The following is an 86,674-nucleotide window of genomic DNA, read 5'->3' as shown; positions in this document are numbered from 1 at the left end:
CGCCAATTTCACATGCCCGGAGCAAGCCGCCAGGGAATTTCCACAGCCTTCGCGACACGACCTTGCGCGGAGCGCTGACAGGGAACGCTCAGTCGATCTGGTTCGCGATATAGCGCGCGATCGGCAGGGCCGAGGTCGCTGCCGGTGAGGGCGCGTTCAAAACCGCCGTCAGCCCGCCGTGAGAGCGGATCAGGAAGTCATCGACCAGTTTGCCATCCGGCGTCACAGCCTGCGCCCGGTTGGCCGAGCGATAGACCTTCAGATCCGAGAGCCGGATGGAGGGCGCATATTTCTGCACGAGCTTCAGATAGCCGGGCTTATAAAGGCTGGCCCAGGCTTCATCGAGGGTGGCTTTGGGATGTTTGCGCAGCAGCCGCCACAGACCGGGATAGAAAAGCGCATCCCGCGCATCGCGCAGGTTCACGCTCAGATGACCGTATTTCTCGCGCGCGAGCGACAGGACAGCATTTGGCCCCACCGTGGTCGTGCCGTCGATCATCGGTGTCAGATGGACGCCAAGGAAGGGCAGGTTCGGGTCCGGAACCGGGTAGATCATGCGGTGAACGATGCTGTCCAGTGCACGGGGCAGCACGAAATATTCGCCGCGGAACGGCAGGATGCGCACGCCCGGATCGATCCCCAGCATCCGCGCCACCCGGTCTGAGGCCAGGCCCGAGCAGGCAATGATACGCCCGGCCTCAATCACCTCTGCGCCCACGGTGGCGCGGTAATGATCCCCGACGGCCTCAACCGCACTGACCTCTGCGTTAAAGCGGATCTCCCCCCCTGCCGCTTCGACCGCGCGAAGAAGTTGCCCGGTGACGCCTTTGTAATCCACGATGGCCGTTGAGGGGATATGCAGTGCCGCAACGCCGTTGATATTCGGCTCAAGCCGCGCGACGCTCTGACGGTCGTGGCGTTCTGCGATCACCCCGTTTTCGACGGCCCGGGTCTCAAGATTGCCAAGGCGGCTTTCTTCCAGTGCATTGGTGGCGACGATCAGCTTGCCGCGCGCGTCATAGCCGATGCCATGGGTCTGACAAAAGGCGCGGGTCTCCTCCAGCCCCTCGCGGCAAAAGCGGGCCTTCAGCGAGCCGGGGGTGTAATAGACCCCCGAATGCACCACCCCTGAGTTGCGGCCGGTCTGGTGGAAGGCATGGGTCGCCTCTTTTTCGGCAATGAGAATGCGGGCGCCGGGTTTGCGCCGAGTGATCTCGGCCCCAAGGGCTGCGCCGAGGATCCCTGCCCCGATGATCAGATAATCGTAAGTGGTGCTCATCGCTGTTGGTCTCCGCCCTTCATTCCGTGCATATCCTCCCAGATCCGCCGCGTCGGATGCATGTGATCCACCACGAGGCGCGCAAGCCGGTCCCGATCGCCGCGCTCAATCACATCGATCATTTCGCGGTGTTCAATCCGGGCCTGGCTTAACCAGCCTGCATGGGTGATCCCATGAGACCGGATCGCCGCTGAGCGGATGTTCAGCGCGTCGATCATCTCTTCGAGCAGGCTGTTGCGGCTCAGAGCCCAGATCGCGCGGTGAAAGCGGTCATTGAGCCGGTGGATCTGCAGCGCTGCCGCCCCGGCCTCTACCGCCGCTTCATAGTCACTCAGGATCTCTCTGAGGTGCAGCACATCTGCCGCCACCGCCGGAAGCGGCATGATCCGCACGGCCTCAAGGTGCAGAACGGCGCGCATGTGATAAAGCTCGTTGACCTCAATCGTGGTGAAGCGCCGCACCCGGGCGGAATGCCCGCGCTGTTTGGTGACCAGTCCGCTGCGGATCATCTGATCGAGTGCCGCGCGCACCACATGGCGCTTGGCGCCCGTCGTCTCAATCAGACCGTCCTCGGTCAGCTCATCGCCTGGCTTGAGTTCGCCAAAGATGATCCGGCTCTCAATGGCTTCCAGCACATCCGTGAGACCGGTGTCTTTGTCTTTCACCTTCGGGCTCATCGCGCGATCAGCTCCAGAGTGGTCAGTTCCTCCCAGACCCAGTTCGGGCCCTCGCGGGTCAGAACCGGGTGGTGGCCACAGACCACCACATCCGCCGTCTCCCGTATCCAGGCAAGCGTTTCCGCCGTTCGGCCCAGGGGGTCAAAAGCCTCGCCGCCCTGCCCGGTCACCAGTTCGCGGTAGGTCTTGCAGGCATCGCCCGCGACCACGATCTGCCGCCCCTGCGCATCCTGGAAATGCAAAAGCCCGATGCCCCCGGTATGGCCCGGCGCATGACGCCAGTGGAGCCCCGAAGCGATCTCGCCATCCTCCTGCAGAAAGCTGCAGTTCTGCTGTGCGAGCCAGGCATTGATCGGCTTTGAACCGAAGAGATCCGCCGCCGGCGGGTCCTGCCAATAGGCCCATTCGGCAGCGGGGATCAAAAACCGTGCTCCCTCAAAAAGCTCGGCATTGCCGATGTGGTCGAAATGCAGATGCGACAGGAACACCGTCCTGATCTCTGCCGGAGCGACGCCAGCGCGTTTCAGCCCTGCGAGCAGAAGGTGGCGCGTGGAATGATGGCCGGTATCAAAAAGGATCAGTCCGGCGTCGGGGTGGCGCAAAAGAACCACGGCAGAGAAGCCAAAGAAGCCGCCCCGAAAGCTCAGCGAGCTTCCGGGCAGGATGATCTCCATGTCTGTCGCTGTCATATCCGAACTGCCGCCAATATTATTGATAATAGTATCAATCTGAGAACGGCTTACAATGTCAATAAAAATTCGCCTCCGATGACGCTGATGGAGGCGAAGGGAATTTTCCTTGCCAGATCACTGTTGATTATCAATAATAACCTCAGGGACCTGTAACGGGAGGAAAATTAATGACCTGTGCATTCAGAACCACCGCCTTTGCCGCGGCTGCCGGTCTGTTCATGTCGGGCGCGGTCAGCGCGCAGACGACCTGGCAGATGCCGACGCCCTATCCGGAGGCGAACTTTCACACCCAGAACATCAAGCTCTTTGCAGAAGAGATCGACAAAGCCTCTAACGGTGCGCTGAAGATCGTCGTACATCCGGCAGGCTCGCTGATCAAACACGCTGAGATCAAAAACGCTGTGCGTTCGGGTCAGGTTGAGATCGGGGAATTCATCATCTCGAACCTTGCCAATGAAGATCCGCTCTTTGCGCTGGATGCCGTGCCCTTCCTGGCCGCGTCTTACGACGAAAGCGCCCGCCTTTATGCGGTCTCGAAAGAGGCGCTCGGGCAGAAGCTGGGCGAGCAGCGCATGACCGCCCTTTTCTCAGTGCCGTGGCCGGGTCAGGGTCTTTACACCGACCGCGAAATCAACACCGTTGAGGATATTCGCGGGCTGAAAATGCGCGCCTACAGCCCCCAGACTGAGCGTCTGGCCCAGCTTCTCGGGGCGGTGCCCACTCAGGTGGAAGTGCCGGATCTGGCGCAGGCCTTCTCGACCGGCCGCGTGAACGCCATGATCACCTCCAGCTCGACCGGGGTGAACAGCTCGGCCTGGGACTTCCTGACCCATTTCTACGACGTCTCGGCCTTCCTGCCGAAAAACGTGGTGGTTGTGAACCAGCGTGCTTTTGACGCCCTGTCACCTGAGCTGCAGCAGATCGTGAAAGACGCAGCCGCCGCTGCTGAAGAGCGTGGCTGGAAGATGTCGGCTGAAGATCACGCCGCGATGCGGAAGATCCTCGAAGAAAAGGGCATCAAGGTCTCTGACGGCAGCGAAGCGCTGAATGCCTCACTCAAAGAGATCGGTGTGACCATGGGCGCGGAATGGGCCAAAGAAGCCGGTGAAACGGGTGCTGCACTCGTGGCCGCCTTCAATGCCGCTCCGGCACAATAATCCGGCCTGCCGGTGCGGTCCTGCCGCACCGGCTTTCGCCGCACGAACGGAGGTCGCATGCGCAACGCATTGGATACCCTCTATAAAGCAGGCGCGGCCCTGGCGGCTCTCGCGCTGATTGCCATTGCCGCGATTGTTTTCACCCAAGTTGGTCTGAACCTGATCGACAGCATCTCGACCGCCCTTTTCGGGGTGCAGCTGACCCTTCTGATCCCCTCTTATGCGCTCTTTTCAGGCTATGCGCTTGGCTGGGCCACTTTTCTGTCGCTGGGTTATGGGTTTCGTCAGGCGGTCCATATCCGCGTGACCATTCTGGAAGGCCGTCTGCCGCTCGCCGCGCGGCGCGTCACGCTGACCCTGGTCTCGATCCTTGGAGCGGTGGCTGCGGGCTTCATGGCCTGGCACTTCGCCCATCTGACCTATGAAAGCTGGCTCTGGGGCGATAAGGCCAGCGGCCTTGTGAAACTGCCGCTCTGGATCCCGCAGCTCGGGATGAGCGCAGGTCTGATTATTTTCTTCATTTCCTGCCTCGATACCATGGTGGAAATGATTCGCTTTGGCCAGTCTGCCGCGCTGAAGCCGGATACAACCGTCGAGGACGCCGTCCAATGAGCGACACGCTTCTCTCTCTCATTCTGGTCGGCACGCTGATCGCCAGCCTCGCACTCGGGGTCTGGGTGTCGATGGCGCTCTTTATCACCGGCCTGATCGGCATGGTGCTTTTCTCCAATGCGCCGCTCGGATCGGTTCTGGCGACCAACCTCTGGACCAGCTCGTCTGAGTGGAGCCTCGCAGCGCTGCCGCTCTTCATCTGGATGGGGGAAATTCTGCTGCGCTCGCGGGTCTCGCGTGACCTTTTTGAGGGGCTTTCGCCCTGGCTGCGCTCACTGCCGGGGGGGCTGGCGCATACCGGGATCATGGCCTCGGGCATTTTTGCCGCCGTTTCCGGCTCTTCGGCCGCGACCTGTGCGACGGTGGCGAAAGTTGCGCTGCCGGAGCTGCAAAAACGCGGCTATGATGAAAAGCTGGTCTTAGGGGCCATCGCAGGCTCAGGCACGCTGGGCCTGATGATCCCGCCCTCGATTATCCTGATCGTCTATGGCGTGGCGGCGGAACAGTCGATTGCGCGGCTGTTCATGGCAGGCGTTCTGCCGGGGCTGCTGATCGTCGCCCTTTATATGGGCTATATCAGCCTCTGGTCGATGCTGAACCCGTCAAAGGTGCCTGCGAAAGACCCGGCCCTGCCCTTCATAACCAAACTGCGCCGCTCCGGCTCGCTGATCCCGATCACGCTGCTGATCGGGGGCGTCATCGGCTCGATTTATCTGGGCTGGGCCTCGCCGACGGATTCCGCAGCCGTGGGCGTGGTGCTGTCGCTGCTGCTGAGCTGGTGGTTCGGCGATCTGAGCTGGGCGAGCTTCAAAGACAGCGCGATTGCCGCCACCATGTCCTCGGCAATGATCGCCTTCATCATGGCGGGTGCGGCTTTCCTCACGCTTTCAATGGGCTACTCGGGTCTGCCCGCCCGGATCGCGGCCTGGATCGGTGGCATGGGGCTGAGCAACGGGACGCTGATCTTTGCGCTGGCCATCTTCTTCGTGGGGCTGGGCTGCTTCCTCGACGGGGTCTCGATTGTGGTGCTGACCACCGCCGTCCTGCTGCCGACGATCCTGCAGGCGGGCATTGATCCGATCTGGTTCGGGATCTTCCTCGTGATGGTGGTTGAGATGGGTCAGCTGACCCCGCCGGTCGGTCTGAACCTCTTTGTGCTTCAGGGCATGACGGGGCGGGATCTGTGGTGGCTGTCCAAAGCGGCGCTGCCCTTCTTCCTGCTGCTGATCCTTGCGCTGATCCTGATCACCGTGATGCCGCAGATCGTCTCGGTTCTGCCCTCGCTGATGTATGATCTTTAAGCCGGGGCGCTGATCTGAGACAGGGCACCGCATCCGGGGATGCGGTGCCTTTTCCTCTGGCACTCATCTCCCGGATGTCTCCTCAACCTCAGCCTTTTGACGGCAGAAAGGCCTTTCGCAGGTTGTGCTGGGCGGCCTGAAGATCGAAGGCAGGCTTCGGCTCTGCCCTCCCTCGCAGGGCCTCGGGAAGCTTCAATGCGGCCCTGGCGTCCGGCGCAGCCCCGGCAATCAGCCGCACAAAGGGGCTGGCAGCGGGCAGGGTCAGAGGTTTTTCACGAAACATGGGAAGATGCGGATTGAGGGATATCAGAGGCCTCCCTATACCTTTCCTCAGCCCTGCAACAGCACCGGTTTCGCCGCGCAGGCATGCCCGTTCTGCCCAGACATACGGAAGTGATCCTCTCATGGCCGCCACCTTTATCGCTGACAGCAAACGCCTGCTTCGTGACCTGGACGCCCTTCGGGAGATCGGCCGGGTCAGCACGGGCGTCGTGCGTCCGGCCTTCTCTGAGGCTGATATTGACGCGCGGGCCTGGCTGGTGCATCGCATGGAAGAGGCGGGGCTTGAGGTCTCTGTCGATGCCCTGGGCAATGTGTTCGGCCTGCCGCCGGGCAATGCGCCCGCGCTTCTGGTCGGCTCGCACAGCGATACGCAGCCGGAAGGGGGCTGGCTCGACGGGGCTTACGGCGTCATTGCCGGGCTTGAGCTTGCGAGGGCCAGCCTGGAACAGGGCGGCCCGCCGATCGCCTGCGTCTCGTTTCAGGATGAAGAGGGGCGCTTTGGCAATCTGATCGGTTCGCGCTACTGGACCGGCGCGCTGAGCCTAGAAGAAGCAGACCTTGGCTGTGACGACGATGGTCTCAGCCTCGCGCAGGCACGGGTCAGCCGCGACCGCCTGCCCGCCCCGCGCGCGGTCTCGCCTGAGCGGTTTCACGGCTTTCTGGAGCTGCATATCGAACAGGGCGGCCTGCTCGATCTTGCCGGTGAGCAGATCGGCGTGGTCGGGGCCATCGTCGGCATCCGGACTGAGCGGATGCGCTTCACCGGAGAGCAGAACCACGCGGGAACGACGCTGATGCATCTGCGCCGCGATGCCTTTCAGGGTCTTGTCACCCTGGCCACCCGCCTCAATGAGCGGCTGGCGGAGGAGGCCACCCCGGCGACGGTCTGGACCATCGGGCGGGTCGATCTGCAGCCCAATGCCAATTCCGTGGTGCCAGGCCGGGCTGATTTCACCCTGCAGTGGCGCGATGGTGAGGAGGCCCGCCTCGATCAGATGCGCGACATCATCTATGCGACCGCCGAAGAAGTCGCGGCAGAAAAAAAACTGACATGGGAGCGCTTTGGCTGCGACAGCCTGCCCCCCACCCTCAGCGATCCCGGCCTCGTGGCGGCGCTGTCACAGGCGGCCGGAGAGCTTGCGCCGGGGAAATGGCGGGTGATGACCTCGGGCGCTTTGCATGATGCGGCCAATCTGTCAGAGCGGATGCCCATGGCAATGCTCTTTGTGCCCTCCATCGCGGGGATCAGCCACAGCTTTGCCGAAGACACCGCCCGCGCCGATCTTGAGCTTGGCCTCCATGTGGCGGCAGAGGCCATCTGCCGATATTGCCGGACGCAGGGCTGAAGGGCCCTTCGCGTTGCACGTGTTTCGCAGCGCGGCCATGCCTGAGGGGTAAGCCTGCGCCGCGGATGCAGGGGCCGCGGCGGGAAGCCCCGCCGCCGCCGCCCGGCAATCAGGCAACAGCCGCGTCAGGCTGCGCCCGCCCCGCCCCCAAGCAGCACCGCGCAGAAATCTGCCTCAATTTTCAACGCGGTATCGATCGGGAGAAGCGTCCCTTCATAGACCGCAGAGAGGATGGCGCGCGGCGCGGGGTTGTCCCCGGACGCCGCTTTCAGCCGTGAGGTCCCGTTCTGAAACTCCCGCGTTGCAAAGGGGGCCAGCGGCCCCGTGCCGCCCGGGATGCGAAAGCCCTTCACGTCCCAGGGCTGCTGCGCTGCGGGGGCGCTCAGACACCAGGCGGCGGCCCTGGCCATCAGATCCTCCGGCGTCCCGGCCAGTTCATGCACCAGGCCCGCCGCCAGCGCGTCTTCAGGCGCAAGAAGCTGCCCCTCCAGCAAAAGCGGCAGGGCTTTGGGAATGGAGATCAGTCGCGGCAGTCGCTGCGTACCGCCCAGAGCAGGCATCAGCCCCGAGCGCACCTGCGAAAGGCCAAACAGACTGTCGGGATCGTTCAGCGCGATCCGGCGGTGGCAGGCCAGCGCCAGTTCAAACCCGGCCCCGGTCGCAGAACCGCAGATCGCCGCAACAACCGGCCTGCCGCAGGTCTCAAGACGGCGCAGCACCGCGCCGGCCGCGCGCAGCTGATCCGATCTCCCGACCGCCGTGCCCTGCAGGGAAAACCGGGCACGGATCTCTGCGGCCTCCATCTCCGGCCCGGCATCTTTGAGGAGAAGGATCACGCCGGTCAGGTCCTCCTCCTGCGCCACGCGCGTCACCGCGGCGTCAAGCTCCCTGAGAAAGGCCTTCGAAAAGATCCCGTCTGCCGCCCCGCCGAAGTCAAAGCGCAGCAGGGCCAGGCCCGCGTCGTCGCGGATAAAAGTGATCATCGTCATGCTCAGACCCGCTCAATAATCATGGCTGAGGCCATTCCGGCCGCCGCGCAAAGGGTGATGAGGGCGGTGTTCAGATCCCGCCGCTCCAGTTCATCCAGAACGGTGCCAAGGATCATCGCCCCCGTGGCCCCCAAAGGATGGCCAAGCGCGATGGAGCCGCCCGCAACATTCACCCTTGCGGGGTCGAGCTCCATCTCGCGCATATAGCGCAGCACCACAGAGGCGAAGGCCTCATTGACTTCAAAAAGATCAATATCTTCAATGCGCATCCCCGTCCGGGCGAGAAGTTTGCGCGTCACGGGCCCCGGTCCGGTCAGCATGATCGCAGGCTCCGATCCGATGGAGGCGGCCCCCCGGATCCGCGCGCGCGGTTTCAGCCCGGATGCCGCGCCAAAGGCGGCATTGCCCACCAGAACGGCCGCAGAGCCATCCACGATCCCTGAGGAATTGCCGCCGGTGTGCACATGCTCAATCCGGGCCACCTCAGGGTATTTCTGCAGCATCACCGCATCCAGACCCTCTGCCGCGCCCATGGCGGCAAAGGCAGGTTTCAGGCGCGCCAGATCAGCCATGCCGGTGCCGGGGCGCAGATATTCGTCTCTGGCCAGCACCACGCGGCCCACCAGATCGCGGACCGGCTCAACAGAGCGGTCAAACCAGCCTGCCCCTTGAGCATGGGCCGCGCGTCTCTGGCTTTCCACCGCGAAGGCATCAGCGTCTTCACGGGTGAAACCTTCCATCGTGGCAATCAGATCCGCGCCGATGCCCTGGGGGATATACCAGGTCTCCCAATTGGTGTTCGGATCTGAGTAACAGGCCCCGCCGTCTGAGAAGATCGGCACGCGGCTCATCATCTCGGTGCCGCCTGCGACGATGGCATCGCTTTCTCCGGCCTTCACCCGCGCCGCAGCAAGGTTCACCGCCTCAAGCCCTGAGGCGCAAAAGCGGTTCAGTTGAAAGCCTGCCACCGTTTCGGCATAGCCTGCCTGAAGGGCCGCGACCCGCGGCAGGTTGCAGCCCTGCTCTCCGACCGGGGAGACCACGCCCCAGACCAGATCATCGATCAAAGCCGTGTCGAGCCCGTTGCGCCGCTCCAGGGCCTGAAGCATCTGCACGGTCAGACGGACTGGTGTGATTTCGTGCAGGCTGCCATCGGGGCGGCCCTTGCCGCGCGGGCTGCGCAGATGGTCAAAGATGAAGGCATCGCTCATGGCTGATCCTGGCAGGGCATGGGAAGGGGGAAGCCCCCCGCCGGACAAAGACCGGCCGGAGGCTCAGGCGGCGCGGCATTCAGCCGTAGAACCGCCCGTTGTCGCGGGCTTTTTCGCGCAAAAGCGCGGGCGGTGCGGCGGCAGCTCCTGCGGGACCGGCGCAAAGAGCCTCTGCCCGCGCCAGCAGCGCCTTCGCGCCGATCCAGTCGGCATAGCGCAGCGCCCCCCCGGCATAGGCGGGAAAGCCGATCCCCAGCAAAAGCGCCTGATCCAGTTCTGCCGCGCTGCCGACGACCCCTTCTTCAAGGGCGCAGATGGCCTCAAGCAGCGTGGGCAGCATCAGCCGCTCAGTGATCTCCGCCTCTGAGAGGGTTTTCACCACCCCGCCGGTGAGGCCTTCGACAAGCCGGTCCGCCTGCGGATCCTCTGCGCGGGTCAGACGCCCGTCGCTGCCCCGGCTCCAGGCGTAGAAACCGGCGCCGGATTTCTGACCAAGGCGCCCTGCCCGGGCCATGGCCGCGATGACATCGGGGTAATCCGCCGCCATCCGCTCAGGATAACCCGCGCTGATCACCTCGATCACATGGGCTCCGGTGTCCATGCCAACGACGTCTTCCAGCAGCGCCGGGCCCATGGGCCAGCCCCAGGCCTCCATGGCGCGGTCAATGGCGCGGAAGTCCACGCCCTCAGCGACCAGACGGGTGAAAGCATTGATATAGGCCGTCAGAATGCGGTTCACGAGGAAGCCGGGGCAATCTGAGACCACCACCGGGGTCTTTTTCAGATCAAGCCCGCAGCGCACCGCAAGGGCCAGCGCCTCAGGCCGGGTCGCCTTTACGCGCACCACCTCAAGAAGCGGCATGACCGGGACGGGATTAAAGAAATGCATCCCCACCAGACGCCCCGGATCGGCCAGCGCGGCGGCAATATCGCCGACCCGCAGTGAGGAGGTATTGGTCGCGATCACCGCATCCGCCCGCAGCAGTGGCTCAAGGGCGGCCAGCACCTGGCGCTTCACCTCCAGCTTTTCGACCACCGCTTCAATGACGAGATCGGCCTGATCTGCGCCATTGTCGTCGGTCTGAGTGCGGATGCGGGCAAGGCAGGCTTGCGCTTTTTCTTCGCTCAGACGGCCCCGGGCAACCTCGCGTGCGGCCAGGCGCCGGGCTTCTTCCATGGCTTTTTGAAGGGCGGCCTCTGAGATGTCTTTGACGCGCACCTCCATGCCCGCGCGGGCGGCCGTCCAGGCAATGCCGCCGCCCATGATCCCGGCCCCGAGCACATAGAGCGAGGAGACGCGCGGCGCATCCCCCGCAGCTTTCTGCGCGGCCTTTTTGACCTGACGCTCTGCAAAGAACGTGCCGGTCAGCGCATTGGCGGCCTGGCTGCGCGCCAGGGCTGCAAAACGCGCCGTTTCGATCTGAAGTGCCTCATCGCGGCTGAGGCGGCTGGTGTTTTCCATCATCTCAGCCGCACAGACCGCCGCCGGCTGATGCGGGGGAGAGGCTTTGCGCGTCGCGGCGATCAGCCTGTCGAAGTCAACGGCCTCAGCCCCCGCCACCGGGCCGCGCAGCAGCCGGCGGCGTTCGGCCAGACCGGCAGGATCCCCGGCCAGCCGCAGCGCCAGCGCGCCTGCCCGGGCCTCCAGTTCTTCTGCCGGGACCAGCTCATCGGCCAGCCCGATGGCCAGCGCCTTTGCCCCCGGCACCGGCGCGCCCGAGGCGATCATCTTCATCGCCTCCTCGACACCGGTCAGACGCGGCAGACGCACCGTGCCGCCAAGGCCCGGAAAAAGGCCGAGCTTCACTTCCGGCACCCCGAGAAGCGCCTTCTCTGACACCACCCGCGCATCGGCGCAAAGTGCCAGTTCCAGCCCGCCGCCGAGCGCCATGCCCCCGATGGCCACCACCACCGGCACCCGCAGATCGGCCAGCGCCGAAAAGCCGCTCTGAAGCGGGGCATTGGTGGCGATGATCCCCGCCTCATCCTGGGCAAAGAGGCTGCCAAATTCCGAAATATCGGCCCCGACAACGAAGTCGGGCTTGCCCGAGGTCATCAGCAGCGCGCGGATTTCGCTGCGCGCGATGACCTCTGCGACCAGTGCGGCGAGGTCGCGGTGCAAAGCCGCGCCCAGGGTATTGAAGGGCGCGCCTTCCTGGGTGATGCGAAAGATGGCCAGGCCGTCCGCCGCCAGAGAAAGGGTGGTCTGAGCCCCCTGCCAGATCGTCGTGCTCATGCGTCCTCCAAGGGGTCAGGTGAGCCGGCGGGCGTCAAGGCCCATCCCGCGGCTGATGATTTCTTTCATGATTTCAGAGGTCCCGCCGTAGATCGGCGCGATCCGGGCATCGCGGAACATGCGCGAGATGCGGTATTCCTCCATATAGCCCGCCCCGCCGTGCAGTTGCAGACAGGCCGAGATGACCCGCTGCTCCAGCTCGCTGGCCTGAAGTTTCGCCTCAGCGGCGACTTCCGCACTCAACCGGCGGTCGTTATGGGCCATGACACAGGCATCGACAAAGGCCTGAGCCACATCCAGATCGACCCGCAACCGCGCCATGACAAAGCGGCTTTCCTGAAAACTGCCGATCGGCTGACCGAAGGCCTGACGGCTGGTGATATAGTCCATCGTCAGATCAAAAGCCGTCTGCGCATGGGTGAGCGATCCGATGGCCACATGCAGCCGCTCATTGGCGAGGTGTCGGGCCAGATTGACAAAGCCCTCAGCCGGATCGCCCAGCACATGGCTTTTGGGCACTTTCACCCGGTCAAAGAACAGCTCTGCCGTGTCCTGGGCATCGAGCCCCAGCTTGCGCAGCTTCTGCCCCCGCGAAAAACCCTCCATCCCGCGCTCTACCATGAAGAGCCCGAGGGTTCTACGCCCGCCGATGTCGGTCCGTGCCGCCACGACGACCGCGTCTGCCAGGATGCCGTTGGAAATATAGGTTTTCTGACCGGAGATCTCCCAGTGATCGCCGCAGTCCACGGCGCGGGTTTTCAGATTGGCCAGATCTGAACCGGCATTGGGTTCGGTCATGGCCACGGCCAGGATGCATTCGCCGGAGATCGCTCTGGGCATCAGCCGCGTCTTCAGCTCCTCGGAGCCGAGATTGCCTAAATAGGGCCCGACCACCTGGCTGTGAAGGTTCTGGTAAAACCCCGGATCGCTGTGGCGGATGACTTCCTCCTGCAGGACCTGGTCATAGCGCTGATCGGTCAGGCCAAGCCCGCCGTAGTCCTCAGGCGCCCACATCAGCAGATAGCCCTGGGCACCCGCGCTCAGATAGGCGTCGCGGCTGACGGCCCCGGCGCTGCGCCAGGCCTCTACGTGCGGGGTCAGTTCCGCCATGGCCCAGCGGCGCACGGAGTCGCGGAAGGCCTCATGGTCGGGGGTCAGATGGCGGCGTTTCAAAAGAGACATCCTCTCTCCCCCTTACTGCGGTTTCGCCGGGCGCGGATCGCCCAGACCCAGGCTCCGGCCGATGATTTCGAGCATGATTTCATTGGTCCCGGCATAGATGCGGGCGATCCGGGCATCGGTCCACATCCGCGCCACCCGGGTCTCTTCCATGAAGCCCATGCCGCCGTGGAACTGCAGACACTGATCCATCACCTCACCCTCCAGCACGGAGGTGGCATATTTGGCCGCGGCGGAAGCCTCAGGCGACAGCGCCCCCTCATTGGCCTCAAGCACGCAGGCGTCGACAAAGGCCTGCATCGCATCAAGTTTCGCGCGCATCTCTGCCATGCGGAAGCGCGAATTCTGAAAGGCCCCGATGGGTTTTCCAAAAGCGCGGCGGTCGAGAAGATACTGATGGGTCAGATCAAAGGCGGTCTGCGCATGGGCCTGGCTGGTGATGGCCGACATCAGCCGCTCAACCGCGAGAAGCTTTGTCATATGGGCAAAGCCCTGCCCCTCCTGGCCCAGGAGGGCGTCCTTGGGCAGGCGCAGATCGGTGAAGAGGATCTCCCCTGTGTCCTGCTCATGCAGACCGATCTTTTTGAGATGCTGACCACGCGAGAATCCCGGCGCATCCGAGGGGACAAGAAAGAGCGAAATCTGCCCGCGCCCCGTTCCGGTCTTCGCCGCCACCACAAAAAGACTGCCTGTCACGCCATATGAAATGAAGGTCTTGGCCCCGTTTAACCGCCAGTGATCGCCCATATCCTCCGCTTTGGTGCGGATGGCTGCCAGATCAGAGCCGGTGTCCGGCTCTGTCATGGCAATCCCCAGGATCACCTCACCCGAAACCGCGCCGGGAAGCCACCTCGCCTTTTGCTCAGGCGTGGCGAAATGGTCGAGATAGGGGCCGACGAGCATGGAATGGGCGTTGTGGAAGAAGCCGGCTCCGCAGGCGCGGACGGTTTCTTCCTGCAACACCTGCACAAAGCGCAGATCGCGCAGGCCCAGACCGCCATAGTCTTCTTCGGCCCAGAGCAGCAAAAGCCCCTCTGCGCCGAGGCGCGTCATGGCAGCCGGATCGACAAACCCCTGCTCGCGCCAGCGCGCGGTCTGCGGGGCAAATTCGCTTTCCATCAGGCGGCGGACGGAGGCACGAAACTGGATCTGCTCGGGCGTGAAGGCCCGCGGCAGGGCAGGAAAATCAGTCATCACTCAATCCTCAGCCGACGCGGCGGCTCTGGCCCTGCCAGAAGCTCTCACGCAGCTCTCGTTTCAGGATCTTGCCCGCAGGCGAAAGCGGCATCTCGCTGCGGAACTCAAAGCTGCGCGGGCATTTGAACCCGGCGATTTCGGCTTTGCAGAGGGCTTTGAACTCTGCCTCTGAGGCGCTTTGCCCCTCATGCAGAACCAGAACGGCATGGACCCGCTCGCCCCATTCCGGGTCCGGGACGCCGATCACGGCGCAGAACTGCACGGCAGGGTGACGTGCGAGGACGTTCTCCACTTCGGTGGAATAGACGTTCTCGCCCCCGGTGATGATGATATCCTTCACCCGGTCAACGACATAGACGAAGCCCTCTTCATCCATCATCCCCGCATCGCCGGTGTGCAGCCAGCCGGTGCGCAGGGCATGGGCGGTCTCTTCGGGGCGGTTCCAGTAGCCCAGCATCACGGTCGGGCCGCGCACGCAGATTTCTCCCACGGTGCCGGGGGGAACTTCGCGGTCCTCTTCATCGCGGATGGTGATCTCCGCTGTCGGGATCGAGCGTCCGGCAGAGGCCATGTGGCGCACCGAAGGATCGGCGGTGTGCAGCTCCGGCGCGAGTGCCGCGACCACCGGCGAGGCTTCGGTCTGGCCATAGACCTGCAGGAACCCGGCCGATGGAAAGGCCTTCATCGCCGCCTGCAGAAGCGTCTGATCGATGGGCGCCGCCCCGTAACGGATGGAGCGCAGGCTGGAGGTGTCGCGGATCGCGTGATCGGGGTGGTCAATCAGACGGCGCAGCATGGTGGGCACGGTGAAAATATCGCCGATCTTCCATTTCTCAATCAGGCGAAGCGTCTCAGCCGCGTCAAAGGCCGGGATCAGCACATGGGGCGCACGGCGCAGGCTGAACTGCACCACCACCGCCATGCCGCCGATGTGAAAAAGCGGCGCGACATGCAGACCCGGGGCCGAGCCGCCATGATCCGCCCCCGCCGTCAGGCCAAGCGCATCCATCATCAGGTTCTGATGGCTGAGCATCACGCCTTTCGGCGTGCCGGTGGTGCCGCCGGTGTAGAAAATCGCCGCCAGATCGCTGCCACCGCGCAGGGCATCTTCGCAGGGGTCATGGGTGGCGATCAGGCGCTCATAATCATGGCTGCCTTCCGGCGCGGGGGCGCTGCCCTCGCTCATATATATGACGGTTTCCAGCTTTTGCGACAGGCGGCGTAGCTCGGGCACCATGGGGGCAAAGCTGTCATCGACCAGCAGCACGCGGGTGTCGCAGTCATCAAGAGAAAAGGCGATCTCTTTGGCCGACCAGCGGATATTGACGGCGTTGAGCACCCCGCCCGCCCAGAGGGTCGCGAAGATATATTCGATGTAACGGTCTGAGTTCATCGACAAAATGCCGATCCTCTCGCCGTCGCGGATCCCAAATCCGCGCAGAGCGGCGGCCAGACGCGAGACGCGGTCTTTCAGCTCGGCCCGGGTGCGGATGCGGTCGCCACAGATCGTGGCGGGCTGATGGGGCTGTTCGCGCGCGTCGCGGTGGATGGCGGCGGTCAGATGCATGTCTCTCTCCCTCAGGGTCGCCGGCTCCCCCCGGCCCCGATTGTCACCCTGCCAGATCCAGGGCCCCCCTGCCCTCGTCGGTTCGGACGAAATACGCTCAGGGGATCAGTTTCATCTGCCGCGCGACCGCCACGGCCCGGGTCCGGCTGGCGGTGCCGAGCTTGGAATTGATGTTGCGCAGATGGGTGCGCACCGTGCTGTCGGACACGAAAAGCTTTTCCGACATTGCGGCATTGGAATAGCCCTCTGCCAGCAGATGCAGCACCTGCAGCTCCTTGGCGGTCAGCGCATCCAGCGGACGGGCGGGGAATTCTTCCTCGGATCCGCTCTCCTCAGAGGGGGCCAGTGCGGCGCGCAATGTGCCAAACCAGGCACCGAAGCGCGCATCGCGCGAAAGTGCGCCGGTCTGCCAGCCCTGGGCGGCGAATCCCTCCAGAAGCCGGGCAACGGGGCGGCCCTCATCCAGAAGCAGGCGGTGATATTCCTCCCGCGCGGCGGCGGAAAGAACGGGTTGCAGCAGCCGGAAGGCCTCGGGGCGTGCGCCGGCCTGATAGCGCGCCGCCGCCTCCAGCAGGCGCAGCAGCATGGCGCGGCGGTGACGGCGGTGGCCAAGCGCCCCGGTCAGTTCCGGCCCGATCAGCCGCAGCGCCGATGCCGGATCTTCCTCCTGCAGATGCAGCCGGATTTTTGCCAGCGCCAGAGTGTCGAGGTCATTGGCCAGCAGCCTCTGGCTGGCGATGCGTTCCCACAGGGCCGCATCTTCCAGACGGCGGAGCTGTTCGCGCGCGGCGCGAAGATTGCCCTGCGCCTGAAAAAGCCGTGCGCGTTCCAGCCCGGCCCCCGCGACCACGCGCGGCAGATTGCGCACGGAGCCATAGCGCTCCAGCCGCACGAGTTCGGCGAAAGCCTCATCCACCTCACCAAAGTGAAAGGAAATCCGCGACAGATGGCAGGCGGCCAGAATGGCGTGATCGATGAAGCCCGCCTGCAGCGCCAGCGGCAGCTGCAGCCGCAGGATCTGCGAGGTTCCCGTCAGATTGCCGCTCTCATAAAGCGTCAGCGCATAGGGGATGCCCGCCCAGACATTGCCGTTCAGCCCGTCCGCCGCCGTGTCCGAATGAGTGGTCGCCGCGATGCGCAGCCGCGCCTTGGCCAGCAGAAAGCGGTTGTCCTGCAGATCCGACATGGCCTGAACGGATTCACCGTAGATCACGCTGAAAGGCTGATCGTCGTCCAAAGGTGCAGGCTCTGCCAGCCGCGCGCGATCAAGGGTGGCGCGGATATTGGCCAGCAAAATCCGTGTTGTCGCCCGCGCATAGGGCGAGGCCGAGGCCATCAGCGCCATGGCCTCATGGCCTTCGGTTTCCGCGCCAGGGAAATCATCCTCCATGGCGCGGATCATCGGGCGCAGGCAGGCCGCTTCGGCCAGATGGGACGGATCACTCAGACTTTGCAGCGCGGGATGCGCAAGGATCTGCCGCGCAGCCCCCGGCCCGATGGTCAGGCAGGTGGTCCAGGCCTGCATCAGCAACAGATCAGGTGCAGCCGCCAGAAGATCGGCGGGCAGAAGGCTCAGCCAGCGCGACAGGCGGCGCAGCTGCCCGGTCTGCAAGAGCCGCACCCCCTCTCCGCGCAGATGGGCGATGGCGCGGGGATAATCCCCCGCTTTCAGGCGGTGGTCGATGGCCGGGACCAGCCGCCCCTCTCCCTCAAACCAGGCAGCTGCGCGGCGGTGGAGTTCCGCTTCCTCCCCTTCGGGCAGATAATGCGAAAGGCGCGCACGCAGATGGCTGAGCAGCAGATTGTGACAGCGGTAAAGCTCTCCCGCCCCGTCCAGCCGCGTGATCAGCGCATTGGAGGAGGCCAGCCCCTCCAGCGCCGCCCGGGCATCGGTTTCGGGACAGACCGCCTGACACAGCGGCACCGAGAGATCCTGCAGCACCGAGGTGCGCAGCAAAAACTGCCAGAGCGGACGCGGGAGTTCGCGCAGAAACTGCTCGGTCAGATAATCCCCCACCGCCTGATCGGTGCCGTCAAACTGATCGAGAAAGGCCGGGATCGCGCCCTGGCGGCGCATGGCCGATGACGCCATCCTGAGCGCCGCGGGCCAGCCCTCGGTGCGGCGCTGCAACCGCGCCAGCGCCTCCTGATCAAGGGTCAGCTTTTCGATCCCGATCAGAAAGGCGCTGGTCTCTTCGGGGGTAAAGCGCAGCTCCGTGGGGCGAAACTCCAGCAGCTGCCCGCGCAGACGCAGACGGGCGAGGCCAAGGTTTTGCGGAATGCGCCGGGTGCCGATCACCAGGACCCCATTGTCCGGAAGCTCGGCCAGCACTTCGCGCAGCAGATCCGGGGCGGTGTCGTCCTGGATCGTCTCTGCCTCATCGATGAAGAGCGCGAAGGGGTTTTGCAAAGTGACCAGCCGCTCGAGCGGCGAAGGCTGCGGGTCAGGCGGGGTCAAAGCCGGACCGCCTTCCGCGGCTTCAAGCTGGCTGACCGCCAGATCCAGCAGCGGATGCAGCGTTTCGGACTGCAGATCGGGGCCGTTGAGGGTGATCCAGGCCGTGGAATAGCCCGCCTTCATCAGATGGCGGCGCATCTGCCCCATGGAGACGGTCTTGCCATAGCCGGAAGGGGCGCGAAAGAGAACCAGACGGATTGGTGCAAGCTCCGCCGGATCGGGCAGAAGCTGACGGCGCTCCAGCTGACTGGCACTCTCGCCCGGCGGTCGCAACCGCAGGCTCAGCGCCGCGGCCCCCTTCGGCTGCGTGCCCGTAACTGCACTCATGTCGCTCTCCCCTGTCGCAGCCGTCCTCTCCGGCACCTGCGCCCCTGGCAGCAGTAAATGAAAAAGTCACCGCGCGGGCAAGCGCCCGCGCGGCAAATCCGGAGAAAAAATCCTGTCAGTTCAGACCGTAAGAGGCACGGTCGAGCTTTTCATAGACTTCCGACCAATAGAGTTTCTCGATTTCTTCCGCCGAATTGATATTGGCGGTCAGACCCATCCATTTCTCAAGGATCGGCAGGAAGTCATCGATCATCTGCTGGGCGTTTTCGATGCCGAATTTCTCAGCATAGGCTTTGCCGATCACCTCTTTGGCCTCTTTGGTGGCAAACTCGCGCGAGAACTCCATCAGCCCTTCATCGGCCCTGGTGATCTCAATCCCGGCGGCCTTTGCGGTCTCAACGGCGGCACGGTCCGAGGCTTCATAGCGCCAGGTGACATCGGCGGCATAGGCGTTGACGGCTTTGAACATGGCCTCACGCTCTTCGGCGCTCAGACCCTTCCAGACGTCGAGGTTGACGTTGGCCATGGCATTCGAGGCGAAGGTGCCGCCCGGGATCGACGGCTCAATCGCTTTGATGACATCGACCAGACCCATATTGGTCAGCTCCGGGATCGCGGTGACCACGCAGTCGATCACGCCCTGGCTCAGCCCCTCAAAGATTTCATTGAGCGGCAGCGACACGGAGGTCGCCCCGAGCGCGGTCGCCCAGCGGGCCCATTGCGCCCCCGCCACGCGCAGACGCTTGCCCTTGATGTCCTCAAGCGTGGTCACGGGCTTCACGCATTGCAGGCCATAGTTGGTCGAGGCGGTGAAGCCGGTATAGACCTGATTGTGTTTGGTATATTCCGCACGGCAGTCGGCACAGTGCAGCATGATATATTCACCCATGGCCCCCGCATAGGCCATGTTCAGGTTTGAGGTGCGCCCGGCAAAGAGCGTCTGCATATTCAGTTCCGCCAGCATATTGGTGCGCGGGAAGAGCGCGGGCGCATAGGCCGGAACCGACCAGCCCATATCGGCCATGCCGTCGCGGATGCCGTCCGGGGTCTCCAGGAAGTTCAGAAGCGACATCGGATAGGCTTCGATTTTGATCTTGCCGCCGGTCAGCTCATCAATTCTGGCCGAGAGGCTTGCGGTTGCCTTGTCGGTGTCCGAGCCCGGCGGGAAGCCATGGGCATAGCTCAGCGTGCGGTCGGCCTGGGCCGCGCCTGCGCCAAGGCTTAACGCCAGGGTGAGAGCTGCGGCGAACGTTTTATTCTTCTTCATGTTATCCTCCCGTTTGAAATATCCGGCCCTCCGCTCCCTAATCCCCGGGGGCCGTCTGGTTGTGCAGCCCCCTGCACGGGGGGCTGCGGTTTGTCAGCGGATCATCGCAGGCAGGGTCGTGATGATCTCAGGCACCGTCCAGAACAGCGCCACGAGGCAGAGATCGAGGATGATGAACCACATCACGCCGCGGAAAATCTGGCCGGTCCGGATCGAATTTCCGACCACCGATTTCACGACAAAGACGTTCATCCCCACCGGCGGCGTCAGCATGCCGATCTCCAGCAGTTTGCACAGGATGATCCCGAAGAGGATCATATCGAAGCCCTGGGCGTGCAGGATCGGCAAAAGGATCGGCAGCGTCAGCAGCATGCAGCCCAGCGGCTCAAGGAACATGCCCAGCAGCAGATAGATTAGCACCATGCCGATCATCAGCAGCGTCGGATCGACCCCGGCTGAAATCACCAGGCCTGAGAGATATTTCGCCGCCCCCGAGATGGTCAGAAACCGCGTCAGAAGCGAAGCGCCGATGCCGATGATCAACAGCATCGAGGTCGAAAGCAGCGTCTCAAAGGCGGCCGTCTGCAACCGCTTCCAGGTAAATTCACCCTTGGCGATGGCGATGATCAGCGCGATGAAAGCCCCCGCAGCGCCGGCCTCGGTCGGGGTGAAAACCCCGAAGAAGATGCCGCCGAAAATCGTGATCACGGTCAGGATCAGCGGCCAGGTCTCCCACAAAGCCGCGAGCTTTTCGGCGCGGGTCACCTGCACATCGATGCGTGGCGCGACGCCGGGCTGGAATTTTGCGCGCAGAAAGATCAGCGTGACATAGGCAAAAATCGTGACCAGACCTGCCGCGAGGCCCCCCAGAAACAGCTTGGCAATCGATTGTTGCGCGATGATCCCGTAAAGGATCAGGATGATCGAGGGCGGGATCAGCGCGCCGATGGTGCCTGCCGCTGCGACCAGCGCCCCGGCAAAACCCGGCTCATAGCGCGCCTTCAGCATCTCCGGCACGGCAATCCGTCCGATGGTGGCCGAGCAGGCGATCGAGGAGCCTGAGACGGCGGCAAAACCCGCAGCCCCTGCAATCGCCGAGATGCCCAAGCCGCCCGGCAGCCAGGACAGCCATAGCCTTGCGGCCCGAAACAGCCCCTGGGTCAGCCCCATGTAAAAGCAGATATATCCCAGCAGCAGAAACATCGGGATCGATGAAAGCACCCAGCTGGCTGAGAACTGATAGGGGATCATCGCCAGCGCCCCCCAGGCTACTTTCGGCCCCTTCAGGATCCAGAGCCCCGAGAAAGAGACCGAGATCAGCGTGATCCCGATGGGCATGCGCAGCATCAGAAGGCAGATCAGCAGGCCCAGAAGGCTGAGGCCGATGGAGACGTCACTCATTCGCTGCTCTCCTCACCAAGACCCAGATCGCGGTTCACGATCAGCTCGAGCGCCCGGGCCGCGGCAACCAGCGTCATCAGTGCGCAGCCCGCCACGATGGCGAAATACCCGGGCCAGACGATGACAGAGCTGTTGCCCTGATCGATGGTCTCACCCAGCCGGAATTTACCCATGGCCTGGCCCCAGGCCGCCCAGGTCATCGCGCCCATGATGAGCGTCGTCACAACCCTGGCCATCAGCTTGAGAAAGCGCTGCACCCCCTCAGGCAGATGCTGCACCACAACATCCACCGCCAGATGGCGGTTTTTCAGTTCCAGCAGCGCAAAGGGCAGGAACAGCACGAACAGCATGTAGTAATTGGCCACGTAAATCAGCGTGCCCGGCAGAACGATCCCAAGGGTATAGCGCAGCACGACTTCCAGCGTGATGTGCAGCATCATCAACAGCACGCAGACCGTTCCGGCCATCGCCAGCCAGTGGGTCGCACGTTCAAGGACAAGCCCGAAGGCGCTGACCCTGACGGTTTGGGGTTCACTCATCCCTGTTCCTCCCTGACGCGGGTCGTCGGTCACGCCGGGCCGTGAAAGCGGGCCGGCCGTTTTTCGAGAAAAGCGCGACGCCCCTCCTCAAAGGCGGCGCTGTCGAGGTGATGGCGCTGAACCTCAGCCTCCAGAGCCATCTGCGAGCAAAGATCATTGCCCCTGGCCGCGGCGAAAAGACGGCGCAGAGCGGGGGCCATGCCCGCGGGCGCGGCCAGAAGGCTCTGCACTACCGTCTCAAGCCCGTTTTCCAGATCCGCATCGGGCAGCGCCTGCCAGATCAGTCCCCAGTCCGCCGCCTGCCGGCCGCTGAGGCGCCCGCCGAGCAGAGATACCCCCATAGCCCGCGCCTGACCGAGCCTTTCGCTCAGCACATGGGTGGCGCCCAGATCGGGCATCAGCCCGAGGTTGGGTGCAAAGGGAAAGAGAAAAAAGGCACTCTCTGCCGCGAGCGTCAGATCGGTGGCCAGCGCAAGGCTCGCCCCCGCTCCGGCCGCCGCCCCCTCAACCACCGAGATTGTGGTGAAGGGCACTGACTGCAGATCCTCGATCACGCGGTTCGAGATTTCTTCCATCTGCCGCGAGACCGTGGTGCCAAGGCTCTCAGTCCCGGCCCCCTGCAGATCGCCCAGCGAAGCGCCGGAGCAGAATGCGCCGCCTGCCCCGCGCAGGATCAAAAGCCGCGTTTCGCCCGCCGCCGTCAGATCGGACAGGGCCGCGCGCAGGTTGCGCTGCAGATCCAGCGTCAGCGCATTGCGCGCCGGGCCTTCCATGGTCAGCCGGGCCAGCGCGCCTTCCTTTTCAAGGATAAGCCGGGTCATCAGAGCCGCTCAATGATGGTGACATTGGCCAGACCGCCGCCCTCGCACATGGTCTGCAGGCCGTAGCGGGCTTTGCGTTTGCCAAGCGCGTGGATCAGCGTGGTCATCAGTTTGGCGCCGCTGCCGCCAAGGGGGTGGCCAAGCGCAATGGCACCGCCGCGCACATTCACCCGCGCCGGATCCGCGCCGGTTGCGGCCTGAAAGGCCAGCGGGATCGGCGCAAAGGCCTCATTCACCTCAAAAAGATCAATGTCATCAATCGACAGACCCGCAAGGCCGAGGGCGCGTTTCGTGGCCGGGATCGGCGCTTCAAGCATGACCACCGGATCGGCACCGGTCACCGACATATGCACAATCCGCGCCAGGGGGGCGACGCCGAGGCGCTTCAGCCCGGCCTCATTGACCACCATCACCCCGGCGGCACCGTCACACATCTGGCTGGCGTTTCCGGCGGTCAGAACGCCGCCCTCAACCAGTGGCGCAAGCCCCGCCAGACCCTCGGCACTCGCGGTGCGGCGGATGCCTTCGTCGTGCAGATGCATCTCTCCGGTCGGCTCAAACGCCTCATTGCGCAGCGCGACGGGCAGGATTTCATCGGTGAAATGGCCCTTGTCCTCGGCCTCTGCCGCGCGCTGGTGGCTGCGAAGCGCATAGGCGTCGAGCATCTCCCGCGAGAAGCCGTATTTGCGCGCGATCATCTCAGCGCCTTCAAACTGGTTGAAGATGATCCCCGGATAGCGGCGGCGGATATTGGGGCTGATGTAGCTGCCGTAGCCGTTTTTACGCGGCAGCCAGTCGGCCATGCCCATGGGGACGCGGCTCATGGATTCGACCCCGGCCGCGATCACGCAGTCCATGGTGCCCGACATCACCGCCTGAGCCGCAAAATGGATCGCCTGCTGCGAGGAGCCGCATTGCCGGTCGACAGAGGTTCCCGGCACGCTTTCGGGCAGCGACGAGGCCAGCACCGCATTGCGCGCAATGTTAAAGGCCTGCTCGCCCACCTGACCCACACAGCCCAGCACCACATCGTCAATGCTGTCAGGCGCCGCCCCGCTGCGGGCGACCAGCGCATCAATCACCTCTGCGGCCAGATCAGCGGGGTGCCAGTTCGAAAGCCGCCCCCCCTTTCGCCCGCCCGCCGTACGTATTGCGCTGACGATATATGCCTCTGCCATGCTGTCCCTCCCGTCCTCTCAGGCAGACCGCCCCCGTCTGCACCGGGCCGGAGCCGCCCGCTCCTGATGACAAGGCTAGTCCGGCCGGAACCGCGCGGCATCGTCGCATTCGACGAGAAGACGAGCGGGATATTCGTGAGAGCGCGGGTTGAGGCGGATGGCCCGCAGCCGGTATTGACCGGGCGGCTCACCCCCTGCAGCCATGGCTGCTTCGGGAGTGACGTGATGTGGAGGAGGACGGGCAGCGTGGTTCCCGCCGGGAGGATCAGGTTCCACAGCGCCGTGTCATCAGAGGCAACGCCTGACCGATCTTCAGGCGCTGCTTTAACTTCGCCCCGTAATCCGATGGGCAGACATAAAAAAGCCGGCGTCTCCGCCGGCTTTCTTTCTTACATCAGGCCCAGCCAGCGTGGCAGCGCCAGCGACAGTGCCGGGACAAAAGTCGTGACCAGCATCAGCGGCATTGCCACCCAGAGGATCAGCTTCAGTGCCGGCATCACGGCCTGTCCCACCGGCGCTTTGCCGATCCGGCATGCCATATAGAGCAGCGGTGCCATCGGCGGGCTGTTGGCACCGATCACCACAGAGGTCGCCACGATGGACGCGAAATGCACCGGATGAACATCCACCGAGACCATCAGCGGCAGCAGCAGCGGGGCGATGACCACGGTGATCGAGACGTCATCAATGATCGCACCGACCACAATCAGAAAGCTCACCACCAGCAGGATGACGAGGATCGGATCCTCAACCGCGGCCATAACCAGCTCGGTCAGCTCCTGCGGGATGCGCTGCGAGACCATGATCCGGCCGATGATGAAGGAAAAGAGCAGGATCAGCACGATTGAGCCGGTCGTCTCCGCCGCCTGCACCGCGCTGTTGCACATCTTCTTCACGGTCATATCGCGGTAGATGAACATGCCGATCAGAACCGCTGCAAGCACGGCAAAGGCTGCAGCCTCTGTGGGGGTAAAGACACCCCCATAGATCCCGCCGATGATGATCAGCGGCACCAGCAGGGCCGGAAGGGTCCGCGCGGTGATCGCCATCTTTTCGCGCATCGGCAGAGCCGCGGGCGCGGGGGTCTCATGAAAACTGCGGCCGACCTGAAAGCGGTTGAAGACCATCAGCCCGCCCATCAGCAGCAGACCCGGAACGATCGAGGCCGCAAAACAGGCCGCCACCGACTGCTGCGTCGCCACGGCAAAGAGGATCATGGTGATCGAGGGCGGGATCAGAATGCCGATCAGCGAGGAAATTCCCAGCAGCGCCGCCGAATAGCCGCGCGGATAGCCGCGCTTCTCCATCGGGTCGATCATCAGCGTGCCGATTGCCGCAACCGCCGCCGAGGCCGTGCCCGCAATCGCGCCGAAAAGGCCCGAGGCTCCGACCATCGCAGTGCCCATACCGCCGCGCCGCCGGCCGATCAGCATCTCAATAAAGGCGATCAGACGCCCGGCGATGCCACCCGATTCCATCAGGTAGCCCGCCAGAATAAACAGCGGCAGCGCCAGCAGGATCACCGAGTTCAGCGAGCGAAATCCCTGAAGCATCAGGGTGTTGAGATTGGCATCATAGACCCAGGCCAGAGCCGCGACGACACCGGCGAAAGACCAGGCCACGGGCAGACCCAGCCCCAGAAGCGCCAGAAGCAAAAGCAGAACGAAAAGCGATTCCACGGCTTTATCCTTTCAGACCGGCGCATTTCAGCGCACAGACCGCCCGCGCCAGATCGCGCAGGCCGTAAAGCGCGGCCGAGACCACCATCAAAGCCAGAGGCGCCTGAGCCCACCACAGGGGCACATTGAGAACCGGGATGGTCTGCGGGCGCTTCATCCCCCAGGCGAACATGCCCCAGACCCATTGGGCAAAGAACACCACCACCACCAGGGTCAGCACCGAGATCAGCAGATCATGCAGCGCCTTTGCACGCGGCGACTGCAATGAGCCGGCAAGGAAATCCACCACCAGATGCTCGCGCCGCCGGGTCGCAAGAACCGCGCCGCCCATGTAAAGCCACATGGCGGCAAAGAGGCTCGTCTCATGCATACCAGCGAGCGAAAGATCAAAGAAATACCGCAGGATAACAAGCGCAACCAGTGCAAGTGTAATCACCGCAGAGGTCACGATCACCAGGACGCGCAGGAGGCCGTCAAGCCCCCTGTCGCAGAGTTTCAAAAAGCCGAGCATGATCCGGCTCAGATTTTCGATGCGTTTTCACGCACGAGCGTCATCAGCTCTTCGCCCAGCAGCGGCTCCATCTGCGGCCAGACTTTCTCGCGCACGGTGGCGACCATGGCCTTCATCTGCTCCTCAGTAGGCTCGATGAACGCATGGCCGAGCGCTTTCCACTTCTCCGCATCGGCAATGTTCGCGGCTTCTGCGGCGGCGAACCGGTCTTCCATCACTTCGCGGGCGGCAGCGCGGACAACTTCCTGATGCTCCGGCGAGAGCTTTTCAAGGCTTTCAGCATTGGCGGTCAGGACACCGGTGATCAGCTGGGCGCGGGTGTAGGTCCAGTCGGTCAGCAGATCCGGGAAATAGGTCAGATCGTAGAAGATGATATTGGCGCCGTCACCGGCCACGATCCCGGTCTGGATCGCGGAATAAAGCTCGCCCCAGTCGATGGCCGCGGTCTGATAGCCAAGCGCCTGAACGATTTCGGTGAAGGGGAAGACCGGCGGGACGCGGACTTTGAACTTCGCAGCCTCTTCGACCGAGGTTGCATGACCACCCTTGGTGCCGATGCCGTTGAAGCCCTCGGGCCAGGCGCCCATAAAGACCAGACCCTGATCTTCATAGATTTTGCCCATGGCCTCGCTCATCCAGCCGTCGGGCGCATAGGCTTTCAGACCGTCTTCCCAGTTGGTGAAGAGATAGGGGGTGTAAAGCAGCGAGATACGCTGGTCATAAGAGGTCATCGGCCAGTTGAGCATCAGATCAACGTCGCCTGCCATCAGAAGGTCAAAAACCTCCTGCTGACCGCCGAGTTCGTTCTGGTAGAAGATCTCGAATTTGACTTCACCCTGGGTGCCGTCTTCGATCTTCTTTGCCCAGGCCTCAATGGCATCGCCGGGGGCTGAGCCTTTGGCGCCGGAATCGGTGGCGATTTTCAGAACGGTTTCCGACAGCGCCGGCGAGGCCAGGCTCAGACAGCCCGCAAGGGCCAGGCTCAGAAGTTTGACGGTCATGCTCAGCTCTCCATCACGGGCCATAGGGTGCCGGGGCCAGCTCCGGCTTTTCCGTTCACTTATGTTTAGGCTGAGCGGCTCGACGGAACGGCGATCGCCCAGATCCTGTGGCAGGAACGGGCAGATCCTCGAACGAGCGCCGGGTTCTGTCACGGTTCTGTCACATCCTGACAGAAGACATCTGTACAGGCATGTATTGAGAACTACAAACAGAAACCTGCGCAGAGGCCTGCGCCTTGGTCATATTCGGAAACCTCAGCCATGCAGAGGGTAATTTTCTGCGCAACGGCGGGCCATGTCGCAAAGAAAAAGGGCCGGCAGAATGCCGACCCTTTTCAGGTGCTTATGTCGCAGATGTCAGGCCGCGCCGCAGGTCTTCAGCCAGTCGCACATATAGGCCACCAGCCCGCGGTCGAGATGCAGACGCAGACGGCCCTCCTGCTGTGCCAGAACGCAGGTGACCCCGGCAAAGTTCAGCGCCGCGCAGGGCGAAGGCTTGCGAAAATCGATGGCTGAGGCGCGCTGAAGCGCCTCAAAGGTTTTCGGGCCGGAGAGTTCCAGCACCGCCAGCGCTCCGCTCATCGGGGTGACGGCCACACCATCGGAAAAGCCGGCCGATTGCGCCTCACCCGCGACGCCCACGATCAGCGCACGATTGCGCGCAAGGCGCAGCGCGTGGATGCCTTCGGGCACTTCCGCCAGCAGACCACCCGCTTGGGCCAGGCCGTGGCGCGCAAGGGCTGCGTCCAGATCCCCGCTGACCATCTGCTGCGCGATCACCGGCAGCAGACGCACGGTCAGGTTGGGGGTGCTGAAACCTGCGCAGGCTTCGGCCGCAGGGGCCCAGAATGTGCCGCGATCAAGCATTGAGGCGGTCTCCTTTGGGGTCGAAGGCACAGGGCGGCGCGATACGGGCGCGGCGGCGCTGGCCAAGATGCTGCAGGGTGATCTCTTCGCCGTGGCGGGCTGCGCCGCGCTCAATCAGGCCAAGGGCGACCGGATGGGGCAGCGAGACGCTTTCATAGCTTGAGGTGACATAGCCGATCGAACGCGGGGCCGCGCCTGAGAGGTCGAGCCCATGCGCGCCCACCGGCAGCAGGCCCAGACCATCGCTCGGCACCAGACCGACCAGCTGGTTGCGGTCATCGCGCTGCGCCTCATCCTGAAGCAGCGAACGGCGGCCGACGAATTCGACCTTCTTGTTCTTCAGGGGTCCGGCCAGGCCCAGATCCATCGGGCGCGACATCCCGTCGCTGTCCTTGCCGATGACGATAAAGCCTTTCTCGGCCCGCAGGATCATGATCGCCTCAACCCCCACAGCGCCGCCGCCTGCCGCTTTGGCCGCGCCATGCAGCGCCTGCCAGAGCGCCGGTGCCAGATCCTGGCGGATCGAGAGCTCGTAAGAGCGGTCCCCGGTGAAGCTGACGCGGGTCAGCCGCAGCTCCTGCCCCCCGAACCGCCCCCAAAGGGTGGTCATATGGCGGAAGCCTTCATCCGAGAGGTCGGCTTCAATCCCGGCGGCGCGGATCACGTCACGGGCTTTCGGGCCGGTGACGGTCAGGGTCGCGGTTTCCGCCGTCGCGTTATGGATGAAGATCTGCTTTTCGGGGAAGCGATCCTGACGCCATTCCTCCAGCATGCCATGCACGCCTGCGACGTGGCTCGACGAACAGGAGACGATAAAGCGCGTGTCATCGAGGCGCACCAGCACACCGTCATCATAGACAATGCCGCTTTCCGACAGGATGAAGCCATAGCGGCAGCCGCCCGGTTTCACCGTGGAGACGGTGTTGTAATAGATGAAATCAAGGAACTCCGCCGCATCCGGCCCCATCACCTCGATCTTCCCCAGGGGGGAGGCGTCAAAAAGACCCACGCTGTCACGGGCCATACGGGCCTCGCTCAGGATCGCGCCCTCATCGCGGCCATAGAAGGCCGGGCGCAGCCAGCCGCCGTAGTCCCCGAAACTGGCCTCCAGCGCGCGGTGTTCGGCCTCACAGGCCAGGCGGCGCAGCGGGTTCATCCGCTCGCCACCGCGGTTCCCGGCTAAGCTGACATAGGGCACCGGGGTGAAGGGCGGGCGGTAGGTGGTGGTGCCCACCTCGGGGATCGAACGCCCGGTCAGTTGCCCCATCAGCGACAGGCCGTTGAGGTTTGAGGTTTTGCCCTGATCGGTCGCCATGCCAAGGGTGGTATAGCGCTTGAGGTGCTCGACCGAGACAAAGTTTTCCCGCGCGGCAAGGGCCACGTCTTTGGTCGTCACATCGTGCTGATAGTCAATCCAGACCCGGCCCGGCATCGACGGCTCCGGCCAGGCGGGGGTGATGTCCCAGGGCGTGCCTTTGGCTTCGGGGGCGCTGCCTTCAAGACCAAGGGCTGCGGGCAGATCGGCCAGCGCCTCATCGAGCGCAAAGCGGCCATTGGCCCCGCCAAGCACCGTGACGCCGGGAAGATCGGTGACGGGCACCAGCGCAAGCGCCTGCTCATCAAAGCGCAGTTTGCCTTTGGCCTGGGCGTAAAGGTGGATCGTCGGTGTCAGCCCGCCCGAAACCAGCAGCACGTCACAGGGCAGCGTTTCGCCGTTAGAGAGCTTTGCTGCCGTGACCTCTTTGCGGCCCTTCGCCGCGGTCACGCGCAGCCCCTGCAGATGGCGCAGGCGCGGCGCATCCAGCTTTTCGCCGGTGCTGCGGTAATCGACCAGGGTCACCTCTGCGCCAGCTCCCGCCAGCGCCAGCGCGGCCTCTGCCCCGGCAGCGTTGTTGGTGGCGAGAACGATGCGCTCGCCCACCAGCACGCCATAGCGCTTCAGATAGGTCAGCGCGCCATGGGCCGACATAACGCCGGGGATGTCATTGCGATCAAAGGGCAGCGGGCGGTCAATCGCGCCGGTGGCCAGCACGATGCGGTCCGCGCGCACCCGCCAGAGCTGCTCGGGGCGGTCGCCCTCAGCGCGCTGGTTCAGTGCAATGAGGTTGTGGTCGTAAAGCCCGAAGGCCGTGGTGCGCGGCAGCAGCGTCACACCGAGCCTGCGCAGTTCAGCGAGCGTGTCCTGCAGCCAGACCGCGCCCGGCAGACCCGCGATGGTGGCCTCGCGCGACAAAAGGCTGCCGCCCATCCGGCTCTGATCGTCGCAAAGCACGACCGATTTGCCCGCCCGCGCCAGCATCAGCGCCGAGGCCAGACCCACCGGCCCCGCGCCCACAACCACCGCATCACAGTGATGGTTGATCTGCGCGCCCTCAGGGCCGGTTGCTTTCACATCCACTTTGCCCAGACCCGCCATCTCGCGGATCTTCGGCTCAAAAAGATGCCAGTTCGGCCAGATGAAGGTCTTGTAATAAAAGCCCGAAGGAATGAAGCGCGAGAAGAGGTCAATGAACCCTGTCGCATCATGCAGAGCCGTGGGGCTGGTCGAGGCCGATTTCAGCGCGACGCCGTTGACGGCCGCCTCCGTCGTCAGACGCAGGTTAATGCGCGGGGCATCCGCACCCTCCTGGCGCAGATCGGCATAGGCGTTGGGCTCTTCGACACCGGCGGCGAAAATTCCGCGCGGACGGCGGTATTTGAAGCTGCGCGCCACCACTTTGTGACCCGCGGCCAGCAGAGCCGAGGCGAAAGTGTCGCCCTCAAAGCCTTCAACAACGCGGCCGTCGAAGGTGAAGCGGATCTTTTTGCGGCGGTCGATCTCACCGCCCTGGGAGAGGCGTTTCGCACTCATTTGTCAGCCTCATGGCTCAGGGCCCGGCCGGGGGCGGCCTGCATGGTCACGGTGTCACGCTCCAGGGCGAAAAGCTCGCCACAGGGCAGATGCAGCCAGAATTCACGGGCCACACCCTTGGGATTGTTACGGAAATAGAGGTATTGCGACCAGGTCTCAGCGCTGACCGACTGGAACCCCTCGGGGCGCAGGTTGCCCAGATCGCCGCCGAAGTGGAACTCAACTTCGGGACGCTCACCGCAGAAGGGACAGGAAAAGATTTGCATGGATCAGCCCTCAGTGCGCGATGCCGGAGCCCGCAGCCTCATCGATGAGGCGGCCGGTGGTGAAGCGGTCCAGATCAAAGGGACGCGAGATGTCATGGTGCTGCCCGGTGGCCAGCAGATGCGCCAGCAGCGTGCCGCCCGCCGGGATCGCCTTGAAGCCGCCGGTGCCCCAGCCGCAGTTAAGGAACAGCCCCGGAAGTGGGCTTTCGCCGATGATGGGCGAGCTGTCAGGGACCACATCCACGATGCCTGCCCATTGCCGCATCAGCTTCAGCTGACGGAACGAGGGGAACATCTCAACAAGGCCCGACAGCACGGTTTCCAGAACCGGAAGGTTGCCGCGCTGGCCATAGGAGGGCACGCGGTCGAGGCCGCCGCCCACCACCATCTCGCCCTTGTCGGACTGGCTGGCATAGGTGCCGGCGCCCGGCGACAGGACAATGGTGTCCAGAACCGGCTTTACCGGCTCAGAGACGCAGGCCTGAAGCGCATAAGAGGTGACCGGGAGGCGGAAGCCCGCTTTTGCCGCCATCTGCGAGGAATGGCCTGCCACGGCCATGCCGGTGCGCTCGGCGCGGATCTCACCTTTGGTGGTTTTCACGCCGCGGCAGCGTCCGCCCTCGATGATGAAATCGAGGACTTCGCACTGCTGGATGATATCAACCCCCATGGCCGAAGCGCCGCGGGCATAGCCCCAGGCGACGGCATCATGGCGCGCGGTGCCCGAACGGCCCTGCCAGACGCCCCCGAGCGCCGGATAGCGGGCGCGTTCGCTGAAGTTATAGATCGGCAGCACCCGTTTGACGTCTTCTGGGCCAAAGAGTTCGGCATCGGTGCCGTTGATCTGCATCGCATTCACGATCCGCGCCGACATCTCCATCTCGGCGGGCGTATGAGCGAGCGAGATCATGCCGCGCTGCGAGAGCATGATGTTATAATTCAGCTCTTTCGACAGCCCCTCATAAAGCTTCAGCGCCATATCATAAAGGCGCACGCTTTCGGGGAAGAAGTAGTTTGACCGCACAACAGTCGTGTTGCGCCCGGTGTTGCCACCGCCGATCCAGCCCTTTTCGATCACCGCGATATTGGTGATGCCATGGGTTTTGGCCAGGTAATAAGCCGTTGCCAGACCATGACCGCCGCCACCGATAATCAGAAGATCATAGCGGTTTTTGGGTTCAGGCGATCTCCAGGCAGGCTCCCAGCCTTTCTGGCCGTTCAGGCCCTCTTTGAGCAGGGTGAGGGCGGAATATGTTCGCGTCATGACAGGCCGGCTTCTGAATAAGGACAGGGCCGGAGGTCACGCCTTCACCAGGACGACCAGAGGTCGCCAGGATGCGCGGCACCCGGACGCTGCACCTTTGACAGATGCGTACACCTATGTCCAGATTCTTCGATCGGCGCCCCGGTCACATCTTACTCTCGCGCCTGCGAAAGGCCGTCCTCAACGCCTGGAGATGCGCCTCCGTCAGCGGCACTCCGGTGAAGATTCTTATGTAATCAACGGCATGAATTTCACGCAGGGGCGGCGGATCAATGTCTTCCAGGGTGAACTGACCGATCTGAGTAAAGTAGATCGTCCGCGCGCGGATCAGCGCATCGGTCTGTTCATAGCCGTAGCGCAGAAACATCGTCTTCAGCGCCTCAATCCGCATGGTATCGGCCTGGAGCACCGTGGCGCGCACCGCATCAGAGCGTCGCGCCCAAAGACGCACCGCCACATCCAGCGCCGGGTCAAAAAGCTCGGGATGAAGCCAGCATTCCGAGACCGAGATCAGCGCAAAATTCACATCCGCCGCCGGGCGCATCGCCCTTTCAATGATGGGGCCGGTGTTCTTTTGCAGCCACTCCTCCATCATGGCATCCAAAAGCGCCTCGCGGCTGTCAAAGTGCCAGTAAAAGCTTGAGCGGGCAACGCCGAGACCCCGGGCCATGCTCTGGATCTTCACCTGATCAATCCCCTCACGGACGAGCGTCTGCAGGGCATGCGCCAGCCAGTCGGCCCGGCTCAGGCGGCTGTCGCGCTCCTCTTCTGCGGGCAGGGCTGCGGTGCGGGGGGCGTGAGTGGCGGCCATGGCTTCCGTCTGTCTGTGAGGCACCGCTATCATGGCGCGGGGCGGCGCTGACCACAATGGAGCCGCGTCCAAAAAGCCGCAAAGCGGGCTGTGGTGCCCAAGAAGGCAACACAACGGATTGACAAAGTCACTGTTCACATGTGTACGGAAAACCATCGCGCCACCTGCGCCGCTGCACATTACGGAGACCCCGCATGTCCAAACATTGCCTCACCGTCGCCTGTCCGGCGGCCCGCGGTATCGTCGCGGCGATCTCGGGCTATCTTGCCCGTGAAGGCTGCAACATCACCGACAGCGCGCAATATGATGACCCGATCACCGGCCGCTTCTTCATGCGCGTGAGCTTCGTCACTGAAGAAGGCACCGATATCGCCACCCTGCGCGAGGGTTTTGCGCCGCTTGCCACTGATTACAACATGCAGGCCGAATTCCACGACGAAAGCCGTCGGATGAATGTGGTCATCATGGTGTCGCGCTTTGGCCACTGCCTGAATGATCTGCTCTATCGCTGGCGCATCGGCGCACTGCCGGTGAATATCGTGGCGGTGATCTCCAATCACATGGATTATCAGAAGGTTGTCGTGAACCATGACATCCCCTTCTATTGCATCCGCGTGACCAAAGAGAACAAACCTGAGGCCGAAGCCGAGCAGATGCGTATTTTGCGCGAGCATAAGGCGGAGCTGGTGGTTCTGGCCCGCTATATGCAGGTGCTCTCGGATGAGATGTGCCAGGCCATGTCGGGGCGCATCATCAACATTCACCACTCCTTCCTGCCGAGCTTCAAGGGGGCCAACCCCTATAAACAGGCCTTTGAGAAGGGTGTGAAACTGATTGGCGCCACCTCGCATTATGTGACCGCCGATCTCGATGAGGGTCCGATCATTGAGCAGGATGTGATCCGCGTCACCCATGCCCAGAGCCCGGAAGATTACGTCTCTCTGGGCCGCGACGTCGAGGCTCAGGTCCTGGCGCGGGCGATCCACGCCCATATCCATCATCGCGTCTTCCTCAATGGCAGCAAAACCGTGGTCTTCCCCGCAAGCCCCGGTTCTTATGCCTCCGAGCGTATGGGCTGAGGGCGAACCACCAGACCTGACAGAGATTTTGCAGGTCCTGCTGAGGCGGGGCCTGCCCCTGGCCCGTGACCGCGCGCGGCATGGTCAGAGCCGCTAAAGTGATCGCCCTGCCCCACACCGCCTGCTTAATCAGCAGCCCCGCGCCTTCCCGTTTTTTCCGACGCGCAAAAGCCCCTGCGGGAGAGCTGCCCTGTGGCAGCCATCCCGACAGACTGCCAGGGTCAGCCCCGGGATTATGGCGATCCGATGGCCTTTCCCGCCTCTGAGGGGGCGTCTAAGATCATCGGACGGCCGACCCGTATCGCCGGCATCTGAGGGAGAGGGAATGCACGAGACTGACAAGGAAGCCGGGCTGCTGCAGGCGCTGCGGGGGGTGACCACCGCCTCGCTGACCACGGTGCTTTTAAAAAAGGGCCTCAGGACCGTCTGGATGCGCGGGGCATCTGCCCTCTCGCCCGGTCAGCCGCGGGTGGCCGGACGCGCCTTTACGCTGCGCTTTGTGCCCGCGCGTGAGGATCTGGCAAATCCCGCGGCCTGGTCGTCCCCGACCTCCACCCGCGCGGCGATTGAGGCCATGCCCTCCGGCGTCATCGTCGTGACCGATGCCATGGGTATCACCGATGCCGGCATCCTCGGCGATATCCTTTGCGCCCGGATGAAGCAACGCGGCGTCACCGCTCTGATCACCGATGGCGTGGTCCGCGATGGCGCGGGGGTGCGCGAAACGGGGCTGCCGGTCTGGTGCAACGGCCTTGCCGCCTCTCCGGCGGTGGCGAGCCTCAGCTTTGTCGGCTGGCAGGAGCCGGTGGGCTGCGGCGGTGTCGCGGTCTTTCCGGGCGATATGATCGTGGCCGACGGCGATGGTGCGGTGGTGATCCCCGCCGCGCTCGTCGATGAGGTCACGGCTGAGGCGGTGGAGCTTGAGACCTTTGAGGCTTGGGTGCTGGCAGAGGTGACGCGAGGGGTCGCGCTGCCGGGGCTTTATCCGGCCAGTGCCGAAACGCTTGCACGCTACGCGGCTTATCGCCGTGAACAGGGCCTCTGAGGTACAAAGAGGCCCGTGCCCCGGTGCGTCACACCCGGGCGCGGGTTTCTGATCAGCGGATGGTCATCTGCCGCGGCAGATCGGAAAGCACCTCAATTCCGCCTTCCGTGACGATCACCGTCTCAGAGACGCCGACTGTGTAATGGCCATAGCTGCGCAGCGTGGCGGGCAGATGAAAGACCATGCCCGGCTCCATCAGACGCCCGACCCCGGTAAAAAGCGACAGGATCGCCCCCTCGCCCCAGTCCGGCGCGAAAGCCGCCCCCATGGAATAGCCGATCCGCTTGCGGAAGGCCTCCGTATAGCCCGCAGCGTCGATCACCGCCTGAGCGGCCTCATGGGGGACCGAACAGGCAATGCCGGGGCGCATGGCGCTCAAAGCGGCATCAAGTGCGCGTTCGGCCACATCCATCATCCGCGCGGCCTCTGCGGGCGGCGGTCCCATCCAGACCGCGCGCATCAGCGCCGCGTGATAGCGGTCATGGCTGCCGGCAAGCTCCAGAAAAACGCCGTCCCCCGGGCGCAGAACCCGCCGCCGCCAGGTGGCATGGGGCACGCCTGAGCGCGGCCCTGAGGAGACCAGCGGCTCCATCGCCATTGCCTCAGAGCCGGCCGAAATGGCTGCTGCCATCATGGCCGCCGTCACATCATTCTCACTGGCCCCGACCCGCAGGCGTCAATGGCCGCCACAATCCCGGCCTGCGCATAGCCCGCCGCAAGGCGGATCGCGGCGAGTTCGGCCGGAGATTTCACCGCCCGCAGCCGCTCGGTCAGGCCGGAGCCGTCGATCAGGGTCACCCCCTCCAGCGCGGCCTCAATCTGCGCGGCCATTGTCTGAGAGACAAACCAGGCGGTGCGTTCCACCGCGACATGACGCAGGCCGAGATGCGAGAGCAGCGCCGCCAGCGCCCGCGCCGGATCTTCGCCATCCTGCCAGGCGCGGATATCGGCAAGCCAAGTCGAGGCCCGCGCGCCTGTGGTCTCAAGCTGGCGCACCAGCAGCACCGGCGGGGCTGACGCCCGCACCACCAGCGCCTGAAAGGCAAAGTAACTCGCCGTCTGTCGCCCGCAGGCCCAGAAGATATTTTCCGGCCCTGTCAGGATCAGCGCCTCGGTGCCAAGGGCGGCTACGGCGCTTTGAAGTTTTGCAATACGGCCCTCAAATTCCGCCGCCGGAAAGACCGCATCGCGGCCCTGTAACTGATCGGTCATAAGTCAGTCCTTATCGAGCCAGCCGAGAGTTCTGGCGCGCATGTGTTTGAAATGCTTTTCCATTTCAGCGCCTGCGGCATCTGCGTCGCGGGCTTCGATGGCGTTGATCACCGCGATATGCTCGCGGGCCTGATCGGCGAAATTGTCATGACTGCGGATGATGGTGCTGCGCCGCACAATGGCGCGCTGCTCATCGAGAAGTTCCGGCAAAAGCCGCAGCCGCGCAGCCATGGCGACAGCGCGGTGAAAGTCGTTGTCATCGACCCAGAAGTCCTCAAACTTCGCCGGCTCCGCACGCAGATAGCGCAGCTGACGCCCGCGTGCCGCCTCAAGCTCTGCCGTCATGCCGTATTCGGCCGCCCGCACGGCGGCTGCGCGCTCAAGGATCAGGCGCAACTGGATGATATCAAGCAGCTGCTCAATGGCGATGCGGCGCACCAGAAGCGCGCCATTTGCCATCCGCTCAATCACCTGCTCACGCTCAAGCACCGAAAGCGCCGAACGCAGGGGCGTGCGCGAGATCCCCAGCCTCTCTGCCAGATCACGCTCGGTGAGGATGGAATTGGGCGCGATCAGGCCTTCGTTGATCTCTTCGCGGATGCGCCGCGCGGCCTGCTGCGACAGGGTCTCGCGGCTCATGGTCCGGCATTTCCTGACAGCGCGGTGTAAACGGCCTCAACCGCCAGGGCGAGATCGGCGGGGTTCATGCCCTCATCGGGGCAATGGCTGCCGTTCCGGTTGCGGATAAAAACCATCACCGACTCCCATCCCGCCGTCGCAAAAGCCGCCGCATCATGCCCCCCGCCTGACAGCATCCGGCGCGGGCTGAGGCCCAGACGCGCAGCGCCGCCCGCCACCCACTCCGCCATGCTTTGGGAGAGCTGCGCCGGACGGCTGCGGCTTTGCAGCCCCAGATCAAAACGGATGCCGGGCCGTGCGGCCTCAATCTCTGCGATGGCGGCTTTCAGCGCCTCATCCGCCGCGTCCAGCACCGCCTCATCATCCGATCGCAGGTCGATGCAGAAATCCAGCACCCCCGCGACCTTGGCCATGGCATGAGCCGGGCTCGCGGCACTGACGCGACCAAAGGTGACGGTCAGATCCGCGCCCCGGGCCAGGATCTCTTCCCAGACGCGGTCCATGGCCATGACCAGATCGGCAAAAGCCACCACGGCATCGGCACGCCCCTCGCGCGGGGCGCCGCCCGAATGCGCCCAGACACCATGCAGCCGCGCCGCGCGGTAGCGCAGGCCGCCGCGGATCGCCGTGACGATGGCGAAGGGCTCTTCGGCGGTCTCGAGAACCGGGCCCTGCTCAATATGAAACTCAAGAAACCGCGCCGGAGCGGGGGGGACGGCTGTCATCAGCGCCTCAGGATCGCCCCCCTCGTCGCGCATGTGATCGGCAAGGCTGCGCCCGGTATCGACGCGCAGCGCCTGGAGATCAGCTGCGAGAAGCTGCCCGGTCGCGGCGCGCGAGCCGATATAGGACACCGGGAACCAGACGCTTTCTTCCGCCCGCGTCACCACGACCACGAAATCTGCCTCCGGTGTGATCCCCTGGCTGCGCATGGCAGCCACCAGCGCCAGGGCTGCCGCGACCCCTGCCTGGCCGTCATAAGCCCCGCCCTCTGCCACGGTGTCGAGATGCGAGCCGCACCAGATCGGCGGCAGCTGCGGGTCGCGTCCCGGCATCCGCGCGATGAGATTGCCGCCGTGATCGCGGCGGACCTCCATGCCAAGAGCGTGCGCCTCTTCTTCGATGATCAGATGCGCCGCGGTCTCGAGCGGCGAATAAGAGGGGCGTGTCCAGCCCGGGCCGCCCTGCGACAGCGCATTCACACGGTTCAGAATGCGCTCAATCATGCGCAGGATGACAGCGTTGAGGCCGGTCTCCGGCGCCGTGCAAAGGGTCGTCATGCTCGGGTCCTCCGGACCAATTTTAGGGTGGCTGCCGCGAATGAAGGTCGATGGCAGAACGCAGGTTCGCAAAGGTGATGCCCCATCGGTTCAGCCCTCCTCTGCGGTCTGATCGGGGGCGGTGCGCAGCCGTTGCAAAACCGCGTCGCGGGCGTTGATGAGGTGGCTGCGCAGCGCGGCCTCTACCGCATCGGCATCGCCTGCCCGCAAGAGATCAAGGATTTCAAGGTGTTCATGACAGCCGCGCATCAGTCGGTCCGGCACCTGGCTGTAGTCAAAGACACAGGTGCGCCGCTGCAGCTCAGAAATGCTGCGCGAGATGGCGGCATTGCCATAGGCCTGAGCCAGGAACTGGTGAAAATCGTGGTCCGTTGCGCGCTGCAGATCGTTCAGCCCCGAGGGCTCAGAGGCCATGAGCTGGCGCACCCGCGCCTCCATGGCCGCAATCTGCGCGGGCGGCAACCGCAAAGCAGCCCGCGCCGTCAGGGGCTCAAGCTGAAGGCGCAGAAAGAAAATCTCCTCAATATCTTCCGGCGTCAGGCTGCGGACACGGATGAAGCGGCCATCCGCAACCGCCAGACCATCGCCTTCGAGACGCTTGATCGCCTCGCGCACGGGGGTGCGGGACATGCCAAAAGTCTCGCCCAGAGCGGCCTCCTGCAGGTGGGCCAGACTTTTGACCCGCAGGCCGGCGCTGCGCATATCACCTTCAACGGCACCGATTTTTCGGGACCGGTTTTGACGCTTCAGGGCTTCGACCCGAATGTTGATCCCCCTCTCACCACGGCGGAAACCTCGGTTCTGGCCAGAGACGGCGTGGTCAGCGGGACTGCGGAAGACGATCTGATTGACGCGGACTATACCGGTGATCCCCATGGCGATCGGATCGATGACCCGGACCGGCATCTTCCTGACCGTGCCACAAATGACGACCTTATTGAGGCGGGCGAGGGACAGGACAGCATTTTCGCAGGCGCGGGCCAGGACAGCCTTTACGGTGGCAGCGGCGATGACCTGCTCGATGGCGGGGCCGGTAATGACCTGCTTTATGGCGGCACCGGCAAGGATACCCTGCAGGGCGGTGCGGGCGCGGATACCCTTTATGGCGGCGAGGGCAGCGATATCTTCATCGCCTCAGCCGGCGATCTGGTGGCTGACTTTCAGACCACCCCGGGCGAAAGCGACTTCATCGATCTGTCGCAGTATTACAATGAGGAAACGCTGCGCAGTTACAATGAAGCCAGCCCCTCTGCGCCCTATGCCACCCCCCCTTGCCTGGCTGCGCGCGGAACAGGCGGGCGGTGTTCTGCACGCGGTGGGCGGGCTGCGCCTTACCTCTGACGGCAGCACGCCGGTCGATCCCTTCCTGCTCAATACCGACAACACCGGGGTCGTCTGCTTTGCCGCAGGCACCCGCATCCGAACCCTGCGCGGTCCGGTGGCGGTTGAGGCTTTGCGCATCGGGGATCTGCTGGCGACCCGTGATGCCGGATGGCAGCCGCTGCGGTGGGTTTCCTCGCAGGAGGTCTCAAAGCGCGCGCTTGACGATCAGCCGCAGTTCAATCCCGTCCGGATCCCCGCAGGCGCCTTCGGAGGGGGCTGCCCGCGCGCGATCTTTACGTCACCCGCCAGCATCGTCTGCTGCTCAGCTCTGCGGAAGGGGCTGAATATGTCATACCCGCCAAAGACTTCTGCGGATGTGCCGGTGTTTCCCAGGCCAGACCAAACAGCGCACAGCGCTATTTCCACCTGCTCTTTGACCGCCATCACCTGATCGAGGCTGAGGGCAGCTGGTGCGAAAGCCTCTATATCGGCCCTGCCCTGGCGCGGCTGATGCCGCTGGCTGAACGCCGCGATCTGCTGCGCGCCTGCCCCGACCTCATCCGCAGGCCCGCCCCACTTGTACGGCCTGAGTTGCGGGCGCGTGCGGCACGACGGCTCATCCGGCACCAGATCAGGTCGGCGCAGCCGCTTCAACACCCGGATGAGCCCGGGCTTCTGCACTGGAGAGATCGGCAGAGGGGCTGATCTTCTGAAGCCCCCGTTCCATTGCGCCTGCCCCCGGGTCTGCTTCCTGGCAGAGAGACGACACCGCGCCGGCCAATGCCGGGACATTCCAAGGCCCGGGAGTGCGATCGCCTGCCACTGAAAACAAAACGGCTGCCCCCTGCGGAGCAGCCGTCTGTGTCACTCTGCGGGACCCGCTCAGAGGTCGGGGACGACCAGATCCGCGACGGGGCCGTCGATGACCAGTTCCGCTCCGGTCACCGCCTGAAGCTCTTCGATCGACAGCGAGGCCAGTTTTTCACGCAGCACGAAGCGGCCGCCCTCAATGTCGATCACCGCAAGCGAGGTATAGACCCGGGTCACGCAGCCCACGCCGGTCAGCGGCAGCGAGCATTGCTTCACCAGCTTCGGCTTGCCGTCTTTGGTGACGTGATCGGTGATGACTGCGACGCGCTTTGCGCCGTGGACCAGATCCATCGCGCCGCCCACCGCCGGCACGCCTTTCGGGCCGGTCGACCAGTTGGCCAGATCGCCGTTTTCCGCGATTTCATAAGCGCCGAGGATCGCCACATCGAGATGCCCACCGCGCACCATGGCGAAGCTGTCGGCATGGTGGAAGTAGCTCGCACCCGGCTTCAGGGTCACGGCCTTTTTGCCGGCGTTGATGACGTCCCAGTCTTCTTTGCCCGGCTCAGGGCTCTCGCCGAAGTTCAGGATGCCGTTTTCGGTGTGAAAAATCGCTTCACGGCCTTCGACGGTGTATTGCGCAACCTTTTCCGGAAAACCGATGCCAAGGTTGACATAGGCCCCGTCCTGGATGTCCTGAGCGGCGCGCCAGGCGATCTGATTGTTCGACAGCTTTTGCATGGCTCAACCCTCCAGCGGATAGGTGGCTTTGGCGCGGTTCAGGTCTTCTTCCTGAACGGCATTGGCAACTTCGACGATCTTTTGCACGAAGATGCCGGGGGTATGGACATTCTCGGGATCAATCTGGCCCGCAGCCACGACCTTCGCCGCCTGAACAACCGTCACCGCTGCGGCCATGGCCATCACGGGGGCAAAGTTGCGGGCTGCCGCGCGATAGGTCAGGTTGCCGTGCAGATCGGCGGTTTCCGCCTTAATCAGCGCGTAATCCGCCTTCAGCCAGCGCTCGCGCACATAAGAGCGGCCCTCAAAAACCTCAACCGGTTTGCCTTTGGCGAGATCGGTACCGAAAGAGGTCGGGGTGTAGAAGGCGGGGATGCCCGCGCCACCGGCACGGATACGCTCTGCCAGCGTGCCCTGAGGGACCAGTTCCAGCTCAATCTTACCGGCGAGATAAAGTTCAGTGAAGACCACCGGATCGGCCGAACGCGGGAACGAGCAGATCAGCTTTTTCACCATGCCCGCTTCGATCAGTGCGGCGAGACCCACATGGCCGTTGCCGGCGTTGTTGTTCACCACGGTCAGATCTTTGGGGTGGCCCGTCGCCTTGAACCGGTCGATGAGCGCGTGGATCAGCTCGATCGGTCCGCCAGCGCCGCCGAAGCCGCCGATCATGACGGTCATTCCATCTTCAATGCCTGCCACAGCAGACGCGAGGTCTTTGACTGTTTTGTCCATGAGATTCCTCATCCGTCGGGATGTGCCCGAAGCTGTCTTCCAAATAGGGCTGCGGGCCTTTGGGGGCAATCCGATCTGTGCGTTACACGACCGTTGTTCGACTATCGCACGAATTGCCGGGCAAAGCGGTCCAGTGCACCTCGGTAAACTCCTCTAAGGCCGCCTGGGTGCCAAAGCGCCCGTAACCGCTGTCTTTCACCCCGCCCACCGGCAGCGCCGCATCATCGAGCACGGTCGGACGGTTGATATGGCACATCCCGGCCTCAATCCGGCGGGCAAGTTCGGTGGCGCGGGTCTGATCCCTGCTCCAGATCGCAGCGCTCAGGCCATAGCCGCAGTCATTGGCTAGGGAGACCGCATCCTCATCACTTTCCGCACGGCACAGAACGACCAGGGGGCCGAAAAGCTCTTCGTGCCAGACCCGCATGGAGGGATCGACGCCGTCAAGAACGGCGGGCTCCATGAAGACACCTCTCGCCTCGCCGCCGCAGAGCACCCGTGCCCCCCGGCTGCGGGCGTCATCCATCAGATCCGAGAGGCGGCGCACCGAGGCCTCGCTGATCACCGGACCCGAGGCGGTGCCATCTGCGCGCAGTTCGGCCGTGTGGTGCAGCAAGCGCGCGGTGAAGGCATCGGCGATCTTTTCGTCCAGGATGATGCGATCGGTGCTCATGCAGACCTGGCCCTGGTTGACAAAGGCCCCCCAGGCCGCCGCCCGGGCAGCCCCCTCAATATCGGCATCCTCTCTTACGATCAGCGCCGCCTTGCCCGACAGCCCCAGCAGGCACCGCTTCAGCGAGGCTGCCGCCATCTGCGCCACTTCCCGCCCGACGCGGGTCGATCCGGTGAAATTGACCCGCCGCACCACTTCATGGCTGATCAGCGCCGAAACCACTTCGCGGGCATGTTCCGGAGCATGGGTGACGATCTGGAGCACGCCTTCTGGCAGACCGGCATCGCGCAACAGACGGCCGATCTCAAGATGACTGCCCGCGCAAAGCTCAGAGGCTTTCAGGATCACGCTGTTGCCGCAGGCCAGCGCCATGGCCACAGCCCGCAGGCCAAGCGCCAGGGGCGCATTCCAGGGCGCAATGCCAAGGCAGACCCCCGCCGCCTCGCGCCGCAGCAGATGCCCGGCAAGCTCAACCTCTCCCAGCAGCGGCGAGGTGGCAAGATCCGCCGCCGCCAGCAGCTGTGCCCGCCCCTGCGCAAGGTTGAACTCAGCCCAGGGCCTGGTCGCACCGATCTCATCGCGCATGAGGCGGGTTAAGCCTTCGGCCCGCAGATCCAGAAGCTCCGCCGCCCGCCGCAGGATCGCGGCCCGCGCGTCGCCCGGGGTCTGGGACCAGTCGCCGAAGGCCATGGCGGCCTGATTGGCCAGCCGCCGCGCCTGCGGTCCGCGCAAAGCCGGAACCCGTGAGGCAATACTTCCATCCGCCGGGTTCAGCCGCAGACATTCGCCCCCCAGCACCACATGAGCGCTGCGGGCGGGGTCGGGGTGTCTGTCATCAGGCATGGAAGCTCCCTACAGTTTATGCCCGGCGCACCCGGACAAGCCATTTCATTCTGACGCAAGGCATGTCATTTTCAAACAGAAGGAATGTCAGAAAGTGCAGACGCATGGCAGCTTTGCTCCCGGCAGATGATCTCAGCCGCCTCCTGCGCGCCGAAACCCTGCCCGCGGGTCTGCGGATGCGCCAAATCCGGCCCTGCCGGGGCAGCTATTGCGGGCATCTTCATCTGGTGCTTGTCACCTCTGGCCGGATTTCGCTGGAGCTGCCGGAGGCCAGCCATGAAATCACGGCCCCGGCCGCCCTTATTCTGCCCCCTCTGCCCGAGGCCGTGCTGAAGCTCGACGCCGGATCTGAGGGGTTTCTCTTCGGACTTGCGCCGCAGCTTCTGGGAGAAGTTCTGGGGCTGGATGCCGAGATGGAGCGCATGCTGCCCCAGGGCGGCGGACTTCTGCTCTGCACCGATCTGACCAGCGAGGCGCCACCCGACCCCGAGGCCCTGGCCCGCGCCATCCTGCTTGAGGCCGCACAGCCGCGGACCGGCAGCCGCACCAGCATCCTGTCCTGCCTGCGTCTGTTGATCGTGCAGCTTTGGCGCAACGCCCATCAGCATCTGCACACACCTGCCGCCGGAAGCGACAGCCAGCTCATCGAAGCCTTCCGCCGTGAAGTGGAGGTCCATTTCCGCAACCACCTGCCCGTCAGTGGCTATGCGGCCCGCCTGGGGGTCAGCGAAGCGCGCCTGCGCCGGGTCTGCCTGAAAGGCCAGGGCAAAACCCCGCTGCAGCTGATCCACCGCCGCATCATGCGCGAGGCCCTTGCCTGGCTTGAGCATTCCCCCCGCCCGGTCGCCGAGATTGCCCAGTCGCTGGGCTTCAGCGATGCCGCAGAATTCAGCCATTTCTTCAAGCGCAGCAGCGGCCAATCCCCCAGCCACTACCGCGCCTCGCTCAGCAGCCGGGGGCCACGCCCGGGGACTGAGGCGGACTCCTTTGCGGACTGGCCCTGAGGCTGTGCCGTTACGTCATTTCGTCGATTGACCGAAAATCACATGCCTGTGACAATTTTTAACATTTAACCTTTATCTGCCGCTCCCTATTTCAGCCCTGTTACCGGAGGAAATCCGCCTGGAGGGCAGTTTTGGTAACGAACGGGCGGTCTGTTGTGCAGCAGATCGGCAGATCATGCGTTGAAAGATCAACTGCATGACATGTCGGTCGCGGACCGTCTGAATTTGGGAAGAGCGCCTGGTGACAGGTCGAGACAGGAGATGCCGGATGAGCACCACCCCCACCAACGCCTATCAGGGTCTGGATCTGCAATATATTGCCGGCGAATGGCGCCCCGGCTCGTCGGATCGCACCGCAGACAACCTGAACCCCTTTGACGGCTCGGTGCTGGGCACCATCAAACTGGCAAGCCGCGCAGACGTGGATGCGGCCTATGCCGCCGCCAAAGCGGCTCAGGTTGAATGGGCGGCCCGCGCCCCGGCTGAGCGCGAAGCGATCATCCGCCGCGCCGTCGCCATTTTCGACGCCCGCGCCGATGAAATCCGCGGCTGGCTGGGCCGCGAGTCCGGCTCGACCGTGATCAAATCGCATATCGAGCATGGCGCCGCCCGCACCATCACCGAATATTCCGCCGCTTTCCCGGGCAAAATCTCGGGCAAACTGCTGGCCTGTGAGCCGGGGATGGAAAGCCGCTACTATCGCGAAGCGCTTGGCGTCATCGGCATCATCAGCCCCTGGAACTTTCCGCTGCATCTTTCGGTGCGCTCGGTCGCTCCGGCGCTGGCCTGCGGCAATGGTGTGGTGCTGAAACCGGCCTCGGATACCCCCTTCACCGGCGGCACTCTGGTCGCCAAGATCTTCGAAGAGGCAGGCGTTCCGGCCGGGCTTCTGAACGTGGTGATCGGCTCGGGTTCGGAAATCGGCGATTATTTCGTCGAGCATGAAGTGCCCTCGTTCATCTCCTTCACCGGCTCGACCGATGTGGGCAAGCGCGTGGGCCAGCTGGCCACGGGCGGCAAATTCATCAAGCGCGTCGCGCTGGAACTGGGCGGCAACGCACCGCTGGTCGTTCTGGATGATGCCGATGTCGATGCGGCCGTGGGCGCTGCCACCTTCGGGCGCTTCCTGCACCAGGGGCAGATCTGCATGTCGACGAACCGCGTGATCGTGGATGCAAAGATCTATGACGAGTTCGTCGAAAAGCTGATCGCCCGCGCGTCGAAAGTCACCTATGGCGATCCGCTGAACCCGGCCACCAACGTCGGCCCGGCGATCTCGAAGGGGCAGCGCGACGGCGTGGTTGCCAAGATCGAACAGGCGAAGGCCGATGGCGCGCGCCTGGTGGTCTCGGGCCCGCTTGAGGGCAATGTCATTGCGCCGCATATCTTCGTCGACGTGGATCCGGCTTCGGCTCTGGCACGCGAAGAGACCTTCGGCCCGGTTCTGCCGGTGATTAAAGCCCGCGACGAGGCCCATGCCCTCGAACTGGCAAACGACACCGAATATGGCCTGTCGAGCGCGGTCTACACCCGCGACATTCAGCGCGGCGTGAACTTCGCCCGCCAGATCGTCGCCGGCATGACCCATGTCAACGCGATCACCGTCGGCGATCACGCCAATGCGCCTTTCGGTGGCGAAAAGAACTCGGGCCTTGGCCGCTTCAATGGCGAGTGGATCATGGAAGAGTTCACCCGCACCCATTGGATCACCATCCACAATGAGGGTCCGAACTTCCCGTTCTGATCTGATGGAACCCCGGCCGAGAGGCCGGGGTTTTTCTTTGCCTCAGTTCAGAAACTGCTGGCGGTAGACAGAGGGTGTTGCGCCCGCCACATTCCGAAAGCGGCGCGAAAAGTATGAGGGGTCCGTATAGCCAAGGCGATAGCCGATCTCTGCAATCGAAAGCTGGGTAAAGGCCAGCAGCCGCCGCGCTTCGGTCATCCGTGCCGCCTCGATATAGTCGCTGACACTGAGACCCGAGGCAGCCCGACAGATCCGGTTCAGATGTCCGGTGGTGATGCCCATGCTGCGGGCATAATCCCCCGCCCCGCGTGCCGCACTCAGATCTTCGCGCAGCAGTCTGATGAAATCGCCCATACGTCTTTGCGTCGCGGCTTCCTCCGCATCCTCCCCGCTCACACCCGCCTGTGCCACCGAAATCAGAACCGCCTGTCCCAGAGAGGCCAAAAGAGATGCCCGGAAAGTGCCAGTATCTTCGAAAGCCTGCACCAATGCGGTTAAGAGTCGCACGAACGCTGCGTCACATGCCGCCTGCAGGGGCCGTGTCAGCCGCGCCGAAAGTTCCGCAGAGGCCGCAGGCAGCGCGTCTTTCAGGGTCAGGGGGAAGGAAAACACCCCCCCTTCCGAGCCCTTGCGGAAGGCAAAGCCATGCACCGAATGCACCGGAATATATAGGAATTCTCCATCCTGTAGGCGATAAGAGCGCCCGTCGATCCGCACCTCTGCGGCGCCACGTTCCATATGGAAAAGCTGCACCATATCGGTATGCCGATGTGTACCGATTCTCCAGTCATGCAGCAGCGCCCGATCGCGGATCCGCTCATGGTGGATCACGTCGGGGAAGGCAGAGGTTTCACCGAAGAGCTGAAAACTGGGGATCAATGTTTGCGCAGACATGCACGAATAATACCAGTTTATGCCGCCTGCGTCCATTAGCATCGGCGGAAACAAAGATCTATGTAACGCTCAGGTAAAGGAGCGAGGATCCATGAAAACTCAGGTCGCCATCATTGGTTCGGGTCCGTCGGGCCTTATGCTGTCGCAACTGCTCAACCGCGCCGGGATCGATACCGTGATCCTCGAGCGGTCGAGCCGTGAGCATGTTCTCTCGCGCATTCGCGCCGGGATCCTTGAATGGGGCACCGTGAACCTGCTGTGCGAAGCGGGCGTCAGCGAGCGTCTGGATGCAGAGGGCATCCCGCATGACGGCACCATCATCTCGGATGGTGACCTGATGGTTCACATCGATTTCAGAGAACTGACCGGCAAGCGCGTTATGGTTTACGGCCAGACCGAGGTGACCCGCGATCTCTTTGAAGCCCAGGACAAAATGGGCACCACGATCATTCATCAGGTCTCGGATGTCGAGATCCACGACCTCGACGCCGCCCAGGCCCGCGTCGATTTCACCACGGTTGAGGGTGAGCGCAAAAGCCTGACCGCAGATTGGGTTGCGGGCTGTGACGGCTTCCACGGCGTCAGCCGCAAGACGATCCCGGCAGAAAAGCGCCGCGAGTTTGAGCGCGTTTATCCCTTCGGCTGGCTGGGCATTCTGGCGCATACCGCGCCGGTCAATGATGAGCTGATCTACGCGAATTCTGAGCACGGATTTGCCCTGGCCTCGATGCGCAGCGAGACCCTCGTGCGTCACTACCTGCAGGTGCCGCTGACCGATAAGCCGGAAGACTGGTCGGACGCCCGCTTCTGGGCTGAATTCAAGCGCCGCATTCCGGCGGAAGCGGCCGCCCGCGTGGTCGAAGCCGCCTCAATCGAGAAATCGATCGCGCCTCTGCGCAGCTTCGTCTCCGAACCGCTTCGCTGGGGCCGCCTGTTCCTTGTGGGCGATGCGGCCCATATCGTGCCGCCGACCGGTGCAAAGGGTCTGAACCTTGCGGCTTCGGACGTTCACTACCTCTACAACGCCCTGGTTGAGGCGATCAAAAACGGCTCGAACAAAGGCGTCGACGACTATTCGGCCCGCGCGCTGAACCGGATCTGGAAAGCGATGCGCTTCTCCTGGCAGATGACCACCATGCTGCACCGTTTCGACGATGAGGACAGCTTCGCCGCACAGATGCGTAAATCGACCCTGCGCCATCTGTCGGAATCCGAAACCGCCCGCAAAGATCTGGCGGAGAACTACGTGGGCCTGCCCTACTGAGTTACGACATCAGGCTTTCCTGACGGATCGCGGCCTCTTCCAGGGCCGCGATCACTTCTTTCAAAAGCACCGGTGTTTCGCCGTCCTGGGGGCGGCGCGACACCCCGACCGGCCCGCCCAGAAGCTCGTTCTTCAGCGGCAGTACGGCCAGATGGCCCGCCACCACATCGGCGCGCACCACCCCTTCTGAGATGAACCAGACCGTATCGGACTGGCGCAGCACCTCGCGCCCGAAGGGAAGCGAGACATTCTCGAAGGCCGGTGCCGGCGCACCAAGCCCCGCATTATGCAGCCAGGCCCGCACCGATCCCGCAATCACCGCCCCCGTCGGCGGCAGCATCAGCGGATAACGGCGCAGATCATCGGGGCTCCAGCCCGCAGCCTCCGCCAGCGGATGGCCTGCACGCACCACCGGGATCACCTTTTCCCAGTAAAGCGGCACAAATTCGATGCCTTCGGCATTCCCGGCAGGCGGCATCCGCCCCACCACCAGATCAAGCTGCCCCTCACGCAGCAGCGACAAAAGCAGCCAGTTCGGCCCCGTCATCACCTCAATCAGCACTTCGGGCCGGGTCTTTCGCAGGGAAAGCGCCGCCTCGGGCACCAGACCGGTGGCAGCGGTCGGCAGCACCCCGAGCCGGATGCGTGCCTGGGCCGCCGCCGGGCTTTGCACCGCCCTCTGCGCGCGCTGCAATTCTGCCATAGCGCCCCCGGCATGGGTCTGAAAGACCTGGCCCGCCGGGGTCAGAGCCAGTTTCCGCCCGCTGCGATCAAAAAGCGTGACTGCAAGGATCTCTTCCAGCTCCCGGATCGTTTTAGAGGCAGCGGGCTGGCTGATGCGCAGATGATCCGCCGCCGCCGACAGCGAGCCGAGCCGCGCCGTCTCCAGAAAGCACGACAGATGACGCAGGCGCAGCAGCGGATGCAGCATATCATAACCCCAAAGTTATATATCCGGCCAAACATTATAATTTAAAATGAGGGGTGGCCATGGCATAAGAGCAGCAGCCGGAGGTTTGCCATGCAGTTTCTTACCCGTCCCGACGCACAGCTTCACATCCGCGACGAAGGTCCGCGCGATGGCCGTGTGGTTGTTTTCGCCAATTCGCTCGGTACCGACCTGCGGGTCTGGGATCAGCTGATCGCGCTTTTGCCCAAAGGGCTGCGCCTGATCCGTTTCGACAAGCGCGGCCATGGCCTTTCAGACGCCAGCCCTGCCCCCTACAGCATGGACCTGCTGGTCGAAGATGCTGAGGCCCTTTGCGATCATCTGGGCGTGAAGGATGTGACCTTCATCGGTCTCTCCATCGGCGGGCTGATCGGCCAGGGTCTGGCGGCAAAGCGGCCCGATCTGGTGAAGGCGCTGATCCTGATGGATACGGCCGCAAAAATCGGCACGGCTGAGATGTGGAACACCCGCATCGCCGCGGTGCGCGAGGGGGGGCTGCTCCCCATGGGTCCGGCGATTATGGAGCGCTGGTTCACCGCCCCCTTCCGCGAAACCCGCGCCGAATTTGCGCTCTGGACCAATATGCTGACGCGCACGACCGTCGAGGGTTATGTCGGCTGCTGCGCCGCGATTGCCGGTGCCGATCTGACGGAAAGCACCCGCGCCCTCACCCTGCCGGTCGAAGTGCTCTGCGGCGATCAGGACGGCTCCACCCCGCCCGATCTGGTCCGCGCCACGGCCGCGCTTTGCAACGCGCCCTTCCGGCTGATCCCCGACGCCGGCCATATCCCCTGCGTCGAGCAGCCCGAGGCCACCGCGCAACTCATCACCGATTTCCTGGAAAGGACTGCCGCATGAGCCGTTACGACAAAGGCATGGAGACCCGCCGCGCCGTGCTGGGCGATGCCCATGTGGACCGCGCTGAGGCCAATAAGACCGAGTTTTCGAAACCCTTCCAGTCGCTGATCACCGAAAGCGCCTGGGGCACCGTCTGGGCCTCGGACAATATCTCGCGGCGTGAGCGCTCGATGATTACGCTGGCGCTGCTGGCGGCGACCGGAAACTTCGAAGAAATCCCCATGCACATCCGCGCCACCGCCCGTACCGGTGCGACGAAAACCGATGTCATGGAAGCCTTCCAGCATGTCGCGATCTATGCAGGCGTGCCGAAAGCCAATCACGCGATCAAACTCGCCGAAGCCACCTATGCCGAAATGGAGGCAGCTGACAAATGAGCGACCAGGGCCCGCTGATCCCGCGCAACCGCGAAATGCACCCGGATCCCTATTTTCCGGATTACAAAACCTCGATCCTGCGCTCGCCCAAACAGGCGCTTTTGTCGATGGAATCGGGCCTCTCGGAAGAAACCGGCCCCACCTTCGGCCATTCGCTGATCGGCGCTCTGGACAACAACCTGATCCTGAACTGGTCGAAAGACGGCACGCCGGCGATTGGTGAGCGGATCCTCGTTCATGGCCGGGTGCTGGATGAGAACGGCCGTGCCGTGCCGAACACCCTGGTCGAAATCTGGCAGGCCAATGCCGGTGGCCGCTACCGCCACAAGAAAGACAGCTATCTCGCGCCGCTTGATCCGAACTTCGGCGGCTGCGGGCGCACCCTTACCGATGAGCAGGGCCGCTATCAGTTCCTGACCATCCGCCCCGGTGCCTATCCCTGGCCGAACCGTGGCAATGACTGGCGCCCGATGCACATTCACTTCTCGGTCTATGGTCACAGCTTTGGCCAGCGCCTGATCACCCAGCTTTACTTTGAGGGTGACCCGCTGATCGACCGCTGCCCGATTGCCGCCACCGTGCGCAACCGCAGCCAGCTCGATACCCTGGTGGCGCCGCTCGATATGAACAATTCGCGCCCGCATGACTTCCTGGCGTATAAGTTCGACATCGTGCTGCGCGGTCGCCGTCAGACCATGTTTGAAAACAAACTCGAGGGGATGTGAGCCATGGTTCAGAAACTCGATTTCCTAGTTGAGACACCCTCTCAGACCGCAGGCCCCTATGTCCACATCGGCCTGATGCCGACCTATGCGGGCAACCCGGGCTATTACCACGAAGAGGTTGCGGTCTCGCCGATCGCGGAGGGCGCAAAAGGTGAGATCATCGAGATCACCGGTCAGGTCTTTGACGGCTCGGGCTGGGCGATGCGCGATGCGCTGATTGAGAGCTGGCAGCCCGATGCGGCAGGGATTTTCCCCGGCCAGCCCGGCGCGGATCCGGCGGTGTCTGGCCATTGCCGCTTTGCCGCCGATGCCGAAAGCGGTGAGTTTACCCTGCGCACCGTGAAACCGGGCGCGGTCAAAGCGCGTGGCGGGAAGCTTCAGGCCCCGCATATCTCGCTTTGGATCGTGGCGCGCGGTATCAACATCGGCCTGCAGACCCGCATCTATTTTGAGGATGAGGACAATTCCGCCGATCCGCTGCTGGCCCGCATTGAGCAGCGCCCCCGCGTTGAGACGCTGATCGCCAAAAAGATCGCTCCGGGCAAATATCGCTTCGATATCCGCCTGCAGGGCGAGGGCGAGACCGTCTTCCTCGATATCTGAGACCCTGGTGCGGCCCGGACCCTCGGGCCGCATTGACGCTGTTCAGAAAGGCCCCGCCATGAGCCATGTTTTCACCCATCCCTGGCTGGCAGGGCTTTTCGCGGATCCCGAGACCGCCGCGCTCTGGAGCCCGGAGGCGCAGCTTGAGGGCATGCGCCGTTTTGAGGCCGCCTGGTCGCGGGCGCTTGGTCGGGCCGGTCGGGTTGAAGCTGAGACCGCCGAAACCGCCGCCCGCGCCATTGAGGCCATGAGCTTTGATCTGTCAGATCTTTGCGACGGGACCGGTCAGGACGGCGTGGTCATTCCCCGTCTTGTGGCGCAGATGAAGGCGGCTGCCGGTGCGGCGAAGGGGGCGGTTCACGCCGGTGCCACCTCGCAGGATGTCATCGACACCAGCCTTGCGCTGTCGATGACGGCGAGCCTTGATCTTTTTGAAGCGCGGCTGACGGCGCTGAACGACAGCCTTCTGCGGCTGAGTGCGGAATTTGGGGAAAATCCCCTGATGGGCCGTACCCGGATGCAGGCCGCGACGGAAATCACCGTGGCCGACCGCATCGCGCCCTGGCAGCAGCCGCTCCAAGCGCATCTGCAGCGCCTGCGCGAACTGCGTCCGCGTGTTGCCCGCGTCCAGATCGGCGGGGCCTCGGGCGATCGCCGTGCCATCGCAGATCAGGCCGATGTCATCACCGCTTTCGTGGCCGCCGCCCTTGGCCTTGAAAACCCGCCCCGCGCCTGGCACTCCATGCGCGACGGGGTGGCGGAATTTGCCGGTCTCTGCGCGCTGATTTCGGGCACGCTGGGCAAGATGGGCCAGGACATCGCCCTCATGGCGCAGCAGGGCATCGGTGAGATTGCCCTTGCCGGGGGGGGCAGTTCCTCCGCCATGCCGCATAAGCAAAACCCGGTGCTGGCAGAGCTTCTGGTCACTCTGGCGCGCTTTAACGCCGGAAGTCTGGGCCAGATCCATCAGGCCATGGTGCATGAGCTGGAGCGCTCGGGCGCGGCCTGGGCGCTGGAATGGATGGTGCTGCCAGGCATAGCTGAGACCACCGGGCGCGCGTTAACTGTCGCCGCGACGCTTTGCAGCCAGATCCGCCGGATCGGCACGCCCGACTGATTGGCCCATCCTGCGCGCAACAATCTTGCGCGCAGGAAAATTCCAAGAATCAAGACCTTATCGACAAAAAGTGTCGCGGCATCGTGACGCTTTGGCATTTCACTGCGATGTCGTTACGTAACGTCACATCGACCGCCCCGGCGGAGCCCCGCCCTGAGGGAAAGAGCCATGGATCTGACTGCCACCCAAGCCCAAGCGACCGGACAGGAAATCACCCTGCGCACCATCGCGATGCCCGAGGACACCAATCCCGCCGGAGATATTTTCGGCGGCTGGCTGTTGTCGCAGATGGATCTTGCCGCCTTCGCGCGCAGCTCTGAGTTTTGCGGCCATCGCACCGTCACCGCAGCGGTGCGCGAGATGACCTTTCGAAAGCCCGTGAAGGTGGGCGACACGGTGCTGATCCATACCTCGATCGTGAAAACCGGGCGCACCTCGATGACGCTTCAGGTCGAGGCCTGGCGCCGCCACCGTCAGACCGCGCCGGAAAAGGTGACTGAGGGGATCTTCATCATGGTCGCCGTGGATGATGACGGCCAGCCCCGCCCGCTGAACCTGCGCGAAGCGGCAGCGGCAGAGAGCGTCTGAGAAAAGGCCGCGACGGATCGCGGCCTTCTTTCATTGCGTAAATTTCATTGCACAAAGGGCTGAAATTCAGGCCTTTTTTGCGCCGGTCTTTGCGGCGGCCATTCCCGGGTCGGGTGCCGGATCGCTGTCATCTTCGTCATATTCAGAGGCGGCTTCATTGATTGAGCCTTCGGCCAGGGCGACCATTTTGGCATCCGCCGCCATCTCCTGGTCCAGCACGCCCTGCAGATGCTTATGCACCTCATCGAGGCCCAGAGCATCGGCAAAGCCGACCATGGCGCTGTAGCGGCAGATCTCATAATGCTCCACCGCGCGGGCCGAGAAGATGATCGCTGCATCCCCCGCAAGGGTGCCGCCGAAGTCCTCAAGGATGCCCGTCGCCTCGTCGAGAATGCCGTCGATGGCGTCACATTTCTCACCTTTTGCGCGCAGGCCCATCGCTTCAAAGCTGGCCTCCAGCGCCTCGATATGGGTGGCGGTCTCTTCCCGGTGACTGGTCAGCGCTGCGGCAAGTTCATCGTCGTCGGCTGCCTTGATCATTTTGGGCAGGGCGCGATAGATTTTGCGCTCGGCGTAATACATGTCGCGCAGCGCATGCTCCAGAAGGTCAATCAGCCCCTTTTCATCGCTGGCTGTGCGGCGCTGACGGGTTGAGGCCCGTGCCGCAACCTTGCTCACCGCCGTCTTAGCGCGCTTCTGGCGCTGCTCTGCGGCGGGTTTAGCGGAGGACACCTCTTTGGTGCGTCCGGCTTTGGTGGTCTTGCTGCGCGTGGTTGCAGCCTTCTCGGAAGTCCCGGCTTTTGCGGCCATGATATCTCTCCTCACCAGTGGCAATTGATCAGCTACAGGGGAGAAACCAGGGTCGGTCCTCAATGTTCCGCCGCGTGACAGCCGCGCTGCCGCTTCGGCTGAAAGACGCTCAGGATCAGGCAGAGAGAAGCAGCCTCAGACGAGGTTCAGCCCGATTGCAATGCGGGCCGCATCAACCCGGCTGGTAACGCGCAGCTTGCGGTAAAGGTCTTTGGTGTATTGCCGCACCGTATGCTCTGAGATCGTCAGATCGCGCGCAATTTCGCCCGAGCGTTTGCCTTTGCCCAGCAGCGTCAGCACCTCTGTTTCGCGGCGGGACAGATGCTTGAGCAGATCGCGCGGCACCTCCAGCCCCGCCGGGGTCTGAGCGCGGCGCATATCCTCAAGCCGCTGCAGGCGGTTTTCAAGCGTGACCTGCAAAAGCGTCAGATCAACCGGTTTCAGCAGATAATCATCCGCCCCCGCCCGCAGCCCGCTCAGCATATCGTCGCGCCCGACCAGCGCCGTCAGCAACAGGACCGGAGCCGCTTTGGCCACGGCCGGATGGCCGCGCAGGAGGCGCACCATCTCAAGGCCGGAAAATCCCGGCAGCATCACATCGCAGATGACGCAGGAGACGCTTTCGGCCGGCAGAGCATCAAGACAGGCCAGCCCCGCCTCGCCGCTTTCCGCACCTATGGCCTGATAGCCAAGCGCCTCCAGCTCTTCGACGAGTTCGGTGCGGAAATCGGCTTCGTCTTCGATGCACAGAATAAGCAGTTGCTCAGGACGCGGCATGTCGGTTCTCCAGCGGCAGACGGAAGGTGAAAACGGAGCCCGCGCCCAGCACCGAAGAGAAGCTCAGCTCCCCCCCGTGCAGCGCAAGCACCGTGCGTGACAGGTTCAGCCCGACGCCCGAGCCAAAATGACTGGCGGTATTGGACGCCCGGTGAAAGCGCTCAAAGATATGGGGCTGATCCTCTTCGGGGATACCGATGCCCTGATCGGTCACCGTGCAGAAGAGCGCCTCTGCGTCACTGCGCAGCGTAAGCGTGACGGGGCTGTCGGGGGCGGAATATTTCACCGCATTGCTCAGCAGGTTTTCAACGACCTGGGCAATCAGCACCGGGTCCCCCGGGCAATGCGGCAGATCATCGGGCGCATCGATCGGGATTGGCCTCGCATAGCCCAGAAGCCGCATATCACGAATGACCTTTTCACAAAGGGTTTTCATATCAATTGTTTCCACCTGATCGCTCAGCTCAAGCCGGTCGATCAGCGCGGCGCGGCTGACGCTGCTGAGCAGTTCGAGAAGACGTGAGGTCGCGGTGGTCACGCTGTCGGCCTTCTGGCGCACCTGTTCGGCAGAGAACTGATGCGCGCGCCGTTTGAGGCGCTGGCCGATCATATTGATGACCGACAGCGGGGTGCGGAACTGATGCGACACGGTGGTGATGAAGCTGCGGTAGATCTCTTTGGCGTGGCGCTCGGTGGCCAGGGCTTCGTTCAACTCGCGGGTGCGTTCGGCCACGACACGCTCCAGCCCCTCCTGGTGCTGCTGCAGCTGTTCGGTCACCCGGCTCTGGCGCACCAGGGAGCGCAGAAGCCAGGCCCCCAGGGCCAGCCCGAGCGCCATCCCCGACAGCGAGGCCGCAAGCAGCCCCTCGCTGGCTTTGCGCATGGTGTCATAGTGGCGGCCCAGCAGATTGCGCTCATCAAGCATGCTGGCATTGGCGAGGGTGGAGCTGGCATTGGCCAGCCGCTCCATCTCACGCGACAGGGTCAGACGACCGGCGGGCGGCAGCTGTTCGGGGGCCACGCGCAGCGCCGTGACCAGCCGCGCGAAAGAGGCGTGAAAGGCCTCAAACTCGGCCTCACGACTGTGGCGGCGAAAGAAATCCCGCAGCGGCTCTTCCGAAATCACGCGCACCCGGCTTTCGAGCATATCGAGACGAAACGCCAGTTCCTCCCAGGTGCCCTCGCTGCGCGTCCCGCGCTCAAGCACCAGGGAAACACGCAAAGCCTCACGCGTGACCTGAGAGACCATCCAGACCATATTCTCGCCGGTGTTGTCAGAAAGCTGCCGCACAATCGTGCGCAGCTCACTGAAGGACAGCACCATCAGCACCAGGAAGCTGGCCACACAGCCCAGAGCGAGCACATATATCCCGGCGACGCGTCTCACGCCTGGTCAGACGACGGTGATCACGGCCAGCTGCCACGCCCAGCGGTGGTCATAGCGCTGGTCATGCAGCTCAGGGAACTGATCGCGCGGATAGACCAGCCAGAGCGGTCCTTTGTCGCTGCGCAGCATGGGGCTGCCGTCCATCGAGCGTGCCAGAAGCGGGTTATAGATCTCACAGTCTTCCGCCGGGATCGCGACCTCATATTCATTCAGGGCCCGCAGTCGCAGACTGCGCCCCTGAAGGGCTGCGCTGTCAAAACCGGCGGCTGCCAGCAGATCTTTCAGCGCCACGCCCTGAAACTCGCGCGGGCCTTCGGTCCAGGCGGTATGGGTGCGCAGAACCGACTGCGGCAGCGCGGCGAAGCTCTCTTCGGTGAAGCTGCTGACGCCGCTGCTGCTTTCGACCCGCAGAAGCGGGCCGCTTTGTGCGCGGGCGGCGGGGGCAAAGGTCAGCGCGGCAACGGCACCTGTCAGCAGGTGGCGGCGCGAAAGGGCGAAGGCAGATTTGGTGGTCACGGCGGTCTCATTGGTTGCCCTGCCCGCGTTCAGTGAAGACGGGGGCGGAAATTGCTCCGGGAACCTCTCACCTTTTAAAAACCAGCGGACAGGAGGGCTTAGGGCCCGCATCTGTCAGATCACGTCAGGCGACGTGACACTTATTTTGCCACAAAGACGGGGCGACCGCGAATGAAAATGGCGGGGAATGCCCCCGCCACCTTCAGTTCAATCTGTGGTTGCGGCTTAACCCTGATCTGCGCCTTTCACCGATCCAAGGATCAGCGGCGCGCGGTCAAGACCGCGACGGAAGCTCTGCCAGCCCGGCGCGAGGCGGAATTGCAGCAGGGGCTGCCCCTGAGCATCCGGGCCGCTGACATCGCTTTCACCCGCGCTCCACTGCGGCAGGAAACTGCCGCCGGTGGCCAGCAGGCTCAGACGCTCGGTCAGACCGCGTGCGGTCTCCTCTGAGAGCACCTCGCGGCCGTTGAGCACAAAGCCTGCCCGGCGCGTCTCCAGCGCCAGAACCGGATCTGCCGCCAGCACAGAGCCTTCGCCGAGGTCCACATTGACCCGCGCCTGCGGACCCAGCCAGAGTTCAAGCTGCACCGAGCCGTCGATGCCCGCAAAGACCCGGCTCAGGCGCAGATGCTCATCGCCGCGGATGACGCGCTGGTCAAGCTGCGCGTCCTGCTCGGCGAATTGCACCTGATTGCCGCGGTGCACCAGAACGGCATCCTGGCTGACCGGCCCGTCAAAGAAGATCGAGCTCTGATCACGCAGGTTACGGTCCAGCCCCTGGCGAAGCCCCGCCAGATCGGCCGCATTCGGATCGCCGATGTCCTGGCCCGCCACGGTTTCAATGCGGGTGACGGGGCCGAGGGTGTCGCCATTGTCACGCACGGTCGCATCGATATGGCCGTTCGGCTGTGCGGCGGTCAGCACCGCATCAATGCGGTCGGAGGTCATCTGAACCGTCCCGGCCCGCGCGAGGCCAAGGGTGACCGCGCCACCCGCCGTCACATCGAGCAGCCCGACGCTTTGCAGATCCTGCCGCCCGTAGGCAGGCAGCGCCGCCAGGCCAAAGCCGCTCTGATCCGCTCCGGTCACATGGCCGGTGCCAATCGCGGTCACCGCCACATCGCCGCTGGCGGTCAGATGGGTCAGGTTGCGTCCCTGCAGGGCCGAAGCGGTCAGATCGCCCGCCGCCGCCCGCAGCCGCAGGTCGGTGCCTGCGATGGCGTAGCGGATGTTCAGCCCGGCGGTGCCGGTCAGATCCACCGCACCCGCCGCATAGGCCGTCAGGCTGCCAAGGCTGGGCGTGGTGATCTGCGCGCTGCTGCCGGCAAGACCGGCGATCGTGCCGCTCAGCGCAAAGAGTTGCAGCTCTTCCGCCGTAACGGGGGCTGCGCCGATGTTCAGATGACGGTTGGCCGTCATCACCACCTGCGAGGCCCGCATCGCGCCGCCGAGGGTCAGGTCATTGAGGACCAGAAGATCCAGCACGCGACCCGCGCTCAGCGCTTCGGTCAGCAGATCGCCCGCATCGGTGACATGCAGCTCTCCCCCGACCTGAGCGGTCAGGACATCAAGCGCGGTCTCAAGGCGCTGCGCGCCCCGGCCCACATCCCCGGCGGCCGTCAGCCGCAGACGCGAGCCCGAGATATCCACCCCCGTCGCCGCGCTGAGATCAAGCGCGCCGCGCAGATCAAGGCTGAGATCCTGCGCCCCGAAGCGGATGACATCCGCGCCCACCAGCGCCAGATCAGCGGCGGCGAGAATCTCGCCCCCGGTGGCCAGTGACAGCAGCGACAGACGGGTGCTGCTGAGGAGTTCCGCCCGTGCAGTGCCCGCCGTGGTGGTCAGGCTGACCAGCCCGCCCTGTCCGGTCTGACGGATCCCCAGCGGTGCGCCGGTTGCTCCGACAGAGGCGGCTGAGAGCGTCAGATCGCGCAGGCTCAGATGTCCGGCGGGATCTGCGGCCTCAACACTCAGATCACCGGTCACCGTCAGATCCATCCGACCCGGCGTTGCCATGGCACCGGCCAGAGAGAGATCGGCATGGGCCAGCACCGACAGATCGCCTGCCGCCGTTGCCGAAGCGATCCGCGCATCTTCATAAAGCGCCACCCGCAGATCGGCTGCCGTCGCCGCAAGGCTCAGGGTGCCGAGGGCCCCGGTGCCGTCACGCTCCAGCTCAAGACCGAGCGCCTGCGACAGCGTGCCGATTGAGCTGCCGCTCAGCAGGATGTTGCGTGCCACGATCCGCGGGGTTGCCGTTGCAAAAGCATCCGTGATCGCCCCGGTGGCAAAGAGATCCGCCGTTGCCTGGGAGTAAACCTCCGCCAGGGTCAGGGCACCCTGGGCCGCAAGGCGGATGTCGCCCTTCGCCCGCAGGTTGGCCCGGCCGTTGTTGGTGACCTCGACACTCAGACGACGTTCCTGCGTGCCGATGTCGGCCTCGGCGCTTTCCAGCACCAGATCGCCCGCAGCGGTGATATCCGTGCCACTGGTCCGGCTGCCGGTGATCGCCCCCCCGGCGCGAAGCGTCACACCGCCCGCCGAAGTGATCGTGCCAAGGCGCAGACCGTGGTCGGCACCGATAAAGACGCTGCGCCCGGCAGTCTGCGACGAGACGGTCAGCACACCGCTGCCCAGACCGCTCAGCGCGTCGCGCCCGCCGGTCATCGCCACATTCAGATCATCGAAGCGGCGCAGACGGATGGTGCCTGCCTCTTTGTCAAAGGTGACGTTATGGGCCAGCGCACGGCTCAGAAGCAGCAGATCCTCATTGCTGATCGTCTGCGTCACATCAATCACAACATCGTCGAGATCCTGGCCAACCCCATCCCGCGCCAGGAGCGAGATCGAGCCAAAGGCCGTGACATTGCTGCTCTCATTGCTGTCCTGGGTGGAGGTGTTCCGCCGCACCACCGCCGCCGAGATCGACCGCAGCATCTGGTCCTGATCAAAGAGCGCAGCAGTGGTGATCGCCTCGCGCTCCGCAGCCCCGGCGGTATAGGTATAGCCGGTCTGGCGCGCCGTTTCGCCGTCAAGGCTGCGCCAGAAGGCCTGACGCTCTGCGGTCCAGGCGGCGATTTCCGCCTCAAGCGCATCGGTGCTCAGCCCGCGGGCGCGCAGATCGGCCCGCTGCTGGTCCCAGCCGAGAACGGTTTCCTCGGTGGGGGTGAAGTCACCCGGCAGGGCGCCGGCTTTGTCGCGGGCGTCCCAATAGTCGCGGTACATCCGCTCGCGCTCTGCCTCATAGGCGGCGATCATCGCATCCGTACGCTCTCCCGAGACGGTCAGACCCAGCTCATCGCGCCAGATCTGCGCGAGTTCGGCATTGGTGCGGAAATCGCTGCGGGCATCGTCGAGCCCGTCGGTAATCGCCCCGGTCGGTGCGCGCAGGGTCACATCTCCGGCCTGGGAGACCACCCGCGCCACGCGCAGATCGCCATCGGTTTCGGTGATGTCGATATCGCCCGACGCCGTGGCCGAAAGACGTCCCGCCCCCTGCAGATCGATCCGCAGGCTCTCGGTTCCGCCGATCCCGCCGGTGGCCGAGCTTACGGTGATGTCACCGCCGCGAATGGTGGTCCCGGCCTGCTGGATCAGATTGCCCCGCGCCGAAAGCGACACCGCCCCGACCGAGGAGACCAGCGCATCCGAGCGCGAGGTCGTGATATCGCCGACCAGCAGATCACCGCGGGCCGAAGCCAGGTGAATGCCATCCGCCGCCCGCGCCGTGACCGCCTGCCCCGCAACCAGGGCAAGGTTCAGAGCCTGGCCTGCGCTGCCGATGCTGCCCGCAGCGGCGCTGAAGTCCATCGCCTGCCCGGAGAGCACGACATTGCGGTTGCCCGCCGTAATCGAGCCTGCGTCCGAGCGGACCTGCGCGGTGCCGCCGTAGTTATTGACGATCCCGCCAAAGATCACCGATCCGGCCGCATTGATCGCGATGGTCTGCGCACCCGCCATGGCATCCGAGCCGCTGAAGCGGATGTCGATGGCGTAATCGGCTTTCACGCGGTGCTCAAACTGCTCAACCGTGGTGTGGGTTTCCGTCCAGGTATAGTGGCGGTAGCCCGATCCGCCTTTCCACCAGCGCACGGAATCGTGGGTCTTTTTCTCGGCGCTTTTCTCGGTGGCGCTGCGGCTCAGAAGCGTGCCCTCGACGGCATAGGCGTAATCCGCCCCGCTGAGGCTGCCGCTGAGATAAGGCGCCTGGGCGATCACATTGACGGAAGGCGCGGTTTCATTGGTGATTTTGGTGATCGTATTGTCACGATCCACCACACCGCCAACCAGGATCAGCTCTTCACGGCGCTTGGTGACGACGGTTTTCGTCTCGGTGACGCTGGTGAAGATGTAATCGCGGTTCGCTTTGGTGGCATAGGTATACTGCCGTGCATCGCCCGCCTCGCGGGTGAATTCGCGCAGAACCAGCTGGTTTCCGGCGGGGCGGGAGTAGTCGTAATCCCAAAGCGAGATTTTGCCCGTCGCGCCTTTGGCCACGCCATCGCTGTCGAGTTCGCCGCCGATCATCACCCGGCCCAGCTCAAGCGTATAAGCCGAGCGGCTGTCGACATTGAGCGCGCTGAAGCCGTCCAGCACCTCAATCCGGCCGTTTCCGGTCGAGAAGATGTCGCCCACGATGGTCACATCGCCGCCAAGCGCCACGATATCCGCCACTTTGATCCGTTTGGCCAGCGGATCCCAGGAGATGGCGGCATTGCTGCTGATATGCGCCATGGCCGAAGACAGCCCGCCCCCGGTGACCGGATCATAAAGCAGAATATCCGTGCTGCCGCTGAGCGATTGCAGCACCTGATCCAGCCCTGCACCCAGAGTGATGTCATAGGCCCCGACCCCGGCGCGGATGGTGCTGTTGACGTTCACCATATCCGCCGAGATGAAGATGCTCGAATTGGCGAAGATGCCGCCGGTTTCGCTAGCGCTGGACGGACGGAAGCTCGGGATCAGCAGGCTTCCGGTGCGATAGGTGACCGAAGAGCCCTGGTTCAGCGCCCGCACACGCGCGCGGATTGCCGCTTCCACCGAAGTGAAATAGGCCGCATGGGTGTCTTCCGGGTTTGCCCCGCCGGTGGAACGCACGCCCGGGCGATATTCCATCGAGACCGAACGCGCACCGGCGATATTCACATCCGCCGCCCGCATCTCGCGGTAGATCGAGACGTCGCGGCCCGAGGACCAGACTTCACCACCCAGGTTGAAGACATCGCCCTGATGCAAAAGCCGCCCCTCGGCCGAGCCGGCCTCAACACGGATCACAGGCTTTGCCGGATCGGTTTCCGCGCTGACGAGGGTCAGGTTCGGCGCGGTGCCGCCCTGCGACAGCCCGGCCAGCATGGCATTGTCGCGCAGACGGGTGCCGTTGAAGCTGATGGTGCCGCCTTCGTAGTTATCAATCGTCAGATTGCCGACGGCGAGGGTCGCGGTGCTGCCAGGAGTGGCTTTGATCTCAATCAGCGCGTCGCCGGGCGCGACAAGGCGGCCGTTTCCGGCGACATGGGTGCCGCGCAGGTGGATATTGCCCGCCGAGGCGCGGATATCGCCCACGGTGATCTGCACCCGGTTGGCATCGCCGCGGATCTCATCAATCGCGGCGATCAGACGCGCGCGCTCCATGGTCCAGGCTGCCCGGGCGATCTCATTTGACGCGAAAGCCGGGGCACTGAGCCAGCCATCGACCTCTGCCAGACGCTCACTCAGCGCTTTGGTCGCGGCGGTGCCGGTGCCGGTGTCCCAGGTGGTCTGGGCATGGGCCAGCAGATCATTGGCATACTGGCCGTAATGCGCATTGTTCTGCGCATCGAAGTAAAGCACCTGGATGTTGCGCGCCCCTGCGCGCAGATTGCCGTTCAGGCGCAGCCCGTGATTGCCGCGATCATCCGAGGTCCCCGAAAGGATATCGAGCGAGACCGGATCGCCGCCAAAGACTCCGCTGACCGCTGAGGCGATTTCCGCCATGACCTGGCGGTAAAGATCGGTGCCGCGCCCAAAGCCGCGCACCGTCCGGTCGCCGCCCTCTGCCGCGACGACGATGTCGCGCACCGCCTTCACATCCGCGCCTGCCGCAATCTCAACCAGAGAGGTATCCCTTGCAATGGCATCGGCATCCGGGTCGGTTTTGATCGGCGCTGCGGTTTTGTTGTAAAGCCGCGTTTCCGCCTGCAGATCAAAGGTTTGCAGCTGACCACGCGCATAGCCTGCCAGGAGTTCCACATCCTGCGCCGCAAAGAGGCGCGCTCCGGAGGCAAGCTGGACCTTCGCATTTCCGGTGAAATCCGCCCGGGTGCTGCCCGAGGCCGCACCCGCAAGGCCGGTCGTCGAGACATTGGCATAGGCGAGAATTTTGACCTGATTGCCCGCCGAAAGCCGGAGCCCCGCATTGGAGTAAAGCTCTGCGTCCTGGATGCTCAGGATCGCATCCGAGCGGCTGGAGGTGATTTCAATCTCGGCTTTCGGGATGGCGATACCGCCATCGGCATGAAGCTCTGCGCGGTCGAGAATGTCATATTCATTCAGCGCCGCCAGCGACAGCACGCCCTCAAGACCGGCGGCGGCACCCATCTCAACCGTCGCACCGTTCTCAACCGTGAACTGGTTGTCGACCGAGGTGGTAACCGTCGATCGGACCGCAGCGCCCCCTGCCAGACCGCCCGAGCCGCCATAAATCGTGGCCTCGCCGTTCAGCGCACCACGCGTGATGCGGCTGACCGAGGCCAGATCGGCGCTGCGCTGTGCCGTCACGGTCGTGCCCGCGCCCAGCCGCAGGCTCTGCGCGATGCTGACGCCGGTGGTCTGCCGCGCGCCTGATGCCCCCGCCAGATTGGCGGTGGTGGAGCTGACATAGGCCAGCAGATCCGGACGGCTTGCCGTGACCAGCGAGAAATCGCGTCCCGACAGGGTGAAAGCCCCGCCAAGAGTGCCGATCAGCGCCGAGGTGCTGATCCGGCTTTGGGTTTCCGCAGCCGCTGCCGATCCGGCAAAGACGCCCTGAGAGCCGGCGCTGACCCGCGTGGTATAGCCCGGCGCGTTCAGCGTGTTGATCCGCAGCCCATCCCGCGCCAGCAGAAGATCGCCGGTCTTCAGCCCGTCGAGGGTCAGGCTGACCTCCGCCTGCTCGCCCGCTTGCTGACCGGCGAAGGCGGTGACCGCCCCGGCGGCGACCACGCCCCCGGCTTTGCCATCGCCGATGGCTTTGAAGCGCAGCCCCTCAGCCAGGGTATTGATGCTCAGATCGCCGCCGCTGGCCACCATATCGCCGCGCAGAGTGGCCGCAACGAGATAGCCGCCTTTCGCCGTGGCATCCGCGCCGCCGCCGGCCCCCACGCCACCTGCCGAAGAGCTGGCCGTGGCGCTGGCGCCTTCGCCGCGCAGGGCCGTCTCAATCAGGATCGAGCCTGCGCGGATCGCCCCCTCAAAATCAGCCGTTACTTTCGCCGAAAGCTCAGCCCGCGCCAGCGAAACTCCGGTCGCAACCGCGCCAAGCGCCTTGCCCTTCGCCTCTGCCGAGACATCCGGGGTCGCTTTCGTGATCAGCGAAACCTCATCCCCCGAGATCGTCACGCCAAGCGCCGAGGTCTCGGTCACCGAAGCCGCAATGGCACGGGCATCCACACCGCTGGCCCCCAGATAGGCCCCGCCTGCCCCGGCCTCTGCCGTGACGGACTGACGGGCGGCATTGCGCGCGGTGACGCGGATCTGACCGCCCGAGAGGCTGCCCTCAGCCCCGCTCTCGCCGATGCGGATACGCACAAGGCCACGGTCGCTGACATGGGCCACCGCCGCACCAATGCCCACAAAGCCACCGGATGCGTGGTTCGCCACCTCCAGCGTTGCCGCCAAATCGCGCAGCGCCGAAAGGGAGACCCCTTCGCCCGCATCGCTGTTGTGCCCCCCGCTGAGATGGCTGTTCGCCCCCACCGTCACCCCGGCAGAACCTGTGACCTCAACCCGGGCCACACCGACGCCAAGCGCGGCGATCCCGGCCCCGGCCACGGTATGCGCCGTGGCCGAAATCCCGCCTGCCGCCTGCCCCTCATGGGCCGAGAGCGTCAGTCTGCGGGTGGCAGCAAGGGTGCTGTCGTCACCCACGGTGACCTGTGCGCCTGCACCTGCATGGATCAGGCCGGTGCCGCTGGCCGCGCCCGCGATGCCGCCGACGCCCAGAACCCCGGTGTTTTGCGTCACATCCGTCAGGCTCGTGGCCCCGAGTGAGACATCGCGGCCGCTGATCTGTGCGCCATCACCGATCACCACCCTCGCGCTGTCTGCGCCAAGGCTGCCGTCGAGGTTCAGCCCGGCGCTGCGTGCCAGACCCGCGCTCTGGGCGTCTTTCGCACCTGCTCCGCCCGCAAGGCCGGAGGCGTTGTCATCCCCCGCCGCAGCCAGGGCCGCGCGGGTCTCTGCAACCGCTGCCGCTTTGGCCCGGCGCTCTTTGTCTTCCGTCGGCGTCAGGGTGCCGCCGATATCAATCGTGCTGACCGCCGCCGAAATCCCCGAGATCCCGGCCGCCGATCCGGCAGAGACCCCGACATCAATGTCACGCGACGACTGGGCTGAAAGCACCACATCTCCGCCTGCGATCAGGCTGGCACCCCGGCCGATGCTGACCTCTGAGGTGGTCTCAAAGCGCTGAACATCCACCGCAATCCCGGTCGCGGCCAGACCGGCCGCGCTGATGGCCCCGGTGCGCGTGTGGCTCTCCAGCCGGTCTTTGGCCCTGATGGAGAGATCGCCCCCCGCCTCCAGGCTTTGATCCGCGCCGATGCGAACCGCTGCCTCTGAACCCGCGATCAGCGTCTGCGAAACCACCGAAGTGCCGCCAAAGACGCCGCCCGAGCCGCCCATGGTATCGGCTGCAATCTCCAGCAGGTTATCCGCCAGAAGCGTTGTGTTGACTGCGGCATGAAGGTTGCTGTTGAGAACCGCCTCTTCCGTGCCGTCCATCTCCTCGGTCGCGATCAGACCACGGATGCTGTCCACGCGGATCACAGCCGAACTGTCGGACTGCGTCACCGAGACCGCGCCGCTGCCGCCGACCGCCGCGGCACTGAAGGCCCCGGTTTTCGCGGTATTTTCTGCCCGCGTCTGTGCGGTGATCCGCAGATCCCCCACCGGCGTCCCCGGTGTCTCCGTCGGGCGCGGCAGCACATCCGTCCCCAGCAGATCGACCGAGGCGCGGCTTGCAAAGAACCGCGTGCTCACAGTGGAGGCCCCTGCCCCCACACCTGCCGCCGCACCGGCGGTGCTGCCGCCGATCCGGGTGTCAGAAAGCGCGGATATCTCCACATCGCGGTTGGCACCGATCACCGCGCCGCCCAGCCGCACCTTCGCTTCATTCTCAGCCACAACCACCGAGATCGCCGCACCGCCCGCCCCGAGGCCCGCCGCAACGGAGCCCACATTGGCAGCGATTTCGGCATTGCTGGTCGCGGCAATCACGCTGTCCTGCGCGGCATGGCCACGGGTGGTGCTGCCCTGGTCATAGCCCAGATCATTGCGCAGCTGCGGATCGGCCTGCTCATTCAGAACCACCCGACCGCTGGTCAGCCCGTCCTGGTTCAGATCCCCGATCAGGACGCGTGCCGCATCCTGAAGCACCACGGTCGAAATGGCTCCGGTGGCCGCTCCGATACCCGAGGCCGCCATGATGGTCGCGCTCGAGACGCTTGCCGCGCTGTCAGCGCGGATGCGCAGCCCTCGCGCCGCCTCCACGGCCAGACGCCCGTCATCCCCAAGCGCCGCAAGGCGGGACTGATCGCCGATCCGCGTCTCGGCCTTGCCCTTAAAGACATTGACCGCGACCGCAGCCCCCGCTCCGGAGAGACCGCCCACGGCGGCACCGCCGGTCACCGCGCCGACCCGGCTGTCGTCACCGCCATCGATGGTGATAAAGGCTTTCAGATCCGAAGAGACGTCGAGATTGCCGCGTGCCACCACATCGGCTGCGGTCAGCTCAGTGACAACCTCAGACTTTGAGGTATTGGCAATCGCGGTGCCCACAACCGCCACGGCACCGCCCGAAAGACCCACGGCCAGACCGCCAAAACCGGCCTCAGCGCTGCTCTCAAGACGCCCGTGGCCGCCGAGTTTCGCGGTCAGACCGTCGTGGCGCGAGGTCACTTTCACCCCGGCGGTATTGACCGAAGTGGCCAGACCAATCCCGGCAAAGCCCCCGGCAAGCACACCGCTGTAGGCGGTGAAATTGCGATCCCCGAGGGTCAGAATATCAAGATCGCGGGCATGGATCGTGGTGTTGCGGCTGGTGTTACTGACCTCGCCTGCGCCCACATTGACCACAACCGCGCCCGAAATCCCGGCCCCTGCCGCGACCCCTGCGCTGGCGGCAGAGCCCATAACTTCCAGATCCGAGCCGGCCCGCAGAGTCACTTTGCCCGCACGGGTCAGATCGGCAATCCCGGTCTCACGGGTGTCAAAGGCCACATCGCGCACGGCCGTGGCCGCGCTGTCATTGACGTAGCTGACCGAAATGGCCGCAGAAACGCCGGCGGCGCCGCCAAAGGCCAGAACGCCCGCGATGCTGTCCACCACGCCGGTCTGATCGGCCGCAGCGGTCACATCGGCGGCATTGGTCGCAAGGGTTGCACCATTGCCCTTCACCTCCGTCAGCAGGCCGCGCTGCATGACATTGACGTTCAGCGCCCCTGCCACACCCGCCGAGCCGCCGCCGCCAAAGGCATAGGCGTGGGTGTTGATCCGGCCGGTCTGCAGCGCCAGCACCGAGACGCTGCCTGCAAGGCTGCGCCCGGAGGCCAGCTCAAGCCCCGATTTCGTCGCACCGAACATCAGATTGACGGTCAGCCCCGCACCGACACCCGCAGCCCCCCCCGCCGCGGCCGAGCCTGCCAGCGACGAGATGGTCGCCTTATCTTCGGCGCGCACCAGGATATTGCCGAATTCTCCGGCCTGCTGCAGACGGAGTTTCGCCTCGGTCACATCATCCGCGATGCGGCCGTTCGCGCTGCCGAGTGCCTGATCCAGACGGCCGTCTCCTGCGGCACCTGCATTGCTCGCCAGATCCGCCATAATCATCGATTTCGTGGCATCGGCGTCACCGCGCGCGCTGGTCGTGGTGCTGGCCTGACCTTCCGGCGCATCGGGGTCAAAGCTGTGCGCCTCTGCCAGCCCATCGACAGTGCTCTCGCGCCCGATCATGGTGAAGACGACCGAGGCACCAACGCCCGCGCCGCTGCCCGCCGCAATGCCGATGGCGGCGGCTTTGATATTGCCTTCCTTATAAGCCGTGACGCTCAGATCCCCCGAGCTGGTCAGACGGCTCGCATCGAGGCCCGCATAGGTGGTGTCATGGATCATCGCAAGCGAGACCGCAGCCCCCACGCCCGCGCCACCCATGCCAACGCCTGCCGCGCCGCCCAGGATATCAATCTGACTGTTGTTTGAGGCATTGACCGTGATGTCGCCTGCGCTCACCGCATCGGTGTCGAGCGTGGCCTCAGTCCGGTTGCCGATATCGCCCACAGCGGCAGAGACCCCGACGCCGGTGGTGCTGCCCCCGGCCACCGTGGCCCCGATGGCGGCGATATGCGCGCGGTTCACCGCGCTCGCGCTCAGATCCGGCGCACCGGCGCCGGTCAGGGCATAGCTTCCCTTCGCAAAGGTGCCCTGGGCGATGACATTGGCCGCGATGGCCACACCCACACCCGCGCCGCCGGTGCCGACGGCGGCGTTCCCGGCGATGACCTTGATGGTTTGATCATCTTCGGCGATCTGGGCCACGCTCTGCGCATCGCGGATGGTGCCGCCGCGAATGTCAGCCCGCGTGTTGCCGGTGATCACATTGACCGAAACCGACCCTGCAACGGCGGAACCGGTCGAGGCCCCGATCGCCACAGACGCCGAGCGGATTTTGCCCTCTGCCACAGCCTTCGCGGTCACCGCAGAGGCGGTGATGTCATTTCCGTTAATAACCGTGGTGGTGTCATTGCTCAGGATCAGGTTGACGGCCAGAGCCGCACCCGCCGCGCCCTTGCCCCCGGCCGCAGCCGCCCCGGCGATGCTTTGAATGTCGCGCTTTGACTTCGCATCTGCCGTGAAACTCTCAGCCCCGCGCACAACCGATCCGGTCATGGCGATGCCGGCATCTGCAACCACGGTATTCACTGTGATGCCCGCGCCAACCGCCGTGCCGTCAAGCCCGGCCGCACCCGCCACGCCAAGGCTGCGGATCTTACTGTTGCCCCTCGCCAGAAGCTCAACCGAGGCAGCGGCATAGGGGTCAGGCACTTCGGCAGTGGCCGCCGGAATGCGCCCCTCGAGAAGCGCATTGTCGATCTTCACCAGGGTCTTGCCGGTGATCACATTGACCGCACCGGCAGCGCCCACGGCATTCTGACGCCCAAAGGCCAGCGCCCCGGCCAAGGCCCAGATCTGCGCCTCATCGCGGGCGGTGATCTTCAGACTGTTCAGCGCTTTCAGCGCCACCCTGGTCTGCGCCGCAGGGCTGTCGCCGATCTCAACCCGCGCATCCGCCACGATCGTATTGACCGAGGCCGAGCCTGCCGCACCGGTTTTGCCGGCCCCTGCCGAGATGCCAAAGCCGTAAAGCCGCGCGTTAAAGCCCGCCTCAACCGCGATGTCAGCCGCCGTCAGCTGCGCCGCATTGCGCAGGCGCACCAGGGCATGGCGGTTGTAATTGTTCGACGCCACGCCGATGCCGAAGCCGAGCCCCTGATCGGCGCTCATATTGACGGCAATCGCCCCGCCCACAGCCAGCTGCCAGGAGCTGTCAGCGGCCAGAAGATCAATCTTCTGCCCCGCCTCAAGCCGGGCGCCGTTCACATCCACTAGGGTCTCGCCCATCAGCAGGTTCATCGCCACCGAACCCGCGATGGCTTTGTCACCTTTTGAGGTGCCCGCACCGCCCACGGCAACATTGACCGTGTGGCTTTCGTCCTTCGCCTGAACCGTGATCGTGCCGTTTTCCGACAGGATCTCACCGCCAAGCTTTGCCGAGACATCCCGGAAGCCCAGCGTGATGCTGAGCGCGCCCGCCAGGACATCTGCGCCGTTCTGGGTCTGAAGCGCCACGGAAACCGCGCCGCTCGCACCGATGGTCAGGCCATTGTTCAGCGCCGAGACCTGCAGATTGCCACCGCTGGTCAGCTTTGAGCCCGCGGCAATCTCGCTGCGAGTGCTGTTTGAGGCGATGATATTGGCCACGCCAGAGCCTGCCAGCGACAGGCCGGTTTTCTGACTGCCAACCTCTGAGGTCTCATCGGTGTTCAGATCGTCAAAGAAATCGATGTCTTCAAGAAGCATCATCTTTTCAACGACATCATCGCCGACCAGCGGGTTCAGCGACATCAGAATGCTGTCGTCTTTCGCGCCCCCCCCGCTGCCGGGGGTCTGGGGCGGGGCGGCGGTTTCAGCCGTCACCGCACCTGCGGCGGCCACACCAATGTCGAGCGCATTGTTCAGCGCCGCAATGCTGGCCGCCCCTGCGGCCGTCACATAGCCCGTGCCATCGGCAACCTCGCCCTTGCGGTAGCCGATCCCGGCGTAAACATCGCGCTCCATGTAATTGACGATGACCGCGCCGCCCACGGCGGTGGCGGGGGTGCCGCTTCCGGCGGCAGTGGCACCCGAAAGCCCGGCCGCAACGGCCAAGTTGATGGTGTCGTCTTTGGCCTCGATCTTCAGATCCCGGTCAAGATCGATGCGGGCATTGCCCGAAACCAGCGCGGTGGTGTCTTTCAGGGTGACATTGGCACCCAGCGAGAGGCTGATGCCCTTTTCGCGCCCGCCGCGTCCGGCATAGACCAGCTGGCCCATGAAGCGGTCGTTCAATGCGGTCACATTCAGATCGCGTGCTTCGATCTGTGCGCGGCCCACGGTGGTGCTGATGCTGCCCCGGTTCACCTCGGCCCCGAGGGTGCCGCCAAGCGCGGTGGCGGGACCATCGCTGGCAAAGGGGTTATGGGTCGGCAGGAAGTTATTGCCGAAGATCATCGCCGAGGTTTCAGCCGCGTGAACGCTGACATCGCCCTCAGTTGCGATCACCGCGCCGTCGAGAATGCGCGCCGCCGTCTGAGCATTGGTCATAAAGGCGTTGAGCGACAGGCCCATGGCGCTGTTTTGCGCTTTATCATCCACCGGGATCCCGGGGTTGGAGGTGGGCTTGGGCGTCCGCGTGCCCGCCGAGATCACGCCGGAGGTCGGCGTCAGTCCCGAGAGCAGATAGTCCATCAGATCGGGCATCTCGGGCTGGGTGTCGAGCACCGCCGAGGCCTGGCCCGGCGCATCCGAATCCTGATCCTCCGGCGCATCGGAGAGCACCTGGGCAGGCAGACCCTTCAGCGTCTCCAGCCGCCCGGCATAATCGCGCCATTCCTGCACACTGTCCCAAAGCCCGCTCAGCGCCTCGGTCAGCGAGCCGAGATCGGTGGTCGCGCTCACCGAAACCGTGCCGCCCTTCACATTGCCGCCCAGCTCCGCCTCGGTGCGGCTGCCCAGATAGCTGAGCGCACCTGCCGCAAAGATGCCATCGGTGTGCTGGCCGATCAGCTGGTCATAGCTGAGGCCCAGAAGATCGGCCTTCCGCTTGAGAACAAAGCCGAAATCCCCCATCCGCGAGACTGCCCGGCGCACCGGGCCTGACAGCGCCGTGGTGGTGCGGTAATCCAGCGAGGAGCGCAGGTTCAGGTCCTGAACGCCCGAAAGCGTCACCGCGCCCGGCGTGGCAAAGGCGCGGTAATCGCCGCCGTTCTCCAGATCGTGATAGCCGCCGTTCAGCGAGGCAAAGGTATCGTCCTGGAAGGCGTTGACGTCGATCCCGAAGCCCAGCCCCAGGGTCTTGGGCTGCGAGTTCGCATCCATCCCGAGGTTGCGCTTGATCGCCTTGGTCATCCCCGAGATCAGCGGCTCGATATGGGGGTTTTTGGTGACGACCGCCGTGGTGGGATTGTTTTCGCTGACCGTCGCTTCGGTGACCCGCGAGTTCGCCAGATAAAGCGTCTGCGCCGTCAGATCGACGCCGCCGCCCGCGTGAAGACCGCCGGTGCTGCGATCCCCGGAGGTGCCGGGGCGCACATTGACCGCAGCCTCGGTGTGGTTGCTGCTCAGGCCGACGTTCAGCGCCACCGCCAACCAGTCGCTGTCCCCCGCCGCCGCCGCGACAGAAGTTTCATGGCTGCGCACGGTTTTGGCCTCAAAAATCGCGCGCCCCCCCGCGCTGATCTTTTTGGCATCCACCAGAAGCTGGTTCTCGACCTCCTGAACGGTAACATTCAGCGCCAGGGTCAGACCGCCGATCTTGGCGCCCTTGAAATCCACCGCCATGGCATCGCGCACGGTTGAGCGCAGTGCCAGATCGCGGGCCGAAGTGATCTCGGTCGCGCCGGTGATCTGCACGGTGGCGCGGGTTTTGCTGTAAGCGCCAAGCGCCGAGACCGGCACCGGCAAAAGCGCGCCGGGCTTGGTCTCAACCATGGTCTCGGCATGGGCGCGGATATAGACATCCTCGCGCGGCGCACCGACCTGAGAGGCCGGAGTTTCCGCATTCGGGCCGTTCCAGTCCGCCGGCAGGGTCAGACGTTTGGTGCCAAGGATCGCCGGCGCGCTCAGCGACCAGACGTCCGAGACCAGACCGTCATTGGTGATCGCGGCGTCGCGGGCGCGCTCGCCTTCGGCCCAGTTGGTCTTGCCATTCTGCCGCGTCAGCCCCGCGGCGCCGCGGGTGCCGTCAGAGGTGATGGTGCTGTCGGTAATCGTCACCGAGGCCTTCGCCTCATTGATCGGGATCGAGACCACAAGCTGCGCGGCCAGGGCCTTCAGCGCCGAGAAAGAGGCATTCTGCGCGGCATCGACGCCCGCGTCGATCAGCCCTTCGAGAATATCGCTCAGCGCAGAGGTGGTGACCTCCTGTTCCGGAGTGTCGCCATCGGCCGGGATGATGACGGTCTGAGAGCCGAAGCTGTTGAAAAACGCATCCTGCAGCCGCGCCAGCCGCTCTTCGCTTTCCAGAAGCGCCGCGGCATCGTCGAGATTGGTGCCGGTGCCGCTGCGCGCCACGGCGTAAACAACAATGGCGCCGCCCTTCAGCGTGGCCCCGGCCAGGGTCACCTTCGCCTCGGCATCGCGCACCGAGATCGGCCAGGCCTGGTCGATATTGCTGTGCTCTGCCACCAGCGCAATCAGACCCGAGCCGCCCGGCGCGGTGGTGTCGATGGTGCCACCGTTCATGCGGATGTCACGCCCTTTGGCGATCACATCCCCGCCCGAAGTGGTCAGGCTGCCGTCAATATCGATGCGGCCTGCCTCGGCCAGAACCTGCGCGCCCCCGGTGGTGAAGCCGCCAAGAATCTTCAGCTCCCCGCCCTCCAGCATGACCGTGCCGCCGGCCGAACCGCCCAGCGTGCCGTCGCCCGTGCCGCTGCCACCCTGCCCCAGAGTGATCTCATCAGCCCCGAGCCAGACCAGACCGCCCGCGCCCATCGCTTCCAGCTTCACCGCGCGCTCTGCCAGCAGGCTGTCTTCGGCGAACATAATGATAAAGCCCGGACGGCTTGCCCCATCCGCGCCGGCGACCAGGGCCGAATTCGGCTGGTCAAGCTTCAGGGTGATGTCTTTGGCCTGAGCGGTGATCGCCGCACCGCCTGTCGCGCCATTGGTGGCGGTAATATTGCCGCCGATCGTCAGATCGCCCGCCGCGCGCAGACTGACCACGCCGTCGCGCACCACCACACCGGCTGCGCGTTTCACATCGCCGGTATTCACCGCCGTCACCGGCTGGCCGCTGTCGGTGCCGCCTGCGCCGCTGACGGTGACCTGACCGTTCAGCAGCATCCGCGCCCCGGCCCGCAGGCTCAGCGCACGCGCCTCAATCCGGCCCCGGATCTCAATCGCGCCGTTGCCCATCTCTTCGTTGCCGGCGTCGATGTCGTCAACGTAGCCCTCAAAGGATTTCAGATGCGGCCCGCTGCCCAGGCTGTCGATCATATCATCGCGGTAACCCGCGGTCGGCGTCGTCACCACCAGCCGCCCGGCCTGAACCGAGCCGTTTTCCCCCAGCACAAAGCCGCCGGGGGTGACGAAATAAATGTCCCCGCCTACGCTCGTCGCGCCATATTCAAAGCTGCGCACCGCGCCGTCGATGGCAACGCCCGCATTGCCCTCCATGATGTTGACGATGCGGCTTGAATTCTGATTCAGGCGGAAGTTGACACTGTCGCCGGTCGCCAGATTGAAGGTGTCATAGACCATGACATCGGTCGAACTGCCCGGCGATCCGGCCTTTTGCCCGGTGATGTCAAAGACCGACTGACCGCCCGCCGTGCTGGTCGAAATGCCCGCATCATAAGCCCCGGTTCCGGTGATGACGGAGGCCGCATCTGCCCAGGCCGGTGCAATCTGGCCCGAGATGACCGATGCAATGGCAAGAGCCGAGACCCCGCGCCGCAGAGTGGCGCGCAGGCCCGAGACGAGAACAGGACGGTCTTGCAGGGCATTGGTCATCTTAAAACTCCACGGACATCGGCGAATGGGGCAAATTTGAAATCAGCAATCGGGGGGCTGCGGCGGGGGCTGCAGCGCTCCCCCAGGGCTCAGATCAGCGCGTCCTGGCCGTTTTCGGCCAGGACGCGCGAATGGCGGTTACTCGCCCTCTTTGGGGAGTTGAGCGCGCAGCGCCGCCACACCTTCGCTGAAGCGCGACATTTCAACCTTCACGATCAGCGGTTCACCATCGGCATCCATGCGGTAGCCAAAGAGCACCGACTCCGCGCCGCTCAGAGTTTCCAGCTCGGCCTCATCAAGGCCGGTGGCGGCTTCGCAGACGCCGCCAAGGCAGCGCTGCCAGATCATCTCGCGTTGCGGCAGGTCTTCTTTATCCGCGATGCGGTAAACCGCGCCGCCGGGCAGATAGACCCCCTGGGGCACCTGGGCAAAAAGCAAAGCGCCGTCCTTGACCGGAAGTGCCACCAGACGCACCACCAGCTCGCCGCTGTCTTTCAGCGTCAGCTCCTGGGTCAGACGGCAGACCGAGCGCTTCACGCTCAGCGCTTCGCAGTTCACCAGCCAGGAGCCGAAAGCGGTGTAATTCGCCAGATCCTGCACGGGGGCCGCAGCCTCAGGGGCAGCGGTCTGCGCAACGGCCACTGGCGCGAAGGCCAGAGTGGCGGTCAGAGCAACGGCGGAGAGAGAGGCAAAAGAAAAGGTCATCAGGGATTCCTCGGGTCTTGAAAGGGCCGGAACAGGTCAGAAATTCACCGAAAGCCCCAGCAGCGCGATGGCCTGGCCGGACTCGGTGAAACCGGTGGTGGGCCTGAGCGGCACCCCCACCAGCGCATGCAGGCCGTAGCGGCCGTCGAAGGTGAAATTCGCGCCAATCCCGGCCGAGAACAGCCGGTCGGCCGCCGTGGTGCGCGAGCCGATGCTGGCAGAGGTGCGCAGCACCGCCGCATCGGCAAACACATAGGGCTGAATGGCGAGGCGGTCGTTCATCACCCGCCAGGGATCAAGCTGCACCACCTGCAGCCGCAGCGCGACGGCCTCGGGTGCGGCGCGCACATCAGAGGGATAGCCGCGCAGAATCTCAGTGCCGCCGACGCCGAACTGACGCGCGACCGGCAGCTGCAGCTTGCTGGCCATCTGACCATCAAGCGAGGCCGTCAGCGCATAGCCCTGAGAGAGACGCCGGTTGGCAAAGCCCGAGACCTGCAGCACACCGTAGCCGCCATCGGTCAGCGCCCCGCCGGCACTTTTCGCAGACCCCATGCGCAGACGCGCCGTGCCGCCAAACTCCGTCAGCGGAATGCTGCGCCGATAGCTGACCTCAGCGGTCATCTCATTGAGCTTGGTGTCAACGAACTGAATGCCCGCGATTTCCGACTGCGTGCGGTCATGGGTCAGACCAAAAGAGGCATAGATTGAGCGGTCATGCGCCATGCGCAGGGGAAAACGATAGCCCAGGGAGAACCCCTGGGAATCCGATACCACCCGCGCGGCCGAAAAACTGCCGCCGATCACCTGCGAATTTGAGGCATGAAGCCCCACGACCAGACGCCCGCCCGACACCCCGACCGGCCGGTCATAGCTGACCGCCCCTGACCAGGCACCGCTGGTGCGCGTCAGGTTGATCCCCAGCCGGTCGCGCCAGCCGGTCAGACTGGCCCATTGCGCCGTGGCGTGCAGGCGCTGCTGCCCGGTCTCCTCCCGGCCGTGGTTATCGGCTGCAAGGGCAAAGCGCAGGTTTTTCGGCTCATTGCCCGTGATGGTCACCCGGGTGCCCGCCATCCGCTCACCAGGGGCGAAATCGAGCGCGGGGGCCAGATCATGGCTTTGCGCCAGCACGCGCAGTTCCCGCTCCAGCCGGGTGAAATCGGGCTTTTCCCCCTCACGCAGGCTCAGCGCGCGGCGGAAGAACTCGGGACGGGTCGAGCCATTGCCTTTCACCTCGACCTGCTCAATGGCGGCTTCGACGAGATCAACGCGCAAAACACCGCCCAGAATATCCTGGGCGGGCAGAACGGCCTCTGCCGTCGGGACCCCCGCGGCCTCATAAAGCGCCTGAAGGCGCTGCATCATCTGCTGAAGGTCGTCAAAGGTGATGGGCCGGCCGATATACTGCGAGGTCACCGCCGATATTTCACCCGCGCTCAGATAGACGGAGGAGGGCGTGTCAATGCGTGTCAGCGCAAAGCCGGGCCCCGCCGCCTGGGCGGGGAGCGGCAGCATAAGGGCAAGCGCGAGGGCGGCTTTGCGGATCATCCCTGATCTCCTCTGGCGGCAGCAGTGATCCCGGTCAGCGAGATCTGAAGTTCAGCCGGGGGCTCTCCGGCAGCGGGGCGATACAGCAGCGACAGGGTCCTGCCCCGCCGCAAAGCGCGCCATTCTTTCGCATCCAGCGCGCGGCTGGCCTCGCAGAGCGCATCACGGCAGCGCAGGTAATCGAGGCGATGCTCGGCCCCGCCGTCGAGGGTGTAAAAGGCGCCCGAGGCCAGATGCACCCCGGCGGGCAACAGGGCCTGCAGCACAGCCTCTTCGCCGTTGAGTTGAATGCGCAGGAGCGCAAGGGGCCGGGAGGTCTGCGGGCTCAGGAGGGTCTGCGACAGCACGCAAGCCCCCTCCGCCCCGCAGTCGCGCTGCCAGAGCGAGGTCGGCTCCGCCCATGCAGGAAGCCCGGACAGAAGCCCGGCCATGCCCGCAAGGGCGACGGAAAGCTGACTGATAAAGATCCTCACACCCAACGAACCCTTAGAAATTATCTATCGTTTCTAATGGGTTTGAAGGTCGCAGCGCTATTCCCTCAATCGGGGGAACCAATCTTAGGTTGCGTGAAGACCTTGGCAGACACCCTCTATAAAATATGCATATAGTATGCAGCTTTAGCGGGAGGCAGGCGGACTCCGGCAACTGACAGCCGATCCGCGCTGCGGGCAATTTATTGACCAATTGGCAAAGAAAGATCTGCAGCGCACCCCGATCTGCCGGGCCGGGCGTGCGTTTTTGCAACCCATGGTTCCACACCCCGAACCGCAAAGGCAAAGCCCCTGCTGACGCTTTGCCGGCAGGGGCTTTTGTCACTCAGGCGTTAAGTTCAGCCGCTCAGGCCGTGCCGCGTCCGGCAAGGGAACGCACCACGGTGATGATGTCATCCGGGTTCACCGGCTTGATCAGCATCGGCACCTCCGGGAAGTCAGCAGGCAGATGCGCGCGCCCGTAGCCAGAGACAAAGCAGAAGGGCCTTGCCCGATCGCGCAGCGCCGCCGCGACCCGGTCAACCGGCTCTCCCATCAGATTGGCGTCCAGCAGCGCAAGGTCGAAATCGCCCTGAGCGACAGCGGCAAGCGCATCCGTCACCGTCCGGGCCTCGCGCACCACGCGCGCGCCTGCGTCCTCCAGACTGGAGCGGATATCCATGGCGACCAGCGGCTCATCTTCCACCACGAGGATCCGGCAACCGCTCAGCGGCTCTCCCGGCGTGGGTTCGGCCTGAACTTCAGCCGGTGCGCTTTGCACGGCTCCGGGCTGCAGATCAAACCCGTGGTCGATGCGGATGCGCCAGATCGCCCCTTCGCTGCGCCAGTCCACGGTGGCGCGGCTGTCGCCCACGCCGGTGGCAATCAGCGTCGAGCCAAAACCCTGACGCTCCGGCGGGGTGACGGGGGGGCCGCCATATTCGCGCCAGGTCAGCACCAGATCCGCAGCCTCAGGCTTCCAGCTGATCTCAACCCGCCCGCCTGGCACGGAGAGCGCACCATATTTGGCGGCATTGGTGCCCAGTTCATGCAGAACAAGCGCCAGACGCAGAGTGTTTTCCGGCGAGAGGCTCACCGGCGGGCCCAGGCGGTCCAGGTTTTCAGCATTCAGGGTGCCGGCCGCGATCTGATCATCAATCAGCTGATCAAGCGAGGCGCTGGACCAGGTAACATCCGAGAGGATCGAATGCGCCCGCGCCAGTGCGTGCAGACGGCCTGAGAATTTCCGGTTAAATTCCTTCAGATCGACAGAACTGCGCAGGGTCTGGCGCATGATCGCCTGAACATTGGCGAGGGTGTTTTTGATCCGGTGGTTCAATTCTCCGACCAGCAGAGAGCGCACCTCTTCGGCGCGGTGCCGTTCGGTGACATCAAGGATCTGCAGCGTCAGCGACGGGCGGCCAAGGGCCGGATCGACCAGAACCGAGCCGAAGATATCGCAGTAAATCTCGCCCTGGGGGCCGGAGGATTTCATATGGGCGGTATGGCGCGCCAGATCATCGCTGGCCGCCGTCCAGCCTGCCAGCATCTCAAGCGTCGCCTCATCAAAAGCGCCGGTCGCGCCCAGGGGGCGGCCCAGAGCCGCCGCCTCGCTGACGCCGAAAAGCCGCGCCGCGCTGTCATACCAGTGACGCACCACCAGATCGGCGTCACAGACCACCAGCGCGAGCGGCGAGTTATTGGCATGGGCATGAAGCGAGGCAATCGCCAGATCGCGGTCACGCGCAATCGAGCGCAGCTCATCGCGCTGACGCTCAAGCGTCTTGGCCTGACGGGCCAGGCTGTAGAACACCTCGGCCTTTGAGGTAAGGATCACCGGATCGATGGGCTTGAAAATATAATCGACCCCGCCCGCCTCATAGCCGCGGAACCGCCGCGCCTCGCTGGCGTTCTCAGCCGTGACGAAGATGATCGGGATATCGCGCGTCCGCTCAGCACCGCGCATCAGCTCAGCCAGTTCATAGCCGTTGATTTCGGGCATCTGCACGTCAACGAAGGCCAGTTGATAGTCGGTCAGCAGCATCATCTCCAGCGCTTCGGCGGCGGAATGTGCCATATGCACCTCCAGACCGTCACGCCGCAGCAGAGCTTCCAGCGCCACCATATTTTCGCGCACGTCATCAACGAGCAGGAAGCGGATCACACTGTCAGCCATCGCGGGACTCCGTGGTTGCTGTTCTGCGCCAGATACGCTCGTTCTCGCAAAAAGCCGTGAAGGCTTTGCCGTGGGAGGAAAATCGAAGAGTTTCATGCGCACCAAGTCCAAGAAAGCCACCTCTGACCAGAGAGTCGGCAAAAAGGCCGACTGCACGGTGCTGGAGTGCCTCGTCAAAATAGATCAAAACATTGCGGCACGACACCAGGTGCACCTCAGAAAAGACCTGATCGGTGGCAAGGTCATGTTCTGAAAAGACGGTGGTCTGCCGCAGCCTGCGGTGAAAAGCCGCCCCACCGTAAGCGGCCGTGAAGTAATCTGACAGCGAGGCCTTGCCGCCCGCCGCCTGATAATTGGCCGAAAATCCCGCGAGCCGCGAGATGTCGTAAATCCCCTGCGCGGCCTTGGCCAGGGCGCGGCGGTTGATCTCGGTGGCGTAGAAGATCGTCCGGCCCAAAAGCCCCTCCTCCTCGAAGAGGATCGCCAGCGAATAAAGCTCTTCGCCATTGGCGCAGCCCGGGATCCAGACCTTGAGCGAGGGAAAGGTTTTCAGATGCGGCACCACCTCTTCACGCAGCCGCCGGTAATAGGCCGGATCGCGGAAGAGATCGCTGACCTGCACCGTCAGCGCGTCGATCACCTGATGCAAAGCTGACGGATCATGCAAAAGCCGCGCCTGCAGGTCCGAGATTGTCGCACAGCTCAGCGCCTCACGCGCCACTTCAATGCGGCGCGTGAGCGAGGCCCGGGAATAGGACCGGAAATCATAATGATACCTTTGGTGAAGCGCCTCCAGGAAGAGGCGCGTCTCAAGTTCTGGAAGGCTTTCTGCCTTAAGCCGCTCCGTCATCGCGACATCCACACCCGCGTCAGCGACAGAAGTTTGTCCACATCAAGCGGCTTGGCCAGATAGTCATTCGCCCCTGCCGCCAGACATTGTGCCTGATCGTCCGCCATGGCCTTGGCAGTCAGCATGATGATCGGCAGATTGCGCCAGCGCTCAAGGCGGCGGATCTCACGGGTGGCGGTCAGCCCGTCCATCTCGGGCATCATCACATCCATCAGCACCAGATCGACCGGATCCTCTGCGCCATCCGTCACCCGCGCGAGGAAATCCAGGGCCTCACGGCCGTTGCGGGCGATCTTAGTTTTCACGCCATGAGGCTCAAGCACGCCATTCAGGGCGTAGATATTGCGGATGTCATCTTCAACAATCAGGATGCGGCGACCTTCGAGCTGTGCATCGCGGTTCAGCGAAGCGACCAGCATCTCGCGCTGGCGCGCCGGCAGATCCGACACCACCTGATGCAGGAAGAGCGTTACCTCATCGATCAGCCTTTCGGGGGATTTGGCGCCTTTGATGATGATCGAGCGCGAATAGCGGCGCAGGCGCTGCTCCTCCTGATCGGTGAGGGCGCGGGCGGTATAGACGATGACCGGCGGGAAAGAGGCGGTCTCATCCGTGCTCAACTGCTCCAGCAGATCAAAGCCCGAGCCATCCGGCAGGGTCATATCCAGTACGATGCAGTCAAATGTCTCCCGCCGGCAGGCCGCAAGTGCGGCAGCCGAAGTTGAGACGCCCTTCACCTCAACCTCTGACGAGCCGAGGAGCGCTTTCAGCCCGCTGAGCTGATGGGGATCATCCTCCACAATCAGCAGCTTACGCATGCTTTGCGTCTCGTGATCGGTGATGCTTTCCAGCGCTTTGATCAGCGCATCACGTGCCACCGGCTTCATCAGGTAGCTGACAGCGCCTTGGGCGAGCGCCTCTCGGGTGCGGTCCTCGGCAGAGACGATATGGACCGGGATGTGGCGCGTTTCGGCATCGCGTTTCAAACGGTCAAGAACGGTCATGCCGCTGTGATCGGGCAGACCCATATCGAGCAGAATGCCATGCGGCACATAAAGCTGCGCCGCGCGGATGGCATCATCAGCGGTCTCCACCACGACTGCGCCGAAGCCTAGCTCCCGCGCCAGATCCAGCAAAAGCCGCGAGAAATTGATGTCATCTTCAACGATCAAAAGACGGCGGGGCCGCTCGGACAGGGTGTCGCGGTCATCGCTGATACCCTGGACCACCCCAACGGGGCGATCAAGTGAAACCTCCGGCATCGGGGCCGCAGGGGCCGGGGTGTGCAGCGGGCGGGGCGCGGCCTCCGGGGCAGCCGCGGGCTGCGCCGGGACCTCAGTGCCGTCCAGGCTGAGCGGCAGATGCAGGCGGAAGGTGCTGCCCTGGCCCGGCGCACTTTCCAGCGTGATGCTGCCGCCCAGACGCGTAGCCAGATCGCGCGAGATCGACAGCCCCAGCCCCGTTCCGCCAAAGCGGCGAGAGATCGAGCCGTCGGCCTGGCGGAAGGCGTCAAAAACCGCCGCGTGATGTTCTGCCGCGATGCCGATGCCGGTGTCGCGCACCCAGAAGGTCAGCCCCGACCCGGGGTTTTCCGTCACCCCCAGGGTGACGCCGCCTTTTTGGGTGAACTTCAAAGCATTGGCGATGAAGTTGCGCAAAATCTGCTCAAGCCGTGCCCCATCGGTCGAGATACGCGGCAGGGTCTCGGGCGCCTCGATCTTAAAGGCCAGCCCACGCTCAGAGGCCTGGGGGGTGAAAATCCGGCTCAGGCGGCGCAGCACATCGCCGGCCGCAACCGGGGCGGGGGTGATCTCAACCTTACCGGCCTCAATGCGGGCGATGTCGAGGATGTCATTGATCAGCGTCAGCAGATCTTTACCCGAGCTTTCAATGGTTTCGGCCCACTGGCATTGCTCTTCGGTCAGATTGCCTTTGCGGTTTTCACTCAGCAGCCGCGCCATGATCAGCAGCGCATTCAGCGGCGTGCGCAGCTCATGGGACATATTGGCGACGAATTCCGACTTATAGCGGCTTTCGCGGGCCAACTCTTCGGCCTGATCTGCGAGCTGTTTGCGCGACAGGGCGATGGCATCACGCTGCTCTTCCATCTGCGCGGTCTGCTGCTCAAGAAGGGCGTTCTGCTCTTCGAGTTCGGCCTGCTGCTCGCGCAGGCGGCCTTCACTGATCTGTAGGGCGCGGGTCTGCTCCTCCAGTTCGGCATTGGTGGCGGCCATCTCTTCGCCATGGGCGCGCAATTCCTCTGCCTGACGGCGGGTTTCTTCAAGAAGCTCGTTCAGTTCATCGCGGTAAGCTGCGGAGCGCAACTCAAGCCCCAGCTTCTCGCCCGCCTGTTGCAGCAGGCTCAGCACACGCTCATCCGGTTCGCGGTCGAAACCAAATTCGGCGACGCCGTTAATATGCCCCCCCTCACTCAGCGGCACGATTACCGAATGGGCCGCAGCGCCCTGAAGAAGACCCGAGCCCCAGTTGAGCGCGGCATCGCCAGGAGCGGAGAGCTGCACCACGCGGTTCTCGTCAATGGCGCGGCGCAGGTGGCCGGGAACACCGTGGCGGGCATCCGCCGCCGCACCACCCCAGCTGCCGATCGGTGCCAGCTGCTGCGCGGTCAGTTCCCACAACACGGCAGCGCGGGCCGATGTCTCATCCCCGATCACCTCAAGCCCGCGATGTGCCAGCTCATCCCGGCCCAGATTGCCCTCAAGCGCCTGGGACAGACGCACTTTTGCACGCTGCTCCCAATCGAGGCCGGACAGGATGATGCGGTTGCGGATCATCAGGGTGCCTGCCCCGGCAAGGATCGCCAGGATAAAGGCGGCGAGGCTGCGGTTCAGCACCGCAAGCGAGGCGTCGACCCCTTCCGGCCCGAAGTAAGCGCCTGCGGCCAGCAGAACAGCCGCGACCACGGCAAGTGTCCCCGGCAGCCAGATCTGCCGCGAGGCATAGCTGAGCACCATGGCAAGAAAATAGGCCAGCCAAAGGCTGCGTCCGAGCGGGGCAAACAGATCCAGCGCAAATGTCGCCGCTGTAATGGCGACGGTCGCAAGGGTGATCCCGGCATCAAATGCACGGGTTTGAGTTTTCATCATCCGTATGGTTGCCCGCTCTGGTAGATTTCAACGCCAAGTGGCTGAAAAATTATAAAACGCCTCAGGCGCAGTGAGGTTCCGTTTAAAGTGTGTCGCGCCCCGGAACATCCGCAAGATAGCACGCGGCGCGTGTGTAAACCGTTAAAATCGGGCTGCCGCAAGGGGTCAGACCGTGACTTGACGGATCGTCCCGCATGAGCCTGGCCCCCGGCCTTAAGGGGCAGGCTCAGCGCGGCAGGCCCCCAAGCTGGCGGATCTGGCGCCAGGACCGCCTGAGTACCGTCAAGGCGGTCCCGGCCAGCAAAATCCAAAGCGCCCAAAGCAAAACCGGCAGATCAGATCCCGCCAGCAGCACCAGGGCCTGCGCCACCGCCGCCAGAGTGATCAGCGCCATACGCTGCGGCTTGGCGAAGGGGCCCGAGAAGTCGTTGCCTGCGCCATTCGCCCGACCGAGTTCGCGGATATAGGCGGTCAGAACCGCCAGCGCTCCGGTCAGATAGCCCAGATCGGGGCGGCCGACCGCCCATCCCAGCCCGGCAAAAATCAGCAGATCTGAGATGCGGTCCGGGGCTTCATTCCAAAACGGGCCGTCCGGCCCGCCCTTGCCCCCTTCAACCGCCACCAGCCCGTCGAAAAGATTGCACAAAAGCCGCATCTGACAGGCCAGGGCCGCCAGGATCAGCCCGGCCCAGTGACCGCCCGCACAGGCAAAGGCCAGACCCGCCATCGCAGCCGCCGCCATCGAGAGCATGGAAATGGCATTGGGCGTCAGATTGCGGCGGACGAGAAAGCCGGTGATCCGGCGGGCAGAGGCGGTGTTCCGGCTTGCAATGGGGCGGCGGTCTGCGGGATCACTCATCAAAAACTCCCAAGCAAAAGATGCAGATAGATCGGCGCCGAGAAAACAAGGCTGTCGAGCCGGTCCAGAAACCCGCCGTGGCCCCGGATCAGATGGCCCCAGTCTTTCACGCCGCGGTCCCGCTTGATCGCCGAAAGGATCAAGCCGCCGAAAACCCCCATGACACAAACCGCAAAGGCCGTAAGACCCGCCATCAGGGCCGTGAAGGGCGTGATCGGCGTGAGGATCACCCCGATGAGGGTCGCACTGAGCACACCGCCCACCAGTCCCTCAACCGTCTTCGAGGGCGAGACTTTCGGCGCGAGCAGCGTTTTGCCAAGCGCTTTGCCCCAGACGTATTGCAGCACATCAGATGCCTGAACGACCAGGATCAGCCAGGTGATCAGCGTGATGGCCGAAAAGCTGTAATCCGGGATTTTCAGCGACAAAAGCGCGGGAATGTGGCTGACGAAATAGACGCAGATCATCAGCCCCCACTGAGTCTCAGAGACCCGGTTGAGAAAGCCTGAGACCTCGCCCTTCAGCACCGTGATCACCGGCAGCGCAATAAAGGCATAAAGCGGGATCATCAGAAGCGCCATCAGCGCCCAGTCCATATAGACCGCCAGATATTGCAGCGGCAGGATGAGCCAGAAGGCCAGAACCAGCGCCGAGTGATCGGCCCGCCGCGTATGGGTTACGGTGGCAAATTCGCGCAGAGCCGCGAAAGAGCAGAAGGCGAAGAACAGCGTGATGACGCCGCGCCCCAGCCAGAAAATCGTGCCGAAGACAAAGATCATCACCCACCAGGACCGGATCCGCGCGCGCAGATTGTCCCAGGAGGCCGGCTCAATTTTCGACTTCAGCCGGATCGCCGCGATCTCAGCCACCCCAAGCAGCGCAAAAAGCGCATAGCAGACGAGGGCCGTGGGGGTCAGGAAGGGGTCAAGGCTCATACCGGGCTCCTCCGGCAGGCCAGAATGGCAGCGTGAAGCCTGGCCAGAAACTCAGGGCGCTCCTCTCGGGGTTCGGGGCGCAAAGGCGGGCCATAGCGTAGTTCACAGTTCAGCGGCACCGGCACATAGCCCCCCTTTGGCAAAATGCGGTCCATATGCGAGATCCAGACCGGAACCACCTCAGCATCGGGCACTTCCTGAAGCAGAAGATAGATCCCCGAGCGCAGACGCATCAGATCGGTCCCGGTGAGATTGCGGGTGCCTTCGGGAAAGAAAATCAGGTCTTCTCCGGCCTTCAGGGGCGCTGCAAGCTGGCGGATGACTTCCCCGTTGTCGCCCCCCGGCTCACGTTTGCCGCCCCGCTCAACCAGAACGCCGCGAAAAACGCGGTGAATCAGCCAGCGGCGAAACCCCGAGGCCTCCCAGTAATCCGCCCCCGCGACGGGGCGCGTGCGGCTGCGCAGACTGCGCGGCAGAGCCGTCCAGAGCGCCACAAAATCGGCGTGACTGACGTGGTTGGCCGCGTAAATCCTTGGCCTGCCGTTGTGTTCAGGGAAATCAGCACTGCGCAGGCTCAAGAGCGCCCGACAGCTGAAGACAGTGGCAAGCCGGGCCGCCTGCGCAAGAAATTGGTCACTCATGATATCTCCTTCACCCTGCCCCCGCTTGTGCCTTACCTTGGCACGCAGGTCAGCCCGGAAATTTGCTCTGCGCCCCAAAAGAGAGCGGCAAACCCCGGCGCGGAAGCCGAGACATCTGCAGACGCGCGGGCCAGGCGTTCTGCCTGAGGGCCGGGTGAAGTGGGCAGCAGCTCATCCGCCAGGCCCCGAGCGCAGGGTCTGCCGGAAAGAGGGACATGCCCCCCCTCAGAGGCCCCGGGGGCCGGTTTTGAGCTTTACCGGGGTGCGGTCAGACGCCCGATCAGTCCCGCCGCAGCCGAAGACCATTTGCGGCCTTCCAAATCCAGAACCGCGCGTTGCGAGAGCCGCCGCAGCATCTGACGATCTGAACTGAGCTGCGCGAGCCCCTCAAGGCAGGCAGAGACCGCCGCCTCAAGAGGAAGAAGAAGGCCGTTCTGCCCATGACGGACAACCTCAGCCACCGCACCGACATCGGTCGCAAGGACCACCACCCCCTGACGCATCGCCTCAAGGATGGTCAGCGGCAGGCCTTCATATCCTGAGAGCAGCACCAGAACATCGGCCTGCGCATAGGCCGCGGCCAGGGCCTCCGGCGTGGTCAGCGGCGGCTCAAGAAGCGGCGCCAGCACCTCGGGCAAAGCCCGTCCCCCCCTGCGGCGAGAGAACCGCCTTCCCGATCACACGCCACTCAAGGTTCAGACCGGCGCTGCGCTCTACGACCTGCGCCAGCCGGTCCAGCCCTTTTTGCGGATCCAGCCGGCCGAGAAACAGGACCCTCAACGGGGCTTTATCGTCGCGTGATGCACGTGCGCGCAGACAGTCTTTGAGGGTCTGCGGCGCAATTCTGAAGCCAGGCGCATTGGGCACCGGCAGGATTTTCTCTTCCGGCACCCCCATGGCAAGCTGGCCGCTATCGCAT

General features: G+C 64.2%; 67 protein-coding genes and 1 pseudogene. 18 read left to right on the top strand and 50 right to left on the bottom strand.

The genetic code is table 11. The features are described from left to right. Positions 1 to 88: 88 nt before the first annotated feature. Genes lhgO through EP867_RS12315 form a run of 3 tightly spaced genes read right to left on the bottom strand, consistent with a single transcriptional unit; the run spans position 89 to position 2,645 of the window. Positions 89 to 1,279, bottom strand: coding sequence for an L-2-hydroxyglutarate oxidase (gene lhgO / locus EP867_RS12325; protein ID WP_128489643.1), 1,191 nt, complete (start codon positions 1,277 to 1,279; stop codon positions 89 to 91). After that, entirely contained in the window at positions 1,276 to 1,956 is a 681-nt protein-coding gene (locus EP867_RS12320; RefSeq protein WP_128489641.1) for a GntR family transcriptional regulator, read from the bottom strand. Before EP867_RS12320 ends, lhgO begins: the two co-directional genes overlap by 4 nt. Continuing rightward, the gene (locus EP867_RS12315) at positions 1,953 to 2,645 is read right to left on the bottom strand and encodes an MBL fold metallo-hydrolase (protein WP_128489638.1); all 693 of its coding nucleotides are present in this window, start codon (positions 2,643 to 2,645) and stop codon (positions 1,953 to 1,955) included. The genes EP867_RS12320 and EP867_RS12315 overlap by 4 nt, the downstream gene beginning before the upstream one ends. Positions 2,646 to 2,815: 170 nt before the next feature. Between EP867_RS12315 and EP867_RS12310 the strand changes: the two genes are divergently transcribed. The 3 genes from EP867_RS12310 to EP867_RS12300 are packed head-to-tail and all read left to right on the top strand — an operon-like array spanning position 2,816 to position 5,718. Continuing rightward, positions 2,816 to 3,805 carry a TRAP transporter substrate-binding protein gene (locus tag EP867_RS12310; RefSeq protein WP_128489636.1) on the top strand — a complete coding sequence of 330 codons (990 nt, stop codon included), beginning with the start codon at positions 2,816 to 2,818 and terminating at the stop codon, positions 3,803 to 3,805. Between the two features lie 57 nt (positions 3,806 to 3,862). Continuing rightward, positions 3,863 to 4,417, top strand: coding sequence for a TRAP transporter small permease (locus EP867_RS12305; protein WP_128489634.1), 555 nt, complete (start codon positions 3,863 to 3,865; stop codon positions 4,415 to 4,417). Beyond that, positions 4,414 to 5,718: a TRAP transporter large permease gene (locus tag EP867_RS12300; RefSeq protein WP_128489632.1), complete on the top strand. Its 1,305-nt coding sequence runs from the start codon at positions 4,414 to 4,416 to the stop codon at positions 5,716 to 5,718. Before EP867_RS12305 ends, EP867_RS12300 begins: the two co-directional genes overlap by 4 nt. An 88-nt stretch (positions 5,719 to 5,806) precedes the next feature. Here EP867_RS12300 and EP867_RS12295 read toward each other — a convergent pair whose 3' ends face one another. Further along, a complete protein-coding gene (locus EP867_RS12295; protein WP_128489630.1) occupies positions 5,807 to 6,001 on the bottom strand; it encodes a hypothetical protein in 195 nt (64 codons plus the stop codon). 121 nt (positions 6,002 to 6,122) lie between these two features. Between EP867_RS12295 and EP867_RS12290 the strand changes: the two genes are divergently transcribed. Beyond that, positions 6,123 to 7,346 (top strand): hydantoinase/carbamoylase family amidase, encoded by a 1,224-nt coding sequence (locus EP867_RS12290; RefSeq protein WP_128489628.1) that lies wholly within the window; start codon positions 6,123 to 6,125, stop codon positions 7,344 to 7,346. Positions 7,347 to 7,471: 125 nt separating this feature from the next. On the opposite strand, the gene EP867_RS12285 is transcribed toward EP867_RS12290, so the two are convergent. The 20 genes from EP867_RS12285 to EP867_RS12190 form a co-directional block, all read right to left on the bottom strand. Beyond that, positions 7,472 to 8,335, bottom strand: coding sequence for an enoyl-CoA hydratase/isomerase family protein (locus EP867_RS12285; protein WP_128489626.1), 864 nt, complete (start codon positions 8,333 to 8,335; stop codon positions 7,472 to 7,474). A 2-nt stretch (positions 8,336 to 8,337) separates the two neighbouring features. Continuing rightward, a complete protein-coding gene (locus EP867_RS12280) occupies positions 8,338 to 9,546 on the bottom strand; it encodes an acetyl-CoA C-acetyltransferase (RefSeq protein WP_128489624.1) in 1,209 nt (402 codons plus the stop codon). A gap of 79 nt (positions 9,547 to 9,625) precedes the next feature. Beyond that, positions 9,626 to 11,782, bottom strand: coding sequence for a 3-hydroxyacyl-CoA dehydrogenase NAD-binding domain-containing protein (locus tag EP867_RS12275; protein WP_128489622.1), 2,157 nt, complete (start codon positions 11,780 to 11,782; stop codon positions 9,626 to 9,628). 15 nt (positions 11,783 to 11,797) lie between these two features. Then, positions 11,798 to 12,964 (bottom strand): acyl-CoA dehydrogenase family protein, encoded by a 1,167-nt coding sequence (locus EP867_RS12270; RefSeq protein ID WP_128489620.1) that lies wholly within the window; start codon positions 12,962 to 12,964, stop codon positions 11,798 to 11,800. A 12-nt stretch (positions 12,965 to 12,976) separates the two neighbouring features. Next, on the bottom strand, positions 12,977 to 14,155 hold the full coding sequence (locus tag EP867_RS12265) for an acyl-CoA dehydrogenase family protein (protein ID WP_128489618.1): 1,179 nt from the start codon (positions 14,153 to 14,155) through the stop codon (positions 12,977 to 12,979). Between the two features lie 10 nt (positions 14,156 to 14,165). Further along, positions 14,166 to 15,725, bottom strand: a complete 1,560-nt coding sequence (locus tag EP867_RS12260; RefSeq protein ID WP_128489616.1) for a long-chain-fatty-acid--CoA ligase — start codon at positions 15,723 to 15,725, stop codon at positions 14,166 to 14,168. A gap of 97 nt (positions 15,726 to 15,822) precedes the next feature. Further along, on the bottom strand, positions 15,823 to 18,510 hold the full coding sequence (locus EP867_RS12255) for a LuxR C-terminal-related transcriptional regulator (protein ID WP_128489614.1): 2,688 nt from the start codon (positions 18,508 to 18,510) through the stop codon (positions 15,823 to 15,825). Positions 18,511 to 18,625: 115 nt separating this feature from the next. Continuing rightward, on the bottom strand, positions 18,626 to 19,777 hold the full coding sequence (locus tag EP867_RS12250) for a C4-dicarboxylate TRAP transporter substrate-binding protein (RefSeq protein WP_128489612.1): 1,152 nt from the start codon (positions 19,775 to 19,777) through the stop codon (positions 18,626 to 18,628). Positions 19,778 to 19,870: 93 nt separating this feature from the next. Beyond that, positions 19,871 to 21,178 (bottom strand): TRAP transporter large permease, encoded by a 1,308-nt coding sequence (locus EP867_RS12245; RefSeq protein ID WP_128489610.1) that lies wholly within the window; start codon positions 21,176 to 21,178, stop codon positions 19,871 to 19,873. Further along, on the bottom strand, positions 21,175 to 21,717 hold the full coding sequence (locus EP867_RS12240; protein ID WP_128489608.1) for a TRAP transporter small permease: 543 nt from the start codon (positions 21,715 to 21,717) through the stop codon (positions 21,175 to 21,177). Before EP867_RS12240 ends, EP867_RS12245 begins: the two co-directional genes overlap by 4 nt. A 29-nt stretch (positions 21,718 to 21,746) precedes the next feature. Next, entirely contained in the window at positions 21,747 to 22,538 is a 792-nt protein-coding gene (locus tag EP867_RS12235) for an enoyl-CoA hydratase-related protein (RefSeq protein WP_128489606.1), read from the bottom strand. After that, the gene (locus EP867_RS12230; RefSeq protein ID WP_128489604.1) at positions 22,538 to 23,716 is read right to left on the bottom strand and encodes an acetyl-CoA C-acetyltransferase; all 1,179 of its coding nucleotides are present in this window, start codon (positions 23,714 to 23,716) and stop codon (positions 22,538 to 22,540) included. Before EP867_RS12230 ends, EP867_RS12235 begins: the two co-directional genes overlap by 1 nt. 389 nt (positions 23,717 to 24,105) lie before the next feature. Continuing rightward, a complete protein-coding gene (locus EP867_RS12225) occupies positions 24,106 to 25,395 on the bottom strand; it encodes a TRAP transporter large permease (protein ID WP_128489602.1) in 1,290 nt (429 codons plus the stop codon). Between the two features lie 4 nt (positions 25,396 to 25,399). Then, the gene (locus EP867_RS12220; RefSeq protein ID WP_128489600.1) at positions 25,400 to 25,906 is read right to left on the bottom strand and encodes a TRAP transporter small permease; all 507 of its coding nucleotides are present in this window, start codon (positions 25,904 to 25,906) and stop codon (positions 25,400 to 25,402) included. Between the two features lie 8 nt (positions 25,907 to 25,914). Further along, positions 25,915 to 26,907: a TRAP transporter substrate-binding protein DctP gene (dctP, locus tag EP867_RS12215; RefSeq protein WP_128489598.1), complete on the bottom strand. Its 993-nt coding sequence runs from the start codon at positions 26,905 to 26,907 to the stop codon at positions 25,915 to 25,917. 357 nt (positions 26,908 to 27,264) lie between these two features. Next, positions 27,265 to 27,774: an aminomethyltransferase family protein gene (locus EP867_RS12210; protein WP_128489596.1), complete on the bottom strand. Its 510-nt coding sequence runs from the start codon at positions 27,772 to 27,774 to the stop codon at positions 27,265 to 27,267. Beyond that, positions 27,767 to 30,625: a 2Fe-2S iron-sulfur cluster-binding protein gene (locus EP867_RS12205; protein WP_128489593.1), complete on the bottom strand. Its 2,859-nt coding sequence runs from the start codon at positions 30,623 to 30,625 to the stop codon at positions 27,767 to 27,769. Before EP867_RS12205 ends, EP867_RS12210 begins: the two co-directional genes overlap by 8 nt. After that, positions 30,622 to 30,891: a sarcosine oxidase subunit delta gene (locus EP867_RS12200; RefSeq protein ID WP_128489591.1), complete on the bottom strand. Its 270-nt coding sequence runs from the start codon at positions 30,889 to 30,891 to the stop codon at positions 30,622 to 30,624. Before EP867_RS12200 ends, EP867_RS12205 begins: the two co-directional genes overlap by 4 nt. A 10-nt stretch (positions 30,892 to 30,901) precedes the next feature. Next, the gene (locus tag EP867_RS12195; protein ID WP_128489589.1) at positions 30,902 to 32,155 is read right to left on the bottom strand and encodes a sarcosine oxidase subunit beta family protein; all 1,254 of its coding nucleotides are present in this window, start codon (positions 32,153 to 32,155) and stop codon (positions 30,902 to 30,904) included. A gap of 145 nt (positions 32,156 to 32,300) precedes the next feature. Further along, positions 32,301 to 32,966, bottom strand: coding sequence for a TetR/AcrR family transcriptional regulator (locus tag EP867_RS12190; RefSeq protein ID WP_164888853.1), 666 nt, complete (start codon positions 32,964 to 32,966; stop codon positions 32,301 to 32,303). A gap of 194 nt (positions 32,967 to 33,160) precedes the next feature. On the opposite strand from EP867_RS12190, the gene purU reads away from it, so the two are divergent. Continuing rightward, on the top strand, positions 33,161 to 34,045 hold the full coding sequence (purU, locus tag EP867_RS12185) for a formyltetrahydrofolate deformylase (protein WP_128489585.1): 885 nt from the start codon (positions 33,161 to 33,163) through the stop codon (positions 34,043 to 34,045). A 325-nt stretch (positions 34,046 to 34,370) separates the two neighbouring features. After that, a complete protein-coding gene (locus tag EP867_RS12180) occupies positions 34,371 to 35,090 on the top strand; it encodes a ribonuclease activity regulator RraA (RefSeq protein ID WP_128489583.1) in 720 nt (239 codons plus the stop codon). Between the two features lie 52 nt (positions 35,091 to 35,142). On the opposite strand, the gene EP867_RS20265 is transcribed toward EP867_RS12180, so the two are convergent. From EP867_RS20265 to EP867_RS12160, 5 genes are all read right to left on the bottom strand, one after another. Beyond that, on the bottom strand, positions 35,143 to 35,721 hold the full coding sequence (locus tag EP867_RS20265; RefSeq protein WP_241656897.1) for a M24 family metallopeptidase: 579 nt from the start codon (positions 35,719 to 35,721) through the stop codon (positions 35,143 to 35,145). Between the two features lie 11 nt (positions 35,722 to 35,732). Beyond that, entirely contained in the window at positions 35,733 to 36,302 is a 570-nt protein-coding gene (locus EP867_RS20260; RefSeq protein ID WP_241656896.1) for an aminopeptidase P family N-terminal domain-containing protein, read from the bottom strand. 3 nt (positions 36,303 to 36,305) lie between these two features. Next, positions 36,306 to 36,941: a GntR family transcriptional regulator gene (locus EP867_RS12170; protein WP_128489581.1), complete on the bottom strand. Its 636-nt coding sequence runs from the start codon at positions 36,939 to 36,941 to the stop codon at positions 36,306 to 36,308. Then, positions 36,938 to 38,221 (bottom strand): hydantoinase/carbamoylase family amidase, encoded by a 1,284-nt coding sequence (locus tag EP867_RS12165; protein WP_128489579.1) that lies wholly within the window; start codon positions 38,219 to 38,221, stop codon positions 36,938 to 36,940. Before EP867_RS12165 ends, EP867_RS12170 begins: the two co-directional genes overlap by 4 nt. A 90-nt stretch (positions 38,222 to 38,311) precedes the next feature. Beyond that, the gene (locus EP867_RS12160) at positions 38,312 to 38,851 is read right to left on the bottom strand and encodes a GntR family transcriptional regulator (protein WP_174722324.1); all 540 of its coding nucleotides are present in this window, start codon (positions 38,849 to 38,851) and stop codon (positions 38,312 to 38,314) included. A gap of 33 nt (positions 38,852 to 38,884) precedes the next feature. On the opposite strand from EP867_RS12160, the gene EP867_RS20440 reads away from it, so the two are divergent. From EP867_RS20440 to EP867_RS20525, 3 genes are read left to right on the top strand one after another with little or no spacing between them, the layout of a single operon-like run. Next, positions 38,885 to 39,562: a calcium-binding protein gene (locus tag EP867_RS20440; protein ID WP_277749363.1), complete on the top strand. Its 678-nt coding sequence runs from the start codon at positions 38,885 to 38,887 to the stop codon at positions 39,560 to 39,562. Further along, positions 39,480 to 39,995, top strand: a complete 516-nt coding sequence (locus EP867_RS12150) for a Hint domain-containing protein (protein WP_164888852.1) — start codon at positions 39,480 to 39,482, stop codon at positions 39,993 to 39,995. The genes EP867_RS20440 and EP867_RS12150 overlap by 83 nt, the downstream gene beginning before the upstream one ends. Continuing rightward, complete coding sequence (locus EP867_RS20525) at positions 39,896 to 40,249, top strand: Hint domain-containing protein (protein WP_380049729.1); 354 nt, start codon at positions 39,896 to 39,898, stop codon at positions 40,247 to 40,249. Before EP867_RS12150 ends, EP867_RS20525 begins: the two co-directional genes overlap by 100 nt. 177 nt (positions 40,250 to 40,426) lie before the next feature. On the opposite strand, the gene EP867_RS12140 is transcribed toward EP867_RS20525, so the two are convergent. From EP867_RS12140 to EP867_RS12130, 3 genes are all read right to left on the bottom strand, one after another. Continuing rightward, a complete protein-coding gene (locus EP867_RS12140) occupies positions 40,427 to 41,095 on the bottom strand; it encodes a 3-oxoacid CoA-transferase subunit B (RefSeq protein ID WP_128489575.1) in 669 nt (222 codons plus the stop codon). Between the two features lie 3 nt (positions 41,096 to 41,098). Further along, entirely contained in the window at positions 41,099 to 41,830 is a 732-nt protein-coding gene (locus EP867_RS12135) for a 3-oxoacid CoA-transferase subunit A (RefSeq protein WP_128489573.1), read from the bottom strand. A gap of 82 nt (positions 41,831 to 41,912) precedes the next feature. Beyond that, the gene (locus tag EP867_RS12130; protein WP_128489571.1) at positions 41,913 to 43,346 is read right to left on the bottom strand and encodes an aldehyde dehydrogenase family protein; all 1,434 of its coding nucleotides are present in this window, start codon (positions 43,344 to 43,346) and stop codon (positions 41,913 to 41,915) included. A 104-nt stretch (positions 43,347 to 43,450) separates the two neighbouring features. Between EP867_RS12130 and EP867_RS12125 the strand changes: the two genes are divergently transcribed. Further along, on the top strand, positions 43,451 to 44,350 hold the full coding sequence (locus tag EP867_RS12125) for a helix-turn-helix transcriptional regulator (protein ID WP_164888851.1): 900 nt from the start codon (positions 43,451 to 43,453) through the stop codon (positions 44,348 to 44,350). Between the two features lie 268 nt (positions 44,351 to 44,618). Continuing rightward, positions 44,619 to 46,094, top strand: coding sequence for an aldehyde dehydrogenase family protein (locus EP867_RS12120; RefSeq protein WP_128489567.1), 1,476 nt, complete (start codon positions 44,619 to 44,621; stop codon positions 46,092 to 46,094). Positions 46,095 to 46,136: 42 nt separating this feature from the next. Here EP867_RS12120 and EP867_RS12115 read toward each other — a convergent pair whose 3' ends face one another. Then, positions 46,137 to 46,973 carry a helix-turn-helix domain-containing protein gene (locus tag EP867_RS12115; RefSeq protein ID WP_164888850.1) on the bottom strand — a complete coding sequence of 279 codons (837 nt, stop codon included), beginning with the start codon at positions 46,971 to 46,973 and terminating at the stop codon, positions 46,137 to 46,139. Between the two features lie 106 nt (positions 46,974 to 47,079). On the opposite strand from EP867_RS12115, the gene pobA reads away from it, so the two are divergent. Continuing rightward, positions 47,080 to 48,252 (top strand): 4-hydroxybenzoate 3-monooxygenase, encoded by a 1,173-nt coding sequence (gene pobA, locus EP867_RS12110; RefSeq protein WP_128489563.1) that lies wholly within the window; start codon positions 47,080 to 47,082, stop codon positions 48,250 to 48,252. 1 nt (position 48,253) lies between these two features. Here pobA and EP867_RS12105 read toward each other — a convergent pair whose 3' ends face one another. After that, positions 48,254 to 49,183 carry a LysR substrate-binding domain-containing protein gene (locus EP867_RS12105; RefSeq protein ID WP_128489561.1) on the bottom strand — a complete coding sequence of 310 codons (930 nt, stop codon included), beginning with the start codon at positions 49,181 to 49,183 and terminating at the stop codon, positions 48,254 to 48,256. 90 nt (positions 49,184 to 49,273) lie between these two features. Between EP867_RS12105 and pcaD the strand changes: the two genes are divergently transcribed. From pcaD to EP867_RS12075, 6 genes are all read left to right on the top strand, one after another. Beyond that, positions 49,274 to 50,059, top strand: coding sequence for a 3-oxoadipate enol-lactonase (pcaD, locus tag EP867_RS12100; protein ID WP_128489559.1), 786 nt, complete (start codon positions 49,274 to 49,276; stop codon positions 50,057 to 50,059). Continuing rightward, positions 50,056 to 50,436, top strand: coding sequence for a 4-carboxymuconolactone decarboxylase (gene pcaC, locus EP867_RS12095; protein WP_128489557.1), 381 nt, complete (start codon positions 50,056 to 50,058; stop codon positions 50,434 to 50,436). Before pcaD ends, pcaC begins: the two co-directional genes overlap by 4 nt. Next, positions 50,433 to 51,161 carry a protocatechuate 3,4-dioxygenase subunit beta gene (pcaH, locus tag EP867_RS12090; protein WP_128489555.1) on the top strand — a complete coding sequence of 243 codons (729 nt, stop codon included), beginning with the start codon at positions 50,433 to 50,435 and terminating at the stop codon, positions 51,159 to 51,161. The genes pcaC and pcaH overlap by 4 nt, the downstream gene beginning before the upstream one ends. A gap of 3 nt (positions 51,162 to 51,164) precedes the next feature. Then, positions 51,165 to 51,764: a protocatechuate 3,4-dioxygenase subunit alpha gene (gene pcaG / locus EP867_RS12085; RefSeq protein ID WP_128489553.1), complete on the top strand. Its 600-nt coding sequence runs from the start codon at positions 51,165 to 51,167 to the stop codon at positions 51,762 to 51,764. A gap of 58 nt (positions 51,765 to 51,822) precedes the next feature. Next, the gene (locus tag EP867_RS12080) at positions 51,823 to 52,881 is read left to right on the top strand and encodes a 3-carboxy-cis,cis-muconate cycloisomerase (protein ID WP_128489551.1); all 1,059 of its coding nucleotides are present in this window, start codon (positions 51,823 to 51,825) and stop codon (positions 52,879 to 52,881) included. Between the two features lie 168 nt (positions 52,882 to 53,049). Then, positions 53,050 to 53,469, top strand: coding sequence for an acyl-CoA thioesterase (locus EP867_RS12075; protein ID WP_128489549.1), 420 nt, complete (start codon positions 53,050 to 53,052; stop codon positions 53,467 to 53,469). Positions 53,470 to 53,535: 66 nt separating this feature from the next. Here the strand turns inward: EP867_RS12075 and EP867_RS12070 are convergent, their stop codons facing one another. From EP867_RS12070 to EP867_RS19830, 16 genes and pseudogenes are all read right to left on the bottom strand, one after another. Continuing rightward, a complete protein-coding gene (locus EP867_RS12070) occupies positions 53,536 to 54,279 on the bottom strand; it encodes a YciE/YciF ferroxidase family protein (protein WP_128489547.1) in 744 nt (247 codons plus the stop codon). Positions 54,280 to 54,414: 135 nt separating this feature from the next. Continuing rightward, the gene (locus EP867_RS12065) at positions 54,415 to 55,056 is read right to left on the bottom strand and encodes a response regulator transcription factor (RefSeq protein ID WP_128489545.1); all 642 of its coding nucleotides are present in this window, start codon (positions 55,054 to 55,056) and stop codon (positions 54,415 to 54,417) included. Further along, positions 55,043 to 56,443, bottom strand: a complete 1,401-nt coding sequence (locus tag EP867_RS12060) for a sensor histidine kinase (RefSeq protein ID WP_128489543.1) — start codon at positions 56,441 to 56,443, stop codon at positions 55,043 to 55,045. The genes EP867_RS12065 and EP867_RS12060 overlap by 14 nt, the downstream gene beginning before the upstream one ends. 6 nt (positions 56,444 to 56,449) lie before the next feature. Beyond that, the gene (locus EP867_RS12055) at positions 56,450 to 56,959 is read right to left on the bottom strand and encodes a molybdopterin-dependent oxidoreductase (RefSeq protein WP_128489541.1); all 510 of its coding nucleotides are present in this window, start codon (positions 56,957 to 56,959) and stop codon (positions 56,450 to 56,452) included. 225 nt (positions 56,960 to 57,184) lie between these two features. Further along, positions 57,185 to 74,464: a leukotoxin LktA family filamentous adhesin gene (locus EP867_RS12050; protein WP_128489539.1), complete on the bottom strand. Its 17,280-nt coding sequence runs from the start codon at positions 74,462 to 74,464 to the stop codon at positions 57,185 to 57,187. Positions 74,465 to 74,602: 138 nt separating this feature from the next. Continuing rightward, positions 74,603 to 75,169 carry an invasion associated locus B family protein gene (locus EP867_RS12045; protein WP_128489537.1) on the bottom strand — a complete coding sequence of 189 codons (567 nt, stop codon included), beginning with the start codon at positions 75,167 to 75,169 and terminating at the stop codon, positions 74,603 to 74,605. Between the two features lie 36 nt (positions 75,170 to 75,205). Further along, on the bottom strand, positions 75,206 to 76,717 hold the full coding sequence (locus EP867_RS12040) for a ShlB/FhaC/HecB family hemolysin secretion/activation protein (RefSeq protein WP_128489535.1): 1,512 nt from the start codon (positions 76,715 to 76,717) through the stop codon (positions 75,206 to 75,208). Continuing rightward, on the bottom strand, positions 76,714 to 77,190 hold the full coding sequence (locus tag EP867_RS12035) for an invasion associated locus B family protein (RefSeq protein ID WP_128489533.1): 477 nt from the start codon (positions 77,188 to 77,190) through the stop codon (positions 76,714 to 76,716). The genes EP867_RS12040 and EP867_RS12035 overlap by 4 nt, the downstream gene beginning before the upstream one ends. A 364-nt stretch (positions 77,191 to 77,554) precedes the next feature. Next, positions 77,555 to 79,363, bottom strand: a complete 1,809-nt coding sequence (locus EP867_RS12030; protein WP_128489531.1) for a response regulator — start codon at positions 79,361 to 79,363, stop codon at positions 77,555 to 77,557. Continuing rightward, complete coding sequence (locus EP867_RS12025; protein ID WP_128489529.1) at positions 79,356 to 80,213, bottom strand: CheR family methyltransferase; 858 nt, start codon at positions 80,211 to 80,213, stop codon at positions 79,356 to 79,358. The genes EP867_RS12030 and EP867_RS12025 overlap by 8 nt, the downstream gene beginning before the upstream one ends. Further along, the gene (locus tag EP867_RS12020; protein ID WP_164888849.1) at positions 80,210 to 83,320 is read right to left on the bottom strand and encodes a response regulator; all 3,111 of its coding nucleotides are present in this window, start codon (positions 83,318 to 83,320) and stop codon (positions 80,210 to 80,212) included. Before EP867_RS12020 ends, EP867_RS12025 begins: the two co-directional genes overlap by 4 nt. Positions 83,321 to 83,546: 226 nt before the next feature. Then, positions 83,547 to 84,179, bottom strand: coding sequence for a CDP-alcohol phosphatidyltransferase family protein (locus EP867_RS12015; RefSeq protein ID WP_128489527.1), 633 nt, complete (start codon positions 84,177 to 84,179; stop codon positions 83,547 to 83,549). Continuing rightward, entirely contained in the window at positions 84,179 to 85,114 is a 936-nt protein-coding gene (locus EP867_RS12010; protein ID WP_128489525.1) for a phosphatidate cytidylyltransferase, read from the bottom strand. The genes EP867_RS12015 and EP867_RS12010 overlap by 1 nt, the downstream gene beginning before the upstream one ends. Next, positions 85,111 to 85,755, bottom strand: a complete 645-nt coding sequence (locus EP867_RS12005; protein ID WP_128489523.1) for a lysophospholipid acyltransferase family protein — start codon at positions 85,753 to 85,755, stop codon at positions 85,111 to 85,113. Before EP867_RS12005 ends, EP867_RS12010 begins: the two co-directional genes overlap by 4 nt. Before the next feature lie 254 nt (positions 85,756 to 86,009). Beyond that, complete coding sequence (locus EP867_RS12000) at positions 86,010 to 86,384, bottom strand: glycosyltransferase (RefSeq protein ID WP_277749364.1); 375 nt, start codon at positions 86,382 to 86,384, stop codon at positions 86,010 to 86,012. Next, positions 86,365 to 86,674: pseudogene (locus EP867_RS19830) on the bottom strand (glycosyltransferase family 4 protein); the annotation flags it as partial. The gene EP867_RS12000 and the pseudogene EP867_RS19830, both read right to left, overlap by 20 nt.

This window comes from Falsigemmobacter intermedius (assembly GCF_004054105.1).
Taxonomy (GTDB): Bacteria; Pseudomonadota; Alphaproteobacteria; order Rhodobacterales; family Rhodobacteraceae; genus Wagnerdoeblera; species Wagnerdoeblera intermedia.
The sequence above is the reverse complement of the archived record's forward strand: the minus strand, read 5'-3'. Positions and strand labels throughout refer to the sequence as shown.

Excerpts from the sequence above, each read along its gene's own strand:
- EP867_RS20265 (WP_241656897.1), bottom strand. The coding sequence starts at position 35,721 with ATGGCAGCAGCCATTTCGGCCGGCTCTGAGGCAATGGCGATGGAGCCG.
- EP867_RS12290 (WP_128489628.1), top strand. The coding sequence starts at position 6,123 with ATGGCCGCCACCTTTATCGCTGACAGCAAACGCCTGCTTCGTGACCTG.
- EP867_RS12010 (WP_128489525.1), bottom strand. The coding sequence starts at position 85,114 with ATGAGCCTTGACCCCTTCCTGACCCCCACGGCCCTCGTCTGCTATGCG.
- EP867_RS12070 (WP_128489547.1), bottom strand. The coding sequence starts at position 54,279 with ATGGCCGCAAAAGCCGGGACTTCCGAGAAGGCTGCAACCACGCGCAGC.
- EP867_RS12180 (WP_128489583.1), top strand. The coding sequence starts at position 34,371 with ATGCACGAGACTGACAAGGAAGCCGGGCTGCTGCAGGCGCTGCGGGGG.
- EP867_RS12310 (WP_128489636.1), top strand. The coding sequence starts at position 2,816 with ATGACCTGTGCATTCAGAACCACCGCCTTTGCCGCGGCTGCCGGTCTG.
- EP867_RS12015 (WP_128489527.1), bottom strand. The coding sequence starts at position 84,179 with ATGAGTGATCCCGCAGACCGCCGCCCCATTGCAAGCCGGAACACCGCC.
- EP867_RS12305 (WP_128489634.1), top strand. The coding sequence starts at position 3,863 with ATGCGCAACGCATTGGATACCCTCTATAAAGCAGGCGCGGCCCTGGCG.
- EP867_RS12280 (WP_128489624.1), bottom strand. The coding sequence starts at position 9,546 with ATGAGCGATGCCTTCATCTTTGACCATCTGCGCAGCCCGCGCGGCAAG.
- EP867_RS12190 (WP_164888853.1), bottom strand. The coding sequence starts at position 32,966 with ATGGCCGCCACTCACGCCCCCCGCACCGCAGCCCTGCCCGCAGAAGAG.
- lhgO (WP_128489643.1), bottom strand. The coding sequence starts at position 1,279 with ATGAGCACCACTTACGATTATCTGATCATCGGGGCAGGGATCCTCGGC.
- EP867_RS12205 (WP_128489593.1), bottom strand. The coding sequence starts at position 30,625 with ATGAGTGCGAAACGCCTCTCCCAGGGCGGTGAGATCGACCGCCGCAAA.
- EP867_RS12260 (WP_128489616.1), bottom strand. The coding sequence starts at position 15,725 with ATGCATCTGACCGCCGCCATCCACCGCGACGCGCGCGAACAGCCCCAT.
- EP867_RS12050 (WP_128489539.1), bottom strand. The coding sequence starts at position 74,464 with ATGACCAATGCCCTGCAAGACCGTCCTGTTCTCGTCTCGGGCCTGCGC.
- EP867_RS12040 (WP_128489535.1), bottom strand. The coding sequence starts at position 76,717 with ATGATCCGCAAAGCCGCCCTCGCGCTTGCCCTTATGCTGCCGCTCCCC.
- EP867_RS12255 (WP_128489614.1), bottom strand. The coding sequence starts at position 18,510 with ATGAGTGCAGTTACGGGCACGCAGCCGAAGGGGGCCGCGGCGCTGAGC.
- EP867_RS12160 (WP_174722324.1), bottom strand. The coding sequence starts at position 38,851 with ATGTCCCGCACCCCCGTGCGCGAGGCGATCAAGCGTCTCGAAGGCGAT.
- EP867_RS12245 (WP_128489610.1), bottom strand. The coding sequence starts at position 21,178 with ATGAGTGACGTCTCCATCGGCCTCAGCCTTCTGGGCCTGCTGATCTGC.
- EP867_RS12200 (WP_128489591.1), bottom strand. The coding sequence starts at position 30,891 with ATGCAAATCTTTTCCTGTCCCTTCTGCGGTGAGCGTCCCGAAGTTGAG.
- EP867_RS12220 (WP_128489600.1), bottom strand. The coding sequence starts at position 25,906 with ATGCTCGGCTTTTTGAAACTCTGCGACAGGGGGCTTGACGGCCTCCTG.
- EP867_RS12120 (WP_128489567.1), top strand. The coding sequence starts at position 44,619 with ATGAGCACCACCCCCACCAACGCCTATCAGGGTCTGGATCTGCAATAT.
- EP867_RS12135 (WP_128489573.1), bottom strand. The coding sequence starts at position 41,830 with ATGGACAAAACAGTCAAAGACCTCGCGTCTGCTGTGGCAGGCATTGAA.
- EP867_RS12030 (WP_128489531.1), bottom strand. The coding sequence starts at position 79,363 with ATGGCTGACAGTGTGATCCGCTTCCTGCTCGTTGATGACGTGCGCGAA.
- EP867_RS12195 (WP_128489589.1), bottom strand. The coding sequence starts at position 32,155 with ATGACGCGAACATATTCCGCCCTCACCCTGCTCAAAGAGGGCCTGAAC.
- EP867_RS12065 (WP_128489545.1), bottom strand. The coding sequence starts at position 55,056 with ATGCCGCGTCCTGAGCAACTGCTTATTCTGTGCATCGAAGACGAAGCC.
- EP867_RS12005 (WP_128489523.1), bottom strand. The coding sequence starts at position 85,755 with ATGAGTGACCAATTTCTTGCGCAGGCGGCCCGGCTTGCCACTGTCTTC.
- EP867_RS12240 (WP_128489608.1), bottom strand. The coding sequence starts at position 21,717 with ATGAGTGAACCCCAAACCGTCAGGGTCAGCGCCTTCGGGCTTGTCCTT.
- pcaC (WP_128489557.1), top strand. The coding sequence starts at position 50,056 with ATGAGCCGTTACGACAAAGGCATGGAGACCCGCCGCGCCGTGCTGGGC.
- EP867_RS12210 (WP_128489596.1), bottom strand. The coding sequence starts at position 27,774 with ATGCTTGATCGCGGCACATTCTGGGCCCCTGCGGCCGAAGCCTGCGCA.
- EP867_RS12320 (WP_128489641.1), bottom strand. The coding sequence starts at position 1,956 with ATGAGCCCGAAGGTGAAAGACAAAGACACCGGTCTCACGGATGTGCTG.
- purU (WP_128489585.1), top strand. The coding sequence starts at position 33,161 with ATGTCCAAACATTGCCTCACCGTCGCCTGTCCGGCGGCCCGCGGTATC.
- EP867_RS12140 (WP_128489575.1), bottom strand. The coding sequence starts at position 41,095 with ATGCAAAAGCTGTCGAACAATCAGATCGCCTGGCGCGCCGCTCAGGAC.
- EP867_RS12080 (WP_128489551.1), top strand. The coding sequence starts at position 51,823 with ATGAGCCATGTTTTCACCCATCCCTGGCTGGCAGGGCTTTTCGCGGAT.
- EP867_RS12275 (WP_128489622.1), bottom strand. The coding sequence starts at position 11,782 with ATGAGCACGACGATCTGGCAGGGGGCTCAGACCACCCTTTCTCTGGCG.
- pcaG (WP_128489553.1), top strand. The coding sequence starts at position 51,165 with ATGGTTCAGAAACTCGATTTCCTAGTTGAGACACCCTCTCAGACCGCA.
- EP867_RS12125 (WP_164888851.1), top strand. The coding sequence starts at position 43,451 with ATGGCAGCTTTGCTCCCGGCAGATGATCTCAGCCGCCTCCTGCGCGCC.
- EP867_RS12270 (WP_128489620.1), bottom strand. The coding sequence starts at position 12,964 with ATGTCTCTTTTGAAACGCCGCCATCTGACCCCCGACCATGAGGCCTTC.
- EP867_RS12235 (WP_128489606.1), bottom strand. The coding sequence starts at position 22,538 with ATGACCCGGCTTATCCTTGAAAAGGAAGGCGCGCTGGCCCGGCTGACC.
- EP867_RS20260 (WP_241656896.1), bottom strand. The coding sequence starts at position 36,302 with ATGACCGATCAGTTACAGGGCCGCGATGCGGTCTTTCCGGCGGCGGAA.
- EP867_RS12075 (WP_128489549.1), top strand. The coding sequence starts at position 53,050 with ATGGATCTGACTGCCACCCAAGCCCAAGCGACCGGACAGGAAATCACC.
- EP867_RS12020 (WP_164888849.1), bottom strand. The coding sequence starts at position 83,320 with ATGATGAAAACTCAAACCCGTGCATTTGATGCCGGGATCACCCTTGCG.
- EP867_RS12105 (WP_128489561.1), bottom strand. The coding sequence starts at position 49,183 with ATGCTGCATCCGCTGCTGCGCCTGCGTCATCTGTCGTGCTTTCTGGAG.
- EP867_RS12265 (WP_128489618.1), bottom strand. The coding sequence starts at position 14,155 with ATGACTGATTTTCCTGCCCTGCCGCGGGCCTTCACGCCCGAGCAGATC.
- EP867_RS12025 (WP_128489529.1), bottom strand. The coding sequence starts at position 80,213 with ATGACGGAGCGGCTTAAGGCAGAAAGCCTTCCAGAACTTGAGACGCGC.
- dctP (WP_128489598.1), bottom strand. The coding sequence starts at position 26,907 with ATGACCGTCAAACTTCTGAGCCTGGCCCTTGCGGGCTGTCTGAGCCTG.
- pobA (WP_128489563.1), top strand. The coding sequence starts at position 47,080 with ATGAAAACTCAGGTCGCCATCATTGGTTCGGGTCCGTCGGGCCTTATG.
- pcaD (WP_128489559.1), top strand. The coding sequence starts at position 49,274 with ATGCAGTTTCTTACCCGTCCCGACGCACAGCTTCACATCCGCGACGAA.
- EP867_RS12300 (WP_128489632.1), top strand. The coding sequence starts at position 4,414 with ATGAGCGACACGCTTCTCTCTCTCATTCTGGTCGGCACGCTGATCGCC.
- EP867_RS12250 (WP_128489612.1), bottom strand. The coding sequence starts at position 19,777 with ATGAAGAAGAATAAAACGTTCGCCGCAGCTCTCACCCTGGCGTTAAGC.
- EP867_RS12230 (WP_128489604.1), bottom strand. The coding sequence starts at position 23,716 with ATGGCAGAGGCATATATCGTCAGCGCAATACGTACGGCGGGCGGGCGA.
- EP867_RS12130 (WP_128489571.1), bottom strand. The coding sequence starts at position 43,346 with ATGCCTGATGACAGACACCCCGACCCCGCCCGCAGCGCTCATGTGGTG.
- pcaH (WP_128489555.1), top strand. The coding sequence starts at position 50,433 with ATGAGCGACCAGGGCCCGCTGATCCCGCGCAACCGCGAAATGCACCCG.
- EP867_RS12295 (WP_128489630.1), bottom strand. The coding sequence starts at position 6,001 with ATGTTTCGTGAAAAACCTCTGACCCTGCCCGCTGCCAGCCCCTTTGTG.
- EP867_RS12170 (WP_128489581.1), bottom strand. The coding sequence starts at position 36,941 with ATGAGCCGCGAGACCCTGTCGCAGCAGGCCGCGCGGCGCATCCGCGAA.
- EP867_RS12315 (WP_128489638.1), bottom strand. The coding sequence starts at position 2,645 with ATGACAGCGACAGACATGGAGATCATCCTGCCCGGAAGCTCGCTGAGC.
- EP867_RS12045 (WP_128489537.1), bottom strand. The coding sequence starts at position 75,169 with ATGACCTTTTCTTTTGCCTCTCTCTCCGCCGTTGCTCTGACCGCCACT.
- EP867_RS12285 (WP_128489626.1), bottom strand. The coding sequence starts at position 8,335 with ATGACGATGATCACTTTTATCCGCGACGACGCGGGCCTGGCCCTGCTG.
- EP867_RS12165 (WP_128489579.1), bottom strand. The coding sequence starts at position 38,221 with ATGACGACCCTTTGCACGGCGCCGGAGACCGGCCTCAACGCTGTCATC.
- EP867_RS12150 (WP_164888852.1), top strand. The coding sequence starts at position 39,480 with ATGCCACCCCCCCTTGCCTGGCTGCGCGCGGAACAGGCGGGCGGTGTT.